A 110,949-nucleotide genomic window follows, 5' to 3' on the forward strand; every position below is an offset into this window, starting at 1 on the left:
AGAAGTCGAGGAAGTTGTGGTCGATCATACCCTTCTGGGCATCTTTCACCGCTGCAGGCACGCCGTGGATCGGGGTCACGTCAGGCAGAACCTTGGTACCTTCGGCCTTCGCCTCGATGCCCACGTCCATCAGGTATTTCGTCACCTCGGCGCGCAGCTTTTTGAAGCCCTCGTGGTGGTTCATTTCCATCCGGTCACGACGACGCTCGATGTTGACTTTGAACTCGCGGCCCAGCGTGCCGTCAGGGTTCAGCGCGATGATGCGGTCGGCCAGAATGATGGCTTCGTCCACATCGTTGGTGATCAGCACGCAGGTCTTTTTCTCAGCGTCCCAGATGGCCTCAATCTCATCCGCCAGATTGGCACGGGTGAGGGCGTCAAGCGCGCTAAGGGGTTCATCCAGAAGCAAAACTTCGGGGTTCATGGCCAGTGCGCGGGCGACGTTCACACGTTGGCGCATGCCGCCGGAAAGCTCTGCCGGGCGTCGTGCGGTGGCGTGGCTGAGACCCACCATGTTGACGTAATGCGCGACCTTCTCTTCCTTTTCTGCCTTGGGCATTTTCGGGAAGACGCTGTCCAGTGCGAGGCGGACGTTGCCGTTCACGGTGAGCCAGGGCATTAGCGAGTAGCTTTGGAAGATCACGCCACGTTCCGGGCCAGGGCCGGTGATCGGTTTGTCCTTGAAGCTGACGGTGCCTTTGGTGGGCATCTCAAGGCCCGCCATGAGGTTGATCAGCGTGGTTTTGCCGGTGCCGGAGAAGCCCAGGAGAACGAGGAACTCGCCCTCCTGCACTTCGAGATTGATGTCCTTGAGCACGTGGGTGGTGTGGGTGCCTTCCCCGAAGCTCTTGGAAACATTTTCAAATTTCAGAACACTCATCTCTTCGACCTCACCGGTTTGCGCTGAAGGTGAAGAGCGACTGGATCGCGTACATCAGGCGGTCGAGCAGGAAGCCGATGATGCCGATAGTGAAGACGGCGACCATGATTTTGGCGAGCGAGCTGGACGAGCCGTTCTGGAATTCATCCCAGACAAATTTGCCAAGACCCGGGTTCTGGGCAAGCATCTCTGCGGCGATCAGAACCATCCAGCCAACACCGAGCGACAGGCGCAGGCCGGTGAAGATCAGAGGTAGGGCAGACGGCAGCACCAGCTTGGTGATTTTGGTCCATGTGTTCATCTTCAGAACCTTGGAGACGTTCACCAGATCTTTGTCGATGGAGGCCACGCCCAGAGAGGTGTTGATCAGAGTTGGCCAGAGAGAACAAAGGGTTACGGTGATCGCGGAGGTCAGGAAGCTTTTGGAAAACAGGCCGTCGTCCACGGTGTAGGTGGCGGAGACCACCATGGTCACGATGGGGAGCCATGCCAGCGGAGAGACCGGTTTGAAGATTTGGATCAGCGGGTTGATGGCGGCGTTGGCGTAGAGCGAGAGGCCCGCCATGATGCCCAGAGGGATCGCAATGGCGGAGCCGATCAGGAAGCCAAAGAACACCGTTTTGATCGAAGTCCAGATTTGATCATAGTAGCTGGGGCTGCCTGTGTACTTGATATCTTTGACTTTTTCCGGCTGACCGGCGGCGATGAACTTGGCGTTGCGCTTCTCGACGCGCTCCATGAATTTCGCTTCTTTGGCGGCCTTGGCCTGTGCGTCTTCGTGCAGATTGACGGCTTCGGTCCAGACTTCTTTGGGGCCGGGCACCGCGCCGAGGGAGGTTTGCACCTTGGGGGCGAGGTTGCCCCAGAGCACAAGAAAGACGCAGATGGCGAGCAGTGGCACGCCCAAAAGGCGCCATATTTCAGTGGCTTGGGCCTTTGGGTTGTCGCCTGCGGCGGCTTTCAGGATCGGGGTGATGAAGCTCAGGCCGAGGACTTGGAACCAAGCGTCGGCCTTGTTGATGCGGGTGAAGAGACGGGCGCGCTTGGCTTCGCGGTCTTCCTCAGCAATGGATTGGGGGTCGATTGTGGTCATGGATATGTCCGTGGCTTTGCGTGGCAGCTTTGAGTGGCTTGGGGCGCTGTTGCGTGAATGGTTAACGGCGAAATGGCACGTCGGTATTGCGTCGGTATCGCGACTGTTTCGCGTAGGTGGAAAAACGCGGCACGGGCAAAACTTAATCGCCCGTGCGTTGCGTCGCCGGAAAGGGGAGCGATCCTTCCGGCGACGGAGCCGATCAGCCCTGTACTTCGGTGCCGACGACGCGCTGGTCGCCTTTCAGACCGATGGGCAGGCTGTCGAGGTAAGCGTTCGGGGTGCGGCCGTCATAGGTGATGCCGTCGATGATGTCCTCAGCCGGGGTCGGCGCTTTGTAGCCGTCGCTGTCCCATGGGAAGTCCGCTTCGTTGGCGAGACCTTCATCCACCAGCAGGCGGGCGGCTTCGAGGTAGATCGCAGGCTTGTAGACAGACTTCGCCACCTCGTCATACCAGCTGTCCGGCTTGGCCTCTGCAATCTGGCCCCAGCGGCGCATCTGGGTCAGATACCAGACCGCGTCGGAGTAGAACGGGTAGGTCGCGTTGTAGCGGAAGAACACGTTGAAGTCCGGCACGTCGCGCTTGTCACCTTTTTCATATTCAAAGGTGCCGGTCATGGAGTTGGCGATCACGTCATAATCCGCGCCCACATATTCCGGCTGGCTGAGGATGCGCACCGCTTCTTCGCGGTTGGCGTTGTCGTTTTCATCGAGCCACATGGCGGCGCGGATCAGGGCCTTGGTCACGGCCAGCGTGGTGTTTGGATATTTCTCGGCAAACTCGGCGTTCAGGCCGAAGACTTTCTCCGGGTTGTTCTTCCAGAGTTCGTAGTCGGTGATCACAGGCACGCCGATGCCTTTGAAGACGGCCTGCTGGTTCCAAGGCTCGCCCACGCAGTAGCCGTAGATGGTGCCCGCTTCCATGGTGGCTGGCATCTGAGGCGGTGGGGTCACGGAGAGCAGAACATCCGCGCCGATCTGGCCGGTGATGTTTTCAGGAGAATAGTAGCCCGGCTCCAGACCACCGGCGGCGAGCCAGTAGCGCAGTTCGTAGTTGTGGGTGGAGACCGGGAACACCATGCCCATGTTAAATGGCTTGCCCTCAGAGGTGTATTTTTCCACCACCGGCTTCAGCGAGGCTGCGGAGATCGGGTGCTGTGGGCGGCCATCGTCCATCAGCGGCACGTGCGGTTTCATTTCCTCCCAGATCTGGTTGGAAACGGTGATGCCGTTGCCGTTCAGATCCATGGAGAAGGGGGTGATGATGTGGGCCTCGGTGCCGTAACCGATGGTGGCGGCAAGCGGCTGACCTGCGAGCATATGCGCGCCGTCCAGCTGACCGTCGATCACACCGTCCAGAAGAACTTTCCAGTTTGCCTGTGCTTCCAGCGTGACAAACAGGCCTTCGTCATCGAAGTAGCCCTGCTCATAGGCCACGGCGAGCGGCGCCATGTCGGTGAGTTTGATGAAGCCGAATGTCAGCTCGTCTTTCTCAAGTTCCAATTCGGCCATGGCCGGGGTCACGAACATGGTCGTGGCCGCGAGGATGGAGGCAATGCGTTTCATCTAGACTGTCCTTTTGTTTGCCCTGTTGGAGGAGATGGGCGGGGAACGAAAAAAGCCGCTGACCAAGAGACCGCGGGAGGAAGTGCGGTGTCAGGTCGAGCGGCTTTGCTCAGAGTGTCCCCGGCTTCGGGGGCTGATTTTACGGAACGCCCTTGTTCCGTCTTGAGACCATTTGGCGGATCACGGTGCGTTGGCTCAAGCGCGAATCGCCGGTTTCTTGCTGCGTCGCCGCATGACGCGGGGTGATTGCTTATTTTTTAATCACTCAGGGTGGGCCGGGTCGAAGATGCGCCCGTCAAAGAAGCGATCCGGCCCAAGGGTGAGCGGGCCATTGGTGGCTTTCATGGCGGTTGGATGCGCCAGCGCGCCTTCGCATTTCTCAGAGGCCGCAGGCAGCACAGCGCCCAGGGGGGCGAGGTGGCGGCGGTAGAGATCGGAGCGGAAGACCGAGGCGGCAGTGGCGGCGGATTGGGCGCGGTCCAGCCCGAAGCGGGCGGCCATGCGGGTGCCGATCCAGGCGGCCTGACTTTTCCATGGGAAGGTGGCGGCGCTGTCAAAGAATTCCAGCATGCGCGGCACGCAGTGGTTGGCCGCGCTTTGGTGGGTGAGCATCTGGCCACTGAGCGCGCGGTCGAGAATTTCGGCGGAGACGTCGAGATATTCGGGCCAAGCCAGAATGTCGGAGGCGGTGGAGCGTTTCGCCGGATCGGCGAGCCAGCGGCCAGCCTTCCAGACCGCGCGCATCAGGCGGCCGTTGAGATCATCCTCGGCCTGCGCCCAATCGCGGCGCACGGCCAGCACTTTCTCCGGGGTGAAATTCCAGATCGCGGCCCCGGCGAGCAAAAGCCGCCCGCCGCCCTGTTCCACGGTGATGGAGCCCCATGGCTCGCCCACGCAGAAGGCGTCGATCTCGTCCGCGGCAATGGCTTGGGCCATGAGCGGGGGCGGGATGATCCGCATGTCGAGCGCCTCGGGCGTGTTGAGGCCGGAGCTGGCCAGCCAGTAGTGCAGAAGCTCTGCGTGCATGGAAAACGGGAAGGGCACACCGACGCGCAGGGTGCGGCCCAGATTGGCCAGCGCCTGACCGGCCAAAGTGGCGTCCAGAAAATCGGGCAGGGGATGTTTGGCAGAGAGCTCGGCGGCCAAGCCGTTGGAAATCCCGATGGAATTTCCGTTGACCGAGAGCACGCAGAGCGCGTCGAGTTTGGTGGGCACACCGCCCAGACCCAGCGCCATGGCCACCGGCACCGGCGCCAGCATATGGGCGGCTTCGATCTGTCCGAGCACAAGGCGGTCGCGCAGGGTGGACCAGCTTGGCGCGCTTTGCAGATTGAGCGCGAGGCCTTCTTCTTCGGCAAAGCCCAGCTCATGGGCGACAATCAGCGGGGCGGCATCGACCAGCGGCATGAAGCCCACGGAGAGCGGCAGGGTTCTCATGACAGAAGCTCCGATGCGGTCACAAGGGCCTGGGCGACATCGACAATTTTCTTGCCCTGGCTCATGGCGGTTTTGCGGATGAGGGCGTAGGCTTCTTCTTCCGGCAGGCCACGCGCACGCATCAGAATGCCTTTGGCGCGGTCGATGATCTTGCGTTCCTCAAGCGCGCGTTTGGTGGCGGCGAGCTCGTTGCGCATGCGGGCAAACATGTGAAACCGGGCGATGGCGGCATCGAGCACCGGTTTGACGCGATCGGGGTGCATGCCGTCCACAACATAGGCCGACACGCCCGCCTCGATGGCCGCCTTTGTCAGGCTGTCGTCTGAGCGGTCCACAAACATCGCCACCGGGCGCTCCAGCGGCGAGGAGGCCAGGGTGAGCGCGTCAATCGCATCGCGGCTGGGATTGGCCACATCCACCAGCACGAGATCGGGGTTCAGCTCAGCCACAGAGCGGGCCAGACCGGTGGATTCAGAGAGCACCCGGATGTGGTGGTCTCCGGTCTCGGTCAGGCTGTCGATGATGGCTTCGGCCCGATGTTTGTCGGGCTCCACGACGAGGATGGTGAGCTTGGCTGTCACGGGTGGCTGTTTCCGGGGCGGCTGTGGCGGTTGCCCCGTGATAGTGCCGCAGTGCAGCGAAGGGCCACGCAGGGGAGGCCTGCGCGGCGGGTGTGACGCAGTGTTTTGCTTGGTTTTTGAGCGGTTTGAAGGTGGATTGCTGACTAATGCATCGTTTTAGACGCAGCGCCCGCCGTCGACCTCCATCAGCGTCCCGGTGATCATGGAAGCTTCATCAGAGCAGAGGAAGGCTGCGGCGTTGCCCATGTCTTCGGGCTGGGAGAAGCGGCCGAGCGGGATGGTGGCGAGGAATTTGGCGCGGATTTCAGGGGTGTCTTCACCCATGAAGGACTTCAAGAGTGGGGTTTCGCCCGCCACGGGATTGAGCGCATTGACGCGGATGCCATGGGGGGCGAGCTCTACCGCCATGGCTTTGGTGGCGGTGTTCACCCAGCCTTTGGAGGCGTTGTACCAGTTGAGATTGGGGCGCGGAGAGAGGCCTGCGGTGGAGGAGATGTTGAGGATCGCACCGGCAGCGCGGGACTTCATATGCGGCACAAGCGCCTGAGCGATCAGGTAGATGGATTTGCAGTTCACCGCGAAGACCCGGTCAAAATCGCTCTCCGTGACAGTCTCCATCGGGGCGGGCAGATGAGTGACACCGGCGTTGTTCACCAGAATGTCGATCTGTCCCCAAGCGCCAAGCGCGGTGTCGACCATACCCTGCACGCTGCTGGCATCCGCCACATCCACGGTGCAGGGGGTGGCGTTTTCATGCTCGGCGGCTTTGGCACTGGCGGCCTCGCCGTTGATGTCCGCCACCAGCACCTTGGCGCCCTCAGCGAGGAATTTGTCGACGATGCCCGCGCCAAAGCCCTGGGCGCCTCCGGTGATGATGGCGGTTTTGTTTTGAAGGCGCATGGGGCGGATCCTTTGTGTCAGGTTTTGTCGGGGCCGGGGCATAGAGAGATGCCTCCGGCGGGGATATTTGCGGAATGAGAAGCCTAGCCGTGCAGAGCGGCGACGGTTTTGAGTTGGGAGAAGTGGAAGAGGGCTTCGAAGCCTTTTTCGCGGCCGTGGCCGGAGTGGCCGGTGCCGCCGAAGGGCAGCTCTACCCCGCCGCCTGCGCCGTAGTTGTTGAGGAAGACCTGACCGGCGTTGAGCTGTTTGGCCAGACGCATCTGGCGCGCGCCGTTTTGGGACCAGACCGAGGCCACAAGGCCATACTTTGTGCTGTTGGCAATGGCGAGCGCCTCATCTTCGGTGTCAAAGGGGATCAGGACCTGCACCGGGCCGAAGATTTCCTCCTGCGCGAGGCTGTGATCGGGGGGCACATCGGCGAAAAGCGTGGGGGGCACGTAGTGGCCCGGGGCGTCGGTGGCGATTTCGCCTTGGGCGGCGATGGTCAGGTCTGCGCCTTTGGTGAGGAAGTCTGTCACGATGTCTCTTTGCCGTGCGGAGATCAGCGGGCCGAGGGTGGCATCCTCCATGGCAGGTGCGGCGCGCATGGCTTTGTAGGCAGCGCTCATGCGGGATTTGACCTCTTCATAGACGCTGCGTTCCACCAGAATGCGGGAGGAGGCCGAGCAGGTCTGGCCTGCGTTCTGGATGCCTGCGTTCACAAGGAAGGGCAGGGCGGCATCGAGATCGGCATCTGCAAAGACCAGTTGCGGGGATTTGCCGCCAAGCTCCAGCGTGACTGGTACGACGTTTTCGGCGGCAGCGGCCTGCACAAGGCGGCCGGTGTTCACCGAGCCAGTGAAGGAGATGTGGTTCACATCGGGGTGGGCGGCGAGCACGGCCCCGGCTTCGGCGCCCAGACCCGGCACCACATTGAGCGCGCCGTCCGGCAGGCCCGCCTGTTGCGCCAGATCGGCAAAGGCCAGCGCGGTGAGGCAGGCCTCTTCTGCGGGTTTCAGAACACAGGCGTTGCCCATGGCGAGCGCGGCCCCGACCGAGCGGCCAATGATCTGCATCGGGTAATTCCACGGCACAATGTGGCCGGTCACGCCAAAAGGCTCGCGCAGGGTGTAGACGGTGTAGCCATCTAGGTAGGGGATGGTCTCGCCATGCACCTTGTCGGCTGCGCCGCCGTAGAACTCCATGTAGCGCGCCAATGCGGTGACATCGTTGCGCGCCTGTGCCAGCGGTTTGCCCACGTCCTGTGCCTCAAGCCGCGCGAGGGTTTCGGCGTGTTCCATCACAAGCTGGCCGATGCGGGTTAGAATGCGCCCGCGCTCCACCGCGGTGGCGCGGCCCCAGTCGCTGTTGCGCGCGGCCTGTGCGGCGGCCACGGCAGCGTCGATATCTGCCTTGGCACCGCGTGCGATGGTGGCCAGCGGGCTGCCGTCTGAGGGGTTGGTCAGCGCCAGTGTGCCGCCGGAGAGGGCTGGTTGCCATGTGCCGCCGATGAGGCATTTGGATGGGTCAAACCAGAGATCGGAAGTCATTTAGTATCCTTTGAGGGAATGCGTTGGAGGAAATTTTGCAAGAGGTTGAAATAGGTGTCAGGGGCGTCAAACTCCGGCAGGTGGCCGCAGTTTGGCAGGCAATGGTGGGCCGCGTCGCTGTGGGTGAGCGCGGCGGTGAGGATTTCGGAAAAGGCGCTGGGCATGATCGGGTCTTTGTCGCCGCTGATGATCAGGCTGGGGCAGGTGACCTTGGCGAGCGCTGCGCGGAAATCAAAGCGGCCCATTTCATTGGTGGGGCCGTTGAAATGCAGGGCCACTGGGTCCTTCATCATCACGCGGGACCAGAAGTCGGGCTCTATCGCGGTTTGGGTATAGTGGGGGACGCAGATCCGGCCGTAGGTGGCGCGGGAGGCGGACGTGGGATTGCCCCAGTAGTTTTGTGCAGCCGCTTGAGCCTCCGGGCCGACCAAGTGGCCAAAGGCGTTGTAAATCGTGGGGAAATCGACCTTTGCGGTGGTGTTGGACAGGATGAGGCCCGCGAGGCGATCAGGGTATTTGGTGGCAAAGGCCTGCGCGACAAAGCCGCCAAAGCTGCCGCCGTAGAGGGTCGGAGCGGTGATCTCCAGCGCGTCACAGAGGGTGGCGAGATCATCGGCCCATTGATCAAGTGTCCAGAGTGCGGGGTCGCCATCGTCAGAGCGGCCATTGCCGCGGTGGTCAAGATAGAGGATGTGGCAGAGGTCAGAGAGTGCGGCGGCGTAATGGGGCTTAAAGATCGAGTGATCCGCGCCGGGGCCGCCGTGTAGCAGGATCAGCGTGGGTTTCTGCCGCAGCGTGGGGCCGTCTGCGATCCATTCCGGCCCGTCAAAATCCACAAACAGGCGCACGCCATTGATCAGAAGCCTCATGCGGGGGCCTCCTCAATGGCGAGTTTGGGCAGGACAGGGGCGGCGGCGATCAGGCTTTGGGTGTAGCTGTGTTGCGGGGTGGCAAAGACCGCTTCGGTCTCACCTTCCTCGACGATTTCGCCGTTTTGCATGACCAGCACGCGGTCTGTGACGGTGCGCACCACAGAAAGGTCGTGGGAGATGAAGAGATAGGCGAGGCTGTGACGGCGGGAGAGATCGGCGATCAGGTCGAGAATTTGCGCGCGGATGGAGACATCCAGTGCGGAGACCGCCTCGTCAAAGATAATGAGTTCGGGGCGGGTGATGAGGGCGCGGGCGATGGCGATGCGCTGGCGCTGGCCGCCGGAGAACTCGTGGATGTATTTTTGCGCGTCCTGAGGTGTGAGGCCGACATCGGTGAGGACCTCGCCGATGAGGCTCTGCAGGGCTGCGCCTTTGGGTGGGTTTTGCACCAGATGGAAGGGCTCGGTCAGGATGCGGGCCACGCGGTGGCGCGGGTTGAAGCTGCTGTAGGGGTCCTGGAACACCACCTGCGTTTTGAGGCGCAGCGCGGCTGGCATGGCTGCGCCGACCGGGTGGTCAAAGGCGGTGATATGGCCGCTTTGCACCGGCTCCAACCCCAGAATGGCCCGTGTTAGGGTCGATTTTCCGCAGCCGGACTCGCCGACCAGCCCGACCCGTTCACCTTGGTGAATGGTGAAGGACACATCGTTGACGGCGCGGTGGAAGGCGCGGGGGGCAAAGAGTCGGGTGCGCGGCAGGGCGAAGTCCCGGACGGCGTTTTGCACCGTGAGGATCGGAGCCGGTGTGTCCTGCGGCGCTGGCAGATCGACGGTGTGGCCTGAAGCCTCAAAGAGCGCGCGCGTGTAGGGGTGCTGCATATTGGCGAGCAGCTGTTTGGTGGCGCCTTGTTCGACAATTTCACCTTTGCGCATGACCACGATGCGGTCGGCCATATCGGCGACCACGGCGAGGTCGTGGGTGATCATCAGAAGACCCATGTCAAACTCGGCAACGAGATCTTTGAGCAAATCGAGGATGCGGGCCTGGGTGGTGACGTCGAGCGCAGTCGTCGGCTCATCGGCGATCAGAAGGCGCGGGCGGCGGGCGATGGCCATGGCGATGACCACGCGCTGACGCTGGCCGCCGGAGAGCTCATGGGGGTAGCGGCTGAGGGGGAAGCGGTCTTGCGGCAGGCCCACACGCGAGAGCATGACGGCGGCTTGCGCCATGGCCTCGGCCTTGGGCGCGCCGGTGTGGATGCGGATGGTCTCTGCCACCTGTGTGCCGATGGTTTGCAGCGGGTTGAGCGCGGTCATGGGCTCCTGAAACACCATGCCAATGTCATTGCCGCGCATGGTGCAGAGGTCGAATTCGGACTGGTTCAGCAGATCGGTGTCGTTGAGCAGGATGTGGCCGCGGGTTTCGGTTGTGTCGGGCAGGAGCTGCATTACCGCGAGGGCGGTCATGGATTTGCCGGAGCCGCTTTCGCCGGTGACCGCGAGGATTTCGCCCGGGTCTATGGAGAAGGTGACATCGTGCAGGATCGGAACAGAGCCGATGGTGAGGGAGAGGTTTTGCACAGAAAGCAGGTTCATGTGCGCACCACGCGGATTTTGGGGTCAAGCCAGTCGCGCAGCCCGTCGCCCAGGAGGTTGAGGCCCAGCACACCGGAGATGATGGCGAGGCCGGGGATCAGCGCGAGGTGGGGCGCGAAGGAGACCATGGTTTGCGCATCCGCGAGCATGCGGCCCCAAGAGGGCGTGGGCGGCTGTGCGCCAAGGCCGACGTAGCTGAGGCCTGCCTCAGCCAGAATGCCGAGGGAGAACTGGATGGTGCCCTGCACGATCAGGAGGTTGGCGACATTGGGCAGGATGTGCTCGACGCTTATGTGGGCGCGGGATTTGCCTGCGACGCGGGCGGCGAGGATGAAATCACGTTGCCAGAGCGGGAGCGCACCTGCGCGTGTGAGGCGAGCAAAGACAGGCACGTTGAAGATGCCGATGGCGAGGATCGCGTTGACTGCGCCGGGGCCGAGAATGGCGGTGATTAGGATGGCGATCACGAGGCTGGGGAAAGCAAAGATCAGATCATTGCCGCGCATGATCAGCTCATCAGCCCAGCCGCCTTGGCGCGCGGCGGCCCAGAGGCCTAGTGGCACGCCAAGGCCCATGCCGATGCCCACCGCCACCAGCGCCACGGCGAGCGAGGTGCGTGCGCCGACCATGATCATTGAAAAGATGTCGCGGCCAAAGTGGTCTGTGCCAAACCAATGCAAAGCGCTGGGCGTTTGCAGTTTGTTGGGGATGTCCATCGTGGTGATGTCATAAGGCGTCCAGACAAAGCTGAGGAGCGCGGCGCTGACCACGATCAGGCAGAGCAGCCCGCCAAGCAGGATGTTGCGCGACAGGCTCATGTGCGGGACCTCAGGCGGGGATCAATCGCGGCGTAGGCGAGATCGACGAGGAAGGTGACGAGGATCACCAAGAACACCAGCAGCATGACCACGCTTTCCACCACAATGAGGTCGCGGGCGGAGATCGACTGGAAGATCAGACGGCCGAGGCCGGGCAGGAAGAAGACCTGTTCGATGATGATGGCGCCTGCGAGCAGGAAGGAAAACTGCATGCCGATGATGGTCAGCACCGGGATCATGGCGTTGCGCAGTCCGTGGCGCAGCAGGGCCTGACGGCGGGAGAGACCCTTGGCGCGGGCGGTGCGCATGAAGTCTTCGCCGAGCACATCTAGAAGCGAGGAGCGCATGACGCGGGCGAGGATGGCGGATTGCGGCAGCGCCAGTGCGATGGCGGGCAGGGTGAGAGATTTCATCGCCGCACCAAAGCCTTTTTCCCAACCAACAAAGCCCCCAGCAGAGAACCAGCGCAGGTTGATGGCAAAGATCAGAACCAGCATCATCGCAAACCAGAAGTTTGGCACGGCGATGCCAAATTGGGTGGCCCCCATCACCGCCATGTCGCCAGCCTTGCCGCGGCGGGAGGCGGCGTAGATGCCTGCGGGGAAGGCAATCAGGGTGGAGAGCGTGAGCGCATAGAGCGCCAGTGGCAGCGAGACCCAGATGCGGTCTCCGATCATCTCTGTCACAGGTGTGCGGTAGGTGTAGGAGAGACCAAAGTCGCCCTGCAACATGCCGCCCACCCATGTGAGGTAGCGCTCAAACTTGGGCACATCCAGACCCAGCTCTGCGCGCAGGGCTGCGATGGTGTCGGGCTGGGCATTGAGACCCAGCATGAAGCTCGCCGGATCGCCGGGCACCACCTCGATCACAAAGAAGATCACGAGGGAGGCCACGATCAGGCTGAGCCCTAAAGAGAGCGCGCGTTTGAGAGTGTAGCGGAGCATTTGGGTGTTAGAGTGGTTGGTTTCAGATCGTTGCGGCGGCGGGCATCAGGTTGGTGGTGTCAGGTAGTCTGCGTCGGTGACATGTTCGAGCCAGTCCGCGCCGGAGCCGTCTTTGACCTGTTGCATGGCAAGATGGCACATGCCGGTTTCAGGTGCGGCGCCGTGCCAATGCTCCACACCGGGTTCGATCCAGATGGTGTCACCGGGGCGGATGGTGCGGGGGGCTTCGCCGCGCAGGGCAATCAGACCGACGCCGGAGAGCACATGCAGGGTCTGGCCCACGGGATGGGTGTGCCAGGCGGTGCGCGCGCCGGGCTCAAAGGTGACACGTGCGGCAAAGAGCTCAGACGGCGGGCGGCTTTCGGTGATCGGGTCAAGACGCACCGTGCCTGTGAAATACTCCGGAGCGCCTGCGCGGCTTGGCAGGCTCCCGGCGGGGATATGGTCGATCATGGCAAAGACCCTTCTAGGTCAATGAGGCAAATGCCGGAGCCGCGCGCGGGCGGCTCCGGTCAGGAGGGTGTTACTCTGCCCAGGTGACAGCGGTGAGATCGGTGGCTTGGGTGGGCTGGTTTTCCCAGAGGCCCTGCACGCCCGCTTTGGCGATGGTGGGGAAAGCCAGCTGGAAGAGGTAGCCGTTCACATAGTCCTCGGAGATCATGGTCTGTGCCACTTTCAAAAGCGCGCTGCGTTCGGCGGGCAGGGTCGCTTTGTTCAGGGTTTCCATGATCTGCTGGAACTCCGGGTTGTCATACTGGAAGTAATAATCCGGCCGGGCATAGATGCCGATGTCAAAGGGCTCGGTGTGGCTGACGATGGTCAGACCGTAGTCTTTGCCGCGGAAGACCTGCTCCAGCCATTGCGCCCATTCGAGATTGGAAATCTCGGTCTCAATGCCCACGGCGCGCAGTTGGGCTGCGATGATCTCACCGCCACGGCGGGCATAGGAGGGTGGGGGCAGTTTCAGTGTGGTGCTGAAGCCATCGGCAAAGCCTGCTTCGGCCAGAAGCTGTTTGGACAGTTCCGGATCGTATTGGGAGTTGCCGGTCAGATCGACGTAGTCCGGATTGTGCGGCGCAAAATGGGTGCCAATCGGGGTGCCAAGACCAAACATGGCCCCGTCGATGATCGCTGAGCGATCAATCGCATGGGCGATGGCTTTGCGCACTTTCACATTGTCGAGCGGTGGCTGCTGGTTGTTGGTGGAGAGGATGGTCTCCCCCTCAGAGCTGCCCACCAGCACCTGAAAGCGCGGATCGGCCTCAAACTGTGGCAGCGCCTCAGGCGTTGGGAAGCCGGCAAAGACATCAATGTCTTCGGCCATCATCGCGGCAAAGGCGGCGGTGGGATCAGAGATGAATTTGAAGGTCACATCTGTGAGCGCGGCGGGCGTGCCCCAATAGGCCTCGTTGCGGGTCAGCGTGATCTGATCGCCCTGCACCCAGTTTTCAAATTTGAAAGCGCCGGTGCCGATGGGGGTTGTCTTGATGTCCTCGATGGTTTCAGGGGCCACGATCACCGCATCGCCCCAAGCCATGTTGAAGAGGAAGCTGCCGTTGGGCGCCTCTAGAGTGATCTTCACGGTGAGCGGATCGACCACGGCAACATCGGTGATCCCGGCAAACAGGGCTTTTTGTGCATTGGCGCTGTCTTCGGCGCGGGCACGATCCAGCGAGAACTTCACATCCTCCGCATCCATGGCGCTGCCGTCATGGAAGGTCACCCCTTCGTTGAGCATGAAGGTGTAGGTGAGGCCGTCCTCGGAAATCTCCCAGCTTTTGGCGAGGCCCGGAATGACCGCACCGTCGCTGGCAAAGCGGGTGAGCCCCTCAAAGACGTTGGAATAAAGCACGCTGTCGATCGCGCCTGCGGCGGCGGAGGTCGGGTCCAGATGCGGTGGCTCCAGCTGCAGGGCCACGGTGAGGTCGGTCTGTGCCATGGACGCGCCCGCAAATAGAGCTGCGGTGAGGGCGGTTGTGCTGGCGATCAGGCGTGTGCGGGCCAGCTTTGACGTGTGAAGTGTCATTTTATCTCTCCCTTATCTTATTGGTTTTTATTATTTTTGGGCACAGCCTCGGAGGAGGCAGGCCGGATAAATCTATGTAGCATCTTCTGACGGCAACAAAAGCTGAGTCAGGCTATGGGCCATGACTTTGGCGCTGTCGACCATATCGTCGATGCCGATGTATTCGTCTGGTTTGTGGGCCAATTCCAAAATACCCGGCCCATAGGCGATACAGTTTCTGAGCTTGCCGATGCGATCAATATGTTTTTGATCATAGGTGCCGGGGCTGGCGACATAATCGGGTGATTTTCCAAGCACATCCTGAATGGCGCGGTCCACGGTGGTGACAACAGGCGCGGCGCGGTCTGTCATGGAAGGTGCGACATGGTTGAGTTCGCGCATTTCATAGCGGAAGTTCTCGCGCTGGGCGGAGAGGTCGTTGAGCAGGCCTTGCACTTCGCCTGCGACCCCGGCGTGGTTTTCCTCGGCCAGATAGCGGCGGTCGATCACGATGCGGCAGCTGTCGGGCACGCAGTGGGCGGGCAGGCCGGTGAAATCTTCGGGCATCTCGGGCTGGCCGCCGTGGATTGAGTTGATGTTCATGGTGGAGGAACGCGCACCTTCGGGCACCACCGGCATATCGGTGCGCCGGGCCGCCATGGCGGGGAAAAGATCGCTCTCAAACTTGTCGAGTACCGCCCCCATGTGGCGCACCGCGCAATCGCCAAGGAAGGGCATGGAGCCATGGGCGATTTCGCCGAAGGTTTCGATTTCCGCCCACCAGCCACCGCGGTGGCCCAGGCAAATGCGGTCTTTGTTGAGCGGTTCGGGGATGATCACATGCTGCACCCGTTCCGGCGCAAAGAAGCCGCGCTCTGCCAGAAAGGCCACGCCGCCGTAGCCGCCGCTTTCTTCATCGGCCGTGCCGGAGATTTCGATGGCGCCGCAGAAATCCGGAAATTCGGCGATGAAGGCTTCGGCGGCGATGATGGAGGCAGCCAGCCCACCTTTCATGTCACAAGCCCCGCGCCCGTAGATTTTGCCGTCTGACACCTGCCCGCCGAAGGGGTCAAAGGTCCAGCCGTGGCCAACCTCGACCACATCGGTGTGGCTGTTGAAATGCACGCATTCGCCGGGGTGATGGCCTTCTTTGCGGGCCAGAACATTCCAGCGGGGGTATTTGTCGCAATCTCCCGGTGCGCCATGGGCGCGGATCAGCTGGGTGTCAAAGCCGTGGCGGGTGAGGCGGGTGTCGAGGTAGTCGCAGATGTCGCGGTAGCACTCGCCGGGCGGGTTGAGTGTTGGGATGCGGATCAGATCCTGGGTCAGGGCTATCAGCTCTTCGCGCATGGCGTCGATGCGCGTCATCAAACGGTCTGTGTCAAAGGGCATGGCAAAACCTCGGCTGCTGACGGGTGTGGATAGCTGGGGAGCCTCCGGCGGGGATATTTCGGGCAAGAGGAAAAGCTGTGTTGGCAGAATGGCTTGCGAGTGGATACGGTATCAATACCGTAGGATTACGGTTTGCGGGGAGCGTATGATGGATTGGGATCTGCTGGCATATGATGCGGCCCCGGTGGGGATCGTGGTGACGCAGCATCGGGTGATCCGCGGCTGCAATGCGAGCTTTGCGCAGATGCTGGGGTATCAGAAGGCGGAGCTGATCGGGCAGTCCTTTCGCCTGCTTTATGGCACCACGGAGGAGTTTGAGCAGGTGCGTGACATTGGGATGGCGCCGCTCCGGGCGGACACGGCCTATAGTGATGAGCGCATGTTGCGGCGGCGTGACGGCGGGCAGATCTGGTGCCGGTTTCGCGCACAGACGCGCACGCCGGAAGATCCGCTGGCGCAGCTGGTGATGAGCATCGCGGTGATCCATGACGGCCCGCCCCTGTCGCTGAGCGCGCGGCAGCGGCAGGTGGTGAGCGGCCTTGGGCGCGGGCTGACCAGCAAGGAGATCGCCCGTGAGCTGGGGCTGTCGCCGAGGACCGTGGAAGACGTGCGTGCGCGGCTGTTGAAGCGGTTTGAGGTGAAGAACGCCGCAGAGCTGCTGGCGCATCTGACGGTTGGGTAGAATGGTTGGGAGAACGGAAGGGCGCGGGCTCCGACGGGCCTTTGTGTTTTGCGCCCAGACGGTGGTTTCCAAGCAGGAGGTTGCAGGTTTTGCGCGAGTTGCGTTGTTTTCGCAATTTTGGCGGGGTGTTTCTGGCAATAAAATTTCCGAACATACTTGCATTTCGGCCCCTTGAATGGCACCCGTTCAGACCAGAAATGAAAGGGGCGCCCACGTGGGTGCCAACGCCATCCTCAGGAGAGCACAAAATGCCCGATCTTCGTTCCAAGACCTCCACATTCGGTCGCCGAATGGCGGCTGCGCGCGCGCTATGGCGGGCGACGGGTATGAAAACTGAGGACTTCGGCAAGCCGATTGTGGCTGTGGTCAACTCCTTTACCGAATTTGTGCCCGGCCACGTGCACCTCAAGGACATGGGCCAGCTGGTGGCGCGTGAAATCGAGAAAGCCGGTGGTGTGGCCAAAGAGATGAACACCATTGCGGTAGATGACGGCATCGCAATGGGCCATGACGGGATGCTCTATTCCCTGCCAAGCCGCGAAGTGATCGCCGACTCAGTGGAGTATATGGCCAATGCCCATTGCGCCGATGCGCTGGTCTGTATTTCCAACTGTGACAAGATCACCCCCGGTATGCTGATGGCGGCGATGCGCCTGAACATTCCGGCGATCTTTGTGTCCGGTGGCCCGATGGAAGCCGGTAAGGTGATCCTGAAAGACGGCGAGCACAAGGCTGACCTTGTGACCGCGATTGTGGGCGCGACCGACGAAGACCGCAGCCAGGAAGAGGTGGATAAGCTCGAGCGCTCCGCCTGCCCGACCTGTGGCTCCTGCTCCGGCATGTTCACCGCAAACTCCATGAACTGTCTGGCCGAAGCGCTGGGTCTGGCGCTGCCGGGCAACGGCTCGCTGCTGGCGACCCACTCCAAACGCCGCGGGCTGTTTGAGGAAGCCGGTCACAAGATCATCGAGCTGTGTGACCGCTGGTACAAAGAAGGTGACGAGACCGCGCTGCCCCGTGGCATTGCGAATTTCAAAGCCTTTGAGAACGCCATGGCGCTCGATATTGCCATGGGCGGGTCCACCAACACCGTGCTGCACCTCTTGGCGATTGCCCATGAGGGTGGTGTGGATTTCACCATGGCGGATATGGACCGTCTGAGCCGAGAGATCCCGCATCTGAGCAAAGTGGCGCCTTCGACACCGAAGTACCACATGGAAGACGTGCACCGCGCAGGCGGTATTGCGCGGATCATGGGGGAGCTGGAACGCGAAGGCAAAATCCACCGGGATTGCGCCACCGTGCATGAGCGCACCGTGGGCGAGTTCATCGACAAATGGGATGTGCGCCGCGAAACCGCGGGCAATGAAGCGCGCGATCTGTTCATCGCGGCCCCCGGTGGTGTGCGCACCACGGAAGCCTTCAGCCAGTCACGCATGTACACTGAGCTTGATCTTGATATCGAAGACGGCTGCGTGCGCGACTTTGCCAATGCCTACTCTCAGGAAGGCGGCCTCTGCGTGCTGTTTGGCAACATTGCGGAGCAGGGCTGTATCCTGAAGACCGCAGGCGTGATCAAAGAGATGTACGAGTTTGAAGGCACCGCAAAGGTCTTTGAATCCATGGAAGACGCGATGCATGGCATTCTGCAGAATGAGGTGAAGCCTTATTCCGTGGTGGTGATCCGCTATGAGGGTCCGAAAGGTGGTCCGGGCATGCAGGAAATGCTCTATCCAACCGCTTACCTCAAATCCAAGAAGCTCGACACCACCTGTGCGCTGTTGACCGATGGCCGCTTCTCTGGCGGCACCGCCGGTCTGTCGATTGGCCACGCTTCGCCGGAAGCGGCGGAGAAAGGCGTGATTGGTTTGGTGGAAGATGGCGATAAGATCAAAATCTCTGTGCCAAACCGCACCATCCATCTGGATGTGAGCGACGAGGAGCTGCAGCGCCGCCGTGACAACCACCCGCAGGCGGACAAGAAGTTCTGGAAAGCCGAAGGGCGTCCTCGTGCGGTGTCCAAGGCACTGAAAGTCTATGCGGCGCATGTGTCCAACGCCTCGCTGGGCGCCGTGCGCATGCTGGATGACGAAGACGAGTAAGCACGTCTGATATGAGATAAAGAGACGGGGTCGCATATGCGGCCCCGTTTTGGTTTTGAGGGCGCATTTCGAGTGTATGCGCCGATAGAGCTGTGGGCCTATTGGATGGTCCAGGTCGATGTGCGACCTTGTTGATTGTCAAAGGTGATCTGATCACCGTCCAGTGTGGCGACCTGACACTCCGTTCCCGCAAACCGCTCAGGTTTTGTGAGGGTTCGGCAATATTTGCCTTCTCGCTCTTCCCAGACACCTTCGATGCCATCGCCAGAGACGGAACCGTCAGAGCCAAGCACGACTGAGGTGTTGCCACTCACAAGAGTCTTGTCGACTACGGAGAGCCATGCGGGCGCATCTGATGGTGGGGTTGGCGCGGTGTCACATGCGGTGAGACCGAAGGCAGCAATGGTGGAGAGAATTAGAAAATGTTTCATAGCAAAGGTACCAATCATTAAACAAACTAAGTGCCGGAGATTATGGTGGTGTTCGGGAAAATGACAAGAAAAAGGTTGTGCATCAGCGGGTTACCCGCTTTGCGCGATTTGGCTGTCGGCACTTAAAATCTAAAGGCGTGTGGGCTGGAAAGCGGCTGTTAGGCCTTGGCCGCCGCCGATGCCGATCATGGCCATGGCCAGGGCGTTTTCTGGCGGTGTTTGGCGGATGAGCTGGCTGAACAGGCGCACCACGAGGATTGCGCCGGAGGCTCCGAAAGGGTGGCCAAGGGCGATGGCACCGCCGTCTTGGTTGGGCAGGGTCTCGTCGATCCCCAGCGCGTCGAGGCTGGCCAGCACCTGCGCGGCGAAGGCTTCGTTGAACTCCAGATGGGTGAGGTCAGAGAGGCGCTGGTTTGGGTGGTGCTTGAGCAGTTTTTTGGTGGAGGCGACGGGGCCGATGCCGAGGATATTGGGGTCTACGCCCGCCGCTGCGCCACCGAGGTAAGCAAGCGCTTTGCTGTGGCCGAGGGCGCGGGCTTTGGCGGCACTGGTGATCAGGAGGGCGGCGGCTCCGTCGTTGAGCGGGCAGGCGTTGCCGACGGTGACACTGCCGCCTTGGGTGAAGGCGGGGCGCAGGCGGGCGAGGCGCGCGGCCGTCATGCTGTCGCGGATGCATTCGTCGGTGGCGTGGCCTGCGATGGGGGTGATTTCACCGGTGAAACGACCGGCATCGCGGGCTTTTGCAGCGCGTTCTTGGGAGCGCAGGGCGAAGGCGTCTTGGCGGGCGCGGGAGATGTTGAATTCATTTGCCACCGTGTCGGCGGCAGCGCCCATGTCGGGATCGCCGATCGCGTCAGGGGAAAAGCGCGCGCGTTTGTAGCTGTGTTCGGGCAGGCTGCCGCTGGCGGGCAGGTTGCGCAGGGGCGCGCGGCTTTGGCTTTCCACGCCGCCTGCGAGATAGGTTGTGCCTGCGCCTGCCATGATGAGGTGGCAGGCCATCATAACGGCCTCAAGGCCGGAGCCGCATTGGCGATCCACAGTGACGCCGGGGATGGAGGTGGGGAAACCTGCGTGTAGTGCGGCGAGGCGGGCCACGTTGCCGCCGGGCCCTGCGGCGTTGCCGAGGATCACGTCGTCGAGCTGGTCAGCGGAGAGGTGCGCGTCAGCGAGGGTAGCTTGCAGCACGGGAGCGGCGAGGTCTTCCACCTCAAGGGAGGCAAACATGCCGCCTGCGCGGCCGATGGCGCTGCGCCGGGCGGCGATAATGACCGGTTGTCGCTCAGGTGGCAGCAGGGACAAGGCGCGCGTCCTTTTTGCTGAGCCATGAAAGCAGGCGGCCGCGATCGGGTTTGCCGGAGCTGGTGAGGGGCCAGTCTTGCGTGCGGTAGAAATGGCGCGGGAGTTTGTAGCGCGGCAGACGGATGGCGAGCTGGGAGCGGAGCTCGTCGAGCGGGGTGTCGCCCTCGACAATGGCGACCAGTTCCTGACCGCGTGACTGATGGGCGACGCCGAGGACCACGGCGGCAGTGAGGCCGGGGATTTCGGAGAGCGCGGTTTCGATTTCCTGCGGGTAGACGTTGTGGCCTGCGGTGATGACCATACCGCCTTCGCGGCCCAAGAGGCTGAGGCTGCCGTCGTTGTTGAGCTTGCCCACGTCGCCGACAGTGGCCCATGGGCCTTCGCGGCGGAAGCCGGAGTTGCGCCCGCCCCAGAGATAGCTGTCGATTGCCAGATCGCCGCGCACAAAGATGGTGCCAGCTTCGCCCTGCGCAACCTCTTGGCCGTTCTGGCGCAGAGAGAGTTCGACGTGGGGGAAGGGGCGGCCCACGGAATGGGCAGGGGCAGAAGAGCTGTCGCGGCCGTGGGTGTTGAGGCTGACAAAGCCCAGCTCGGACGCCCCGTAGTATTCATGCACACGTGCGCGGGGGAAGAAGGCGCGGGCTTTTTCCAAGAGTGCCGGGTCGAGCTTGGCCCCGGCGGTGGTGATCTCAACGATCTGGTTGAGCGGCGTGCCGTGGCAGAGCGCGCCCAAGAGGCTCGGTACAGCGACGATGCGGCGGGTCTCTGCCATGGCTGCATGGGCGGCGGCGAGGTCGAATTTCGGCAGGGCGTGGAAGGCGGCTCCGAGTTCCAGTGTTTCGGCGAGTGCATAAAGCGTGATGCCGTGGGCGAGCGGGCCGGGGGCAAATGTGTTGCTTTGCTCGGTCAGCGCAAAGGCGAGGCGGCTGGCATCGAGCGAGGCGCGCCAGCTGTGGCGGGCGCGGGCAAAGGCCTTGGGCTCGGATGTGGTGCCGGAGGTGAAGCCAACCATGAAGATTGCGCGGGGATCGGTGAAAGGGATCTCGGCAGGGGCGGTGAGGAAGGCGTCAAAATCGGCGGTGTCGATGCGGATGGCGGGGATGCCGAGGCGTTCGGCTGCGGCGATCAGGGCGGTCTGGCTGGAGAGGCAGAACAGCGCATCGGGGGGGAGTTTGGCCAGCACGCGCTGGTGCAGGGCGTCGGGCCACTGCGGATCAAGCAGGGTGACGGCGTGGGGCGTGGCCAGTGCTGTGGCGAGCAGGGCAGGCGCGTTGGGGTGGTTGCCCGCAGAGAGGGCAAAGTTGCGTGCGCCTTCGGGCAAGCTCAGATCAGCGCGCGGCTGGGCGGGCAGAGCGCTGAGGGCGGCGTGCAGGCGTTGCAGCTTGCGGTGCAGCGCGCCGTAGGTCAGGCGGGTCTTGGAAAGCGCAACCGCCAGCGCGTCGGGGCGCTGGCGGGCGTGATGATCTATTGCGTGGCGTAAAGGCAAGCGCGTCCTCAGAGGGCTGGAAAGGCGCGGCGCAGACCGCGGGCGATCACTGTCGCCAGCACCACCTTTACCAGATCGCCGGGGACATAGGCCACCATGATCGCGAGGGATTTGGTCATGCCCAGTTTGCCGATGAACGCCATCCAAGGAATGCCTGCGGCATACATCAGAACGATGCCGCCAAGGGCCACATTCAGACCTGTTTTAAAGGCGCTGTTGTCGGTGTCGCGCTCCACCAGGTAGCCGATCAGGGCGGCGCAAAGCGGCCATGCCAGCAGGAAACCACCGGAGGTGCCGATCAGCACACCAAAGCCGCCGCGGCCACCGGACAGAAGCGGCAGGCCCACGGCCACCAGCGCGATGAAGAGCAGGAGCGCAAGGCCGCCGCGTTTGGACCCGAGCACGGCACCGGCGAGCATTACGCCCAGCGACTGAGCGGTGATCGGAGGCAGGGCGGCGCCTGCGAAATGGATCGGGGGCATCAGGCCAAGTGCGGCGGTGAGGGCGGCAAAAAGTGCGATATAGACGATGTCTTTGGTCGCGAAGCCTTGTTTCATTGCGGTGTCCATCTGATCCGTCCCTTGTCAGAAATCTGTTTGGCGGGAGGGGTGCGCAAAAGCCGTTGGGTGCTCAAGGGCATGAGGCGCTAACGGGGCGGACTTAGGAACGATATCCTCTGGAATCGATGGCATCAGAAATATCATCCGCCATCTTAATGGCACGGATCGCCATGGGCATGGCCACGGCAATCACCGAGCGCTCCAGTCCGCGCGCCTTCTGAGCCTCGCGCACGTCACGCATGATCTGCGCCAGAACCGGAATGAAGCGCAGCGCCAGAGAGATCGCGAGGCTGACCTTCGCGGGGTTGACGCCAAAGGGGCGCAGGATGCTGAGCGCGCGTGTCATGGTGTCGATCATATCCGAGGAGCGCGTGGTCAGGGTCACGAGACTGGCCAGCAGGATCAGGGCGGCGAGGCGCAGCACCACATAGGCCGCCAGTGTGAGACCGGAGAAATACCATTGCACCGCAAAGAAGAGCACAAAGATCCACAAAAGCGGGCGGATCTGGGCAAAGGCCTGTTTCAGGGTGAGCTGCGCCAGCGGGTAGAGCGCAAGGATCGCCAGCGTGGCGGCGGCGGTCACGACCAAGCTCTGGTTGATAAAGAGCAGGGTGGCGCCCGCCATCAGCGCCGCCATTTTGACCGCGGGGCGCATGCGGTGCAGCGGAGAGTGGCCGGGGGAGTAGAGATCCAGCATCAGGCCATGAGCTCCTGATAGGCGGGGATGACCTCGGCAGGCGGCCCGTCGGCAAAGACGCGGCCCTCATCAATGGCGATCACGCGGTCATAATCGGCGATCAGATCAAGATCATGTGTGACCATGATGACGGTTTGGGACAGTGCAGCCACGGCGCGGGCGATGCGGCGCTTGTTGCGCAGATCCAGCAGCGTGGTGGGTTCGTCCATCACCACGATGTCGGGGTTCATCACCAGCACGCCGGAGATGGCGATCAGCTGTTTCTGCCCGCCTGAGAGCAGATGGGCGGGGTGTTCGCGCAGCTCGCTCAGATCATAGCGGGCGAGGATTTCATCGGTTTTGGCGGCGATTTCAGCAGTGGAGAAGCCGCAGTTTTTCATGCCAAAGGCGAGATCTTCCTCAACCACGGGCATGACGATCTGATTGTCGGGGTTCTGGAAGACAAAGCCGACCTTGCGGCGCACTTCACGTCCTTTTTTGCGGGTGTTGAGCCCGTCGATCAGCACATCGCCTGAGGAGGGCAGGGCAAGTCCATTGAGGAGGCGCGCGAGGGTGGATTTGCCGGAGCCGTTGGCCCCGATGATGGCGATGCGGCGCTCAGACAGGGTGAGCGAAAGGTCATTGAGGACCTCGCGGTCGCCAAAAGAGAGGCTGACGTTTTGAAGCTCGATCATGGGGGTCCCGCCGGTTGCTGCCTGCTGCGCTCATAGCGCGGGGCGCGCGCCGGTTGAAGCGGAGGATGCCTCCGGCGGGGATATTTCGGGAATGAGAAGCCCTGAGGGGCGTGTTTGGCGGGAAAGTTTTCCGCTTAGTCGGCCATGAGGGCGGGGACGCCGCCGATTTCGCCGATCAGGGGTAGCAGGGCCTCAAGCCCCTTGCCGTGCCGCAGGGAGGTAAAGAGGAAAGGGCGGGTGCCGCGCATTTTGCCAGCGTCGCGCTCCATCACTTCCAGCGAGGCGCCAACATAGGGCGCAAGATCGGTTTTGTTGATCACCAGAATGTCGGAGCGGGTGATGGCGGGGCCGCCTTTGCGGGGGATCTCTTCGCCGGCGGCTGTGTCGATCACATAGATGGTGAGATCGGCCAGTTCGGGGCTGAAGGTGGCGGAGAGGTTGTCGCCGCCGGATTCGATCAGCACGATGTCGAGATCGGGGATCTCTTTGGTCAGCTCGTCAATGGCGGCGAGGTTGATGGAGGCGTCTTCGCGGATCGCGGTATGCGGGCAGCCGCCGGTTTCCACACCTTTGATGCGATCCAGAGGCAGCACCTGCTGGCGCATCAGTTCCTCGGCGTCTTCGCGGGTGTAGATGTCATTGGTGACCACGGCGATGGAGAGCTTGTCGCGCAGGGCACGGCAAAGGTTGGCAGTGAGTGTGGTTTTGCCGGCGCCGACGGGGCCGCCGATGCCGATGCGGAGCGGGCCATGAGGAGAAGCGGAGGAGGTCATGTGGGTTTCCTGTGAGGTTAGGACCGGAACAGCCGGGAGTATTGGGTTTCATGCCGCATCGAGGCGATGTCGGAGGCAAATGTGGTGGCGGCGATGGCGGAGAGCGGCTCGGTGATCGCCTGATCTGCGATGGATTGGCACAGCGGGGTGAGGGCGGTGAGCACGCTTTGCGCCTCGGTCTGTCCCAAAGGCACAAGCCGGGTGGCGGCGGAGGTGAGGTTGGCGGCAAAGGCGTGCAGGAAGAAGCGGGCGGTCTCTGGCAGCGGCAGGTCTTGCAGGCGCGCGGCGCGGCCCACGGCCACCGGATAGGTGAGCTGTGTCAGGTCGAGGTCGTGAATGGCGCTGGCGGTGCGCACAAAGGCCGCGCCCTGCTGATCGGTTTCCAACAGACGCTCGGCAGATGGTGCAAGCGCGCGGGCAAGATCGTCCGCCTCGGTCAGGGCGGTTAGATCGTCAGCGTTGTAAGCGGCGGCGAGCAGGATCACGTCGTTGTGGCCTGCGCCATGCACAAGCGTGTCCCGCAGCCAATCCGAAAAGCTGGCGGCATTGTGGACCGTGCCGCAATCCACCAGCGCCTCCAGCCCGTGGCTGTAGGTGAAGGCCCCCACCGGATAGGCGGGGGAGAGCCATTGGGCCAATGTGAGGATCGGATCAGTGCTCATGCGGATGGTCATGACCGTGACTGTGGTCATGGGCGTGGTCATGGGCGTGCGGGTGGCTGTGATCGTGGCCATGGGTGCGGCCGTGGCCATAGGCGCCGCCTTCGGGGGTGAAGGGTTCGCAGACCTCTGTCACGGTGGCGCCGAGCAGGGTCAGCATCTCTTTGATCACGTGGTCAGGCTGGATCAGCAGGCGCGCGCTTTCGATCTGGCACGGGGTGTGGCGGTTGCCGACGTGCCAGGCGATGCGGGTGAGATCGGGGGCGGTGACCTGCAGCAGCGGCTCCGGCGCGGCGGTCACGGTGATTTCGCGCCCGTCGGTCAGCACCAGAACACCGCCGTGATCGAGCGATGTGGTCTTGGGCAGATCGACGAGGATGCGGGTGCCGTCTTCCAGCCGCAGGGTTTTGCGGCGCAGGAAGCGGTCTTCGTAGGTCAGGGCCACCTGCCCCGCAGAGGGGGCATGGGCGTGGCCGTGATAGGCGCGGGCGGTTGGCAGAGCGGTCATGACGCCCCCCCGGTTGCCCGCAGGATCAGAGATGCATGTAATCGCGGAAGACGTGCTGCACGATGTCCTCGCGCTTCAGGCCACGTGCGGCCAGCTGGGCGTCGGTCAGTGCGTTCAGTCGGTCGACCTGCTGAATGCGGCTGTTGTTTTCGATCAGCGAAACGAAGCCATTGCCGATTGCGCGGAACGGTGCGGCCAGCACTTTGCCCAGAGTGAGCGGTGCGGCGGATGTTGTGTCGGTCAGTGCCATGATGAACCTCGGTTTGAGTAAAACGTTCGGTCCTCCCCTGGCGCTTTATATGGGGGAAATGGAGGGGCATGTGCACGGGGTCTTTCGTCATAGCTGGCCTGCGTTTGCTGCAATGCAGCGTCAGCGCAGGGTGGGGATTAGTTTGCGGCTTCGATCCGGACATAGACATAGCGGTCTGGCTCTGCGTCTTTGGATTTGGACTCTGAGAGGTAGGAGAAGCCGAGTTCGGGCAGGTAGTGCAGGGTTTCCTGATAGCCGTCGTCGTCATGGTAGATGGCGGTGACAGCGATCATGTCGTAGCTGCAGCCGCCAAGGGTGACCTGTGTCGGCTCCCCGAAGAGGTAGCTTTCGGTGCCGCTGACGACGCCTTCGCTGTCCATGGTCACCACTTTGGTGTCCCAGCGCCCGCCGGCGACCGGAAGCGGCGCTTTTTCGGGCGACAGGGGGTAGCTGTGGGTTCTGCGGGAGCTGGTGATGGCGTTGCCGTCGCTCACATCAAAATACTCCACAAGATAGATGCCTTTGAGCAGGACAAACTTCGACAGCACTTCAGAGCCTTCTTCCCACGCGCCGCGAATGTGGTTTTCGCCGAAAGCCTCATAGGTTTCCACGGTGCCTTCCATGTCGACCAGGCGGATGCCGGTTTCCATGTCAGAAGCGGTTGGGCATTGCGCAGCGAGAGGGCTGGCAAAGTAGGTGAGGGCGAGAAGAAGTGCGCGCATAAGGCCTCCGGTCAGAACATAAAGTACCGCTGTGCCATGGGCAGCACCTCGGCAGGCTGACAGGTCAGAAGTTCGCCGTCGGCGCGCACCTCGTAAGTCTCTGGATTGACTTCGATTTCCGGGGTGGCGGCGTTCAGTTTCAGATCCGACTTGCCAATCTTGCGGGTATTCTGAACCGCGATGGTTTGTTTTGCCAAGCCCAGTGACGCACCGACGTTTTCCGCTTGTGCCGCTTCTGACACAAACACCACAGCGGCGTTTTCCACGGCGCGGCCATAGGCGCCAAACATCGGGCGGGAGTAGACCGGCTGGGGCGTTGGGATGGAGGCGTTGGGATCGCCCATCTGGGCGCAGACAATCGAGCCGCCAATCAGCACCATTTCAGGCTTCACGCCAAAGAAGGCCGGGTTCCACAGCACGAGATCGGCGCGTTTGCCTTCCTCAATGGAGCCGATTTGATGGGCGATGCCATGGGCGATGGCGGGGTTGATCGTGTATTTTGCGATGTAGCGGCGGACGCGGAAGTTGTCATTTTCGCCGGTCTCTTCAGCAAGGCGGCCGCGCTGTTTCTTCATTTTGTCAGCGGTCTGCCATGTGCGGATCAGCACTTCGCCGACGCGGCCCATGGCCTGGCTATCGGACGCGATGATCGAGAACGCGCCCATGTCGTGCAGGATGTCTTCAGCGGCAATGGTTTCGCGCCGGATGCGGCTTTCGGCAAAGGCCACGTCCTCGGGGATGGATTTATCGAGATGGTGACAGACCATGAGCATGTCGAGATGCTCATCCACCGTGTTCACGGTGAAGGGCCGTGTGGGGTTGGTGGAGGAGGGCAGCACATGCTCTTCGCCACAGATCTTGATGATGTCCGGGGCGTGGCCGCCGCCTGCGCCTTCGGTGTGGAAGGCGTGGATGGTGCGGCCTTTCATGGCGGCGACGGTGTTTTCGACAAAGCCGCTTTCGTTGAGCGTGTCGGTGTGGATCATCACCTGCACGTCCATGGCATCCGCCACCGAGAGGCAGCAATCAATCGCGGCGGGCGTCGTGCCCCAGTCTTCGTGCAGTTTGAGCGCGCAGGCACCAGCCTTCACTTGCTCTTCGATGGCCGCAGGCAGCGAGGCGTTGCCCTTCCCTGCAAAGGCGAGGTTCATCGGGAAGGCGTCAGCGGATTGCAGCATACGGCCAATGTGCCATGGGCCGGGGGTGCAGGTGGTGGCCAGCGTGCCATGGGCCGGGCCGGTGCCGCCGCCGAGCATGGTGGTGAGGCCGGAGTGCAGCGCATCCTCGATCTGCTGCGGACAGATGTAGTGGATGTGGCTGTCAAAACCGCCTGCGGTGAGGATTTTGCCCTCTCCTGCGATGGCCTCGGTGCCGGGGCCGACGATGATGTCCACCCCCGGCTGGGTGTCGGGGTTGCCTGCCTTGCCGATCTTGGCGATGCGCCCATCCTTAAGGCCCACGTCGGCTTTGTAGATGCCGGTGTGATCCACGATCAGCGCGTTGGTGATGACCGTGTCCACAGCGCCATCGGCGCGGGTGGTCTGGGCCTGCCCCATACCGTCGCGGATCACCTTGCCGCCGCCGAATTTGACCTCTTCTCCGTAACTCAGCGCATTGCCGTTGCCTGCTTTCTCGGCGGTGAGATCCCGCTCCACCTCGATCACAAGATCGGTGTCAGCGAGGCGCAGCTTGTCACCCACGGTGGGGCCAAACATGGCGGCATAGTCGGAGCGGGAAATTTTGGCTGGCATTTAAGGACGTCTCTGTTGGTTGCGCAGAGGACGGGCGGGACCCGTCTCTGGATTACTTTTTGGGTTTTGAAGCCTGCGGCATGGTCGGAGGCTTGGAAGGCTGGCGTTTGGGTTTGCGCGTCGGCGCTGGTGGCTGTGCCTGTGTCGCTGAAGGCTCGGCGCTGGGCGTTGCGGTTTTGGCCGCGGGTGCGGGTTTGGCCTTGGGCGCGGCTGTTTTGGGCTCTGCGGTTTTGGCCACCGTTGGTTTGGCGACAGCTTTGGCGGCTGCAGGTTTGGTTGTGGCGGCCTTGGCAGTAGGCGGGTTTGCGGTCTTCGCCGTCTTGGTGGCGGGCTTGGCTTTTGGCGCGGGCTTGGCCTTTGGTGTTTCCGGCGCGGCGGTCTTGGCGAGTTTTGGCGCAGGTGATGTCGCGACATTGGCGCTGGTTGTTTTGAAGCTCGGCTCCGTGGGCGCGGGCTTGGCGGCTGCGCGTGATGCTGGGCGGGTGGTCTTCGCTTTGGGTTTGGTCGCGGTGCTGGCTTTGCGGCGGGGCGGGCGTTTGGCGGCAGGTTTGGTCACCGGGACCGGCTTGGCCACCTCGGCGGCAGGCGGTGCGGCGAAAGGTGCAGACACCTCTGAGACGGAATCCGGGCGGCGCAGGCCCATGGAGGTCATCATGGCCTTGGTCATGGCATGAGAGGTGCGCATGTTGCGCTCCATCATGCGCGACATGAAGATAAACCCGTTCAGTGAGGCCGTGATAGAGCCCATGGCAAGTGTCTGCATCAAAATCTCCTTGGGGTTATGTCATGAGAGGGGCCCCATGACTTTCTGATTAAATCCGTAAATGCGGCGGGCGCCTGAAACCGGGATGAGGTTCACTTCGCGGCGTTGGCCCGGCTCAAAGCGCACGGCGGTGCCGGCGGCGATGTCCAGACGCAGGCCGTGGGCGGCGGCGCGGTCAAATTCCAGAGCCGGATTGGTTTCGGCAAAGTGGTAGTGGCTGCCCACCTGAATGGGGCGGTCGCCGGTGTTGGCCACCATGAGGGTGGTGACTTCGGCGTGTTCGTTCAGGGTGAGTTCGCCCTCTGCGGGGATCAGTTCGCCGGGGATCATTTTTTCTTCCACATGAAAAGGCCAAACGCGCCAACAGCGAGGGATCCCAGAAGCAGGGGCAGCCAGATCGGGTGGTCCGCATGGGGATGCAGGTGTGCGCCAGAATGGGCGACAGCAGGTGATGCGCTTGCGGCAGCGAGGGCGGTGACGGCAAAACGTTGCATGATGGGTCTTTCTGTTTTGGTCAGCGGATCGGATTGTGGACGGTGACGAGCTTGGTGCCATCGGGGAAAGTGGCCTCCACCTGCACCTCATGGATCATCTCGGGGATGCCCTCCATGCACTGCTCACGCGTGATGACCTGCGCGCCGGATTGCATGAGGTCGGCCACGGAGCGGCCGTCCCGTGCGCCTTCGACAACGGCGTCGGTGATCAGGGCAATGGCCTCTGGGTGGTTCAGCTTTACGCCGCGCGCGAGGCGCTTGCGGGCGACCTCGGCCGCCATGGCGATCAGCAGTTTGTCCTTTTCGCGGGGAGTCAGTTGCATGTGGTCAGAGCATCCATGTTCGGGGAATATCAGCGCCGTGCAGAAGCGTGAGCGCGGGAATGAGGGATTGGCGCAGGGCGTGGCCGTCTTCGGCCAGAATGCGCGCAAAGAGGAGGCCGTCGCGGATCACGCTGGCCCCTGCCGTGGCGGGCAGCAGGGCGCGCAGGGCGTCCAGATGGCGGGCCGCATCCGGAGCGACCAGCAAAAGCGTGGCCATGGCGCGGGCACCGCCTGCGATGGTGGGGCGGTCAAGCTGCGCCTGAATATTGCCGCTGAGTTTGATCCGGTCTGCAAACAGCAGCTTCTCTCCACGGGTCAAGGTGATGCGGTCAAAGATGTCGGCTTTGCGCACGGTTTCGCCCATGGCGGTGCGGCCGAAGATCAGCGGCTCCACCATCAGGAAACGCGCGGTTTCATGCATGTCGACGGTCAGGTTGCGGGAAATTGAAGCACCGTCAAACAGGATGGTTTCCTGTGGCAGCCAATCGAGTTGGCTGTTCTCAGACAGGGTGAGCGTGCTGTCCAGCTGGCCGGGCTTTGCGTCGATGCTGCGATACGCCCGCTCTGCGGCCTGGGTGGTCACGGTGAGATGGCTGCCCGTGCCTGCGGCGGCGGCAACGGAAAAACGGTCGCCTCCGGTGATGCCGCCTGCGGTGTTGAGCAGAACCGCCTGAAGCGCCTTGGTGCGGCCGCGTGCGTAATTGGCGTGTGGAAACAGGACGCGGCTGGAGCCGGACAGGCGCAGATCATCCAGAACGGAGCTGCCTTCGCGCAGTTTGCTGCGGATGTCGGCACTGCCTTGCGCGCGCGGCTGCTGCTGCGTGGGCGGCAGGGCGGGCTCTGGGCGTGATATGGGTGTCAGCGCGGTGATGGCACTCTCCGGTCTTTCGGCAGGGAATTTGCCTTTGACTCGCATCGGTTGCGCCGGGCGGAAAGTGAGACTGCCCGATTTTTGAGCGCATTTGTGTGGTGCGTGCAATTTTTGCGCTAACTGAAAACCTAAGATGAAAAATTAGGCGGATTGTGAACTTTGCGGCGCAGATGCCAATTCGATTGAAATTTGCCCTCTGTCTCGCCATTTTGCCGCCAGTTTCGAATCGCCCTCAGAAGGGGCGATGTCGCCATTTTGCGCGGTCTGACAACACGCCTGACCCCGCAGCCCTTCAGATCCCGGCGTGGCCGGAGAGGAGCCAGATATGAGCTTTGATCGCAAGATTAAGATCGCCCCATCCATCCTGTCAGCGGATTTTGCCAACTTTGGCGCGGAGATCCGCGCGATTGAGGATCAGGGCGCGGATTGGGTGCATGTGGATGTGATGGATGGCCATTTTGTGCCGAACCTGACGTTTGGCCCGCCCGCCGTGAAAGCGTTCCGTCCGCATGTCAAAACCTTCATGGATGTGCATCTGATGATCGCGCCGGTGGACCCTTATATCGAGGCCTATGCCGAGGCCGGTGCCGATATGATCACCGCCCATGTGGAGGCAGGTCCGCATATTCACCGCACGTTGCAGGCGATCAAAGCGCAGGGGGTGAAGGCCGGTGTGAGCCTCAACCCCGGCACGCCGCTGGAGAGCATCGAGCATGTGATGGATCTGGTGGATATGGTGCTGATCATGACCGTGAACCCCGGTTTTGGCGGGCAGAAGTTCATCCACTCCGGCGTCGAGAAAACACGCCGCTGCCGCGAGATGATCGGGGATCGCGAGATCCACATTCAGATCGACGGCGGCGTGACCACGGAAACCGCGCCTCTGGTGGCCGCGGCCGGTGCCGATGTGCTGGTGGCAGGCTCTGCCGTGTTCAAAGGCGGCTCTGTCGATCAGGCGCAGGTCTACGGCGACAACATCCGCGCCATCCGCGCAGCGGCAGAGGCGGCGCAGTAAGCGCGCGCAATGAGTGCCTGTTGAGCGTCATGGAAGTGTGGCGCTCGACGGGAGGCTTTTTTAGGCCGTCAGGCGGCGGTGTTTGGTTTGGTGGTTGCGAAGGTAGGTGCGTGGGACAAAGCGCCAATTTGCTACGCTGGTCGCCAATGCCTGCTTCGGCTCTAAAACGGTGGGGGCCGCATTCTGACGGGGCTGGATTTTACAATCGAAGTATTGGTTGTTGCCATCCGCCCGAAGGTTTCAAGAAGTGGATCCAGTTCACCAATATCTTTCAACAGCACGCGGGCCACAAACCCGTCCTCACCCGTAACCTTATCGCACTGCACGATCCGATCCGTATCCTGAATCTGTTGCTCAAGCATATGGCGCTTTCCCGGCAACGGTCGAAATCTGACGACAGCTTCAAGAGCATACCCTAGGGCTGCCGGTGCAACTTCAACTGAGAACCCTTGTACAATACCTCTGTCCTGCAATCGCCGGACCCGATCACGGATCGTTGGAGAAGAGACCCCCACATCAGCGGCAAGGTCTTTCCAACTGATGCGCGCATCATCTACCAACGCGTTGAGAATAGAGCGATCAAGGTCATCTACAATTTCTTCCATTTAAATGCAGGTACCAGAAAGTACCTCCTATTTCACGCCTAAAACCATCCATCTGCTTTCTTTTCAGAAAGCACATCTCTGCATTCACGCTCTATTTTTGCATGCCAATGACTGCAGAAATTTGAGAACGATAATGAACTGGGCACTTTGGGTATCTTTTGCGACTATCTCCGCCGTGAACATCGTTACACCGGGACCGGCGAACCTGAATACGGTGCGGCGCGCAATGCAGTTGGGCATGTTCCAGGTTGCGCCCACGATACTTGGCAATGCGCTGGGCCTGGCCGTAGGCGGAGCCATCTGTGCAGCGGGCATCACGTCCTTTGTGATGGCGTCAGATTTGCTCTGGTTCCTTTTCCAGTGGGTGGGTGTGGCGTATCTGGCTTGGCTTGGCGTCAAACTCTTGATTAGGAAAGAAACGCTGTCTTTGAATTCTCAGACTGACGTAACGGTTCCAGCTCGCGCCCTTTTTTTGGAGGCGTTTCTACTGGCAGTCACCAATCCCAAAGCACTGCTGTTCTATATGGCGCTGTTCCCACAGATTTTGAACCCGGAGCGGGGATTGGCGTCACAAGCGAGCATTCTCATTCTGACCTATTGTGGTCTGTCCATTCTATCACTCAGCACCTATTCGACGCTCGCGCATTTTTTCAGGAGCCGTTTCATGACGCAGACGCGGTATAACAGGTTCCGACAAATCTCCGGCGTCATCCTGATTGGTTTTGCTGCCAAGCTGTTAATGAACATACGATAGCGTAGTGAAGTTTGTATTGTTTATCTTGCTCCGCAAGCTTTGGAGCATAGGTTTCGCCGCCATGAAGTCAGCCGGACAAGCCGCCGCTGGTCCAAAGTGCAGCACCCGTCGCTTTGGCCTCATTGATGGCATATGCAGCAGCGCAACAGCGGGCAGATCAGTCGCGGATTTCCTCGGCTGAGACGCCCCAAAGGTCGGATTTCTGGACCCAGCCTTTGTAGCCGCCGGCCTTCAGGCGGCACCAGTCCGGATTGCATTCTTCAAGTTTCGCGATCACGCCCAGCTCAAGATGCGCGGCGGCCTGTGTTTCGGCTTCCGGGCGGATGGCGAGCGGCAGCATGTCTTTCTGGACAATCACAGTGCGCACGCCGGACAGAAGCGAGTAATGCACCCAGCCGCCCGCGCCTTCGATGTCGCGCACGCGGCGCCAGTGGCCATATTCGGCGGTGATCTGAAGCGGCATGGATTTGCGGGTGAAAACCCAGTCGATCCGGTGCGTGCGCGAGGGGCCGCGCCGCACGTTGGCCTTGCTGGCTTTCAAAGACACATAGCGCGGCAAAGGCAGGTTGGTCACCGGCCCGCGCTTTTGGTCGGCTTGTACTTCTGCCGCAACGGAATTTGTGAGCGCCAACAGCAAAGCTGCGGCCAAGCTCACAAGAGATTTTCGACCCAAGGTGAACATTTTGCCTGTTATTTTCTGCATTGAAGGTGCGGAGGGGTTCTTGTGCCCCGCTGGCCTGTGTTGCACTGTGACATCAACAGGCTGATTTGGAAAGCATTGGGAGGCATCGAATGCCAAAGCAACGTCTGAGTGTTGTCGTAACGCGACGTCTGCCAGAAGCGGTTGAGACACGGCTGTCGGAGCTGTTTGATGTGCGGTTGCGGGAGGATGACGCCCCGATGAGCCGCGAGGAACTGGCGGCGGCCATGAAGGACGCGGATGTACTTGTGCCAACGCTGAGCGACAAGATCGACGCAAATATGATTGCGCAGTCCGGCGAGCGGCTAAAGCTGATTGCCAACTATGGCGCGGGGGTGGACCACATTGATGTGGCCTCGGCCCGTCAGCGTGGTGTTCTGGTCTCCAACACGCCGGGTGTGTCGGCGGATGACACGGCGGATATGGCGCTGGCGCTGATCCTTGGTGTGACCCGCCGCGTGAGCGAAGGTGTGCAGCGCATGCAGTCGGGTGCGTGGGACGGCTGGGCCCCCACCACGCTGCTGGGTGGCCGGGTGAGCGGCAAGCGGCTGGGCATTCTGGGCATGGGCCGCATCGGCACGGCTGTGGCGCGGCGTGCGCATGCCTGTGGCATGCAGATCCACTATCACAACCGCCGCCGCCTGCGCCCTGAAATCGAAGAGCAATATGAGGCGACCTATTGGGAGAGCCTCGATCAGATGCTGGCGCGTATGGATGTGATTTCCGTGAATTGCCCGCATACGCCATCGACTTTCCATTTGCTGAACGCGCGTCGGTTGAAGCTGATGAAGCCCTCCTCTGTCATCATCAACACCTCCCGTGGGGAAGTGATTGACGAGAACGCCATGGTGCGGGCGCTGAAGAACGGCGATCTCGCCGGTGCGGGGCTCGACGTGTATGAGCATGGCCATGAGGTGCATCCCGATCTGCGCGGTGTGCCTAATGTGGTGCTGATGCCGCATATGGGCTCGGCCACCGTGGAAGGGCGCATTGAGATGGGCGAGAAAGTCCTGATCAATATCAAGACCTTTGACGACGGCCACCGCCCACCGGATCTGGTTGTGCCAGCGATGCTGTAAGCGGGCGGCCCTGACCCCATGCGCGCCTTTGTTGGCATACCGCTGGATGGCCCTGAAGAAGACCGCCTGCTGGATATGCAGGACCGTTTGGCCGTTGGCACCCCCGTGCCTGTGGCCAATTTGCATGTGACGCTGGCCTTTCTGGATGATCAGCCGGTGGCGCAGCTTGAGATGCTGCATGAAGAGCTGGAGATGATCCGCGCGCCGGGCTTTGAGATGACCCTCAAGGGCATCGACATCGTGGGCGGCGCGAAAAGCCGCTGTCTGGCGCTGTTGGTGGCGCCCGATCCGGCGCTGATGGAGTTGCAAGCCGATGTGGTCCGCGCCGCGCGGCGGGTGGGCATGAAAATCGAGAAGCGCCGCTTTCGTCCGCATGTGACGCTCAGCCGGTTTCGCGATGGGCAGCATGCGCCGGAGAAAATCCAAGGTGCGATTTCGCGCGGCGCGCATTACGATATGTGGCCAGTCACCGTGTCTGAATTTGAGCTCTATCGCTCGCATCTGACCTCGGAGGGCGCGCAGTATGAGGTTCTCAGCGATTATCCGCTGTTGGTGATGCCGCCGCTCTGACCTAAGCTGTCCTTAGGTGGATCGCTCGGGATTTTGAGAGCGAGAATTGGCCTTTTGGTTTCCGAGTTAGGGAGAGTGGAATGAAGCGTTTTTCATTAAGTGTTTCAGTGGCTTGCCTGATGGCAAGCATGAGTTTGGCGCAGGAGGCGGCGGACAGTATTGCGCCGGAGGGGGCGACTCAGCTTGGCGGGCAAATCCCCGAAGCCTTGATGGCGGCGCAGCAGGCCAAGGAGGCAGGCAGCCCCACATCGGCGGAAAATTGGATGGTCGCGGCGGCCAATCCGCTGGCGGTTGAGGCGGGCGCAGATGTGCTGCGCGCCGGGGGCTCTGCGGCGGATGCCATGGTGGCTGTGCAATCGGTGCTGGGGCTGGTGGAGCCGCAAAGCTCTGGCCTTGGCGGCGGCGCGTTTCTGGTCTGGTATGATGCTGAGAGCGGCACGGTGACCACGCTCGATGGGCGGGAGAAAGCGCCGATTGCGGCCACACCGAAGCTGTTTCTGGATGAGACCGGCGAGCGCATGAAGTTCTTTGATGCGGTGGTTGGTGGGCGCTCTGTCGGGGTGCCGGGCACGCCGATGCTGATGGAAGAAGCGCATCGCCGCTGGGGGCGCAGCGCCTGGCCCGGCCTGCTTGAGGCCGCGATTGGCCATGCGGAAAACGGCTTTGCGGTTTCCCCACGCCTTGCTGGCGCGGTGGCCAAAGACGCGGAGCGACTCTCAAGCCATCCGACCACGGCGGCTTATTTCCTGCCCGGTGGCGCGCCACTGGCGGAAGGCAGTGTTTTGCAGAACGCAGATTATGCAGAGAGCCTGCGCCTGATGGCGGAGCATGGCGCGGATCCGTTTTATACGGGCGAGATCGCCACGGATATTGTTGCGACGGTGCGCAGCGCTGACAATCCCGGTGTGCTGAGCACGGTGGATATGGCGCTTTATCAGGTGAAAGAGCGCGATGCGGTCTGTGTGGAGTATCGCGACCATGATGTCTGTGGCATGGGGCCGCCCTCTTCGGGCGCGCTGACCGTGGGGCAGATCCTTGGGCTGGTTGGGTCTTATGACATGGCGGGCATGGGGCCGGAGAGTGCGGATGCCTGGCGGCTGATCGGGGATGCCTCGCGTTTGGCCTTTGCCGACCGTGGGCGTTACATGGCGGACAGTGATTTTGTGCCGGTGCCCACCGCGGGACTGGTGGCGCCAGACTATCTGGCGGCGCGGGCAGAGTTGCTCGCGGGTGACAAGGCGCTGGAAAGCGTGGCTCCGGGCACGCCGGAATTTGACCATGCGCTGAACTGGGGCGACGGGCAGACCTTTGGGCAGCCCTCCACATCCCACATCTCGATTGTGGACAGCTATGGCAACGCATTGTCGATGACCACCACCATTGAGAACGGCTTTGGCAGCCGGGTGATGGCGCGGGGCTATCTGCTCAACAATGAGCTGACCGATTTCTCCTTCCGCTCCCACAATGACGGCGTGCCGGTGGCCAACCGTGTTGAGCCGGGCAAACGCCCGCGTTCGTCCATGGCGCCGACGATTGTGCTGAAAGACGACAAGCCAGTGTTGGTGATTGGCAGCCCGGGCGGCAGCCGGATCATCGGCTATGTGGCCAAGACCATCATTGCCCATATGGATTGGGGAATGGATGTGCAGGCGGCGATTGATCTGCCGCATCTGGTGAACCGTTTTGGCACCTATGACGTGGAAGAAGGCACCTCGGCGGCTGATTTTGAGGCCCCTCTGACGCAGATGGGCTTTGAGGTGAATGTGCGTGGGCTGAACTCTGGCTTGCATGCCATCGCAATTGGTGATGGGTTGCAGGGCGGGGCGGACAACCGCCGCGAAGGGGTGGCCTATGGCGAATAAGCGCATCTGAGCAAAGGGCTCTGCGTTTGCCTGTGGCCCGGTGCGAGCTGCAAAGGGGAGAGGCATGGCAAACGCAGAGGTTTTGGAGCGCAATGAGACGGGTATTGCGGCAGCGCTTGGGGTGCTGAAGCAGCAGTTCGGCGAGGCCTTTCAGACCGGCCAAGCCATGCGCGAACAACATGGCCACACCACCACTTGGCTGCCCAACCAAGCGCCGGATGTGGTGATCTTTGCCAAATCGACTGAGCAGGTCTCCGCCATTGTGAAAACCTGCGCCACCCATAAGGTGCCGGTGATCGCCTATGGCACGGGCACCTCGCTTGAGGGGCACGTGAATGCGCCGGCGGGCGGCGTGTGCATCGACCTCACAGAGATGAGCCGGATCGTCGCCGTGAATGATCAGGATCTGGATTGCGTGGTGCAGCCCGGTGTGACCCGCGAGCAGCTCAACACCCATCTGCGGGACCGCGGCCTGTTTTTCCCGATTGATCCGGGGGCCAATGCTTCGCTGGGCGGGATGGCCTCCACCCGTGCAAGCGGCACCAATGCGGTGCGCTATGGCACGATGAAAGACAATATTCTGGCGCTGGAGGTGGTGCTGCCGTCAGGTGAGGTGATCCGCACCGGCACCCGGGCGAAGAAATCGAGTGCAGGCTATGACCTCACGCGCCTGATGGTGGGGGCAGAGGGTACCTTGGGCATCATCACCGAGATCACGTTGAAATTGCAGGGCATTCCAGAAGCCATGTCCTCCGCCCGCTGCTCGTTTGAGAGCGTGGATGCGGCCTGTCAGGCGGTGATGGCCACCATTCAATACGGCATTCCGGTGGCGCGGATCGAGCTGTTGGATGCGATGAGCGTGAAGGCGGCCAATGCCTATTCCAAGCTCGATCTGCCGGAAACGCCGCTGTTGCTTTTGGAGTTCCACGGCTCAGAGACTGGCGTGGCCGAGCAGGCAGAGATGTTTGGCGCCATCGCTGAGGAGATGGGCGGCACAGGCTTTGAATGGACCACAAAGGCCGAGGACCGCACCAAGCTCTGGCAGGCGCGCCACGATATGTATTGGGCCTCGCTGCAGCTGCGCCCCGGCGCAAAAGGCGTGTCCACCGATGTCTGCGTGCCGATTTCACGGCTGGCGGAATGTGTCACGGCGGCCTCTGAAAAAGCGGCAGAGCTTGGCCTGCTGGCCCCGATTGTGGGTCATGTGGGCGACGGCAATTTCCACACGCTGCCGCTCATTGACATGGAGAATGCCGAGGAGGTCGCCAAGGCGGAGGGCTTTGTCAGCTGGCTCAATGATCTGGCGATTTCCATGGGCGGCACCTGCACGGGCGAGCATGGCATCGGGCAGGGCAAGAAGCCCTACCTGCGCAAAGAGCTTGGCGGCACGGTCGATGTGATGGCCGCAGTGAAAGCCGCGATTGACCCGGATGGGATTATGAACCCGGGGAAGATTTTCTGAGGGTGTTGGAAGGGGATAGGGGTTAGGCTTGGTTGACCAAACTTTACGCGCGCGCGGCTTGCATCAGGCATTCGCTAGGCATAGGTCAAAGTCATGTGGATTTGGCATTTTAGAGGCTACAAAGTCCTTTTTTGGGCCGCTGTCTTGTACACGGTGATTTTGGCCGGGAGCGTTTACGCAAAAGGCGAACTGAGACAAGAGCAGCACTTCAGTTGCGCATTAGCTGATCCCAGCGGAGAACCGTTTAACATAGGCGTCAATGCAGTTTCAGAGTCGGAGATTTCTCTTGAAATCAATGGCACGAAAGTTTCTGGTCTCTTCGTGCCAAACCTATCGTCACCGATCAATAACTTCGCATTCGCGACTTCAATTGTCGGACAGGTTTACACCTTAATAATTCACACAGCCCCATTTCTTCCGCACCCAGATGGATATGATGCCCAAACCCCTCCTGCGAGCCTTACAATTCATAGCTCTGATCTTCCGCTTGAACCCCAAGTAAAGGTCTTCGTCGGTCACTGCACCTTATCGTAGAGACATTGCAAATGGAGCGGGCAATACCCGCTCCGGCCCTTGCGACTAGCTCTTTTTGCGGAACAGCCAGGCTTTAAGCAGCATGGTGATCACGGGCATGATCAGGTAGGTCATGGCGAGCACCTGAATGGTGACGATGATCAGGGTTTGTGACCAGCGTGGCAGGCCTGTCATGACGGGGCCGAGCAAGAGCTGAAGCGCGTAGACAAGGGCAAAGATCACGGCAATCAGGACAACCGCCATCTTGTGGCGCGGTGGTTGCGCGGGGCGGGGGGCTTCGGGCAGGTCAAACCAGACTTCAAGGCCCGTGGCGCTTTCGCGGTCGGGTTCGCCGTCGGTGATCCCCTCCAGCTTGGCGATCCACTCGGTGCGCACAGGGGAGTTTTCCCAGGCGGTGGCGTGCTCGTAGGTGTCAAAGCGGTAGATCACCACATAACGCCCGCCGGTTTGCTCGGAGGGGCGCAGAATGTTGATGCCTTGCTGGCCCTCAAAATGGGAGGCCACTTCGGAAATGCCGCGGATCCACTCCTCATAGGCCGCCTCACGCCCGGGCAGGATGCGGCGATAGACCGAGATTGTGACAGGAGGATTTTGCGCATTTGAACGGGGAGGGATGTGATCGGCCATGGTGTCTAACTACCTGTCCTTGAGACGCTGTCGGAGCGGGGGTCTGTGCGAAATCGAGCCACACATCTGGTCTCTTTTGCGGTGTCAAACAAATCTAACGTTGCGTCTTGGCCGGGCAGGAGGGCGCCACGATTGGTCTCCTGCCCTGATACGTTGCAGAGAGGCTTTGGGGTTACAACACCCAGGAAAAGCCCGTCGCCTGTTCCGACACGTCCCACAATTTGACCATGACAGGTTTGTCATAAGCATGGGCGTTGAGTGTGCCTTTGCCGACAGGGCCGACAAATTCCATGCGACCGGTGGGGCCGTAGAGCGCGCGCTGTTGCAGGTCTGGTTCGGTGGCGCACATGAGTTCGGGGAATGCGCCCTGTTCCGCGGTCTGAACCATCGGGGATTTGGTCATCAACCACCAGATCGCGCGGGTCAAAACACCGCCGCTGGTGCTGATCAGCGAGGTGGCGGAGGAGCCGGGGTGACACACATAGACTTCGACCGATCTGCCAGCGGTGGCAATGCGATCCTGTAATTCATAAGCAAACATCATCTGTGCCAGCTTGGATTGGCTGTAGGCAGGGTTGGCGCTGTAGTTTTTGTCCCAGTTGAGATCGTCAAACTGGATCGTTTTCAGGCCCATATTGTAGCCAAGGCTTGAAACCACCACGATCCGTCCTTTGGTCTTTTCGATCCGGTCAAACAGCATCCCGCACAGCACGAAATGGCCAAAGTGATTGGTGCCAAGCTGGCTTTCAAAACCGTCGACGGTCAGCTTTTGGCGCGGCACCTGTGCGATGGCTGCGTTGCAGATCAGCGCGTCGATCCGGGGCACGGTTTGCAGGATTTCCTTGGCGGCTGCGCGCACGCTTGCAAGCTCAGAGAGGTCCATGGGCACAAAGCTGATATCGGCGGTGGGGCCAAACTCCTGCTTCAATGCGCTGATGGCGGCGGTTGATTTCTCGGGGTTGCGGTTCAGCATCACCACCTTTGCGCCTTTGGAGAGAAGGATGCGGGAGGCCTGAAACCCGACACCGGCATTGCCTCCGGTGATCACATAGGTTTTGCCGGTTTGCGGGCCGAGCCGTTCCGGTGTCCAGCCTTGGGGGCCAAAAGTGGTGTCGGGCATGATGTGTCTCCTTAAAGCTTCAAGTCGCTTGATGCGATGTGTGTCCTCAAGTTGCAGATAACTCTCGTCTAGCGGCCCAAATAGGCGTGTTTGTCTTGAATGCTTGCCTGATTGTCTCAATGCGGTTGTCATGGCCGATTGAGCGGCGTTAGATCGGTCACATGAGCCAAAAAGCGATCAAACACCTCATTGCGGCACGCACGGAGCGGGATGGGCTGACGGAAACCGGCATTGCCGGGGTGCGTCTGTTTCGTGCCACTTGTGAGATCCCATGTGTCCCAGCGGTTTATGAACCCTGTGTGGTGGCCATCGTCAGCGGTGCGAAAGAGGCTGTGCTGGACGGCCAGAGATACCTTTATGATAAGCGCCAATACCTGTGCTGCCCGATGTCGATGCCGGTGAAAGCAGGCACCCCGATGGCGTCGCCGGAGCGGCCGCTTTACGGTGTTCTAATCGCGCTTGATCAGCGCCGGATGACCGAAATGTCGATGGAGATGGAAACAGCCGGAGAGCTGCTTTCGCCAATGAAAGGCGACATGCGGGCGCAGGGGATCCGGCTGGCGGCGTGGGATGTGGCCTTTACCGAAGCTTTGCAACGGCTCTTGGAACTGGGGCGCAGTCAAACGGATACGGCTGTTCTGGGGGAGCCGCGGCTGCGGGAGTTGTATTACGCGATATTGAAGGGGGAGGCGGGTGTTTTTGCGCGGCAGGCCTTTGGGGCTGGCAATGCGATTGCGCGGTCGATTGCCCATGTGTCCTCGCATCTGGATGCGCCGATTTCGATTGACGATATGGCGACCCGCGCGGGCATGAGCCGGGCCGTGTTTCACCGCAAGTTCAAGCAGGTCACGACCATGGCGCCGATCCAGTTTGTGAAGTCCATGCGCCTGAGCAATGCGGCCATGAAGATCGCCAGCGGTGTGGCCGTCAATGAGGCGGCGATGGATGTGGGCTATGTCAGCCCGTCGCAATTCAGTCGCGAGTTCAAGCGGATGTACGGGCAATCCCCAAGGCAATGGGGCGATGCTCAGCAAAGCCATTTGGGGGCTTCCTGAGCGCGGGTCTCCGTCTAAGAGCGCGACATAATTCAGAATGCTGGTGCGTGGCGCGCGAAAAACCAAGCCCCGACGCAGAGGTCGGGGCTTTGTCTTGGTATTTGGATCACCGATAGACCTCATCCTCGCCGGGGAAGCTGCGGTCTTTGACTTCTGCGGCGTATCGGCTCACGGCGCGTTCGATGGCGGGGCCGAGGTCGCCGTAGACTTTCACGAATTTTGGCGTCCATTCGTTCAGGCCGAGCATGTCCTCAAGCACGAGGATCTGGCCGTCACACTCGGAGGAAGCGCCGATGCCGATGGTGGGGATGGCGATCTGTTTGGTGATCTTGGCGGCCAGCGGCTCGACCATGCCCTCGAGCACAATGGCAAAGGCACCGGCCTCGGCCACGGCGCGGGCGTCTTCTTCGTGGATCGCCCAGCTGTCTTCATCGCGGCCCTGAGTCTTAAAGCCGCCCATGACGTTTGAGGATTGTGGGGTGAGGCCGATGTGGGCCATCACTGGAATCCCGCGCTCGGTCAGGAAGCGGATGGTTTCGGCCATGCGTTTGCCGCCCTCAAGCTTCACCGCGCCACATTGGGTCTCTTTCATGATCTTGGCGGCATTGCGGAAGGCCACGGCGGGGCTTTCCTCATAGGTGCCAAAGGGCATGTCCACCACCACAAGCGCCTTCTGGGTGCCGCGCACCACGGCTTTGCCGTGCATGATCATCAGGTCGAGCGGCACGCCGACGGTGCTTTCCATGCCGTGCATGACCATGCCAAGGCTGTCGCCGACCAGAATGAAGTCTGCGTATTTGTCCACGATCGCGGCGGTGTGTGCGTGATAGGAGGTCAGCGAGACAATCGGCTCGCCGCCTTTGCGCGCGGCAATCTGAGGGACGGTGGTGCGGCGGATCTGGGTCTGTTTGCTCATGGGGTCACTACTCTTTGGTCAATCAGAAGAATGTCGCCAAAGGCAACGGAGATCATGATGGCGGTGGGGCCGGTGAGCGGCCCGGTGAGGGTATTGAGCGTTTCGGCGGCCACGATGTCCAGCCCCTTAAGGGCGGCGCGGGGCTCAGCTGAAATTGTGTCGGCGATGGCGGCCTGCAGCTCTGCAACCGTGCCTGTGCCCTTTGCGGCCACGGCCTCAGCCGCATCCAGCGCGCGTGACAGCACCAGCGCGGCGGCGCGGTCTTCTGGCGACAGGCGCACGTTGCGCGAAGACATGGCGAGCCCGTCGGCTTCGCGCACGGTGGGCGCGCCGATGATCTGCACGGGCATGTGAAGGTCCGCGACCATGCGCTTGATGACCTGAAGCTGCTGGTAGTCTTTCTCGCCAAAGACAGCCACATCCGGTTGCACGATGTTAAACAGCCTTGCAACCACGGTGGTCACGCCGCGGAAGTGGCCGGGGCGGACTTCGCCGTGCAGCATATTGGCGAGGCGAGTGGTTTCCACGATGGTTTCATCGCCGGAAGGGTACATGGTCTCCACCTCCGGCAGGAAGACCACAGCGACGCCGGCCTCTTTGAGCAGGGCGAGGTCGCGCTCCACATCCCGTGGATAGGCGTCCAGATCGGCGGCTTCGCCAAACTGGGTGGGGTTCACGAAAATCGACACGGCAATGGCGTCGGCGTGGGCTTGGGCGGTTTTGATAAGGCTCATGTGGCCTGCGTGCAGGTAGCCCATGGTGGGCACCATACCGACGCTTTGGCCATTTTGGCGCAGCCCTGCGATCGCTTGGCGGCATTCCGAAACTGAGCGGCAGATCAGCATACTGGTCTGTCTCCATTTAAGGTGGGGAGGGTGTAGCGATGCTGCGGGTGCACAGCAAGGGGTTTAGGGGCAGGATGTATTAATCTTGTATCTGTGGTTGCTCAGTTTTTGTTCCTGACAAGGCACGGGCCGCCTGAAATAGTGGTTCTCTTTCATAGGTCTGTAACGCAGCTCAGGGGCAAAAGCTGAGCAATCCTTGGGACATTCGAAATGCGGCAAAGCCACAGCCTTGAGCGCTTGAAATTGGATCCACCAGTTCCGACGCGCTCAAAACAGCGGCTTTATTGCCTTTCGAATGCCACAGATGCAAAATCAATGCATCCTGACCCTAACCAATACGCCACGTCGCATTCGCACAATATTGCGTCGGCTGGACCGAGAGATTCGTGGCCAATCGTTTAGACTCAGCGAAAATCATTCTTCTGCGGGGAGTCGCCTGTCTTATGAAAACGAATGTCAAAGCGCTGGTAGTGGGCGGTGGTGCCGTCGGTACCTCGATTGCATATCACCTGGCCAAAGCGGGCTGGGACGATGTGATGCTGATCGAGCGGGACGAGCTGACCTCTGGCTCGACCTGGCACGCAGCTGGCCTGCTGCCGCTGTTCAACATGTCCTATGCGACAACACATATCCACCAGTACTCGGTCGACTTCTACAAGACACTGGAAGAAGAGACCGGCCTGAACGCGGGCTTTGCGGTTGTGGGCAACCTGCGTATGGCGCAGACTCAAGAGCGTATGGACGAGTACATGCTCTATGCTTCCACCGCGGAAACCTGCGGCGTGGCATATGAGTGGCTGACACCGGATCAGATCAAAGAGCGCTGGCCGCTGATCGAAACCGGCGACCTGAAAGGCGCTATCTACCACACCGAAGACGGCTATATTAACCCGGCTGACGTGACCCAGGCGATGGCCAAAGGTGCCCGCCAGCGTGGTGTGGAAATTCATCGTAAGCTTCAGGCCGATGCCTTCCACTGGACCGGCACGCATTGGGAAGTCACCTGCACCAAGATGGTGGAAAAGGGCGGCAACCTGATTGAATCCGACGAACAGGTGGTGATCACTGCCGAGCACGTTGTGACCGCGTCGGGCAACCACGCACAGCGCACAGCAAAGATGCTGGGCATCAAGATGCCAGCGATCCCGGTGGAGCACACCTTCATCGTGATGGATCAGGACCCTGAGCTGGTCAAATGGCGTGAAGCGGGCAACCCTGAGCACCCTGTTGTGCGGGACGCCGACAACGAATCCTATGCACGTGAAGAGCGTGGCGGCTGGATCCTCGGCATCTACGAAAAAGGCGCACCTGCGCGCTTTGAGCACGGTGTGCCAGACAGCTTCCGTGCGGACCTGTTCCCGCTGGATCTCGACCGGATTGCGGATCAGTACATGGCGATGGCCGAGCGTGTGCCCTCCTGTGCCGAATCCGGCCTGAAAGACGACTTCAACGGCCCAATCTGCTACACCCCAGACGGCAACCCGCTTGTGGGTCCGGCACCGGGTCTGCGCAACATGTGGCTGGCAGAAGGCTTCTCCTTCGGCATCACCGCGGCAGGCGGCACCGGTTACTACCTCGCACAGATGATGGTGGACGGCGAAGCCGACATCGACATGGCGAGCCTCGACCCGAAGCGGTATTCCTCCAACTGGATGACCACCGAGTTTGCGGCACGCAAGAACGAAGAGTGCTATGAGCACGTCTACATCCTGCACCACCCAGATGAAGAGCGTCCGGCATGTCGCCCGCTGCGCACCTCGCCTGCCTTTGACCGCCAGAAAGAAAAAGGCGCGCAATTTGGCTGGGTGAACGGCTGGGAACGTCCGAACTACTACGGCCCAGTGGATGCGCCATCGAACTTTGACGAGGAAAACCGCTCCTTCCGCCGTGGTGGCTGGTGGCAGTATGCCGTGGATGAGGCCAAAGCGATCCGTGAAGGTGTTGGCCTGATCGACGCAACCGCCTTTACCAAACACGTTGTCAAAGGCCCCGGTGCGACCCAGTTCCTTGACTGGTTCACCTGTAACAAGCTGCCAAAGGTCGGTCGTATCAACCTGACCTATGCGCTGACCGCAGCAGGCACCACCCGCACCGAATACACCATCGTGCGCAACGGCGAGAACAACTACTACATCGTCTCCGCAGGCGCCTGGACCGAATATGACGCAGACTTCCTGCGCAAAGCGGCCGAGGACAAGATGGAAGAGTTCGGCTACATCGAAATCCAAGACGTCACCACTCAGTGGGGTGTGTTCGCGATTGCCGGGCCAAAATCCCGCGATGTGCTGAAGAAGGTCATCAGCGACGCCGATCCAAGCTCCGCGCTGTCCAACAAGCGCTTCCCTTGGCTGTCTGCGCGCCAGATCGAGCTGGGCATGTGCCCTGTGAACGCGATCCGTGTGGCCTACACCGGTGAGCTTGGCTGGGAACTCCACCATCCGATCGAGATGCAGAACTACCTCTGGGATCTGCTGGTCGACGCGGGTGCGGAGTTTGACATGAAGCTGGTTGGCGCCCGTGCGCAGAACTGGCTGCGTCAGGAGAAATCCTACCGTGCGTTTGGCACCGAGCTGGGCCGCGATGCGACTCCGGCAGAGGCGGACCTGCCGCGCTTTATCGACCTGTCCAAGGAGTTCCACGGCAAGGCCGAAATGGAAGCCAAGGGCGTGCGCTTCAAATGCTGCACCATGCTGATCGACGGGCCGGAAGATGCGGATCCTTGGGGCCGTGAAGTGCTCTACACCCCAGAAGGTGAGCGCGTTGGCCGTCTGACCTCCGGTGGCTACTCCGTGGCCTTCGAGAAATCCATCGGCATGGGCTATGTGAAGCCTGAGCTGGCGGTGGAAGGCACCAAGCTGAAAGTGAAGATGCAGGACAAGCTGTGGGATGCGGTTGTGACTTGTGACAGCCCATATGATCCGAAGAACGAAACCATTCGGAAAGACGGCTAAGCCCACTTACGAAACAAGAAACGCCCCGCAGATTTGCGGGGCGTTTTTCTTTGGTCGGGGCGGTGCGAAACCGCGCGTGGCGCTTAATATTCGCCTTTGGTGATCACGCCGTCACCGTCTTTGTCGATGCTGGAGAACCATTCACGCAGGCGGGTGTTCATCTCGTCACGGGTGACCATGCCGTCCAGATTGAGGTCGGTGGTCGCGCGGCTCAGCCCCTGCACGGCGCGGTTGGACAGCGAGGTTGGATGGGCCTCGGCCTCTTTGGCGCGGGCCTCGTCAAAGGCGCTGTATTCGGCGTTGTCGAGCTTGCCGTCCTGATTGGCATCAAAGGCCTCAAAAGTGCGTTTGCGCATCTCTTCCATCTCAGCCCAGGTGATGGTACCATCCGCGTCCAGATCCCAATCGTCAGAGGCGAGGGCGGGGGAGGCTGCAGCGAGCCCAAGCGAGAGCAGGGCGGAACAAATCAGAGATGTGCGCATTGGAGATCCAATCATTTTAGCTATGGTTGTGTGCACCTTAGGGCGTGGCGCACGGGATGTCAGCCTGCGGAAAGCTCTTCAAAGCATTCCAGTGCCTTGCCCGCGTACATCATGGCCGGACCGCCGCCCATCTGGATCGCCATTGCGAGCACATCTGCGACTTCTTCCTTGGTGGCACCGGCGTTGACCAGTGCAGCGCAGTGCAGAGAAATGCAGGGTTCGCAGCGGCTGACCACAGCCATGCCGAGGGCGACAAATTCTTTGGTTTTATAGTCCAGAACACCGCCTTCCTTGACGGATTTGCCCAATGCGCCAAAGGCTTTGGCGGTGTCGGGGACGGTTTTGTTCAACCCGCGCAATTGGCTGCGGGTGGCTGCGAGTTTTTCGTTCCAGCTCATGGTGGCTCCTTCTCTCAATGGCGCCACCATATTCCGATTTTTGAATGTAAAATTGACCGAGATCAAACAGCCGCCACGTCAGTCCAGTTTTTCCTGCGATTACAGAGGTTTCTTTTGTTGCAGCAGCAGGTTGTTGGCGGGCATCTCGGTCAGGGTGCCTTTGGAAAGCCCGTGTGAGGCGGCATAGGCATCGACGTCGGTGTCGGATTTGTACCCGATCTCCGGGTCCTGTGCGCGCAGGTCTGCATCAAAGCGCTGATCGCCCTCGCTGACCAGCACACCATCGCGTTTGAAAGGGCCGTAGATCAGCAGCTGACCGCCCGGGGCCAGCGCTTTGGCGGCTTCGGCAATCAGGGTCTGTGCTTCCGCTGTGCTGATCAGATGCAAAAGATTGCTGAGCAGGATCACATCTGGTGCGCCGACCTGCGCCGCCCAGCCGGGGGCGGTGGCGTCCAGATCCTGAGGGGCGGCGAGATTCGTGAGGCTGCTTTCGTCCACATAGGCCTGAATGCTGGCGCGGCGGGTGGCGTCGATTTCGGTTGGGCGCCATGTGAGCGCCGGGAAGGCTTCGGCATAGGCGGCGATGTGCTGTCCGGTGCCGCTGGCGATTTCAAGAACCTCGCCCTCTGCGGGCAGGAGGTCTTTCAACGCGTCGATCAGAGGGCTGACATTGCGCGCGGCAGAGGGGGCAAAGAGTTTGCCAGCGGTGTCCGGCGTGGCCACGGAGGCGCTGTCAGGCAGGTTTAGGCGGCGGGGCATCGGGAGAACCTCCTTGGGTCAAGGGCGTTGCGGGTGGCGGTGTCGAGCTCTGAGGGTTGGCCCGCGATCAGATCGGCGATCAGTTGGGAGGCGGCTGGTGCAGACTGGAACCCATAGCCGCCCTGACCGGCGACCCAGATAAAGGCCGCATCATTGCCATCCGGCCCAAGGGCGAGATTGCGATCGGGCGTGAAGCTGCGCAGCCCAGCCCAGCTGGCTTCAAGGCGTGTCACCTCCTCAGAGACAAATTCCTGATATCTGGCAAGGCCTTCGGCCAGCACCATGTCATCGGGCCACGCGTTAAAGGGCGCCATCGGGTCCTCTTCGGCGGGGGAGACAATCAGGCTGCCGGCATCGGGTTTGGCGTACCAGTGTTCATGCACATCCAGCAGCATGGGCCAGTGGCGCAGATCATGGCCTCCGGGGGCGGGTATGCGCGCCATGGAGCGGCGCATCGGGGTGATGCCGAGCGAGGCAATGCCTGCAAGCGCCGCGATCTGATCGGCCCAGGCTCCGGCAGCGTTCAGGAGCAGTTTGGCCTCATAGGTTTCTCCCTCCGTGATCACCTGCCAGCCTGATTTGGTGCGCGTGATCCCGGTGACGGTCTGGCCGGTGCGCACCTCCCCGCCATGGGCGCGGCAGGTTTTGGCGCACCATTGCAGCAGGCGATCTGTGTCGATGTCAGAGGCCTCTTCGTGCATGGCTGCGAAGGCTGCGATCTCTGGCCGCAGAATGGGCACCCGCGTGCAGGCGTCTTCTGTGGAGATTGGCGTGGCCTCAAAGCTCTCGCAGGCCTGCTCAAAGGCCGCGCGGTCCTCGGATTTGGCGAGAAACATCACGCCACGGGGGGAGAGGAAGCCCCCGTCTGTTGTGGCAAAGAAATCCGCGCTCGCGCGGCTGAGGGCGACAGTGCTGGGCAGGCCGTAGTTCTGCTCAAACATCGCGGCCGAGCGCCCGGAGGCGTGATAGCCAAGCGCGATCTCCCGTTCAAGAACAAGAGTTTTGCCCATCGGCGCCAGCCGCGCCGCCGCAGAGAGCCCGGCAATGCCGCCGCCGATGATCAGGAAATCAATCATGCCTCCTCAAGCCGGTCGGTGGCGGGCGGCGGTGTGGGTGTCAGCGCGGTGAGCTGTTCATAAAGCGCATTGTCCATGTCAAAGGAGACCGCTGCCAGTGAGGGCGCAAGCTGCGCGGCAGTGCGGGCCGACAGGATCGGGCTGGGTGCGGTGCTGTGGCGCGCGGCCCAGGCCACGGCCAGCGTGGCGGGGTGGACATCGCGCTCAGCGGCGATGGCTGTGAGCTGCGTGGCGGCGGTGTGCATCCAGTCCACACCATAGCGGGCGGCATATCGGCTGTCGGTGCTCAGGCGTCCTGCGCCAGTTTCCGCGCTGTATTTGCCGGTGAGCAGCCCGCCGCCAAGTGGCGAATAGGTGGCCGCAAGGATGCCAAGATCAGCGCACATGGGCAGGATTTCCACCTCCACCTGACGTTTCACGAGACTGTACATCGGTTGCAGCACGTCGATGGATAGGTCTTTTGCTGCGCCGGTCCATGCGGCTTTGACCACCTGCCATGCGGCAAAGTTTGAGAGGCCAACGTATCTGATTTTTCCGGCAGACTTCTGCTCGGCAAAGAACTCGAGGGTCTCTGCAAGCGGGGTCTCCTCATCAAAGCGGTGCAGATAGAGGATATCGACCTGATCAAGCTGCAACCGCTGGCGGGAGAGTTCAAATTGCGCGGCGAGATTGGCCGCGCCTGCGCCGCCGGTGTAGCCCGCCTTGGTGGCGATCACCAGATCGTCGCGGTGGTCCTTGATCAACGCCCCCAGAATTTCCTCTGATTTTCCGGAGGTATAGACATGGGCGGTGTCAAAGTGGTTGATGCCCGCCGCGCGGCAGGCCTCATACATTTCGGCGCTGTCTGTGGCGCTGGCGCCTTCGCCAAATTGCATGGTGCCAAAGGCGAAGCGGCTGATGGGGGTGCCGTTGGGGCTGGTAAGAGGCTGTGTCATGGCGCGACGTTGCCATGGGTTGCGGCGCGGGGGAAGGGCGATTTTGGGCCGGGCATCGCAGCTTTGCTGCCCAGCCCTAAAATGCGCAGGCCCCCACCAGAGCTGTTGTCAATTTTTGCGGATGCTGGCCGGTGCTGGCAGGGTCTGGCCGATGGTGAAACAGCGCTCAAGCAGCATGTCGCGGCGTTGCTCTGAGGCGGAGCTGCCAATGAGCAATTCCAGCCGCCGGGGCAGGGCGCCAAAATCGCCAGCGGCCCCCATCATCCATGTCGTGTCCAGCGCCGGGGCATGGCCTTTGCGCTCCACCCGGTCGCTGCGTGGCCCGGCGGGGACCAGCATTAGGCCGGATTTCAGATGGGAGTCGCGCAGGGTGGGCGCGGTGTTCTGATTGGCGGCGTCGTTGGGCATCCAGACGCGGTTGACCCAGCCTTTCATCTTGGCGGACATGCCCCACCAATAGAGCGGAAACACCAGACAGATCGCATCGGCGCGGGCAACGCGTTCCTGCTCCTGCGCGACATCCTCCGCGCCTTCTTCGGAGATGTCGGCAAGGGACCAGAGCGGATTGAAGTCTTCGGCGTGCAGATCGGCGAGCTCTGTGGTGTGGCCGGCGGATTTGAGACCGGCGATGAAGCGTCTGGCGGCACCGGCTGCGAAACAGGTGGGGGTCGGGTGATCTAATACGGTGAGAACATGCATGGAAAAACTCGCTGTGTGAGACAGGTTTTTGAAGCGACGGCGTGTAAGGGCCTGTGCCGCCCCCGACAGCGAAGGAGAGCCACTGTCGGAGGCGGTGCGGGGCAGCCACGGGAGGCGCTTGGGTTGCGCGAGGGGGGAAGTGTGGCTGCCGGATCGGGGTGTACATAGGGACAGGGATCACCCCGAATGGGATGTCAGAGTGCGAAAGGCACGTGCAGGGCGGCGATCTCGGTGGGGGATGGCAGGCCGGGCGCGCCTGCGGCAGAGCTGCCAAGGCCGAGGATCAGCGCGCCTGCGGTGATGGTGAGGCTGCCACCCAGAGCAGCGAGGGCCAGAGATTTGCCAATTTGCGGAATGGAAAACGTCATGGTTGTATTCCTTTGGTCTGTTTGGCGCGGGGAGGACGCGCGGTTTTGAATGGAACCCGCCGTCTGCGTGGAGGAGCGCTTGGGCGGTGTGTGTCTGATGTGCTCAGAGATACCGCAGGGCAGCCGCCAAATATTGACGCCACGTGCCAAAGACTTGACAGCAGATGCCAAAGGTCAAAGTGTCGATCACGAAAGCGTGATCGGTGGGCGGTGCGCGTGATTGATGCAATTTATGGGTGAACAGGGGGCAGGCGCGTGACGGCAGTGTCAGCGATGTATGCGCGCAAGCAGATCGAGCAGGCTGTGAAGCTGCCCGATAAGGCGCCGCTTTATAAGATCATCGAATTGACTCCGGAGCAGGTGCAGGACCCTGCGGTGATGGTGCCGATTGCGGCCTATCTGAGCCTGATTGAAGCGATTGCGCAGAGCGAGTGGCCCGATCTGCAGTTTCATATGCGCACGAGCCAGAGCATGCGCTGCGATGAGTTCGGCGTGTTCGGGCTTGCGTTCAAATCTGCGCCGACTGTGCGGCAGGGATTGCAGCGGCTTCAGCAATATGTGCGGCTGCACAATCGGGTGTCGGAGTTTGCGGCGGAACCTGAGGGGGACGCCTATGTCTGGTCGATGAAGGGACCGGCGGTGGCGCGGCTGGGCAGTGCGCTGTCCAATGAGGCGGCGATGGCGACCACATTGGTGCTGTGCCGGGAGGCGACACAGACAGCGCTGACCCCGACAAAGGTGGAATTCAGCCACACGCGCGAGGGTAGCAAGGCGGCTTTGCTGGATCATTTTGGTGTGATGCCGGAGTTTGATGCCCTACGGGATGCGATCCATTTTGACATGGCCGAGGTTGAGCAGCCCTGCGCGGTGGGGGATGCGGCGATCTGGCAATATCTGACAGCGCATCTGGATCAGGCGCTGGAAGAGGAAGACAGCAAGGCGCGCCCGTTTGATGCCTTGGTGGTGGAGGAGATCACCAAGCTGCTCAGCGGTGGTGTGCCTCAGCTGGCCGAGGTGGCCGGGATCATGGGGCTGGGGGAGCGCACCTTTCAGCGGCGGCTGTCTGAGCGGGGGCAGACCTTTCAGGCGCTGGTGGATGAGGCGCGGCATCAATTGGCCAAACAGCTGGTGCTGGGTTCGTCCTATTCGCTGATCGAGATTGCCTTTCTCACCGGATTTTCCGAGCAGAGCGCCTTTTCGCGCGCGTTCAAGCGTTGGTCCGGCATGTCGCCGCGCGCCTATCGGCAGGCAGAGCAGGGCGAGAGCCTGGGGGCTCCCGCCACACGATAGAGCCCGTGTATCAGCCGGTGAGGCTTGCCAGATAGAAGTAGATTGGCAGGCCGAATGTCAGGTTGAAGGGGAAGGTCACCCCGAGTGCCAGCGACAGGTAGATGCCGGATTTGGCCTGCGGCAGCGCAAGGCGCATGGCAGCGGGCACGGCGATGTAGGAAGCAGAGGCGCAGAGCACCATCAACAGGAAGGTGCCGCCCATCGACAGGCCCACAAGCGCCCCCGCGCCCCAGCCAAAGAGGGACCCGATCAGGGGCATCACACAGCCAAAGATCAGAACCCCGCCGGAGATTTCCTTGCGGTGTTCAATCAGGCTGCGACCAGCGGAGAGGCCCATGTCCAGCAGGAACAGGGCAAGCACGCCGGTGAAGGGCACGATGATAAAGGGTTCCATCTGTGCAAGGCCCTCCTGACCTGTGGTGACGCCGATGGCGAAGGCGCCAAGCAGCAGCACAATCGAGCCATTGCCGAGGATGTGGTGGGCCAGTTTGCTGTCAAATTTCGCGCCGCCGCCTTTGCGGGCCGCAAGCCAGAGGGCGGACATGATGGCGGGTACTTCCATCACGGCGGCGACGGCGACCATGAAGCCTTCGCTGTCAATGCCGCGCCCTTCGAGCAGGCTCACCGCGGTCACAAAGGTGACAATGGAGATCGAGCCATAGTGCCCCGCCACCGCAGCGGCGTTGAGCGGGTCAAGACGGGTCATGATCGAGAGCAGGCCAAAGGCGACAAAGGGCAGCACAAAGGAGAGCACGATCCCGGCGACGAGCGAAAGGATCAGCGCGTTGCTGATCCCGCTGACAGCCACCGCGGCCCCGCCTTTGAAGCCGATGGAGAGCAGCAGATAGATCGACATGATCTTGGCTGCGCCTTCGGGAATGGAGAGGTCACTTTTGGCAAAAGCGGCGATCAGGCCGAGGAGGAAAAACAGAATTGTGGGCGCAAGCAAGTTGCCCGCCAAAGCAGCGAGGGAGAGGTCCATAAGCGAGACTTTCTTGAATTTTCAGGGGGAGGTGCCGGTGATCAGAGGATCAGTGCGGGGCGGGTCGTCGGTGATCCATAGAGCGGTCCTTGGTCATGCCGCCAAAGAGATCAGGCAGCGGGAGGCATTGCATTTGGCCTCATATCTCTTGTGTGAAACATTTGTTCAAATATAAGGTTTCTTCGATTAGTATAGTTTGAGGCTATGTAATGCGCCCGACATTGCGGCAGTTGGAATATATCGTGGCGGTGGCTGAGACCGGGCGGATTGGTGTGGCGGCGGATCGGTTAAATGTGAGCCAGCCGAGTCTGTCTGCGCAGTTGGCCGAGGTGGAGGCGGATTTGGGCACCACCTTGTTCCTGCGCGGGCGCGGTGGGGCCAAGCCTACTCCCGTTGGAGAAGAGGTGGTGCGCCGCGCGCGGATGATCCTGCATGAGATGGAGGATTTGCGCGCGGTGGCGCGCGGGGGCGGGATTTTTCAGGGGCGGCTGCGTCTGGGCGTGTTGCCGTCAATTGGTCCGTATCTGCTGCCCGGCGTGGTGCGTCGCCTGCATGAGGAACATCCGGACCTGCGCCTCGTGATTCGGGAGGAAAGTACTCATGATCTGGAAGAAGGGCTGCGCAGCGGGCGGCTTGATATGATCATCTCCACCCCTGAGGACCATATGGGCGCGCGGGCCATGCCCCTCTTTACCGAGGCGCTCTGGGCGGCCTTTGCGCTCGATCATCCGCAGGCTGAGGGGGCGGCGCTGGCGCTTGAGGTGTTGGAGAATGAAACCCTGCTGACCCTGGGGCGCAAACACAGGCTTTCGCATATTGTGGAAGGGTTGGCCCTGCGCGCGGGCGGGCGGGTGTCGGATGAATATGAGGGCACCAGTCTGGATGCGATCCGGCTGATGGCGGCTAGCGGCGCGGGGGTGGCGGTGCTGCCCAGTGTCTATGCGGCGACGGAGGTGCGGCGGGGCACAAATGTGGGGCTGCGCAGGCTCGATCACCCGGAGGCGCACCGCGATATTGCTCTGATGGAGCCGATGCGGTCGGAACCCACACGCGGAGCGGCGGTGTTGGCGGAGATTTTGCAGGCGGAGGCCGCTGTCATACTGGCGGAATGATTTTCTTTATGTTTGGTCATGCAAATGAGGGCGATCGCAATCTATTTGGCTTCGCCCGTGTTTGGCGCATAAAGGGACAGGGAATGAGTAAGGGTTTCTGGCGCGTGAATATTAAGAACAGCCGCGATCGATGGATTTTGGTTTTTGTCGTGACCGTGACGTCCCTGATAGGCTCATTAGCACTGACCTCTGTGCTGTCGCCCACCGGCCTATCGCCTCAGGCGCTTCTGCCTTCTGTGACTGTCCCCTTGATTGTTGCGCCTCTGGCTTCGCATTGGGCGGCGAAAAAGATGTGGCGTGTCTATGAGCTCAACCGTGAACTCGCGCGGATTTTGGCGCATGATAGCCTGTCGGGTCTGCTGAACAGGGCTGCGTTCTTTGATCTCTTTGCATCCGATACCGCTCTTGGGCGCGGGGCGATCCTGCTGGTGGATATCGACAGCTTCAAAGCCATCAACCAGAACCATGGCCATAAGATCGGGGATCAGGTGATTGCCATGGTGGCGCAGGTTTTGAAGGTGCAGACCGCGGCAGGCGGCTATGCGGCGCGGGTGGGCAGCGCGCAATTTGCGGTGTTTCTGCCTGATGATCGGGGGCGTGCGCCCTTGGACTTTGCTGAGCGCATTCGCAGCGCGGTGGAGCAGGAGGCTTTGCCAGCGGATCAGGGCAGCGTGTCCTGCACAGTGTCGATTGGCGTGGAGTATCGCGAAGGGGATGAGGATATCGATTCAGCGATGCGGCGCGCGGATCAGGGGCTGAGTGCGGCTCAGGACGCAGGGCACAACCGCGTGCGTCAATATCAGTATCTGGCTCTGGTGTGAGCCGGACGCCGGAGCGGGCCATGCCGCCGCGGCGTCCGGTCTGAATTCATGGCGTAACGATGTTAAACCATGGGTCAAAGTCGTCCATCATTCCCATCAGCTTGCGAAAGGCCAGTGGATTGCCGGTGAATTTGATCTCGCCGGTGGTGGCCAGCCACATGAAACCCGCCTCCTGTAGGATGAGCTTGTCCAGCGCGCTGCGGTCCTGCTCATTATCGGGATCGGCGTAGACCACGTGATTCACCAGCTCCGCGACCCAGCGGTTTTCGCCATCTTCGCCGCTGTTTGAAGAGCCGATGCCGATCGCGTCGCGGCCCGCGCATCCGTTGCAGGGAGTGCAGGCGCTTTCGCTCAAGGATATCGCGGCCTATCCGCTCAGCCTTCCGGAAATCCCGAGTGATCTGCAGGCGCAGATTGCGGCGATGGGCGGGACGTCAGAGGAGCCGCTGCGCACCACGCTGACCACGGATCAATACGACATGATTATGGATGTGGTGCAAAACGGGAATATGCTGACCTGCGCGCCGCGACATTTGCTGCGGCTTTATGTGGAGGATGGGCGGTTGCGGGTGCTTTCGCAAAGCGCATTGCAGCCTGTGTGGCGCGCCTCGGCGGCCTATCGGCCTGTTTCTGCGCTGTCTCCGGCCTCTTCCGCATTGCTTGAGATGATACAGAGCTGGTTTGCACAGCAGTTATGACGCGCCGAGAGCGCGTGGATACGGTCACAAAGCTTGGATGCGGGCTCAGGCGTCGCGGCTGAGACGTTCTTCGAGCACCTCAAACGGCACGCCGGGGGCGTCTTTGGCACCACGGATGACCAGAGAAGTCTTCACGCTCGCCACATTGTCAGCGCTGGTCAGCTCTTCGGTGAGGAAGGTCTGGAAGGTGCTGAGATCAGGCGCCACGCATTTCAGGATGAAATCCACCTCGCCATTGAGCATGTGGCATTCGCGCACAAGCGGCCATTGGCGGCAGCGCTCTTCAAAGGCGGAGAGATCCACTTCGGCCTGAGAGACAAGCCCGACCATGGCAAAGACCTGCACCTCAAAGCCAAGTTCGCGGCTGTCCACATCGGCGTGGTAGCCACGGATATAGCCGGCGTCCTCCAGCGTGCGCACGCGGCGCAGGCAGGGCGGGGCAGAGATGCCGACTCGTTTGGCGAGTTCGACATTGGTCATGCGGCCGTCGGCCTGAAGCTCTGCGAGGATTTTGCGATCAATCGGATCAAGCCGGTGTCCGGGCATGTCTCTGTCTCATTGGTCAAATTCGCGGTTGTTATATCACCAAAGGGCGCGCGCGCAATATTGTTTCGTGTTAGCGCAATATCCTTTTGCGGATTTCCTACTCACGCTTGTTTGTTGAGCAGAGTGTTCCGCTTTTGGGTCTTGGGCTTTCCCTGCGGGGCGGGGATGGCTATATCGGCTACCGACTTAGATTTTGCAATGCAGAAAGGTGCCTTCATGGCCGAGACAAAACACACCAAGGTTCTGATCATCGGGTCGGGGCCTGCGGGGTATACTGCGGGTGTTTATGCAAGCCGCGCAATGCTGGAGCCTGTGCTGGTGCAGGGTATTGAGCCCGGCGGCCAGCTGACCACCACCACCGAGGTGGAGAACTATCCTTCCTTCGTGGAGGTGCAGGGCCCGGAGCTGATGCAGAAGATGGAAGAGCACGCCCGCGCGATGGGCTGTGAGATCATCGGCGACATCATCACCGATCTCGACCTGAGCGAGCGCCCGTTCAAAGCCAAAGGCGACAGCGGCACGCTTTACACCGCTGATGCGGTCATTCTGGCGACTGGCGCGCGCGCCAAATGGCTGGGTCTGGAAAGCGAAGAGGCCTTCAAAGGCTTTGGCGTATCGGCCTGTGCGACCTGTGACGGCTTCTTCTATCGCGGTCAGGAGATCGTGGTTGTGGGCGGCGGCAATACCGCTGTTGAGGAAGCGCTGTTCCTCACGAACTTTGCCTCCAAAGTGACCCTGATCCACCGTCGGGACGAGCTGCGTGCAGAAAAGATCCTGCAGGACCGCCTGTTCAAGAACGAGAAGATCGAAACCCTCTGGTTCCATGAACTCGATGAGGTTGTGGGTGATGAGATGCCCAAGGGTGTGACCGGCGTGAAGGTGAAGCATGTGGAGACCGGTGAGATCACCGAGATCCCGGCAAAAGGCGTGTTCATCGCCATCGGCCACGCGCCTGCGAGCGAGCTGGTGAAAGACCAGCTGGAGCTGCACAACGGCGGTTATGTGCTGGTTGAGCCGGGCACTTCCAAAACTTCTATCCCCGGCGTGTTTGCGGCAGGTGACCTGACCGATCACGTCTATCGTCAGGCGGTCACATCCGCAGGCATGGGCTGTATGGCGGCGCTGGATGCGGAGCGTTTTGTGGCTGAAAACAGCTGAGCTGTTTGACAACGAAACACAGGCGGGGTCGCGACACATGCTGCGGCCCCGTTTGTTTTGATCGTCGGAGGGGGCCAGCCCCCAGCGTGGCTGCGCCACGCTCCCCCCCCCGGAGTATTTGTGGCAGAATGAAGCCGACAGAAATGCCCCCAGAGTGGCCAAATCTCTGATCAGGCAAGGAGGCGGCGCCCCTAGGCTGCGCTGCCGATGGGGGTTTTGCCGGAGAAGAGATCGGCGCAGGTGCTGGCCAAGCCGTTGATCGCCTGTTCAATTTGCGCCAGCAGCGCCTGCACCGCGGCCATGGCAGCCTTGGCCGGGTCAAAATCGGGCAGTTTGCCAAGCGCATCCTGAAGCATTTCCCGCGCTTTTTTCATCGCATCCCGGATCGGTTTGAAGGCCCAATCGGTGAACTTCTTTTTGAGCTTGTGAAACTCGCGGTCGATTTGATCGAGAAAACCTTTGATTTTGCGGTAGGTTTTGCCGCCGAGTTTCTCGCCAAGGGCGAGGAAGCTTTTGATTGTGGCTTCTCCGTAGTGGGCGAGTTGGGCGAGGGCGGAGCTGATGGCGTGAATGGCGTCGCGGATTGGTTTGAGGCCCGCATAGACCTTTTCGATGAAATCGCTGAAATCCACCGCCTTCGTGAGCGCGTTCACCACAGCCTCTCCCGCGCGCTCTGCCGCATTGAGGGCGCTCTGCGCCTCATCTTTGGCATCATTTAAGGGGCGCACAATGGGGGTGAGCGGCTGATCCAGTGCAGCGGCGCAGCGGTTGACGGAAGCGGGTGTCTCGCAGCCCTCATAATGTTTGAGCAGGTCTGCCGTGACGGCTTCGGCGCGTTCCAGAAAGCCTTCGACATTTGCGATTGCGGCCCAGGAGGTATCGACCGGTTTTTTTAGTTCAAAAAACGCTTCTGTGGCCTTGTCGACATCCTTTTGAATGTCGCCCAGAACGGTCTGCACCTCGCCAAGGACCGTGTTGATGCTGTCCAGCGTTTCAGCGGCGAATTTGGCTTCTTCGCCAACCTCCGGCAGCCAAGTGGCGGCTTTGCAGGCTTTCTGCAGGTTGGAGAGAACTGAGTGGATCTCTTTGACCTTGTCTTTCATGCGGTTTGGAGTTTTTTCGATCCGCTCCAGCGCGTTGAGCGCATCATGCACGTCTTTGAGCGGCGTCGAGAAATAATCGATGTCGTTGTAAAGATCGCCCAGATCCCTGTTGAGATCGCTGAGCGGGGAAGCGGGTGCGGTCATGGGGGGACTCCTGAAAAACGAGATACCAGAGAAACAACAGCAGTGCGGAGTATGCCGCATGTCGGGGTGCAGCACGGCGGGCTTTTGGGGGCTTGATCTAGCAAGTCTATCAGAAAACGGGGTGTGATGCAGCCGGCTGGGCAAGAGCGTGTTGGAAAGATCGCGCGCACAGCACATCTGCGCGAGGGCGCAGAGGGTGATCTTGACGCTGGTGGGGGTGTTGGCCAGTTTGAGGCAGGGCAACATTTTTGAACGGGCGCATATGAATACTCTTTGGAAAGGCAACTGGCGGGTGCGGGTGCGGATTGTGTCCGGCCTGATCCTGTTTGCCTATGTGCTGGTGCATTTTCTCAACATCGGCTTGGGGCTGGTTTCGCTGGATCTGGCGGAAGCGTTTCAGGACATGCGCGAGTTGGTGCACCGCAGCTTTCTGGGCAGTGTGGTGCTTTATGGCGCGTTTCTGTTGCACGGCGGGCTGGCGTTGTGGCGTCTGGCGCGGCGGCGGACGCTGCGGGTGCCGATCTGGGAGTGGATTCAGGTGGCGCTGGGGCTGACGATCCCCTTCCTGCTCATCACCCATGTGGTGCATACGCGGATGGCGCATGAGGTTTTCCTGCTCAATGACGAGATGGGCTATATCGTCGGGCTGATCTGGAACACCGGCAGCGGCTGGAAGCAGGCGGCGCTGCTGCTGATCACCTGGGCGCACGGCTGTATGGGCGTGCATTTTTGGCTGCGCACGCAGGACTTCTGGGAGCGGGTGCTGCCGGCGTTTATTGCCTTTGGTGTGTTGGTGCCGGCCTTTGCGCTGGCTGGCTTTATGGTGCAGGGGCGGTTGCAATCTGCGGCGTTGCAAGACCCGGATGTGTTTCCGGCGCTTGCGGAATATTACAACTGGCTGTCGGCGGAGGCCTTTGCCACGCTGCATCACCGGAGCACCATCGCGATCTGGGCATTTTCAGCGGTGCTGGCTGTGGTGGTTATCGCCATGGCAGCGCGGCGGCTTCTGGCGCGGCGGGGGGCTGTGCGGATCAAATATGTCTCCGGCCCTGAGATTTCGGGGCAGCCTGGCATGACACTTCTGGAGATGTCGCGCGCTTCGGGTGTGGCGCATCTGGCGATGTGTGGCGGGCGTGGACGTTGCACCACCTGCCGCGTGATCGTTGAGGAAGGTGCTGAGCATCTGCCGCCGCCCAGCCCGGAGGAGGAGGCCAGTCTGGCGGCGGTGAATGCACCGCCCAATGCGCGGCTGGCTTGCCAATTGCGGCCGGTGCAGCCTGCCACGGTTTTGCGGGTCTTTAACAGCGATGGCGGACGGGTGCGGGCGCACCAGAGCCTCGGCAAAGAGCGCAATATGGCGATCCTGTTTCTGGACATGCGCGGGTTTACCGCGCGCACCACGGGCCAGCTGCCTTATGATGTGGTCTTTCTGCTGAACCGCTTCTTTGATGCCATTGTGCCCTCGGTCATTGGGGCCGGTGGCACGGTGGACAAATACCTTGGCGACGGGCTTCTGGCGGTGTTTGAGCAGGAAGATGAGGCGGCAAGTGCGCGGGCGGCGATGGAGGCGGCGATTGGCATCAGTTCTGCGCTGGCGACCTTCAATCAGGCCCTGAAAGCGGAAAAAGCCGCGCCGGTTGCCATCGGCATGGGCGTGCACCTGGGCACGCTGGTGATCGGGGAAATCGGCGCTGCGCAGCACGCGCCGCGCACCATCATTGGCGACACGGTGAATGCGGCGAGCCGTCTTGAGGGGGCCACCAAGGACCTTGGGGTGGAGCTTCTGGTGTCAGAGAATGTGCTGCGCGCGGTTGGTCAGGATGTGGATCGGCTGGATCTGGAGATTCTGGAGCTGCGCGGGGTGTCAAAGCCGGTGTTGGCGCTGCCTGTGCAGATTGGCAGTGATCTGCGTGAAATTCTTGATCAGGAGGCCGCCGCGTAAGGCAGCCGAATGCGCAAAAGGCGAACACAGCTGTGTGATCACCTGCTGTGTCGCTAAAATTTCACAAGTTTAGGGAGTGTGGGGGCTTTCTTTTTGAAATGTGCTGTGCAATGTGTTCACGAGTGAACATACTTTGAGTCTCGTTGAGATGTCCGACACCACAGTCAAACCCAACCCAGACGAGGAAGATCTGATCTTCCGACTCCTGCGCCAGCTGGATGCTGCGCCGGATGCGTCTCAGCGGGCGACGGCGCAGGCGCTGGGCATTTCGTTGGGTCGGCTGAACGCGCAATTACGCGCGGCGGCGGACGCGGGGCTTATCACGATCAGCGACAGGGCCGGGCCGGACAAGCGCCAGCGCTTTGCCTATACGCTGACCACCCGTGGGGCGACGGAGAAGATGCGCCTCACCGACCAATTCCTTGCCCGCAAGCTGGCAGAATACAACGCACTCCATGCGGAATTGACAGGCTCAGCAAGCGGCCTTGTCCCCATCAAACACAGGACACATCCAATGCAAAACAACCTGGCTCCTATTCCTGAGCTTTATGTCTCCTATGAGAGCGCTCAGAAACTGAAAGTCGAAGCGGCTGATCTGGTCAGCTGGGATCTGACACCGCGTCAGATCTGTGACCTTGAGTTGCTGATGAACGGCGGTTTCAACCCGCTCAAAGGCTTCCTGACAGAAGAAGACTACAACGGCGTTGTGGAAGACATGCGTCTGGCGGATGGCTCCCTGTGGCCAATGCCGATCACTCTGGATGTGAACGAAGAGTTCGCAGGCTCTTTGGAAGCGGGGCAGGACATCGCGCTGCGCGACCAAGAGGGCGTGATCCTCGCGACCATGACCGTAACCGACAACTGGGTGCCAAACAAAGCGCGCGAAGCCGAGAAGGTTTTTGGTGCGGATGACGATGCGCACCCGGCAGTGAACTACCTGCACAACACCGCAGGCAAAGTGTACCTCGGCGGCCCGATCACCGGCATTCAGCAGCCTGTGCACTATGATTTCCGCGGCCGTCGCGACACGCCAAACGAGCTGCGCGCTTATTTCCGCAAGATGGGCTGGCGCAAAGTTGTGGCGTTCCAGACCCGCAACCCGCTGCACCGTGCGCACCAGGAGCTGACCTTCCGCGCCGCAAAAGAAGCGCAGGCCAACCTGCTGATCCACCCTGTTGTCGGTATGACCAAGCCGGGCGATGTGGATCACTTCACCCGCGTGCGCTGCTATGAGGCGGTGCTGGACAAATACCCAGCCTCCACCACCTCCATGTCCCTGCTGAACCTGGCGATGCGTATGGCGGGCCCACGTGAGGCGGTCTGGCATGGTCTGATCCGCGCAAACCATGGCTGCACCCACTTCATCGTTGGCCGCGACCACGCAGGCCCCGGCAAGAACTCCGCAGGCGAAGACTTCTACGGCCCCTATGACGCACAGGATCTGTTCCGCGCGCACCAAGAAGAAATCGGCATCGAAATGGTCGACTTCAAACACATGGTGTGGGTGCAGGAGCGCGCACAGTATGAGCCGATGGATGAGATCAAAGATAAGGATGAAGTCACCATCCTGAACATCTCCGGCACCGAGCTGCGTCGCCGTCTGGCCGAAGGTCTGGAAATCCCTGAGTGGTTCTCCTTCCCTGAGGTGGTGAAAGAGCTGCGCAAGACCCGTCCGCCACGTGCGCAACAGGGTTTCACCGTGTTCTTCACCGGCTTCTCCGGCTCCGGCAAATCCACCATCGCCAACGCGCTGATGGTGAAGCTGATGGAAATGGGCGGCCGCCCTGTGACGCTTCTGGATGGCGACATCGTGCGTAAGAACCTCAGCTCCGAGCTGGGCTTCTCCAAAGAGCACCGTGACCTCAACATCCGCCGTATCGGCTATGTGGCGTCCGAGATCACCAAAAACGGTGGTATCGCGATCTGTGCGCCAATCGCGCCTTACGCCACCACCCGCCGCGCCGTGCGCGAAGACATCGAGCAGTTTGGTGCCTTTGTAGAAGTGCACGTTGCGACCTCGATCGAGGAATGTGAACGCCGTGACCGCAAGGGCCTCTACAAGCTTGCACGTGAAGGCAAGATCAAGGAATTCACCGGGATTTCCGACCCCTATGACGTGCCTGTCGATCCAGAACTGCGTGTGGAAACCGAAGGTGCCGACGTGGACAACTGCGCGCATCAGGTGATCCTGAAGCTGGAAAGTCTCGGCCTGATCAAAGGTTGATTTGAGGCCCTAGAGAAATGAGAAAGGCGCGGAGCGATCCGCGCCTTTTTTGTATGTCGCGCCACCGTTTGCCTTGCATCGCATCAGTTTGCGATCCCCTCTCAGACAAGCGGCGCGTGCCACGGAAAGCCTTTTAGGTTCCTGGGATCAGCACTTTGTCGATCACGTGGATCACGCCATTTGAGGCTGTGATGTCCGCAGCAGTCACCTTGGCGTCATTCACCTTCACGCCATTGCGGGCGTTCACGTCCAGACGCTCACCTTCCACGGTCAGGACCTTGGCTTTCTTGCCGTCGATGTCACCGGCCATCACTTTGGCTGGCACCACGTGATAGGTCAGGATCTGCACAAGCTGATCTTTGTTCTCAGGCTTCAGCAGGTTTTCAACCGTGCCTTCCGGCAGCGCTGCGAAGGCGGCATCGGTTGGGGCAAACACGGTGAACGGACCTTCGCCCTTCAGGGTGTCCACCAGACCGGCAGCCTGAACAGCGGCAACCAGGGTGGTGAAGGAGCCCGCGTCAACGGCGGTGTCGACAATATCCATTTTCTTGCCGTGGCCGTCGGCGAATACCGAAGTGGCCCCCGCAATGGCCAAAGATGCGCCGATCACAGTGGCCATAAATGTACGTCTAAACATGTTCAATCCTCTCCAATGTTGACGTGAAAGCTACGGACGGCAACGGCGGCGCGGATCAGAAAAAACTCAACTCATGCGCACAAAAATGAATTAAGGCATTGATAATAATTGCGAAAAATTTTGATTTTTTGTGTTTGAACAGAGCGGTGTTTTTTGCCGCTCTGCCCGTTAGCGCTCAGTTTTTGCGTGCGGCAGCGTGGGCGACATCAAGCACATGGTGGCCCACCGGCGGCACCAGCAATGTCTTTTGCGGGCCGTCTTTGGCCCGGTAGATTTCGCTACCGTCCTTGATGGTGGCGACCACTTTGAGGGTGTCGAGCGCCTCAGGGTCAACCGCAGTCGGGTCGTCGGAGAGGATCACAAAATCGGCGATCTTGCCGACTTCGAGGGAGCCTTTCTCGGCCTCTTCAAAGTGCTGATAAGCGGGCCAGAGGGTCATGGCTTTGAGCGCGGTCATCACGTCGACGCGCTGGTGCGGGCCAAGGATGTCACCAGAGCGCGTGCGCCGGGTCACGGTGGCGGAGAGCACGCGCATGCTGTCGGGGAAGGCCACCGGTGCGTCGTGGTGGGTGCCAAACATCATGCCTCGCTCGCGCACCCAGCCCGTGGGCGAGATGTTGTCGGCATTGATTGGCCCCACTGTGCGATCCCTGTGCCAGTCTCCCCAATAAAACGTGTGCATCGGGAAGAGCGAGGGGAAGACATCAAGCCGGTCCAGCGCAGCCACCTGATCGGGGCGCAAAAACTGGCCATGGATCAAAACCGGGCGTCGGTCCGCCCGGCCGTGGGTTGCCTCGGCGGCGTCGATGGCGGCGATCAGCATGTCAGAGGCCCCTTCGCCATTGGCGTGGGTGAGGATCTGAATGTTGTTGCCAAAGGCCCAGTTGATGGCGTCCTGCACCTGCTCGGGGGTGGCGGAGGCATAGCCCGCATAGCCCGGGGGATAAGTGCCAACCGGATCAAAGTAAGGCCGGTCGCGCAGCGCGGTGAAGCCTTGCGGGGAGCCGTCGATGGTGAGTTTGGCGCCGCCGATGCGCACGCCGTTGTCGTAGGTGGCGGATTGATTGGCGAGGATGAAATCCCGATCCACCAGAACATCGGGATAGACCACCACATCCACGCCCATGCCGCCCTCGGCGGCAACTTCGCGGGCGATGGCGGCGACCTGCGGTGTGGCGCGGCCTTCCTGCGCGGTGGTGTAGCCAAAGCTTGCCCAGAGTTTGGCGCCCGCGCGGGCGAAGGCCTTGAAGCCCTCATCCCCGACCCCGCCGAGCATCTGGCCCAGCACCATGAAGAAGGCGTTCTCTTCCAGTACGCCATCCGGCTCGCCATCCGCGCCATAGCGGATGATGCCGCCGGGCGGTACCGGGGTGCGTTTGGTGATGTCATTGGCGACAAGCGCGGCCGTGTTCACTGCGCCGAAATGGCCGGATTGATGCACAAGGATGATCGGCACATCGGTAGACACCGCATCCAGATCCGCCTTGGTGGGGTGGCGCTGTTCTGCGAGCTGGGACTGGTCATAGCCAAAACCGACAATCAGGTTGGAGGCGGCAATGGCCTCCTGATTGTCCGCCATCCAGCCGCGCAGGGCCTCTTGCAGGCTGGCGATATCCGTCACGCCCCCGTCAGGTGGGGCCAGCAGGTTGGCCGAAAGCGCCTGAAGACCGCCCATCACCACATGGCCGTGGCTGTCTACAAAGCCCGGCAGCATGGTGCGCCCGTCCAGATCATAGGCGCGGGTGCTCTCGCCCTGATGGGCCAGAAGATCCGCGCGCGTGCCGACAGCGAGGATGCGGCCATCTTTGGTGGCCAGCGCCTCCGCCCGTGGCGCGCTGTCATCCATCGTAAGGATGGTGCCGCCGGAATAGATCGTGTCGGCGATGTCTTGGGCAGAGGCGGGGCCGGTGAAGAGGGCGCTGCAGGACAAAGCAATGGCCCCGGTGACCGGGAGAAACAGATGACGCATACCAAATTCCTTTCGGATTACAGGGCGATTGTGCCTGTGTCCTCTAAGGGCTGTCAAATGGTGGAGGCAATCGCCTTAAAAGCGCGGTTTCAGGCGGCCAAATGCGGGCGATCGCGGGACAGATTTCAAACAGTGGCTTTTGTGCAACATGCGCGTCTGAGGGGCAATAAATACTACCTAAAGGAGAGACGACAGGCTTTCTAAGACATCATGGATTTAGCGGTTGAGCCGCCTGTTTCACGGCATGCAGGTGCCGGAATGCCTATATGGCAGACAGGTGAAACAACAACAGGGAGAGCAGAATTTGCTATTTTTGCCAATAATTTCGATCTTTGTCATTGCTGCGGGTTATGTGCTGCGGCGTTCTATTGAGTTCCCGGACAAACCCAATGTGGATGGCACGGTGAACATCGCCGGATGGTTTGTGAAAGCGACCGGTTTGCTGATGCTGGTGGGCAGCCTGTTTAGCGGCATGTTCTTTTACGCGGAGCCGGGTTTCAAATACCACGTGCGCACCATTCTGGGCGAAGAGAAGATGGTGTCTGACACAGGCTACAACCTCTATCTCTTTGGCCGCTACAATGCGTGGAAGAACGCGATGTCGGTGCAGGCCTCTTCGACCGGACGGGGCGAAGTGGTGGCTGAGGCAGAAAGCGCGCAGATGAGTGCGAACCTTGCGCCAAAGTCGCTGGTGTTCCTGGATCAGGTGGATGCCTTTGTCTCTGCGACCTCGCGGTTTGAACTGCCCTCTGATGAGGAGGCTTTCCTGAGACTTGCGCGTCAGTACCGCACGCCGGAAAACCTGCTGCGCACGGAACTGGTGCCGGCTTTTGAAGAGACGCTGGGTGCGACCGCTGCGTTGATGTCGGCGGAGGACTATTTCCAGGGCGGCAAGACGGAATTTAACAACGAGTTCCAGCGCCAGATGGAAGACGGGATCTATCTTGTGCGTCGGATTGAGACACAGGTGTCTTCGGGTCAGAACCGGGCTGGATCGGCGAATGCGGCGCTTGGAGAAGATCAGGAAGAGTTTGGCGATGACACCAAGACTGTGTTTGTGGTGCAGAAGCTGCTGGATGAAACCGGTCAGCCACGCCGCAAGCAGCAGTCGTTCACCCAGTTTGGGATTTCTGTGACCTCGGCGCGTGTGACCGATGTGAACCCGAACCAGAAATTTAAGGACCGGATGGCGTTGCGCCAGCAGGCGGCCGCGGATCGCGCGATTGCGCGTGAGCAGCGCATTCAGGAAGAGGAGCAAAAGCTTCTGGCCGTGGCGCGTGGTGAACGCGAAGTGGCGGAGCGTCAGGCTGCGGCCAAGGTGATCCAGATTGAGCGGACCACCGATGCGGAGACTGAAAAGCAGCTGGCGATCACGGCTGCGGAGCGGGAGCGGGAAGCGGCGCGGATTGCCAAGGAGCAGTCTGAGATCCTGCTGGATAAGGCGCGGATTGATGCGGAGGCGGTGCAGGTTGCCGCAGATGCGGAGGCCTATGCCAAGAGCAAAATCCTTGAGGCCGACAACGCGCTGGCGCAGAAGCTCGATGCCGAAGTGGAAATCCAGAAGCTCTGGGCTGAGGCCTTTGCCAAGCGGAATGTGCCGACCTATGTGTTCGGCTCCGGTGGCGGTGACGGCGGAACGCCGGTGGGTTCCGATGATGAGGCATCCCGCCTGTTCCAGATCCTGACGCTACAGGCGGCGGAGCGGCTGGACTACGATCGCACGATCGCTGAGTGAGCTAAGGTCTATGAGGTTAGAGCCGGGCGTGAGAGCGCCCGGTTTTTTTGTTTTGGTGGGGGCTGAAACGGGACAGGATGGTCTTGCATTCAATCAGGGCACCTAGGATAGGCAAGTTCGGCGTAAGGGCAATGACCACCGCACGGGCAACCTTGCTGCCGATATCTGATGTCGTCGCCTCTGCTTCCCTGTTAGTGTCAGGACATGCCCAAACCTCAGTTTTTTCGAACAGGAGTTGCGGCCGTTCTTTTGACTGGATGCGCGACAATTCCTGAAATGGTGTCGGAAGATGGCTCAACTTTCGCTCTTGAGCGCCAAATCATTACCTATGCGGTGCCTGAAGGCTCGGCAACCAACTGTGAGTTCGGAGAAGCCCGCAAGCTGTGGGTTTGCGAAGACGGCACGGTATCTACGTTGGCTACAGCACGGCTACCTTTGTCGTTTCGAGGGGTGATGCTTGTGGAGTTTGACGGTAAAACCTTCTCCAGTCCCACACAAAAAAACCAGTGATGCACTCGCTTTTTTGTAGCATATCTGACGGCCCTAAAAGCTGACAGTCGACTATAGCGTTGCCTTCGGCGCCAAAATCGCCCTCCCGTGGGGGAGGTCGGGCGATGCCCGGCGGGCCTGCGGCCCTTTGGCTAGGCTGCCCATACAAAAAGGCCCGCCAAACTGGCGGGCCTTCTGTGTTTCAAAATCAAGCGTGGCTTAGTTCGGGATCTCGGCGGTCAGGCCTTCAACGTAGAAGTTCATGCCTGCCAGGCCGTCGTCGCCGTAGTCAGCGGCGGTTTCGCCTTCTGCGAGCCATGGGGTGCCGTCCTGCTTGTTCAGCGGGCCGGTGAAGGCGTGGTAGGAGCCGTCTGCCAGCGCATCAACCAGTGCCAGTGCTTCGGCTTTTACGTCTGCTGGTACTGCGTCGGAGATTTCACCGATGCCAACCATGCCCGCGCCGATGCCGTCCCATGTGGAGACAGATTCCCAAGTGCCGTCCATGACAGCCTGAGTACGCGCGATGTAGTAAGGTGCCCAGTCATCGATGATGGAGGACACACGTGGGAATGGTGCGTATTCGCCCATGTCAGAAGCCTGACCAAAGGTGATCACGTTGCCAGCCGCCTGTGCCGCTGCCTGAGGTGCGGTGGAGTCGGTGTGCTGCAGGATCACGTCTGCGCCTTGCTCGATCAGCGCTTTGGCTGCGTCGGCTTCTTTGGCTGGGTCAAACCATGTGTAGGCCCAGATGATGGAGAACTCGACGTCCGGGTTTACTTTCTTGGCGTGGATGTAGGCGGAGTTGATGCCGCGGATCACTTCCGGGATCGGGAAGGAGGCGATGTAACCAATCTTGTTGGTCTTGGTCATCTTGCCTGCGATGTGGCCCTGTACTGCGCGGCCTTCGTAGAAGCGTGCGGAGTAAACAGACACGTTGTCGGCCTGTTTGTAGCCGGTGGCGTGCTCAAACTTCACCTTCGGGAATTTCTTGGCGACGTTGATGGTTGGGTCCATGTAGCCAAAAGAGGTGGTGAAGATCAGGTCTGCGCCCTGCAGCGCCATCTGAGTGATCACACGCTCGGCGTCGGCACCTTCGGGCACGTTCTCAACAAATGTGGTTTCCACTTTGTCGCCGAACTTCTCTTCAACCGCGAGACGGCCTTTGTTGTGCTCGTAGGTCCAGCCGCCGTCGCCCACTGGGCCAACGTAGACAAAGCCCACTTTGGTGGTGTCGGCCATGGCGGTGGTCGCCAGACCCAGCGCGACAGCTGCGCTTGTCAGAAGTTTGGTGAATTTCATTTTGGGAGATCCCCCTGTTGGTAGCAGTTTTTTATCATATGCCTCACTGGGAGGCGTGGAAGGTACGGCCAAGCGAGGCGGGTGCGCCGCTCTTGTCAGCCGACATGATAACCAGAACGAGGATGGTTATCAGATAGGGAGACATTGCCAAGTATTCGACCGGAATGGCAATGCCTGCCGCCTGCAAATTGAGCTGTAAAACATTGATGCCGCCAAAAAGATAGGCACCGAGAAGAACGCGCCAGGGTTTCCAGCTGGCGAATACCACAAGGGCGAGGGCGATCCAGCCGACACCTGCGGTCATGCCTTCGGTCCACTGCGGCACGCGAATGAGCGAAATATAGGCACCGCCAAGGCCCGCGCAGGCGCCGCCAAACATGATCGCCAGAATGCGCACGCGGATCACGTTATATCCGAGCGCATGGGCGGCATCATGGCTTTCGCCGACCGCGCGCAGGATCAGCCCGCCGCGCGACTTCTTCAGGAACCACCAGACAGCGGCGGTGAGGGCGATGGCCACATAAAGCACGGGATCATGGGAGAAGAAGATCGGACCAATCACCGGGATGTCAGAGATCACCGGAATGTCGAGTTTCGCCAGTGCGGGCGGTTTGATGCCCACATAGGACTGGCCCATGAGGGCCGAGAGCCCCAAGCCAAAGAGCGTGAGCGCGAGGCCCGATGCCACCTGATTGGCCAGCGCAAACTGTGTAAGGAAGGCAAAGAGCAGCGACAGAACCGCGCCGCCGACCATGGCGGCCAGTAGGCCCAACATGGGGGAGGTGGTCTCCACCGCGATGGCAAAGCCGCAGATCGCGCCCACGATCATCATGCCTTCGACGCCGAGGTTCAGCACGCCGGCTTTCTCGACAACAAGTTCGCCAATCGCTGCCAGCAGCAGCGGGGTCGCCGCCACCATGAGGGAGGCGATCAGAAGGACGGGGTTGATGGCTGAGAGATCCATTATTCGTAAGCTCCCACGGCTACGATCAAAGCAAAAAGACAAATGCCTGTCCCGACCTTCAAAGAAAGGAAACGGGTGGATTTTGGGTGCTGATCATCTGGATTAGGGCGCACCTGCCCAACAAACTTTCTATGTAACAGCCAAAGAAGGCCGTAGATTGCAGCTCCAATGGCAAAGAAGTAGGCCAATATCGGAACTGCTTGCCAGCCTGCGTCCATCACAAGCAAAATCATCAAAATGGTGAGCATTGCTCCAAGCGCGCCCTGAAAAATCTGAAAGAGGGTGCTCATTAGGCGACGCCCTTCTTTTTCAGAACCACGCGGTAGTTGGTGAGCAGGTCGAGTGCCAGGAGGAAAAAGAGAAGCATCCCCTGAAAGACCTGAATGGCGGCAGAGGGCAGGCCCAGATTGCCCTGTGCCAGATCACCGCCCACGTAGGTGAGGGCCATCAGCAGGGCTGCGAGCAGGATGCCGACCGGATGCAGACGGCCGAGGAAGGCCACGATGATCGCTGTGAAGCCATAGCCTGAGGCGAAGTCGATGTTGACCTGACCGGAGGGGCCGGTGACCTCAAACAGACCCGCCATGCCCGCCAGTGCGCCGGAGGTGCCAAGGCAGAAGAGGATCAGACGGGTGGGGTTCACACCGGCAAAGCGGGCCGCGCGGGGGGCCTCGCCGGTGAGGCGGATGTTAAAGCCGAGGATGTGGCGGTTCAGAAGCACATAGGCAAAGATCACCGCAATAAAGGCAAATGCCATGCCCCAGTGCAGGCCTGCGGCCTCGTTGATCCAGCTGTTGGCCGCCGGGTAGTCGCCAAAGTTGCGCGACCCGGGGAAACCGTGGCCGTCGGGGTTGCGCAAAAGGCCCAGCGACATGGAGGCCAGGAATTGCTCTGCCACATAGACAAGCATCAATGACACAAGGATTTCATTGGTGCCAAAGCGGACTTTCAGCAGGGCGGGGATCATGCCCCAGGCCCAGCCCCCCAGCGCCCCTGCGAGGATCATCACCGGGAAGATCAGGCGGCTTTCTGTCGGATAGACCGCAAGCCCCACGGCGGCACCACAGATGGCGCCCATGATGTATTGGCCTTCGGCCCCGATGTTCCAGATGCCGGCTTTAAAGCCCAGCGACAGGCCAATAGCGATCAGCACCAGCGGCGCGGCTTTCACCAGAAGCTGCGGGCGGTAGTAGAAGGCAAACTCGCCAAAGACCGGATCCCAGAAGATCGTGCGGATGGCTTCCACCGGGTTTTTGCCAAGCACGGCAAAGAGGATGCCGCCCATGATCATGGTGATGATGACCGCGATCAGCGGTGTCGCCAGCGACAGGGCGCGGGACGGGGTGGGGCGTTTTTGAAGCGCGATCATGCGCTTGCTCCTTCTTGGTCGTTCTCGCCCACGTGGGCGACTTCCATGCCGTGGGCACCGCCCATCATCAGGCCGATTTCATCAATCGTCAGCCCTGCGGCGGAGCGGATGTCAGACAGGCGGCCTTCGTTCAGTGCGCCAAAGCGGTCAGAGATTTCCATCAGTTCGTCGAGGTCTTGTGAGATCACAACAATGGCTGCCCCTTCGGCGGCGAGATCGAGCAGGGATTGGCGGATGGCCGCAGCGGCGGCGGCATCCACACCCCATGTGGGTTGGTTCACCACCAGCACTTTGGGCCGTTGCAGTACCTCTCGGCCAATCACGAATTTCTGCAAGTTGCCGCCAGAGAGCGCGCGGGCCGCCACATGGTTGCCGGGGGTGCGCACATCAAAGCTCTTGATGATGCGGTTGGCAAAGTCACTGGCGCTGGACCAGTTTACAAAGCCCTTGTTGGTCAGCCCTTCGCGGATGGCCCCGGTCAGCAGAGCATTTTCCGTCAGGCTCAGATCCGGCGCGGCGGCGTGGCCCAGACGCTCTTCGGGGGCGGCGAGAATGCCGCGCTCGCGGCGGGCGTTGGGGCCAAGGCTGGCAATCTCCTCGCCATTCACCTTGATCGCATCCGGCCATGTCAGCGCTTCGCCTGAGAGGGCGGCCAGCAGTTCGTCCTGCCCGTTGCCAGCCACGCCGCCGATGCCGAGGATTTCGCCTGCGCGCACGGTGAAGTGGATGTTTTTGAGCGTGGTGCCAAACGGATTGCTTGGCTCAATGGAGAGGCCAGAAACATCCAGCACCACATCGCCTGCCTTGTCGGTGGTGCGGGTCGGCGTTTGCAGCGTGTCGCCCACCATCATCTCTGCCATGTCGCGGGCGGAGGTCTCGGCAGGCACACATTCGCCCACGTTTTTGCCAAGGCGCAGAATGGTGGCGTGGTCACAAAGCGTGCGGATCTCTTCGAGCTTGTGGGAGATATAAAGGATCGAGGTGCCTTCGGCCTTCAGCTTGTTGAGGGTCTGAAACAGGATTTCGACCTCTTGCGGGGTCAGAACCGAGGTGGGTTCGTCCATGATCAGAAGTTTTGGGTCTTGCAGCAGGCAACGGATGATCTCCACGCGCTGACGTTCACCGGCAGACAGGTCGCCCACGGTGCGGTTGGGGTCGAGCGGCAGGCCGTAGGTTTCCGACACGCGGCGGATGCGGCGCGCAAGGTCGCGCATCGACGGCGGGTTTTCCATGCCAAGGGCGACGTTCTCCGCCACGTTCAGCGCGTCAAACAGGGAGAAGTGCTGAAACACCATGGCCACGCCAGAGGCGCGGGCGGCTTTGGGCTCGGACGGGGCGAAGGGCTGGCCGTTCCATGTCATGGCGCCGCTGTCGGGCTTCACCAGACCGTAGATCATTTTCACCAGCGTGGATTTGCCCGCGCCGTTTTCGCCGAGCAGGGCGTGTACTTCGTTGTGTCCGATGTCAAAGGAGACGTCGTCATTGGCCACCACGCCGGGGTAGGCCTTGGTCAGACCTTTGATGGAAAGGAGCGGTGCGCTCATATGTGATCCCCTGAGTAAGTCTTTGCCTATTGGGTGCGGACAGGCCGCTTTTTTGTTGCGTACACACCCTAGAAACCGGCCCCCCGCCTCTGCAACAGAAAGTTCCGCGCGCCTTGGGCTTTGGGCCGCGCTTGGCTGATGCCAGAGGGCGCGTCTCTCTCCATATCCTTGGTTTTTAAGGGCGTTGCCAGAAGATTTTCAATGAAATGACGAAAGAGTTGCAGGGGAAAGCAGGCAGAAAATGCCTAATTTTTATACGGTTTTGGCTCGTTTGGAGCCGATCTTTGGGCAGATAGCGTGCCATCTGAGCGCATTGACGTTGGGTCCACATGCGCGCTGAGCCACGCATGTGATGTGTTTTCGGAGTGGGGGCGGCCTTTCGCCGGGCCGCTGGTGGGACGGCGGAATCGCCTCAGGTCAGGGCCTTCACCTCTGCTGAAAGCGCGCGGGCGGTTTTGGCGAGCAGGAGCGTGTCCATTCCCACCGCCACGAAGGTCGCGCCGAGGTCGAGATAGCGTTTCGCGGCCTCCTGGGAAAAGGTCAGGATGCCCGCGGCTTTGCCTGCTTTGGTGATGGTTTGAATGGCCTCTGCGATGGCCGCCTGTACCGCTGGTTCATCGGAGTTGCCGGGGAAACCCATGTCGGCTGAGAGGTCTGCGGGGCCGATGAACACACCATCGACGCCATCCACGGCGAGAATCTCTTCCAGATTGGCCAGCGCCGCGCGGCTTTCGGCCTGCACCAGCACGCAGATTTCCTCGTTGGCATTGCTGACGTAGTCGGAAATGGCGCCAAAGCCGGTTACGCGGGAGCCAGCTCCGCCCATGCCGCGCACGCCTGCGGGGGCATAGCGGCAGGCGCGCACGACGGCGGCGGCCTCTTCTGCGGTGTCGATCATCGGCACCAGCACGGTTTGTGCGCCCGCATCCAGCACCTGTTTCAGGATCCAATCCTCATAGATCGGCACACGCAACACCGGATGGCTGGCGCTGCCGTTCATGGCGCGCAGTTGGTCGGTGATGGAGAGCAGGTCATTGGGGGCGTGTTCGCCATCAATCACCAGCCAGTCAAAACCGGTGGTGGACATCAGCTCTGCGGCGAGGGGGGAGCCAAAGCTCATCCAGCAACCGATCTGGGGCTGGTTGGCGGCAAGGGCGGCTTTGAAGGTGTTCTTGGGCGCAGGCATCGCGGCTCCGTCAGGTTTGAGGGTAGTTGCGGCGGATTGAACAGGCAAGCCTGCGCGCTGTCCAGTGGCCTGAGCAAAAACGAGACAGGCCGACCCGAAGGCCAGCCCATCCCATAGCGATATTTGATGTGCCAGATTGCGACACGTGGCGCGTGCGGTGTCAGCCGAGCAGCTTGGCTTCGTCCCGTTTCAGCGACAGGCGTGCGGCAGTGTAACGCTTCAGGCCTTCGAGCTTTTGCAGCTCGGGGAAGAGGGCGTAGATTTCGTCGCGCTGTTCGCGGCCGATGCCATCCAACGAGTATTCGCCGGGCTGGAAGCTTTCGCTCCATGCGCCATCTGCGAGCACCACCTCGTGGTGGTCACACATGAAGTGGATGTATTCGACACCCACGGTGTCGACCTGCTCCACACCTTCCAGATGGGTCAGGTGTTTGGCGGCCACGAGCACCTCGCGTTCTTCAAACAGCAGCTCGGCGCGTTCTGACACCAGCAGCATCCGGTGGTTCGGAGACACCATCATGTCCCGCTCCGGCTGGTTGGGGCCAAGGGTGCCTTTCTTGATCAGAATCGGTCGCAGGTTAGGCGTTTTCATCAGCTCGCGGCCCGAGACATGTTTGCGCCCGGTCCAGCGGATTTCCTGAAGACCGTTGTCGCGGGTGACAACCTTGTCACCTGCCTGCAGGTTTTCCACCGGCACTTCGCCCATGGGGGTCAGGACGCGGGTGCCGGGGGTGAAGCAGACCACCACTGGCGTGTCGGTGATGTTTTCGATGTTGCGGAAAATGGCGGAGCCGGTTTCCACACCATTGGCATCAAGGAAGAAAATGGTGCCGTTTTCTGCGTTGTCCGGATCAAATTCGATACGCAGCGTGCCGCCCGGATTGGCGTCTTCTGCCGCGCGGAAGAGATTGATCGTGTCAAAGTCAACGCCGCTTTCATTGCCGTCGATCACATCACCGGGGCCGACCAGCACAAAAGTGTCCTGATCTTCGCCGCCAAACATGGTGTCGTTGCCATCCATGCCGACAATGGTGTCATCGCCAAACTGACCAAGGATGATGTCATCATCCGCGCCGCCGATCAGCAGATCATTCGCATCTGGCGTCGCGTCAAAGAAAACATCGCTGATGGTCACGTCGGCAGGCGCGTCATCCAGGTTGACGGTGATGATTTCCAACCGTGCCACGGGGCCCGGAATGTCGACCACGACGGAATTGTCGGCGTCTTCTGCGTCGCTAGAGGCAGTGCCGTCTGCGATGGAGGCCTCGGTGGCGCCGTCGCCGTCGATGTCCGCCAGATGCAGGTTGGTCAGATCGCTTGCGGTGAGGGTGACCTCAACCGGGTTGCCCTCAGCATCCCATGCGCGGACTTTTACAACGGAGTCTTCGTCGATGTCGTTGATGCGGAACTGAACGTTTTCAACCGCTTCAGAAAACGCCAGCGCTTGCGTGGCTGTGGCGTTGACGCCGTTGCCGGTTGCGGACAGCGCGCCGCTGTTTGGATTGGCCGCGTCATCGCCGGTGTTAAGGTCGCTCACCAGCTGAGCATCCGCTTCAAAGGATGTGGTGCCGGACGTGGTCAGGGTGACGGTAACGGAGCCGGTGTCCTGTGACTGGGGTGCGGTGATGGCATCGCCGTCGGCCTGCGCGCCCAGATCAACCCAGTTGAAGCTTTCGCGCACAGACTGAACCGGCGGCGTGCCCGGTTTGTAGTCGCCAAAAATCGCGTCATTGCCAGCACCGCCAAATACGGTGTCATTGCCTGCGCCGCCCACGATGATGTCGTCGCCCGCGGGCTCGGAGCTATCGCTGTCAGCGCCTGTTTCGTCGGCAATGATACGATCGTCGCCTGCCCCGCCAAAGACCAGGTCGCTGCCGTTGCCTGCGAAGATCGTATCATCACCTGCACCCGCACGGATGGTATCAGAGCCATCTTGCGTGCTGATGGTGTTTCCGGAGCTGTCTGCGGTGTCGCCTTGTCCATCGACGCTTCCGACTTCGACAATGTCGTCTGTTTCGGTGCCGTCTACGATTCCGGGACCTCTTGGATCAGCCATAGTACCTCTTCCTCTCCGGGCGGTACCGGCTTGAACTGGCTATGGGGCACAGGCCGCAAAAGATCGGCTCCGTGCCGCAGCAAAGCGGTCACAAGCGGCATCACACGGATGCGTATTACAAGTTTTGGTGGCTGCCCCAAGCCGAACTCATCCCCCAGTCGGATGTGAGCCAAATATGCGCGAAATGCGCCGTTATAGAAATAAAAACTTATAAAATTTTGGGAAAATCGACGTGAATGGGGCGTGATCGTGCCGGACTATTGGCTGATGTGTTTCAACGGGTTACGGCTGATTGTTTCTCAATTGGGGCGCAATTGTGGCGTGGCGTGCCTGGTCAGGGCCCATATTTGCGCCACATTTTGGCCATTTTTCAAGTTGGCCCAAAAACTGCGAGAAAAACTGGCGTGGTGGGTGTTTCTGAAAGGGAACCAATCGGGCGCGCGGATCGCGGGTGGGGAGGGGTTGTTTGCTACGCTTCAGTGGTGAGAGGTGATTGTTTCTGAAATCTGCTCAAAGGGCGAGTCGCTCAGGGATTGGTTCGGAGTTGCGCGCGGAAGCGGGCGAATCGCTGTCGTTGGGACCATTGCCGATTGCACTGATTCCCTCAGTGGAGCGCTATCGCGCATGCAGGCTGCATCGGAGCGCTTTTGAGCGTGCATGTTTTATTGCCCTGGCGAGAAATAGGCTCGGGCACTTTTTGCACGATAAAAAGTGATGTTCGTTTAAGGGGATGACGGTGGTGCTGCTGGGGAGGATTGAACTCCCGACCTCACCCTTACCAAGGGTGCGCTCTACCACTGAGCTACAGCAGCGTTACCGTGGCGCGGCTTTTAGGCGCAAAATCTGACGGGTGCAAGGGCAATCTGGACCCTTTTTTGCACCTCATGTAAAGAAACTTCATGGAACGCAAATCGACCCCTGTAAATAAAGCCAAAAAAGCCTCAGATCGCGAAGACCGTCTGAAGGCTGCATTGAAAGCCAACATGGGGCGCCGTAAGGCGCAGGCGCGTGCGCGCGCTACGCCGACGGATGCGTCCGAAGAGATTGAGGCAGTTGAGAACAAAAGGCAGGATTAAATGGATTCGATCATCGTACGCGGCAACGGGCCGCTGAAAGGGCAAATCCCCATTGCCGGGGCCAAGAATGCCTGTCTCACCCTGATGCCTGCGACGCTTTTGAGCGAAGAGCCGCTGACGCTGACCAATGCGCCACGGCTGAGTGATATCAAGACCATGAGCCAATTGCTGGGTTCTCTCGGCGCCGAAGTGACCAGCCTGCAAGACGGCAAGGTGCTGGCGATGTCGAGCCATGACATCAACAACCACGTGGCGGACTATGACATCGTGCGCAAAATGCGCGCCTCCAACCTTGTGTTGGGGCCGATGCTGGCGCGGCTTGGGCATGCGGTTGTGTCGCTGCCGGGCGGCTGTGCGATTGGCGCGCGGCCGATGGATCTGCACATCTTTGGCCTTGAAAAACTGGGCGCTGAGATCGAGCTGAAGGACGGCTATCTGCACGCCAAAGCACCAAACGGCCTGAAAGGCGCGGTGATTGAGCTGTCTTTTGCCTCCGTGGGCGCAACCGAAAATATCCTTATGGCCGCGACACTTGCCAAGGGCACCACGGTCATTAAGAACGCCGCGCGGGAGCCTGAGATTGTGGATCTGGCCACCTGTCTGCGCGCGATGGGCGCTCAGATTGAAGGGGATGGCACCAGTGATATCACCGTGCAGGGCGTGGACCGGCTGCATGGCGCGACTCACCCTGTGGTGACCGACCGAATCGAATTGGGCACCTTTATGCTCGCGCCTGCCTTCTGTGGTGGCGAGGTGGAGCTGCTTGGTGGTCGTATGGATCTGGTGGAGAGCTTTGTGGCCAAACTCCATGAAGCCGGGATCGACGTGGAAGAGACCGATAAGGGCCTGAAAGTGGCGCGCAAAAATGGCCGGGTGAAGGCTGTGGATGTGACCACAGAGCCGTTCCCGGGCTTCCCGACGGACCTGCAGGCGCAGTTCATGGCGATGATGTGTACTGCTGAAGGCACCTCTGTGCTTGAAGAAAAGATCTTTGAAAACAGGTTCATGCACGCGCCGGAGCTGGTGCGGATGGGCGCAAACATCGAGGTGCATGGCGGCACGGCGACGGTGCATGGGGTGGAAACGCTCAAGGGTGCGCCGGTGATGGCGACCGATTTGCGTGCCTCGGTGTCGCTGATTCTTGCAGGGCTGGCGGCAGAGGGTGAAACCGTTGTCAGCCGCGTCTATCATTTGGATCGCGGCTATGAACGGGTTGAGGAAAAGCTCAGCAATGTTGGGGCCCATATTGAGAGGGTGAGTGAGTAGTGACACAGGACGCGCGGTTTGAAGATGGTGGCGATCGCCCGCTGAACCTTGGGGCGCTTGATGGGGAGGACCTGCAGGTTCTGTCCACCTTGGCGCAGGATGCGGTTTTTCCGGCCACTGAAATGCAGTGGCTGCCCCAGGAGCGCAGATTTGCCATTCTTTTGAACCGCTTCCGCTGGGAGGACCAGACCTCTGCTGAGGCGCGCGGGCGCGCGGTGGAGCGGGTTCAGGCGGTGCTGTTGTTTGAAAACGTGCTGTCGGTGGCCTCTCAGGGTGTGGCGCGCGGGGATGCGGATACGATTCTGTCGCTGCTGTCTGTTGGCTTTGAGGCCGGTGAGGATGCGGAAGGATTTGTCACACTGACGCTGGCAGGGGATGGCGCGATCCGCCTGAAGGTGGAGGCGCTGGAGGCCACGCTGAAGGATGTGACGCGGCCCTATATGGCGGTGTCCAAAACCACACCGAGCCATCCGGAATGATCCGCACACTGACGCCGGATGATCTGGAGGTCTATAAAGCGCTTTGGATACAGGGGCTTACCTCTGAACCTGCGGCGTTTTTGCTGACGGCGGAAGAGGCCTTGGGCGCGCTGGACAGTGGCCTGATTACGAAGCTGGCCTCAGGCGCCGTCATTGGTGCCTTTGAGGGCGCGACGCTTGTGGGCTTTGTCGGCATGCATCAGGGCGGGCCGCAGCGGCTGCGCCATATGGCAGATGTCGGCCCGCTTTATGTGCAGCCATCGGCGCGACGCCGTGGCCTTGGGCAACAGCTGATGCAGGCGGCGATTGATGCGGCGCGGGGCAAGGCATTGTTGCAGCTTGAGCTCTGTGTGGATGCCACAAACGCGGGCGCAAGGGCGCTCTATGCGGCTTTGGGATTTGAGCAGATCGGGCTGCGGCCACGCTCTGTGATTGTGAACGGCGTGGCGCGCGATGACGTGCTGATGCTGAAGCGGCTCGACGCGGCCTGACATTTTTTCGCCAAAGGTTAACGACGCGGGGCGCCAAAATGCGGCGCAAAACCGAGATGTAGGTATCGCGTCGGTATTGCGACGTTATCGCGTAGGTGCGATTTTCCGACTTTTGACGCCATGAGGCCCGTTAAGGCCGCGTGCGTTGCGCAACGTTTTCTGCCGCAGATCGCCGCATCTGCGCTGATCGCTTGAGACCCTTTGTCCTGCCCGTTAAGACACCGCACAAAGGAGACACTCATGCCGCAGTTTCTGAACAGTTCTGATGCAGATTTTGAGACCCGCTTTGCCGCGCTTCTGAGCGCCAAGCGCGAGGACAGCCCGGATGTGGATGCGGTGGTGGCCGACATAATCGCAGATGTGCGACATCGGGGCGACGCGGCGGTGATCGAGCTGACGGCGAAGTTTGACCGGTTGGAGCTGACACCGGAAACGCTGCGCTTCTCGGAAGCTGAGATCGAAGAGTACTGCGCGCAGGTCACTGACGCCGATCGCGCGGCACTTGAGCTGGCAGCGGAGCGGGTGCGCGCCTATCACGCGCGCCAGATGCCGGAAGATGCGAGCTGGACCGACGAAAGCGGGGCCACGCTTGGCTGGCGCTGGACGGCGGTATCGGCTGCGGGGCTTTATGTGCCGGGTGGGCTGGCAAGCTATCCGTCTTCTGTCTTGATGAATGCGATCCCCGCCAAGGTGGCCGGGGTGGAGCGGCTGGCGATTGTGGTGCCGACACCGGACGGTGTGGCCAATCCGCTGGTGCTGCTCGCGGCCAAGCTGGCGGGCGTGGATGAGATCTACCGCATCGGCGGGGCGCAGGCCGTGGCGGCGCTGGCTTATGGCACAGATACCATTGCGCCGGTGGATAAGATCACCGGGCCGGGCAACGCTTTTGTCGCGGCGGCCAAGCGTCGGGTGTTTGGCAAGGTAGGTATCGATATGATCGCTGGCCCGAGCGAGATTCTGGTGATTGCCGATAAGGACAACAACCCGGATTGGATCGCGCTCGATCTGCTGAGCCAAGCCGAGCATGACGAAAGCGCGCAATCGATCCTGATCACCGATGATGAGGCCTTTGGCGCGGCGGTGGCTGCGGCGGTGGACAAACGTCTGGAAACGCTGGAGCGGCGCGAGATTGCGGGAGCAAGCTGGCGTGATTTCGGGGCGGTTGTGACCGTGCCCGATCTGGCGACCGCGGCGCAGCTTTCCAACCGGATTGCGCCAGAGCATCTTGAGCTGTGCGTGGCCGACCCGGATGCGCTGGCGGAAGAGATCACCCACGCGGGGGCTATTTTCCTGGGCCAATATACCCCTGAGGCGATTGGCGATTATGTGGGTGGTCCCAACCACGTGCTGCCCACGGCGCGCTCTGCCCGGTTTAGCTCTGGTCTGTCGGTGATGGATTTCATCAAGCGCACAACCCTGTCGAAGATGACGCCAGCGGCGCTGAAAACGATTGGTCCGGCGGCGGAAACCTTGGCGATTTCAGAGAGCCTTGAGGCGCATGGCCTGAGCGTGCGCGCGCGGCTGGATGCTTTGAACGAAGAGTAGACGTGTAGGGGCGCTGCCCCTGCCATATCAGGCTGTTCGGGGCGCTTCAGTAGTGGCTGGTGTAGCCGCCGTCCACGGCCCAGACCTGTCCGGTGACATAGCTTGCGCCGGGGGAGGCCAGAAACAGCAGCGCGGGGGCGAGTTCTGCGGGCTCTCCCCAGCGTTTGAGCGCGGTGGCGTTGTTGAGCTTTTCTGCAAGTGCGGGATCTTTTGCCGCCTCCATGTTGGGGGCGGTTTTGAAGAAGCCGGGGGCCACGGCGTTGACGTTGATGCCGGAGGGGCCGAGTTCGGCCGCCAGAGCTTTGGTCATGCCATTGAGGCCCGCCTTGGCCGAGGTATAGGCGGCGTCACCCGGTTGCGCGATGAGACCGGCGATCGAGGATATGTTGACGATGCGGCCGTAGCCCTTTGCCTGCATCTGCTCTGCTGCGCGCTGGCACAGCCGGAAGGGGGCTATCAGATCCACCCCAAACAGGCGTTGCAGATCGGCTTGTGTGAACTCTTGCAGGCTGCGGCGGTCTCGCAGGCCGACGTTATTGATAAGGATCGCCAGACCTCCGGCCGATTGCAATGTGGCAAAGGCGGCCTCGGCCGCGACCTCATCTGACACGTCAAAGGGCAGGACGCTGGCCGCCCATCCGCGCGATTTGAGCGTGGCGGCGATCTCTGCGCAGCGCGCGGCGTTGCGGCCGTTGATCCACACATGTGCGCCGGCCTCAGCCAGAAGTTCGGCGGCGGCAAGGCCAAGCCCGTCGGTGCTGCCGGTGATCAGGGCGTTTTGGCCGGAGAGGTCAAAGCAGGGCAGGGCGTTGGGCATCAGGTGATCCTTTGTCGCGTGCGGGTGGCCCCGGCATCGCGTGGCGGGCAGGGCCCTGTCAAGCGTGTCGCGCCGTGACGTGAGATCGGCTTGAGGCAGACGGTGCATAGACAAGGCGGGCGCGGCTGCGCTACTCATGCTGCATCGCAACACCGAGAAGAGGCAGCCATGTCCCGGATCAGCCACATTCAGATTGACGACCGTAACCTGCCGCCGCCCACGCCGGAGATTGATCAGGAGCGCAAAGTCGCGATTTTTGACCTGCTGGAGGACAACAGCTTTGAGCTGCCCAAGCGGGAGGATCGGGTGGTGCCTGACGGGCCGTTTTCCGTGGATCTCGCCATTCGCGAAAAGCGGCTGGTGTTTGATGTGGCGACCGAAGGCGGGGACAAGGCGGCGGAGTTTCACCTGAGTCTGAGCCCGTTTCGCCAGGTTGTGAAAGATTACTGGGCGATCTGTGAGAGCTATTTTGACGCGGTGAAGACCCTGCCGCCGAGCCAGATCGAGACCATTGATATGGCGCGGCGCGGCATTCACAACGAAGGCGCGCGCGTGCTGCAGGAGCGGCTTGAGGGGAAGGCCGAGGTGGACACGGACACCGCGCGACGGCTCTTTACCCTGATCTGCGTTCTGCATTTCGGAGGCTGAGGCAAGTGGCAAAGACGGACCAGAAACAGCCTTTGCCACAGTCGGTTCTGTTTTGCTGTGATCAGAATGCGGTGCGCTCTCCGATGGCGGAGGGCATCATGAAAAAGTTCTACGGTATGGATGTTTACGTGCAATCCGCCGGGATTCGCAGCGATCTGGACATCGACGGCTTTGCGATTGCCGTATGTGATGAGATCGGCGTGGAGCTTGCCCGCCACCGCACCCGCAGTTTTGCAGAAATGGAGAAGCTTGGCGATGACCTCTCTAGCTTTGACATGGTGGTGGCCCTGACGCCCGCGAGCCGGGCTGAGGCGGAAAAGCTCACCCGTTTTGATCATCTTGATCTTGAGTTCTGGCCGGTGTCAGACCCAAGCGGTGCGACCACCGGCGATGCACGTGAGGCCAAGCTCGCAGCCTACCGGATGGCGCGTGATGAGATCGTGGCCTATCTGCAAAAGCGCTGGGGTGCGTCGGTTTCCACAGCGTCATAAGGCGTTCGGAGGGTCACTTTTGCGCAATTGGCGGGAGTTTGCCCTTGAAAAGCAGCACATTTGGGATCATTTAGGGGCAGCCCGTAACAGGCGGGTGTAATGTGAAGGAGAAACCATGGCCAAGGAAGAACTGCTCGAATTTCCCGGTGTCGTGAAGGAACTCCTGCCCAATGCGACGTTTCGGGTCGAGCTGGAAAACGGCCATGAGATCATCGCACATACGGCAGGCAAGATGCGCAAGAACCGCATCCGTGTTCTGGCGGGCGACAAAGTTCAAGTCGAGATGACACCGTATGATCTGACCAAGGGTCGGATCAACTATCGCTTCAAGTAAGCCTTTGCGCGGACAGACAAAACGAGGTCTGAGATGAAGTTGATCTTGGGCTCCGGCAGTCCGCGCCGCCGGGAATTGCTGGCACAGATTGGGGTTGTGGCGGATGAGATCCGCCCGCCCAATATTGATGAGACCCCCCTCAAAAATGAGCTGCCCCGCCCCTATTGCGCGCGCATTGCGCGGCAGAAGGCGGAGGCTGTGCAGGCCGCGCCTGAGGATATTGTGCTGTGCGCCGATACCACCGTTGCATTGGGGCGCCGTATCATGGGCAAACCTGCGGATGCCGGAGAGGCGGCAGAGTTTCTCATGGCGCTGTCCGGGCGTCGCCACCGGGTGATCACGGCAGTTGCGGTGCGCAGAGGCGATCAGCTCTGGACCCGCGAGGTGGAGAGCGCTGTAAAGATGAAGCGGCTTTCCAACGCAGAACTCAATGCCTATCTCGCCACCGGCGACTGGGAAGGAAAGGCAGGGGGCTACGCCATTCAGGGGCCGGCCGGGGCCTTCGTTCCGTGGATTTCCGGATCATTCACTGGCATTGTGGGGCTGCCCGTTGCGGAGACAGCCGGGCTTTTGCAGGCCGCCGGATATCCGCTTTACCAAAACACATAAAAGGATGCGCAGATGAAGGGGCGTCAGATCATTCTCGACCACATCAATGGGCGCGAGGCCGCTGCTCTTATGGTGGATGGCCAGCTTGATGACCTGTTGATTGAGGGCGATGCGCCGCGGGTGGGCACGATCTACCGCGCGGTTGCCGACCGGCCTGTGAAGGGGCAGGGCGGGATGTTCCTGAAGACGCCGGATGGCGCGGCCTTTCTGCGGCAGGTGAAGGGGCTTGCGCCGGGGGATCAGATGCTGGTGCAGGTCACCGGCATTGCCGAGCCTGGCAAGGCCATTCCGGTGACGCAGAAAATCCTGTTCAAAAGCCGCTATGTGATTGTCACCCCCGGAGCGCCGGGCGTGAATGTGAGCCGCTCGATCCGCGATGATGATGCGCGCGACGCGCTGCTGGCGATTGCCCATGCGGAGGCCGGTGGCCTGCCTGAGGAGGCGCGCATTGGTCTGATTCTGCGCTCCGCCTGTGAAGACGCGGCGGAAGAGGACATTGCGGAAGACATCCGCGCGATGTTGGACCTGTGCGAAGCGGTTCTGGCGGATGCGGAAGGTGCGGCGGAGATGCTGAGCGAAGGCGACGGTCCGCATGTCTCGGCCTGGCGCGATTGGTCAGAACCTGCGGAGGTGGTGACCGAGGCGGGCAGTTTTGACAGCCATGGCGTGCTTGATGCGCTGGAGATGGCGGAGGGCGCCGAGGTGGCGCTGGGCGGTGGGGCCTGCATGTATGTGGAGCCGACCCGCGCGCTGGTGGCGGTGGATGTGAACACAGGCCGCGACACCTCTCCGGCCGCGGGCACCAAAGCCAATTTTGCGGTTGCCAAAGCCCTGCCGCGGGCGCTGCGTGTGCGCGGCCTTGGCGGGCAGATTGTGCTCGATCTGGCCCCGATGCCCAAGAAGGACCGCCGTGGGTTTGAAAGCGTGCTGCGCGCCGCATTCAAGCGCGATCAGATCGAGACCACGCTGGTGGGTTGGACCCCGCTTGGCCACTATGAACTGCAGCGTAAAAACGCCCGTGCGCCGCTGTCGGAGGTGCTGAAATGAGCTGTCCGATCTGCAAGAAAGAGACCGTGGCGGACTACCGCCCGTTCTGCTCCAAGCGTTGTGCCGATATCGACCTGAACAAGTGGTTTTCAGGCGATTATGCGGTGCCGTCTCAGGATCCTGAGGAGGCGATTGAGGCGCTGGAAGAGATCGAAAAACAGTCTTCGCGATTGCATTGAATTTTTTTGTCATTTCCCTCTGGACAGCCCCGCGCGGCTGACATAGAAGCACCCCACCCAAGGCGAACAGCCTTCCCGTGCCCGGGTAGCTCAGGGGTAGAGCAGTGGATTGAAAATCCTCGTGTCGGTGGTTCGATTCCGCCCCCGGGCACCATTTAAGCCTGATCAGAATATGTAGAAGCGTCGGAATTCTGACATTGCCTGGTATTTATTGCGTGGCTGCTTCTAGCTGTGTGGATCTGTATGCGACCCGTGCTCTTTTGCTTGGGGGTGCCTATGTGTCATTTATGTTGTAACAACATAAAGTCATGCCGCGCGCGTGCGGCTGTATAAGATAGCTGCTTCTGTCGGATGATTGGGTTAAGTCCCTGTTTTTCAGGGAAAACCCTTCACCCCGTTTTAGCGTTTTGATATAATGTTTACATGAACTGCTCCCCCAAACAATTCGGTTACCGGAACCAGATAAGTATTCGTGATGCGATGCGTGAATGGCTTGGTCCTATGTATTTTACACATCTGGTCACGCTCACGACAAACGACCAAAGTTTCAAGCGCGAACGCATGAAAGACCGCCTGCGGAATTGGGATGGCAGAGTGAATCGAGAGATTGTGGGGCCGAAATGGTTGAAGCGCTATGATGAGCGCATCAACTGGATTGCGTTCCCTGAAAAAGCTGGTGTCAATCCGCACTGGCATTTGCTCTTGCAGCTGACGTCTGATCAAATCCGAGATCTCGGCGCGAGCAACGATTTCAACCGCATTGTCAAAAGAACTTGGTCCAAGCTCGTTCCGAGCGGTTCTTCAGATGTGGAGTTGATTAAAGCTTCAGTCGCCGACTCTACAACGGTCGCAGACTACGTGACCAAGTCTTTGGGATATGAGCCCAACATCGAAGACTTTGTAATCTTCCGTGAGTTCTTCGACACCTGATACAAAACACTTGGAGCCCGGTGCGACGCTATGGGTAAACCTTGTTTTGGTTCTGATTGACGGCCGTCGAGAGATGGTAATTGTTTCCTATTGTCTAATGACAACTACCGATCACTCGTTCTCTGAAAGAAATGGAATTGGCCGAATGAGGGAAACGATCCGAAGGATCGCTTGAACCGAATGTAGGCCAATTCCTCGACGCTTGAGCTGTGAGGCGTAGCCGAGCCAGGCGAAGAGCGTCGCTAGAGCGATAGCGTGAAGCTTTGGGGCTCGCTTAAGTCTAGCTAATCTGGTTCATGTCCTCTCCTCGGTCACCAACTCTAAAAGTCTTTCCATGTGTCTCCATAGTGGGCCAATCACATCAATGAACCCGCTTGCTTCGGTCGTCCTCAGGAGTTCAAGCAATCTCATTTCGGTTTCACTCAAAGGTAGTCCAAGAACATCCGCCAAGACTTCGTGGGTTGTTGGATGATATTCCTCAATGGCGGTCATGAGGAAATTCTGCGCGTTGATCTGCAAGGTTTCAGAAAGAGCCGGGATACGACCCAACGGGACTCTTGTGATCCCTTGTTTCATCATGCTGATGACGTTGGCGTTCTTCATACCAATCCGGTCAGCGATTTCCTTTTGTGTCATGTCCGATGCGTCAATGGCTTGGGCAAGCATCGTAGCGGTTGGGCTGGCGGTCATTTTCTATCACCTCGTGATGTTGTTTCGATGCGATGTGATAGTGCGCACAGACAAGTCCTTCTCTGCGGTATTTGAGGGAAAAGACTTTGCTTGTTGGGTGTCTCCGTAGGAGCGTTCTGCGCGCGTTCAGAGCTCTCTGGTGTGATCCGCTGCCTTGGGCGCTGGTTTGTGTTTGCGACGCTTTCTGGCTCTCCTCAGCGCTCGTATGGGCGCTCCTTCGCGCCATGCTGTGGTCATTGCATTGACCTCGTCAGAAACCCACAAACGCGCTTGACTGCGGCTCAGTTTGTAACGCTTCATCAAAGCCTCATAGACCGTCAGCGTGTGGCGGATGTGATTGGTGACAACGATTCCTGTTGCTTTCGGAAGGGGAGCGTTCTCCCATTCCCTTGCCGTAAGTTTCTGGACGAGAAACGGGATTTGATCTTCTGGGCATGAGGGATATTCGACCGCTAAGTATGCGCGGGCGGTTTCTTCGTCGTAGGACTGTTTGGTCATTGCCGATTGTCTTTTGCAAATGGCGCAGCTCCGGCCGATATGGCGCCTTGGGTGAGCCAGCGTGGCGTTTCGAGATGATGCACAGACATAGTCGGGCACGCTCAGTCCTGTTTTGAGAAAGCGCCTCTATAAGGATTGGAGGCCGGCCAGGCGAATAGGGCAGGGAATGCCTCATATATGCTAGTGAAGCTGGCTAGGACTTCCTGTCAGAGGGCGTGGCAAGTCATCATTAGAGTGGCGAGCTAGCCTTTCCCTGGTGGGGAGAATGGCTGGGTTTGGGGCAGTCGCGCGACCTGCGATTTGTTGATCGCTTTTGAATACCGCTCGGGTGTGCTTCGGGGAAAGGCGCACACTGATTAGCTTTGAACGATGCTGCGCGATGCAGCTATAGGAGCCAAGCGAAGAGACCGGACTGCGCAAAGTAAAGGCGATTATTGAAAGCGGACCTACAAACTGATTGCGGCGAGCGGTAGCTCAGAGCCCATATCGACTGATGCTGCGCAGTGAGTGAATGGCTGCTTTAACTCAGTGTTCGCTATTGGTTATCAAGCTTAGCCCTTCTTGGAAGAGAAGAAATGCAAAAACGACTAATGCGACAGCCAACCCGCGCATGACATAAGGATAAGCCCTGCCAGTGAGCAAAGTACGGTACTGCCCAACAAGAGCTGCGACACCTACTTTGGAGCCGACCAACAGAAAATAGAGGCCGACAATAAACCCCCAAGGTGCAATTGCTGAACGTTCGGAAGCAGCGAGCACGTATGGAACGCCGACAGTGATCCAGAAAAGATAGGGGTGCGGGCTCAAAAAATTGGCAATTACCCCCTTTCTCAGAGACGCGGGTGTCGAAGCTGATGAGACATCACCAACAGAGTCTGCCTTTGCAGTCTCGTATGCCAAAAACAGAGCATAGATCGCACCAGCCATGCCAAGAACGCCAAGGACCTGATCAGGGAGTTCTCGAAGTATAAAGAACAATGTAAGTACAATGGGAATGTCTGTGACAAGCGGCGATGCGGCAACCAAAAGACCCTCCTTAAAACCGTGCCGCATGGTTTGAGTGATAACTAAGGTCATCAGGGGGCCAGGGGCCAGTCCTGCCGCCAGCCCCAGAGTAATGCCAGTCAACGTCGCCGAAACAAAATCAGCCAACTCATGCCCCCCCAATTTGGCTATGCAGCCCGTCGCTCCCTAATACAGCAAGCTGCCATTGATGCAAACGCGGCCAGAAACCCGTACCCAGCAGGCCGTTCGACAGGTCCCAGAGCCGCACGGCGCTCTCGGCGGCATAGGCATGCGGGGCACGGCCGCCGGTCATCGGGTCGGTGCCGGGTTCGCTGATGTGGCAGTCTTCCAGATAGAGGCCGGTCTTGCCGTTCAGCTCGGGGCTGGTGGCCGCCCAGCAGGATGTCGCGGCCCCTTGCGGGATGGATTTCAGAAGACCCGGGGTGGCCATCATCTGCTCCAACATCGGGGCAACGCTCGGATCCAGATTGCGTCCCAGCTCGGTTGCGATCCCACCGGGATGCACGGCAAAGCTGGTCACGCCGTCTTCCGCCCAACGGCGTCCGACCTCAATCGACAACCAGATATTGGCCGTCTTGGATTGCCCGTAGGACCCCAGCGGGTCGTAGTCGCGTCGCTCGAAATTCGGGTCTTCCAGATCGACAGGAGAGAACCAATGCCCGCCCGAGGACAGGTTGATCACCCGCGCTGCACCCGCAGCCTTCAGCGGCGCAGCCAGCAGGTTGGTCAGCAGGAAATGGCCCAGATGGTTGGTGGCAAACTGGCTTTCCCAGCCTTCCTTGGTGCGCGCCAGGGGCGTTGCCATGATGCCTGCATTGTTGATCAGGATGTCGAGTTTGTCGTGGCTGGCCAGCCAGCTCTTGGCAAAGGCACGGATGGTCTCGGGCTTGTCCAGCTCCAGCGAGGCAGTTTCGACGTCTTGGCCGGTGTCCGCCTTGATGCTTTCGGCTGTTTTGGCCAGCTTTTCGGCAGAGCGTGCCACGATGGTGACAGAAGCCCCTTTGGAAGCCAGCGCACGCGCGGTTTCGGCCCCCAGCCCCGTTGAGCCGCCAGTGATCAGAACGGTTTTGCCGCTCAGGTCGATGCTGGCCAACACGTCTTCGGTGGTGGAATTTTTGTCAAAAGGCATTTCAGCTTCCAGTCTTCGTGGCCGAAGGGATTTCCCTTGGTCGTGGTTACATCGTTCTTCAGCACCAGCCATCTCTTTCAAATGGCGTGTTTGCCTTGTTCCCGGAGGGTTCTCCGAGTCACGCGGGGACCGGCCCGCCGGAAAAGAAGATTTCAAGCGTGCTGTCTTGCGCCCTTTTCTCAACCGCGCCCGCCAGCATGTGACTGGCTCCCAGCTTCTTCAGGGCATCGGCGTAGGCCTGATCGACCGCCGGGATGATGTAATCCATATCCTGCGGCAGGGCGGCGTTGATGTATGCCTCGACACCATCCAACCTGATCTGCCCGCGCGGGTCGGAGAGGAAAACGCCGTGCCAAGATGGTTCGCCGTACTGATAGCGGCGGCAGAAAACGCGGTCATCAACGGTCACGAACATCAATCGGATGAAACGGTGCGTATACCCCGCACGGATGTCATGGACCCGAGTCTGATTGACCAAATCGGCCAGCTCGGATTGGGTTTCAGGTTGTTTCATTGGACCTCTCAAGGCGCGTCGTAATGGGTGAATGGCGGTTCCGATGATCAGTTTCGGAATGCCACTCACCATGTCCCACAGGGATGCCTTTGGCATATTGCAGGCCTTTCTGATGTCGCACGGACCTGCCGCTTATGATCGCCAGATCCGTGCGTTTGGACGGTTCAGCCTTACGCGTTGAAGAACTCTGCCGTCGCATCACAGGATGCTTTGACGGCTTCAGGCTTCCAGTAGAAGTCCACGTGGCTGAACTCATCAAAGGTCAGCTCTTTGTGATCGTTTGTCAGCTTTTCGACGAAGTTGATCGAGCAAATCGCTGTAACGGCCGTTGGGCTGTAAATGGTCAGCGACGGCTGCGTGATCTTGTCGGCATAGTGTTCACAGATCGAGAACAGCGACTGCATGGGCTGGTCGCCGATGTGTTCGAGGGTGAAGTTCTTGACCTTACCAGGACCAGCAACGCCATCTTTACCGTAGTAGTTATAGGTGTCGTCCGACATCGGGATACCAAGGGCGTTGAACTCTTCCCGCGTCATGTCGTCGTTTAGGACGATCGGCCAAACATAGTCCGCCTCACCGGTTTCGTACTGTTTCTGCATCGAAGCGTTGGAAGCCGCGATTATCTGATGGGCCATATCCCGGTCGGTCCACTGGAACGCGTCCGAGGCCATCATGCCCGAGACCATGGCGATTTTCTTGATGCGGTGGTCGGTCACGGCGGCCGAGGCGATGGTCTGGCCGCCCTGGCACACGCCGAGGCCATAGATCTCATCCACGAAGGGCAGCGTGCCCAGATAGGATACCGCGTCCCAGGTGTTTTCAATCAGGCGGAAATTGTAGCGCGATTGCATGAATTCGCCGGGCAGCGCCGGGCTGTCGCCCATGCCCAGATAGTCAAAGCCCAGATAGATGAAGCCGCGTGCAGCCATTTCCGGACCGTAGGTCGCCGGGATCTGTCCCTTGACCTGCGGGAAGGGGCTCGCGCCGACGATGGTCTTGTATTTCTTGGACGGATCAAACCCTTCGGGCAGGTACAGATCGCCCGCCAAGTCAACGCCGTAGGATTTGAAGGTGACAGAGTTTTTGCCAGCTTTGAGGGTCATGTGAGTAAGTCCTTCTGTAGAGGATTGAGAAGATTGGCTTGCGTTTGCGCTCAAGCCCGCGAGCGAGAGCAAGGAAGCGGTCGAGGCGGTCTGGAGGAGGCGCCGTCTTGTGAATTTGATCATGGTCATGCTCCCCTTGTTCGGGTGGCTTGGTTTTTCGCCTTGCCTAAGTAAACAGTAACCTTTACTTAAGGGGGCGGGCAGCTCTTGTAAAGAGACCTCTTTACTTTTGGGATAGAAATCGTGAAACGCACTGAAAAGAAACGAAAAGATATCATCGACGCAGCCATCGAAGAGTTCCGTGAGCAGGGATTCCTCGGGGCAACGACAACGTCAATTGCCAAACGGGCGCAGGTTTCATCGCGCACGCTCTACAATCACTTCGACAGCAAAGAGGCCCTGTTCGAAGCGATTTCGGAGATCATGATCGAGCGAAACAATTGCATGGAGCCCGTGCCCTATGACCCGGGTCGTGACTTCGCCCAGCAGTTAAAGGACGCCTTGTGGCGTTACATTGAAGTGATCACCGAAGAGACCGCCATCGGATTGAACCGGATGGTGCTGTCGGAACTGATCCGCGACCTTGAACGGTCGCAGAAGTTCTTCAATGAAAGCGAAACCCACGACTATCCAATAACGAGGCTGATCTCTGAGGCCATGAACGCAGGTGTGATCCGCAAAGCCGACCCGGGTTTCGCGACCAATCAGCTCCTGGTGCTCGTCAAAGGCTTCTTCTTCTGGCCTGAGTTCTTTCTGGGCGAAAATCCGACGCCAAAAGAGGTGCTGGCCGACTGCGTTGCTATGTTCATGGCGCACTACAAAATGGGCACCTGAACCGCCTGTGAGACGCGCGGCGATGGTCGCCACGATAGCAAAAGCATGGAAACCGAATGACTCCTGCTGAAAAGATCGCCTGTGTGCGGAGCTATTTTGAACGACTACTGCAAGTAACGCCCCAAGTCGTCTTGTTGTCGTTTCAAGTCGACTGGCGACGTAAACTGTGTCGCCCTGTACTGCATACTCGAAAGTCGAGCGCCAGGGCCTCTTTCACAAGATGCAAACCCAGAAAGCCGCTGGCGCCTGCGACGCATACCGTCTTTGCGTGTGGGTTCATTGCCATAAATCCCTGCCAAAAACTCCCCGCCATGCACCCCGCGGGGGAAAATGCATGGCGGTTGGTCGCCCTAAGTTACTGAGCCTGATACTGTTTCTCGGCTTCAGCCTTTAGCGCGTTGTTGAACGGCATGTAGTTTTGCGTCACGAGCGCCTGGAGAAATCCAACGGTGCCTTCGCTTGACAGGTCGGTGACGGTCGTGTCCGTGCTTGTCACATCATCGCTTTGGACGAAGAGAGTGGTATCTTCATCGACGGGCATCAGAACAAACTGGTGATTGTCTGAGAATGGGCCGCCCGACGCGCTTGGACCGCTCCAACCGATCCTACGGCCTTCTTCAAACGACCATTCAAAGGTGAGGGTCCTATCTTCACCATTGTTGGTGCCGAATACATCGCGCAAGGTCACGTCGACACTTGCACCTTCTTCCATGGGGCCGTCAAAGCGAATGAAGCTGGGGCTCCAGGATTTATCTTCGTCCATGAGCACGTCCCACACAACGGCCGCGGGTGCTTCGATTTCGACCTGCGTATGCACAGTCGCGTGTGTTGGGCTGTAGATTGTGATCTGGTTGCCTTCGACGAACTCCACCGCGACTTCATGCCCGTCAGCGAAAGCGAGCGACGGCAGTGCAATGGCCGCGACAGCAGCAAGTGATTTATGGTTCATTGGTAGTACTCCCTTTGAAACGCTTTGTAGAGGCAGACGATCCCGCGATCACAAGCAGGAGCAAGGCAGAAGCCATCTGCTGGCCTCTGCCTGATAGTTTTATGCGTTGAAGAACTCTGCCACCGCATCGGTCGAGGCTTTGACGGCCTCGGGCTTGTAGTAGAAGTCCACGTGGCTGAAGTCGTCGAATGCCAGCTCTTGGTGGTCATTGGTCAGCTTTGCAACAAATTCGGTCGAGCATGCCGCTGTCGAAGCGTGTGTGCCGTAGATGGTCAGCGAAGGCTGCGTGATCTTGTTAGCATAAGCTTCACAGATCGAGAACAGCGACTGCATGCCCTGATCGCCGATGTGCATGTTGGTGTAGTTCGGAACCGCAACCGGCCCTTTGGCCCCGTCGCGACCATAGTAGTCATAGGTCTCACCCACCATCGGATGGCCAGCTACCTCAATGTACTCCTCCCGGGACATTTCGTCATTCAGGAGGAAAGGCGCGACGTAGTCCGGCTCGCCAGTCTCGAATTGCTTCTGCATTGAGGCATTTGCAGCCGCGATCTGCTGGTTGACCCTCTCCCGGTTGCTCCACTGGCGCGTATCCACCGCCATCATCCCCGAGATCAATGCGATTTTCTTGATGCGATGGTCGGTCACCGCGGCGGAAGCGATGATCGTGCCGCCCTGACAGACACCAAGACCGTGGATCTCTTCAACGAAGGGCAGCGTGCCGAGGAAGGACACCGCATCCCATGTGTTCTCGATCAGACGGAACATGTAGCGGGACTGCATGAACTCGCCCGCAAGCGCCGGGGACTCACCCATGCCGAGGTAGTCGAAGCCGAGATAGATGAAGCCACGGGCCGCCATTTCAGGGCCGTAGGTTCCCGGAACCTGCTCCTTGACTTGTGGGAACGGGCTGGCGCCCACGATGGCTTTGTATTTCTTCGAAGCGTCAAAGCCTTCGGGCAGGTAAAGATCGCCTACCAAATCCACACCAAAGGATTTGAACGTCACCTTGTTTTTACCTGCCGTCAGCGGCGTATCAGAAAGCCCCTCGGTGGAGGAGTGTGACGTTTGTTTTGCCTTCGCCCCCCAACCTGCAACAGACAACAGAGAGGCAATGGAGGCGGTTTGGATGACGCTGCGTCGTGAAAATTTGATCATGGTAATACTCCTTTTTCTGGTTGGTTGGAGTGAGCGCCAGAATTATGCGTCATTCCGCAGACGACCCATAAGATCGTCCCCGCGGTCAGCTTTGGGCATGTAGTTTGGATACTCGGGCTCGAGCGCGCTCACGGCATCCAATTGCGCGATTTCATCATCGCTCAACGCGACGTTTGTCGCGCCGAGATTATCGACAAGTTGGGATTCCTTGCGTGCGCCAACAATAACGCTTGTGACACCCGGCTTGTGCAGCAGCCACGCCAGTGCGACCTGCGCAACCGAAACCTCATTGTTTGCGGCGATCTTGGCCAGCACGTCGACAACATCATACCCCTTGTCCATGTCGATTGGCGGGAAGGGGATATTGGCCCGACGCGCAGACTTCTCTTGGCCTTCACGGGTGAATTTTCCGCTCAGGAAGCCACCGGCCAGCGGGCTCCAGATCAGCGTTCCCAGCCCTAGATCCATGGCGGCGGGGATGATTTCGCGCTCCAGCGCGCGTCCGACCAGAGAATAGTAAGACTGGACCGAGCAGAACTTTTCGGTTCCCATAAGCTTGGCCACCCCGTCAGCCTTGGCAATCTGCCATGCGCTGAAGTTGGACAGCCCGATGTAGCGCACCTTGCCCTGACGGACGAGATCATCCATCGCCCGCAGTGTTTCTTCCAGCGGCGTTGTGGGATCAAAGCTGTGGACCTGATAGAGGTCGATATAGTCGGTGCCCAGACGGGTCAGGCTGGCTTCGACTTCGCGCATGATGGCAAGGCGGCTTGTGCCCAGATCGTTCGGCCCGGTGCCCTCTGTGCCATAAAGCTTGGTCGCGATGACGGCGTCTTTGCGCCGCGCGCCCAGAGCCTTGCCAAGCAGGGTTTCTGACTCGCCCGCGCTATAGACATTGGCGGTGTCGAAGATGTTGATGCCGGCCTCAATCGCCAGGTCCACCATGCGGGTTGCCAGTTCTTGTCCGGTGGCTCCGAGCACATCGGCATAGCTGCCGCCGCCTTCGGAGAAGGTCATGGTTCCGAGCGTCAACTCCGACACATAGAGACCGGTATTTCCGAGGCTCTTGTATTTCATGGGATCATCCTTTGGATTTTGGTGAAGGGAGATGCAGACAGACAAATTCTGCCTTCGACGAACTCCAAAGCGACGTCATGACCGTCAGCGAAAGCGAGCGACGGCAGTGCAATGGCCGCGACAGCCGCAAGTGATTTAGCGTTCATTGCTGGCACTCCTTTTCAAACGTTTTATTGAGGTAGACGAGCCGCGATCTGGCGATCGCAAATGGCCCGTTTGCGGCCAGCGGGCGGGCGGTTTCCTCGCCCAACCCGTCGGAGGTACCGAGAATGACTGCGGTTTTTTCGCAGTCACCTTTTAAGCCTCTACATCCGCTTAGTTGAGATGCTGGTCGAACCACTGAACCAAAGGCTCGGGGTGTTCGGTAATATGCCTATACGCATAGCCCCTGTCGGCAGGACCATCGATCCAATGCAGGGTTTTCTCAGTCGGGATCGCATCGAAGTAGTCATTTGTATAGGCTTGGCTGCCCAGCGGATCGTTCTGGTTCTGCATCAGCATGACAGGCACATTGATCGATGCCGTATTCGGCTTGCTGTCCAGGTCCATGTCATCGCTGCCCACTGCGGCAAGCTGGCGGTTGATCTCATCCACCATGGTATCGCCAAGAACGCCGCGCATGAGCTGACCCCATGTGCCAGGCTGGATGATCGTGATCGCCTTGACGTTTTCCCGACTGGCAAGGCCGTCGTCCAGTGCAAAGGCTCCGGGCAATGCGCTGGCCCCGAAACACATTCCCGTCACACCGATTGAGGCGTTTTCGTAGCCGGGAAGGCTGGTGATGAAATCAACAGCCGCCACGTAATCGCGGCTGTCTTGCTGGGTTCCCATGGCAAAGGGAATCGGACCTTTATCGCTTTCCCCATGGTTTCGGGCGTCAAACATCAGAACGGTATATCCGGCGTCATGGAAGGCCTTGGCTGTCATGCTCAGATTGGCGACGTCGCCACCCCGGCCCTCGGGGGCACCACTGCGGTTTGCAAGTACGAAATGGGACTGGATTGCAACTTTGTCCGTACCGCCCTTGATCAACCACCCGCGTAGGGTCACGCCATCGGAGGTCTGGAACTCAACGTCCTCTGCCACCATCCCGAAATCGGCCGGAGTGCTGGGCCGCGGGCTATTCTGTTTTGGGCTGAGCACCGAAGAGATAAAGCCTGCGGCCTGCTCGGTGAGTTCGGCCTGAGCTGCCTCTGACGTAGTATCACTCGCAGCGTTTACTGCTTGCGGTCCGGTGATCGCGAGCATTCCTGCCGCCATGACAGCCATGATCGAGAAGGACATGAAACGACTTGGCATTTGGATCTCCTTTGGAGCTTGAGCTTGTAAATGACATCGTTTACATATAGACGAATATGCTAACTGTAAAGAGATTCATTTACAATTGAGTGAAAGCCAAAAAGAACTCCATGAGCGAAAGCACCAAGACATCCTGCAAGCAGGCATAAAAGTGTTTTCAACTAAAGGCGTTATGGCCGCGACGTTCACGCAAATCGCCAAAGAAGCAGGTGTCTCATCGCGCACGCTCTACAAGCATTTCGAGAACAAAGAGGCTTTATTTGCAGAGATCGTGGAGCTGACTTTCAGCGAGGCGAATCTCGAAAAGCTGCCGTATAATCCCGAGCGTCCGATTCGAGATCAGCTGATCGCTGTGACCACACAATACATCGACCACATCACAACACCGGACATGATCCAGCTGTACCGGATGACCATGGGCGAGCTTATGCGCGACCATGACCTGGCACAAATGGCGCTGACCCAGATCACGTCACAGGACCATCCGATTCAGGTGTTCATAGGTGAAGCGATGAACAAGGGCGGACTGAAACAGGACGATACCGCGATTGCTGCTCGTATGTTGGTTTCCATGGTGAAGTCTCTAATGCATGATCGATTGATGTATTTTGGCACGCCTTTGCCATTGCCTAAGAGTAAGTCTGAATTGATCGAGGCCTGCGTCGATATGTTTCTGGGATACTTTCAGTCAGAACAAAGCGACTGATACTTGAAGCGTTTCAGCTATAACTCAGCCATTAGCCCTTTACGGCGTCGGCCGCTCAGGGGCTCATCTCAGAACTCCGATGTGTCGCAGCGTTTATGGGCGGCCCAGTTGGAATTGGCACAGAGGCCGGCTCAAATGCGGGCGAAGCGGTCCTTCGGACCAAGAACATCGACGGTTAGTTTGTCCGCGCAGCAGACCTTCGGGCGAAGCGCGACCCTTCGCCCCCAAAAGTAGTTGGGTAAGGTCTGCCTAGGGCAGGTACCAGCCGTACGCTACTGGTAATTCGTGCTAATTTTGCGAAAAGCAGTGCCTCTCGCTTTGTTGCTCGTTGCGCTCAATCTTGTGAAGCTTGTTGGATGCTGATCTGTCAGCCCCCCCAGTTACTCGGAAACCATGTGGGCGAGAACCTAACAAGCTGCGCGTCTTCCGCCTTGTTCGCGAATATAGCGGAATTGCCAAGGGGAAAGCACGGGGTTCTCAGGGAGTTTTGTAGGCTTTTTCAGGTAAGCGAATGTTATCTGAGCGTCGTGGCTTTTAATTGAAGGGTTTCCCCTCAAAAGCCCGGTATAAGCTTTGGTGCCATTGCGGCAGAAGCTTTAAACAATCTGCCAAACCGACAACTCAACTCTTACACTTGGTCTCTCTTCCGCAAAGATGCCTTTGCTCTTGCTGCAAGTGTTTCCTCATCTCCATCGACTTCTTCCAGGCGCTTCAGCAGGCGTCTGACGCCTGCGGGTCCCCATAGATTACCGCGGCTGGTGCGCAGCCCTTCAGCATTGGCAGCATCCGCTATCGCTTGGTGGGGCGCGTTTCCATGTGTTTGTTCAAGGCGGTCGCGCACTTCGGCAAGTTCATGAGCTTTGCGGTCCGCTGTGTCGGATCTCACCTTCCTGGAAGCATAGACTGCGTCTCGCGTATTCAGGTGACGTTCCGCCTTCAGTATCGCTTTTCGGGGAATAGGTGTCCGGACATATCTTACCGGTCTTTCAGCCAGGCACAGTTGCTTCAGCAGGGTTTCAGGGAGCTCACCTAGCAGTTTGCCTGTTTTGAGATCCCTTATGTTTTTCTTGAATAGCAACAACTCTTCAAGAAGTGTCACGGTGTTATCGCCAGAATAGTGGGCAAACAGTCGGCGGAAATCGTCGATGATAACTGCGCTATTTTGTTCTCTCACACTCTTTAAGAGTTCTTACAATGTTGGCAGATCAGTCAGCGATTTGTAGCTGCGAGAATGGTCGTAGAATATGAGCAGCTTGTCGGCAGCTCCCAACTCATTTGCCGCGCCTTGAAGGTTGGCGAGTTGTTGCTTGGCTGATGGGTGCTGTTGGATAGATCCATTTGGTTTTTGACCGTGGGTGAGTAGGGCATACGCTGGTATCAACGGGTTCTCTCTATGTTGTGGCTACATAAACGGGTGGATTGGTGGTGTATCTGGCAGGCTGTTCTGCTTCAATCTAAGAAAGTGATGCATTTTGACAACAATTGCGGAAAATATTCGGAAATCGCCCGAAGGCTTCGAGGCCGATTACTAGCACAGATCGGTCAACAACTATTCAAGGGAAAGATCCGCATGTCCAAATCATCAAAAACCGTATCTGACGCGTGCCAAAGCTGGCTGAAAACCTGCCAGCGCAATGAGCTTGAGCGCTCTACAATGAAAGCCTATCGCAGCCATGTGCGCATCCATATTGAACCGAAGATAGGAGGTCTCCTGCTCGCCGAGCTGTCGCGTGGCGATATCCGGGATTTCATGGATGATCTACTTGATGGTGATGTGTCGCGTGCGCAGGTGAAGAAGATCATGGTGAGCCTCAGAGCCATTTTGACCGAAGCGGTTGAACGCGAATGGGCCAGCCACAACGTTGCAACCGAAGTGAAGCTTAATCGTAGTTCTCGCGCAGATGGGAAACGCGTGGATGTGCCAACCAAAGCGGAGATCAGAACGATCATCGCGAAAGCGCCTGCGTCACATCGTGCCATGTTCATCACAGCTATCTTCACGGGCATGCGGATCTCTGAATTGAGGGGGCTGACATGGGGTGCGATCGATTTTGATCGGCGCGTGATCCAAATCCGACAGAGAGCAGATGAATACTGTGAAATCGGTTTGCCGAAGAGCCGTGCCGGCACACGTGAGATCCCAATGGCCCCGACGGTCTTTGAAGAGCTTTGGGAGTGGAAGGCTAACGCGCCTGAAAGCAAGCTGGATCTGGTGTTCCCAAATTCTGTCGGCAAGGTGCAGAACTATTCAAACATCTACAACCGCGTGTTCAAACCGATGCTTGTCAAAGAGGGTATCGTTGATGAAATGGGGGAGGCCAAGTTTGGCATCCACGCCCTTCGCCATGCGGCAGCGTCTTTGTTCATCGAGCAAGGCTGGAACCCCAAGAAGATCCAAACACTGCTTGGTCACGCTTCCATCACGATGACAATGGATGTCTACGGACATCTGTTTGAGAATGCGGAAGAGGACGTGTCAATGTTTGAGAAGTTGGATGCCGAGCTGATGGCGGCCTGATGTAAACAGTGGCGGCTGTCCGAGTAGTTTGACGCCGCCACTTTAGCCACTGCGGGAATGTGGGGCGATGCTCCTGCTGAGGTGCTGTCCGAGTTAGCAAGCAGCTAGGAAAACCGCGAGCAGCCCTGAAGGCCGGCGGGTAAAACGAGCCATGCTCCCTTTTGGTACAGTTGAATGGCCAGACCCGCATTCTCGGACGCCAGTGTCACGCTAAAAGGTGAGGCCGACAAAATCGCCACATCTTTTGGCATGCGCTCTAGGAAGTCTTGGCTGGGAAACACGACCAACGCAGCAGGTGCATCATCGGTCAACAGGGTTACCGCCCCAAGAATACCCAGCCATCCAAACAAAAGCAGCACCAGTGACAACAAAACGCTTCTAGTAGTCATGGATATGCTCTAGCCGCTGAGTTCCATCTTGCAGCGCTCGCAGATCGGAGGCCAGGTTCGCAACCTTTGTCAAAATTATGTGCCGATGGCTTTCAAAACCCTGCCTGGCATCGCTGTAGATCGCATTAGGTTGGGTATCACTTTCCGAAATAGTCGTGAACATGATGTCATCATTTCCTGCGATCTCGACAAACTCAACGCCAATACTTGCCATTTCCAAAATGAGATGTGTGAGTTCGCGGTAACGTATCGTTTCGACTTCGATGCCGAAACGTGTTTTACCGACAACGGTCATCCCATTGAAGCGTTCCAGCGTCTCGGGTGAAACGCCATCAACAATCATGCGCAGGGTGAGCGCGTCAGCGCCAACGCCCGCAACAGCGGCGTCTATCACTTTAGCGTAGGCGGCTTTGGTGCGATATTCTAGCCCCAAGGCAATCCGTCGCTCGCGGTCTCTCAGTTCTTTTGCGTCCTCCTCTGCAAGAGCCTGCGCGTCCGCGAGGAAATCCCATTTGTACCAAGGCACCTGTTGAAGAAAAGATGCGTACTCTTTCGCCTGTTGCGCTGAAACGTCGTCCAGAATGGCCCTGGAGGGACCTCGGAGAGCCGAGAAAAGACGACCAAATGTTTCTTCGTAGGCTGCCTTAGCCAACAACTCAGCCGTGAAGCTTACGCCGATCACGTAAACCATTTGCTTCGTCGCGCCTTCAATAGGCCCAAGAGTACCTGACGCCTGAGACATGGTGCACACCGAGCGCCAGAACCCCGAAATACCTTTGAGAAACTGGTAGTCATGCGGGTCGCCTATTTCGATGACGCGTGCGTAATCTTCATAGGCGTGAACAATATGCCATTCCGGATAGGTCAAGAGCGTGCGTGATTCAGCACGGTGATGCATTTGGTCCAAGATCGGTTTGCGCGAGTCCGCCTCTCCGGTTGGTCGGCACATGGTCTCTGAATAGACAACCGGGGATAAGAGGGCTAGAACACCTACAACGGCAACTGCAGTCAGCCTCAAGAGCCATCGCAAGAATAGTCTCATTCGGGGCTTCCGATGTTTTTGGCTCCGGCCCAAACGGCAAGGCCACCGAGCGCCAAGTGTGGGACATTCGCAAGCACGCGACCCAGCGAGAAGTCCGGACCCAAAGAAGCATTCGTCAGAATGCCTAGATCGAGATAGCCATAGCCCGTGAAAAAGCCAAAAACACCGTCGCCGAGATAGGCAAGGCCAAACAAGATCATGAACATGCGAGCGGCCCTATGGGACTTTATTCCGGCGATTAATGCCCATATTGCGGACGCGACGTGGAGGGCATCGTCATAGATGTCGAGGGCAAAGATACCGAACGCCAGTCCATTTGCATCCGTCAATCCAGGTACGTAGTTCAAGGATGCTGCGATCATCAACGCGACGAAGTAAGCAAGGCTGAGTTTCTGTAGTGACGTCATAACCGCTCCAAATACGTATCCCAGAGGTTGTTGCGCAGGACCAATTTAGGATCCAGTTCACGTTTTCTAGCCGCAAATTTGGCGGCCCCGGCATAGGCTTTTGACAGTTGATCAAGACGTGCGTGAGGCCGGTAGGGCAGGTAGTAGGCGCCACCATCTTGCGATATCCGGTCTATCAGCTCTTCGGTTATGCGTCGCATGTCGGCTTCGGCCCGTTTGGTCATCTCCTGACTGAAAGACATGACGGCGGCGATGCGAGGTGTTGTGGCATACGATAGGTCGCTCTGGTCGTCTTGTGCCACATAGCGCAGTGTAACATTCAAGAATTCCTGATAGGACGCCGGGATCACTTCGCGGCAGGCCGTAAGAAAGGCGTCAAATGCGTCGAAACTGACAAAGTACTCATGCAGGATGTCGGTCCGGTCGGGATTGCGATCATCAAGTGTCACAACGGGTTCGTTGATCAGCGAATTGCGTGTCACCTCGCCACTGCCGAGGGCTGGCCCTAGTGTCGTTTCATTCCACCAGCGGAAGGATTTCATGGTCTCATTGCCAAGTTGCGCGCGGTATATGCGACTTGCCACATGCGACATCCAGCCGGAGCCAGACGCAGTTGGAAGGGCTTCTTGATCGTCGGTCTGTCGGTAGGTCACAAGTAAGGCCTGCTCAAAGAAGGCGTCTCGCTCTACGTTCAAGCGGCCGTATGCCATCGTAACTGCCGGATCATCCACAGCGGATTGAAAGGCCCTTGGGAACGCTTCGGCTTTCATTGTTTCAAAGGTCGGGGCCAGGCGGGCATTGGGCACCATGTCTACCTCCAGGTCCACGATCACGCCAACAAGCCCATAGCCGCCCATGGCCATATTGAAGAGATCTGAATTCTCCGTTGGCGAGCAATTTACGAGATCGCCAGTTGGCAAAATCATGCGAAGTGCGCGCACCGTTGCGCCCATCGGTCCGTAAGGCACAGGCCAGCCGTGTGCATTGACGGAAAACGTCGCAGCCACTCCAAAATCATTGTTGGATTGCATAACGGCGGGCGACCACCCGGTCGGATCAAGTGCTGCGATGACTTCTGACCAACGAGCGCCAGCATGGGTGCGATAGCTGCGATTGCCGGTGTCGATTTCCACGTTACCATTGTCGAATGTCACGGCTGTACCGTTTCGTGGAATGGCCTGCCCACCCATCGAGTGACGCGCGGCGCCCACGTTGAAGGCCCTGTTTGCAGTACTAGCTTCGGCAAGTTCCCTACGTATTGTTGCAATCAATGTGTCGCCTGCATCCTCCGAAAGGACCAGATGCTTGTGGATTGGGGTGGCCGAGAGACCGCTTGCGTCATTCATGACCAAGCCGGTGGGAGTGGTGTCCAGCCTTGTTGTTCCGTTTAGAACAGGCAGATTGCTGTGAAATGGTCGGGCAGCAAGCCAACCTGCTGCCGCGCCACCAAGGGTGAGGGCTGCCCGCCGGGTGAAAGGCTTCATTTCTGTTCCAACTCCTGTGTGTGTGGCGGCGCCATTGACTTCAACGCATCTATGAGCGCCTCTGCAAATTCCGGAGGGGCTTCTAGGTGAGGTATATGGCCAACGCTCTCAAGGATCGTCAATTTTGCATTTGGTACAAGCGTAGCGAGTTCTTTGCCCTGTGGAATTGGCGTAACCTTATCCTCTGCGCCCCAAATGACGGCGAATGGCAGGTCGAGCGCTTCCCAGTTGGTAGGGTCTAAACTCAGGGCATCCCTTGGCGTTGTGAAGAGTTCCGGAACCCATTCCGAGACAGCATTTGTATAGCCCTCACGCACCATCGGCGCACGCAGCATGTCAATGAGTTCTGGTGTTGCTGCTTCCTTGCGATACATGAAGTCACGCAGGAAAGTTCCGGTCAGCATTGGATTTGTCGCTGTGATAGAAGTTGCAAGCTCACGAATAGTAGAGTTGCGTAAGAGATACGGCGGTTGTTTGGGGGCTCCCCGGTCACTTAGGCCAATTGCGCCGGAAACAACTATATACCCTGAGACCAATTCCGGCCTCTTCAGCACAGCTTCAGAAACTGGGCCAGCGCCAACTGAATGCGCCACGATGATTGGGCGATCATCCAAAGCTTCCAATAAGGCAATCACTCGGTCGGCTTGCGCTGCTCTGCTGTAGTCTGCCCCATCGGGATGCTCTGACCAACCAAAGGGAGGCATATCGAATGCCGTCGCCTGATAACCGGCGTTTGAAACCGAGAGCATGGTTTCTCGCCAAATCGCTGACCAGGCTGCGGTTCCATGCGCAAAAACTACGCGAGGCGCGCTTTGTTTGGCGAAATCGACTGTAAAAACGGCGCCTTGAGCGGTGTCAATGAGCTGTCCCTCTGAAGGGAGACCGACGGAAAATGGTACAGCCTCGCGCAGGTGCGCAGCCCATCGGAACGCCAGTATCGTGACGCAGCAAAGCGCAAGCAAAGACGCAAAGCATCCAAAAATCCACCTGTTCATGAAACCCTGTTTGTCAGCCTGTCTTTGGCTTTAAGATCGCCTTACTTGCATCAAATACAAGTCAGGTTTCCCTTGAGTTGCCGAAGATATCGAGCAATGCGCCTAAGAACCCTCTTCTAAGTGTCCGTGCCGCGAGTTCGCTAAGGTGCAACTTGGGTATTTGAGATAGGAGAGACATGGGCACCGGTCATATCCGCCTTTGAGTCTAAGCCTTGCTCTCAAGCAGAAAGCGAAGCCTTGCAGTGAAACTGGTCGTCAGGACCGAATGATCTGTTTATGTAGTGCAAACATAAATGGTAAGTTGTAGCCGGACCATTCTGGATGGATTGAAAATCCTCGTGTCGGTGGTTCGATTCCGCCCCCGGGCACCATTTAAATCTCTGATACAGATTATCTGGTTTGGCTGCGCGGTTAGCAGTTTTAGATGGCATTTTGTTGTCTATGTCTGCAATGCGCCTAAGAGAACAACGAAACATGTTCTGCGAGTGGCTCAGACTGGTCGTTGGCTGTTTGCTCGTCACCCAGCGCATAGGCACCTATCCCACAATTGCAGCGGCAGATGAGCAAAGCCCCTGCGAGGTTGAGTTCGCGCTTCAGGCGTTTTTCAACTCCCGGAAGATCCAGTCGCGGAGTGCTGCGATGTTTGGGCGTCGCGAATGCGCTTCGGGATAGACAAGGTAAAAGGTTGATCCCAGTGGGATTTCTAAGTCGAAGAGCTCGACCACGCGTCCGGCTTGGACGTCTTTTGCCGATAGGACTCGCCACCCAAGGACAACACCTGCGCCATCGATGGCGGCCTGCAGCCCATGGTCCGGTAGGCTGAAGTGCATCCCGCGCGAGGCGTCCACGTCGGTTGTGCCGCTGGCGTCCAGCCAAGTCTGCCAAGTTGGTGCGTTGGGGTCAAAATCCATTGAGTGGTTGTGCAGCAGGACATGTTTTCGAAGATCAGAGGGCGTTCTGATCGCATTGGGGCCTTCAAGAAGACTGGGGCTGCACATGGGAATAACCGCCTCATCAAAGAGCTTGATGGCTTCAAGGCCGGGCCATTGGCCGTGGCCGAGGCGAATGGCGGCGTCAAAATCGTCGCGTTGAAAATCCACCAGACTCAGGCCAGTAGAAATGCGCACATCGATATCTGGATGTTCCGTATAGAACTTCTGCAGCTTTGGGATCAGCCACATCGCGGCAAAGGTCGGCGCGACGGAGAGGGCCAGTGAGCCGCCTTGATCTGCCTCCATCACGTTTTCCATGGTGCGATCGAGGCTGATGAACACCGCGTGGAGCTCTTTGGCGAGAAGCTGCCCAGCCTCGACAAGAACCAAGCCGCGCGTCCGGCGCCGAAACAGCGGGAAGCCGAGGAACTCCTCAAGTTTTTTGACCTGATGGCTGATCGCTGCCGGTGTGACAGACAGCTCTTCGGCAGCTGCCACAAAGCTGAGATGGCGCGCGGACGCTTCAAAAGCGCGGAGTGCGTTCAGGGGGTAGTTTTTGCGGTGCATGGCTATGACCTAGTTTTTCTAACCCTGCGATAGACATTGTCGTTTGTCAAATTGCGGTGCGACGCGCACATTTACATTCAGAAACAGCCCAGTCGGGCATCCCAACCAAGACGAATGAATGAGTTTCCGAAAGGAGAACGCTATGGCACGTGCCTTCGCGACCATCGCCTTTACGCCTGCCGTACGCTCGCAGCAGCATCGCAAGGGCTCTGCAGATGCCTATGCCAAGCTCTTGTCTGACGACGTAGTCTATCCAGATGAACTTGGGCCCCAAGAGATCGATTTTATCACCGCGCGTGACGGTTTCTATCAGGCCTCGGTGTCACAAACAGGGTGGCCTTATGTGCAGTTTCGCGGTGGCCCGGCGGGCTTTCTGAAGGTGCTGTCGGCCCAGACGCTTGGCTATGCCGATTATCGCGGAAACCGTCAGTATATCAGCGCGGGGAACCTGTCGGGCAATGACCGGGTGTCGATGATTTTGATGGATTACCCCAATCAACGCCGCCTGAAGCTGTGGGGCCGCGCGCGTCTGATCGAAGGCGAGGATCATCCCGAAATTCTGGACCAGCTGCATGACCCATCTTACCGGGCGCGTCCCGAGCGCGCGGTGATGATCACTGTTGAGGCCTTCGACTGGAACTGTCCCAGCCATATTTCCCAGCGCCTCACGGTCGATGAGGCGCACCAGGAGATTGCGGCGTTGCGCCGCGAAAACGAGGCCCTGCGGGCCGAAACCTCTGCCATGCGCGCGACGCTCGCGCGCGGCACCCCAACTTTGAAAGGAAATGACCAATGACAAAATCTTTGCGTATCCCCGTACTTACCACGCTGCTGGCCGGCACCATGCTATTGCCGATGATCCACCCCAACAGTGCGACCGCTGCGGAAAGCCCCTTTGCCGTGGATATGAAATCCATGGAGATTGACGGGCACAATATTGCCTATCGCGAAGCAGGTGACCCGTCCAAACCGACCGTGCTTCTTCTGCACGGGTTTCCCACCTCGTCGCATATGTTCCGCGACCTCATTCCCGTGCTGGCCGAGGATTATCACGTGATTGCACCGGACTATCTGGGCTACGGCGCATCGGACATGCCATCTGCGGAAAGCTATGACTACAGCTTTGCCAATGCTGCGGAAACCGTCACCCGCCTGATCGATGCCAAAGGGGTCGACACCTATAGCGTCTACCTGATGGATTACGGCGCGCCTGTCGGGTATCGCATGTTTGCCGAACACCCCGAGCGCGTCACGGGGTTCGTGATTCAGAACGGCAATGCCTATGATGAAGGCCTGCGCGAATTCTGGGATCCGATCAAAGCCTATTGGGCCGATCCCAGCACGGAAAACGGCGATGCGCTGCGTGGATTTCTGACGCTTGACGCAACCAAATGGCAATTCACCCATGGTGTGGGCGATGTCTCCACAGTCAGCCCCGACAACTATTGGCACGTTCAGTATCTGCTGGACCGTCCGGGCAACCAAGAGGTGCAACTGGAGATGTTCCTGGACTACGGCACCAATGTCGCTGAGTACCCCAAGTGGCAGGCCTTGTTCCAGGAGCATCAGCCGCCAGCGCTGATCGTCTGGGGCAAGAACGACCATATCTTTCCCGCAGATGGCGCCCATCCCTACAAGGCGGACCTGACCGATGTGGAATTCCACCTGCTGGACACCGGCCATTTCGCGCTTGAGGAGTATGGCGATGTGATTGCGGCTGAGATGCAGGAGTTTCTCGCACGCGTCACCCAATAAAGGCTTCCGGCCCTGGCGTGATGATCCGCCAGGGCAGTACAAACGGGCAGCCATGACATCCCGCATTTGAGCTGCCCGTTCTGACCAGCAATGACAGAAAAAGGACCAAACCCATGAAAGACAGCATCAACCTGAACGTTCTCCGAGTGGCGGCCTTCTCCGATGGCACCGAGGGTGGCAACCCCGCAGGTGTCGTGCTCGGCAATACGCTTCCTTCCGACCCCGAAATGCAGCGCCTCGCTCAGGAGGTGGGATATTCCGAAACAGTATTCGCCGCGCCTCAGGGTGACGCATGGCGGGTGCGCTACTTCTCGCCCGAGGAAGAGGTGGCGTTCTGCGGCCATGCCACCATCGCGCTGGGCAACGCCCTGACCGCGCGAGAGGGTGCCGGACTGTTTCAACTTGATCTGAATTCGGGTCGCATCAGCGTGGAAACCAAGAGTGACGGCAGCGCCACGCTGACCTCCCCTCCCACCCACAGCGCTGAGGCGGACCCGGATCTGGTGGCGGCGGGGCTTGCACTCTTTGGCCTGAAAGCCGCCGACCTTGACCCCGCATTGCCACCCGCGCGCGCCAATGCTGGCAACAATCACCTGATCCTTGCATTGCGTGACAGACAGAGGCTTGCGGCAATGTCTTATGATTTGGCGGAAGGCGCGCAGCTCATGCGGGCGCATGACCTGACGACGATCAGTCTGTTGTGGGCCGAAACACCGCGCCTTTTTCACAGCCGCAACGCCTTTGCCATTGGCGGCGTGGCCGAAGACCCCGCGACAGGGGCCGCCGCCGCTGCATTGTCTGGCTATCTGCGCGACATCGGCTGGCCACATGAGGGCGAGATCGACATTGTGCAAGGAGAAGACATGGGGGCGCGGTCGCTGTTGAAAGCGCAGTTCAGCGCCACTCCGGGCGAAGGTATTCGCGTCTCAGGAACAACTCGGATCATAGAGTCCGACACGCCAAGGGTGGATGGGGAGGCGACGTCACCGGTGACCGTTCTGGCGCCAATCAAACTTGCTGAAGGAAAAACAGAGGCAGATCTGCTTGCGGCTTCGGGCGTTTTTCAAAGGGACTTTGTCGCCCATGAACCGGGCATTTTACGCCGTGAACTTGTGCGCAAACCTGACGGCACATACCTCGATATCGTGCAGTTCCGAAGCCACGAGGACTATCAGGACGTGGTCAAAAAAGAGATGGAGTCGCCGGTGTGCGCGATGTTCTTTTCGGTTATGGACCTTAGCGATTTTGATCCCGACGCCGAGATGGATGTATACATCTCGCTCGAAACACACTGAACAAGCGTTTGCGGCTCCGGTGGGGGCCGCAAGGCTGGGGCCCGAAGAGGGTTCGTCTCCCCTCTTCGGTGCGGTGCCTAACTCACCGCCGCCGCTTTCTCAGGATCAGCTTCCAATTCTCGTAGCAAGCGCGCCTGTTTTGCAGTCGGGTCAAGCTCTGGATCGCTGACATGTTGCAGCATGGGCAGGACGCTTGCTTCGATTTCATCGCCGGTCGCCCGCGCCATGCCGTGGAACACAAACGGGCGCAGGTAGCGCATGTGGGCGAGCAGCGCTGTTTGCTGGAATGGCTTTAAGAACTCATCCATTGAGAAGTTGTTGTAGCCGCCAGCGTGATAGCTATCTGCGGGTCCGCCCGTGGAAATAAGCAACAGAAACTCGCGGCCGCTGAGTTTGTCGCCGCCCGGCCCATAGGCAAACCCGTAGCTCAACACCTGATCCATCCAGGCTTTCAGCACCGGCGGTGCGGAATACCAATAGAATGGAAACTGAAAGATGATCCTGTCATGAGACAGGAGCGCGGCCTGTTCCGCTGCAATGTCAAACCTCATGGTCGGGCCGCCAATCTGTGTCAGATTGCGGGTTGTGACATCTGGCACGGAAGACAGCGTATCAAACCAAACCTTGTTGATCTGAGAGTTCTCAAGGTTCGGGTGCGCGGTGAGGACAAGAATTTTCATGGTGGGATCTCTATTAAATCTCAACTGTGTAGTGAGTGATCTGCGGGGTACCAGCAGCTGTCAGGGAATACCGCCAGTGCTCTTTGGCTGTGATTTGGACAGGCGCTCCATTCAGCAGATTTGCATGCATTTCGACGGTAAAGCGGACTTCATTTTCGGTGATGTGAATGTCGCTCAGCCTGTGTGTGATGGGGGGCGTGAAAGTGCTCAGAACAGTGGCGTACCACGCCCTGAACCGATCATGCCCATGCAGAGAGGAGTCGATGTCTGGCATATCCCAGATCACATCGGGGTGTAGGTCGGGCAGAAAGGCGTCAACTGGATCCAGACGATCAAATCGGGCAAACCAGTCTGCGATGAAGGCCTGCATTTGAGGAAATTGTGTCACGGGGTCACCACGCGATTTTCTTGCGGTCGCGGAAGAAGCCACCGGATGGTCCGCTGTCTTCCAGTGTGGCGAGCCAGATGGCGGTGTCTGCGCCTTCTTCAGGGGAGCGGGATGCCCCCATGCCACCCATCCGCGTGCGCACCCATCCGGGGCACATGGCGTTGACCTTGACCGTGCCGGGCAGTGTGTTTGCTGCGGCCACCGTCAGGGCATTGAGCGCCGCTTTGGCAACGCCGTAGGCGCCGGGGCCAGACACACCGTCAGAGAAGGCCCCCCAACCCGATGACACATTGACGATACGCCCGTAGTTCCGATCCTTCATGCCCGGCGTCAGCAAGTGCATGAGCAACATTGGACCATGCACCATGACGTTCATGGCTTCATCAAAGTCAGCAGGGGTGCTCAGGACCGAACCAGATCCAAGCACGCCTGCGTTGTTGACCAGAATGTCGATATCGGGGGTGACTTCTGTGGCGTGCAGAATGCTGGAGGGTGCGCTCACATCCAGCTGGACGGCCGAAGCACCGATTTTATCTGCCACTTTCTCGCCGGTGGAGAGATCGCGGCAGCCGATCACCACCTCATGGCCTTTGGCGACCAAGCCCTGCGCAATCGCAAGGCCGATGCCTCTATTGCCACCTGTTACAAGTGCCCGTGCCATAGCTTTGCCTTCCTTATGCGTTAATCTGCGTATTGCAGCGACACGCGGGTGATCAGGCCGTCACCGTTCCACCAGTAAGAATAGTGGGCGACCCAACTCAGCCAGTTCACTTCGGTTTTCGCATATCCTTCGCTTTGCTCCAGAATTTTGCGATGCGCGAAACTGGTCCCGATGGGCATAACCTCACGCAGAGACCAGGCGCG

At 59.7% G+C, this 110,949-nt stretch carries 116 protein-coding genes and 2 tRNA genes (2 of these 118 cut by a window edge); 38 read left to right on the forward strand and 80 right to left on the reverse strand.

From position 1 onward, the window contains the following. The 14 genes from J7412_RS03430 to J7412_RS03495 all read right to left on the reverse strand — a co-directional run. Window positions 1–880: the 5' portion of an ABC transporter ATP-binding protein gene (locus tag J7412_RS03430; protein WP_209077113.1), read on the reverse strand. Its footprint begins 800 nt before the window's first position; 880 of the gene's 1,680 nt are visible here — the first part of the coding sequence; its start codon is at window positions 878–880; its stop codon lies beyond the left edge, outside the window. A 10-nt stretch (window positions 881–890) separates the two neighbouring features. Next, entirely contained in the window at window positions 891–1,973 is a 1,083-nt protein-coding gene (locus J7412_RS03435; RefSeq protein WP_209059436.1) for an ABC transporter permease, read from the reverse strand. Between the two features lie 202 nt (window positions 1,974–2,175). After that, complete coding sequence (locus tag J7412_RS03440) at window positions 2,176–3,540, reverse strand: CmpA/NrtA family ABC transporter substrate-binding protein (RefSeq protein ID WP_209077114.1); 1,365 nt, start codon at window positions 3,538–3,540, stop codon at window positions 2,176–2,178. Window positions 3,541–3,801: 261 nt separating this feature from the next. Then, window positions 3,802–4,977, reverse strand: a complete 1,176-nt coding sequence (locus J7412_RS03445; protein WP_209077116.1) for a CmpA/NrtA family ABC transporter substrate-binding protein — start codon at window positions 4,975–4,977, stop codon at window positions 3,802–3,804. Continuing rightward, window positions 4,974–5,558, reverse strand: a complete 585-nt coding sequence (locus J7412_RS03450; protein ID WP_209059445.1) for an ANTAR domain-containing protein — start codon at window positions 5,556–5,558, stop codon at window positions 4,974–4,976. The genes J7412_RS03445 and J7412_RS03450 overlap by 4 nt, the downstream gene beginning before the upstream one ends. Before the next feature lie 156 nt (window positions 5,559–5,714). Next, window positions 5,715–6,458 carry an SDR family oxidoreductase gene (locus tag J7412_RS03455; protein ID WP_209077118.1) on the reverse strand — a complete coding sequence of 248 codons (744 nt, stop codon included), beginning with the start codon at window positions 6,456–6,458 and terminating at the stop codon, window positions 5,715–5,717. 83 nt (window positions 6,459–6,541) lie between these two features. Beyond that, on the reverse strand, window positions 6,542–7,987 hold the full coding sequence (locus J7412_RS03460) for an aldehyde dehydrogenase family protein (RefSeq protein WP_209077120.1): 1,446 nt from the start codon (window positions 7,985–7,987) through the stop codon (window positions 6,542–6,544). Further along, a complete protein-coding gene (locus J7412_RS03465; RefSeq protein WP_209077122.1) occupies window positions 7,984–8,856 on the reverse strand; it encodes an alpha/beta fold hydrolase in 873 nt (290 codons plus the stop codon). The genes J7412_RS03460 and J7412_RS03465 overlap by 4 nt, the downstream gene beginning before the upstream one ends. Next, entirely contained in the window at window positions 8,853–10,454 is a 1,602-nt protein-coding gene (locus tag J7412_RS03470) for an ABC transporter ATP-binding protein (RefSeq protein ID WP_209077124.1), read from the reverse strand. Before J7412_RS03470 ends, J7412_RS03465 begins: the two co-directional genes overlap by 4 nt. Continuing rightward, window positions 10,451–11,266, reverse strand: coding sequence for an ABC transporter permease (locus J7412_RS03475; protein WP_209077545.1), 816 nt, complete (start codon window positions 11,264–11,266; stop codon window positions 10,451–10,453). The genes J7412_RS03470 and J7412_RS03475 overlap by 4 nt, the downstream gene beginning before the upstream one ends. A 2-nt stretch (window positions 11,267–11,268) precedes the next feature. Beyond that, window positions 11,269–12,216 carry an ABC transporter permease gene (locus tag J7412_RS03480; RefSeq protein WP_209077126.1) on the reverse strand — a complete coding sequence of 316 codons (948 nt, stop codon included), beginning with the start codon at window positions 12,214–12,216 and terminating at the stop codon, window positions 11,269–11,271. 45 nt (window positions 12,217–12,261) lie between these two features. Continuing rightward, window positions 12,262–12,669, reverse strand: a complete 408-nt coding sequence (locus tag J7412_RS03485) for a cupin domain-containing protein (RefSeq protein WP_209059475.1) — start codon at window positions 12,667–12,669, stop codon at window positions 12,262–12,264. 70 nt (window positions 12,670–12,739) lie between these two features. Then, window positions 12,740–14,242 carry an ABC transporter substrate-binding protein gene (locus J7412_RS03490; protein WP_209077128.1) on the reverse strand — a complete coding sequence of 501 codons (1,503 nt, stop codon included), beginning with the start codon at window positions 14,240–14,242 and terminating at the stop codon, window positions 12,740–12,742. A gap of 72 nt (window positions 14,243–14,314) precedes the next feature. Continuing rightward, on the reverse strand, window positions 14,315–15,613 hold the full coding sequence (locus J7412_RS03495) for an acetylornithine deacetylase/succinyl-diaminopimelate desuccinylase family protein (protein WP_209077130.1): 1,299 nt from the start codon (window positions 15,611–15,613) through the stop codon (window positions 14,315–14,317). 148 nt (window positions 15,614–15,761) lie between these two features. Between J7412_RS03495 and J7412_RS03500 the strand changes: the two genes are divergently transcribed. After that, complete coding sequence (locus J7412_RS03500; protein WP_247743732.1) at window positions 15,762–16,295, forward strand: PAS and helix-turn-helix domain-containing protein; 534 nt, start codon at window positions 15,762–15,764, stop codon at window positions 16,293–16,295. 248 nt (window positions 16,296–16,543) lie between these two features. After that, entirely contained in the window at window positions 16,544–18,397 is a 1,854-nt protein-coding gene (gene ilvD / locus J7412_RS03505) for a dihydroxy-acid dehydratase (protein WP_209059488.1), read from the forward strand. A gap of 98 nt (window positions 18,398–18,495) precedes the next feature. Here the strand turns inward: ilvD and J7412_RS03510 are convergent, their stop codons facing one another. The 17 genes from J7412_RS03510 to J7412_RS03590 form a co-directional block, all read right to left on the reverse strand. Beyond that, window positions 18,496–18,828, reverse strand: coding sequence for a hypothetical protein (locus tag J7412_RS03510; RefSeq protein WP_209077135.1), 333 nt, complete (start codon window positions 18,826–18,828; stop codon window positions 18,496–18,498). A 129-nt stretch (window positions 18,829–18,957) separates the two neighbouring features. Next, window positions 18,958–20,127 carry a thiolase family protein gene (locus tag J7412_RS03515; protein WP_209077137.1) on the reverse strand — a complete coding sequence of 390 codons (1,170 nt, stop codon included), beginning with the start codon at window positions 20,125–20,127 and terminating at the stop codon, window positions 18,958–18,960. Continuing rightward, on the reverse strand, window positions 20,108–21,613 hold the full coding sequence (locus tag J7412_RS03520; RefSeq protein ID WP_209077139.1) for an AMP-binding protein: 1,506 nt from the start codon (window positions 21,611–21,613) through the stop codon (window positions 20,108–20,110). Before J7412_RS03520 ends, J7412_RS03515 begins: the two co-directional genes overlap by 20 nt. 8 nt (window positions 21,614–21,621) lie before the next feature. Continuing rightward, entirely contained in the window at window positions 21,622–22,170 is a 549-nt protein-coding gene (locus J7412_RS03525) for a biotin transporter BioY (RefSeq protein ID WP_209059507.1), read from the reverse strand. Window positions 22,171–22,273: 103 nt separating this feature from the next. After that, a complete protein-coding gene (locus J7412_RS03530; protein WP_209077140.1) occupies window positions 22,274–22,870 on the reverse strand; it encodes an energy-coupling factor transporter transmembrane protein EcfT in 597 nt (198 codons plus the stop codon). Beyond that, window positions 22,870–23,544 (reverse strand): ATP-binding cassette domain-containing protein, encoded by a 675-nt coding sequence (locus tag J7412_RS03535; protein WP_209077143.1) that lies wholly within the window; start codon window positions 23,542–23,544, stop codon window positions 22,870–22,872. Before J7412_RS03535 ends, J7412_RS03530 begins: the two co-directional genes overlap by 1 nt. A 134-nt stretch (window positions 23,545–23,678) precedes the next feature. Beyond that, on the reverse strand, window positions 23,679–24,317 hold the full coding sequence (gene ureG, locus J7412_RS03540) for an urease accessory protein UreG (protein ID WP_209077146.1): 639 nt from the start codon (window positions 24,315–24,317) through the stop codon (window positions 23,679–23,681). 17 nt (window positions 24,318–24,334) lie between these two features. Further along, window positions 24,335–24,979, reverse strand: coding sequence for an urease accessory protein UreF (locus J7412_RS03545; RefSeq protein ID WP_209077547.1), 645 nt, complete (start codon window positions 24,977–24,979; stop codon window positions 24,335–24,337). After that, entirely contained in the window at window positions 24,969–25,484 is a 516-nt protein-coding gene (gene ureE / locus J7412_RS03550; protein WP_209077148.1) for an urease accessory protein UreE, read from the reverse strand. The genes J7412_RS03545 and ureE overlap by 11 nt, the downstream gene beginning before the upstream one ends. A gap of 25 nt (window positions 25,485–25,509) precedes the next feature. Next, entirely contained in the window at window positions 25,510–25,734 is a 225-nt protein-coding gene (locus tag J7412_RS03555; RefSeq protein WP_209059535.1) for a DUF1127 domain-containing protein, read from the reverse strand. 137 nt (window positions 25,735–25,871) lie between these two features. Then, the gene (locus J7412_RS03560; protein ID WP_209077149.1) at window positions 25,872–26,456 is read right to left on the reverse strand and encodes a hypothetical protein; all 585 of its coding nucleotides are present in this window, start codon (window positions 26,454–26,456) and stop codon (window positions 25,872–25,874) included. Between the two features lie 11 nt (window positions 26,457–26,467). Then, window positions 26,468–28,207, reverse strand: a complete 1,740-nt coding sequence (gene ureC, locus J7412_RS03565) for an urease subunit alpha (protein WP_209077151.1) — start codon at window positions 28,205–28,207, stop codon at window positions 26,468–26,470. 52 nt (window positions 28,208–28,259) lie between these two features. Then, window positions 28,260–28,970, reverse strand: a complete 711-nt coding sequence (locus J7412_RS03570) for a hypothetical protein (RefSeq protein ID WP_209077153.1) — start codon at window positions 28,968–28,970, stop codon at window positions 28,260–28,262. Between the two features lie 21 nt (window positions 28,971–28,991). Then, window positions 28,992–29,300 (reverse strand): urease subunit beta, encoded by a 309-nt coding sequence (locus J7412_RS03575; RefSeq protein WP_209059558.1) that lies wholly within the window; start codon window positions 29,298–29,300, stop codon window positions 28,992–28,994. Next, window positions 29,297–29,464 carry a peptidase M23 gene (locus J7412_RS03580; protein ID WP_209077155.1) on the reverse strand — a complete coding sequence of 56 codons (168 nt, stop codon included), beginning with the start codon at window positions 29,462–29,464 and terminating at the stop codon, window positions 29,297–29,299. Before J7412_RS03580 ends, J7412_RS03575 begins: the two co-directional genes overlap by 4 nt. Window positions 29,465–29,484: 20 nt before the next feature. Beyond that, the gene (locus J7412_RS03585) at window positions 29,485–29,787 is read right to left on the reverse strand and encodes an urease subunit gamma (RefSeq protein ID WP_209077157.1); all 303 of its coding nucleotides are present in this window, start codon (window positions 29,785–29,787) and stop codon (window positions 29,485–29,487) included. 4 nt (window positions 29,788–29,791) lie between these two features. Then, the gene (locus J7412_RS03590; RefSeq protein WP_209077160.1) at window positions 29,792–30,703 is read right to left on the reverse strand and encodes an urease accessory protein UreD; all 912 of its coding nucleotides are present in this window, start codon (window positions 30,701–30,703) and stop codon (window positions 29,792–29,794) included. Window positions 30,704–30,983: 280 nt separating this feature from the next. Here J7412_RS03590 and rpe point away from each other — a divergent pair, with 280 nt between their 5' ends. Next, complete coding sequence (rpe, locus tag J7412_RS03595; protein ID WP_209077161.1) at window positions 30,984–31,673, forward strand: ribulose-phosphate 3-epimerase; 690 nt, start codon at window positions 30,984–30,986, stop codon at window positions 31,671–31,673. A 161-nt stretch (window positions 31,674–31,834) separates the two neighbouring features. Here the strand turns inward: rpe and J7412_RS03600 are convergent, their stop codons facing one another. Then, the gene (locus tag J7412_RS03600; protein ID WP_209077162.1) at window positions 31,835–32,278 is read right to left on the reverse strand and encodes an Lrp/AsnC family transcriptional regulator; all 444 of its coding nucleotides are present in this window, start codon (window positions 32,276–32,278) and stop codon (window positions 31,835–31,837) included. A 133-nt stretch (window positions 32,279–32,411) separates the two neighbouring features. Here J7412_RS03600 and J7412_RS03605 point away from each other — a divergent pair, with 133 nt between their 5' ends. Continuing rightward, window positions 32,412–33,032 (forward strand): LysE family translocator, encoded by a 621-nt coding sequence (locus J7412_RS03605; protein ID WP_209077163.1) that lies wholly within the window; start codon window positions 32,412–32,414, stop codon window positions 33,030–33,032. A gap of 157 nt (window positions 33,033–33,189) precedes the next feature. On the opposite strand, the gene J7412_RS03610 is transcribed toward J7412_RS03605, so the two are convergent. Continuing rightward, on the reverse strand, window positions 33,190–33,714 hold the full coding sequence (locus J7412_RS03610; RefSeq protein ID WP_209060255.1) for an SH3 domain-containing protein: 525 nt from the start codon (window positions 33,712–33,714) through the stop codon (window positions 33,190–33,192). A 110-nt stretch (window positions 33,715–33,824) separates the two neighbouring features. Between J7412_RS03610 and J7412_RS03615 the strand changes: the two genes are divergently transcribed. The 4 genes from J7412_RS03615 (at window position 33,825) to J7412_RS03630 (ending at window position 38,705) form a co-directional block, all read left to right on the forward strand. Continuing rightward, window positions 33,825–34,811, forward strand: coding sequence for a D-glycerate dehydrogenase (locus J7412_RS03615; RefSeq protein ID WP_209077164.1), 987 nt, complete (start codon window positions 33,825–33,827; stop codon window positions 34,809–34,811). Window positions 34,812–34,829: 18 nt separating this feature from the next. Continuing rightward, window positions 34,830–35,381, forward strand: a complete 552-nt coding sequence (gene thpR / locus J7412_RS03620) for an RNA 2',3'-cyclic phosphodiesterase (RefSeq protein ID WP_209077165.1) — start codon at window positions 34,830–34,832, stop codon at window positions 35,379–35,381. An 80-nt stretch (window positions 35,382–35,461) separates the two neighbouring features. Further along, a complete protein-coding gene (ggt, locus tag J7412_RS03625) occupies window positions 35,462–37,243 on the forward strand; it encodes a gamma-glutamyltransferase (protein WP_209077166.1) in 1,782 nt (593 codons plus the stop codon). A 64-nt stretch (window positions 37,244–37,307) separates the two neighbouring features. After that, window positions 37,308–38,705 carry an FAD-linked oxidase C-terminal domain-containing protein gene (locus J7412_RS03630; protein WP_209077167.1) on the forward strand — a complete coding sequence of 466 codons (1,398 nt, stop codon included), beginning with the start codon at window positions 37,308–37,310 and terminating at the stop codon, window positions 38,703–38,705. A gap of 579 nt (window positions 38,706–39,284) precedes the next feature. Here J7412_RS03630 and J7412_RS03635 read toward each other — a convergent pair. Both J7412_RS03635 and J7412_RS03640 read right to left on the reverse strand, forming a co-directional pair. After that, complete coding sequence (locus tag J7412_RS03635; RefSeq protein WP_209077168.1) at window positions 39,285–39,866, reverse strand: antibiotic biosynthesis monooxygenase; 582 nt, start codon at window positions 39,864–39,866, stop codon at window positions 39,285–39,287. 172 nt (window positions 39,867–40,038) lie between these two features. After that, window positions 40,039–40,986, reverse strand: a complete 948-nt coding sequence (locus J7412_RS03640; protein ID WP_209077169.1) for an oxidoreductase — start codon at window positions 40,984–40,986, stop codon at window positions 40,039–40,041. Window positions 40,987–41,147: 161 nt separating this feature from the next. On the opposite strand from J7412_RS03640, the gene J7412_RS03645 reads away from it, so the two are divergent. Next, window positions 41,148–42,041, forward strand: coding sequence for an AraC family transcriptional regulator (locus J7412_RS03645; RefSeq protein WP_209077170.1), 894 nt, complete (start codon window positions 41,148–41,150; stop codon window positions 42,039–42,041). A gap of 106 nt (window positions 42,042–42,147) precedes the next feature. On the opposite strand, the gene panB is transcribed toward J7412_RS03645, so the two are convergent. Both panB and panC read right to left on the reverse strand, forming a co-directional pair. Beyond that, window positions 42,148–42,957, reverse strand: coding sequence for a 3-methyl-2-oxobutanoate hydroxymethyltransferase (panB, locus tag J7412_RS03650; protein WP_209077171.1), 810 nt, complete (start codon window positions 42,955–42,957; stop codon window positions 42,148–42,150). After that, on the reverse strand, window positions 42,954–43,802 hold the full coding sequence (panC, locus tag J7412_RS03655) for a pantoate--beta-alanine ligase (RefSeq protein WP_209077172.1): 849 nt from the start codon (window positions 43,800–43,802) through the stop codon (window positions 42,954–42,956). The genes panB and panC overlap by 4 nt, the downstream gene beginning before the upstream one ends. A 443-nt stretch (window positions 43,803–44,245) precedes the next feature. Between panC and J7412_RS03660 the strand changes: the two genes are divergently transcribed. After that, the gene (locus J7412_RS03660) at window positions 44,246–46,753 is read left to right on the forward strand and encodes an FAD-dependent oxidoreductase (protein ID WP_209077173.1); all 2,508 of its coding nucleotides are present in this window, start codon (window positions 44,246–44,248) and stop codon (window positions 46,751–46,753) included. A gap of 83 nt (window positions 46,754–46,836) precedes the next feature. Here the strand turns inward: J7412_RS03660 and J7412_RS03665 are convergent, their stop codons facing one another. From J7412_RS03665 to J7412_RS03695, 7 genes are all read right to left on the reverse strand, one after another. Further along, window positions 46,837–47,235, reverse strand: coding sequence for an EF-hand domain-containing protein (locus tag J7412_RS03665; protein WP_209077174.1), 399 nt, complete (start codon window positions 47,233–47,235; stop codon window positions 46,837–46,839). A 59-nt stretch (window positions 47,236–47,294) separates the two neighbouring features. Then, a complete protein-coding gene (locus J7412_RS03670) occupies window positions 47,295–47,633 on the reverse strand; it encodes a carboxymuconolactone decarboxylase family protein (RefSeq protein ID WP_209077175.1) in 339 nt (112 codons plus the stop codon). A 99-nt stretch (window positions 47,634–47,732) separates the two neighbouring features. Next, window positions 47,733–48,392, reverse strand: coding sequence for a DUF938 domain-containing protein (locus J7412_RS03675; protein WP_209077176.1), 660 nt, complete (start codon window positions 48,390–48,392; stop codon window positions 47,733–47,735). Further along, complete coding sequence (locus J7412_RS03680) at window positions 48,377–49,468, reverse strand: FAD-dependent oxidoreductase (RefSeq protein ID WP_209077177.1); 1,092 nt, start codon at window positions 49,466–49,468, stop codon at window positions 48,377–48,379. The genes J7412_RS03675 and J7412_RS03680 overlap by 16 nt, the downstream gene beginning before the upstream one ends. Next, a complete protein-coding gene (locus J7412_RS03685; protein WP_209077178.1) occupies window positions 49,465–50,403 on the reverse strand; it encodes an aldo/keto reductase in 939 nt (312 codons plus the stop codon). The genes J7412_RS03680 and J7412_RS03685 overlap by 4 nt, the downstream gene beginning before the upstream one ends. Before the next feature lie 108 nt (window positions 50,404–50,511). Then, on the reverse strand, window positions 50,512–51,102 hold the full coding sequence (locus tag J7412_RS03690; protein WP_209077179.1) for an NAD(P)H-dependent oxidoreductase: 591 nt from the start codon (window positions 51,100–51,102) through the stop codon (window positions 50,512–50,514). Between the two features lie 194 nt (window positions 51,103–51,296). Next, on the reverse strand, window positions 51,297–51,470 hold the full coding sequence (locus tag J7412_RS03695) for a hypothetical protein (RefSeq protein ID WP_209059628.1): 174 nt from the start codon (window positions 51,468–51,470) through the stop codon (window positions 51,297–51,299). 255 nt (window positions 51,471–51,725) lie between these two features. Between J7412_RS03695 and J7412_RS03700 the strand changes: the two genes are divergently transcribed. Further along, a complete protein-coding gene (locus J7412_RS03700; protein ID WP_209077181.1) occupies window positions 51,726–52,760 on the forward strand; it encodes an AraC family transcriptional regulator in 1,035 nt (344 codons plus the stop codon). 10 nt (window positions 52,761–52,770) lie between these two features. Here J7412_RS03700 and J7412_RS03705 read toward each other — a convergent pair whose 3' ends face one another. Beyond that, entirely contained in the window at window positions 52,771–53,742 is a 972-nt protein-coding gene (locus tag J7412_RS03705) for a sodium-dependent bicarbonate transport family permease (RefSeq protein ID WP_209077183.1), read from the reverse strand. A gap of 209 nt (window positions 53,743–53,951) precedes the next feature. On the opposite strand from J7412_RS03705, the gene J7412_RS03710 reads away from it, so the two are divergent. After that, window positions 53,952–54,854: a hydrogen peroxide-inducible genes activator gene (locus J7412_RS03710; RefSeq protein WP_209077185.1), complete on the forward strand. Its 903-nt coding sequence runs from the start codon at window positions 53,952–53,954 to the stop codon at window positions 54,852–54,854. 83 nt (window positions 54,855–54,937) lie between these two features. Further along, window positions 54,938–55,675: a GGDEF domain-containing protein gene (locus J7412_RS03715; protein ID WP_209077187.1), complete on the forward strand. Its 738-nt coding sequence runs from the start codon at window positions 54,938–54,940 to the stop codon at window positions 55,673–55,675. Between the two features lie 46 nt (window positions 55,676–55,721). Here the strand turns inward: J7412_RS03715 and J7412_RS22090 are convergent, their stop codons facing one another. Continuing rightward, a complete protein-coding gene (locus tag J7412_RS22090; protein ID WP_209077189.1) occupies window positions 55,722–55,910 on the reverse strand; it encodes an alkyl sulfatase C-terminal domain-containing protein in 189 nt (62 codons plus the stop codon). Window positions 55,911–55,956: 46 nt separating this feature from the next. Between J7412_RS22090 and J7412_RS03725 the strand changes: the two genes are divergently transcribed. Beyond that, window positions 55,957–56,373 carry a substrate-binding domain-containing protein gene (locus J7412_RS03725; RefSeq protein ID WP_280637718.1) on the forward strand — a complete coding sequence of 139 codons (417 nt, stop codon included), beginning with the start codon at window positions 55,957–55,959 and terminating at the stop codon, window positions 56,371–56,373. 45 nt (window positions 56,374–56,418) lie between these two features. Here J7412_RS03725 and J7412_RS03730 read toward each other — a convergent pair whose 3' ends face one another. Next, complete coding sequence (locus J7412_RS03730; protein WP_209059642.1) at window positions 56,419–56,919, reverse strand: Lrp/AsnC family transcriptional regulator; 501 nt, start codon at window positions 56,917–56,919, stop codon at window positions 56,419–56,421. A 216-nt stretch (window positions 56,920–57,135) separates the two neighbouring features. Between J7412_RS03730 and trxB the strand changes: the two genes are divergently transcribed. Beyond that, a complete protein-coding gene (trxB, locus tag J7412_RS03735) occupies window positions 57,136–58,077 on the forward strand; it encodes a thioredoxin-disulfide reductase (protein WP_209077193.1) in 942 nt (313 codons plus the stop codon). Between the two features lie 191 nt (window positions 58,078–58,268). Here trxB and J7412_RS03740 read toward each other — a convergent pair whose 3' ends face one another. After that, window positions 58,269–59,324 carry a hypothetical protein gene (locus J7412_RS03740; RefSeq protein ID WP_209077195.1) on the reverse strand — a complete coding sequence of 352 codons (1,056 nt, stop codon included), beginning with the start codon at window positions 59,322–59,324 and terminating at the stop codon, window positions 58,269–58,271. A gap of 262 nt (window positions 59,325–59,586) precedes the next feature. On the opposite strand from J7412_RS03740, the gene J7412_RS03745 reads away from it, so the two are divergent. Both J7412_RS03745 and J7412_RS03750 read left to right on the forward strand, forming a co-directional pair. Continuing rightward, on the forward strand, window positions 59,587–61,266 hold the full coding sequence (locus J7412_RS03745) for an adenylate/guanylate cyclase domain-containing protein (RefSeq protein WP_209077197.1): 1,680 nt from the start codon (window positions 59,587–59,589) through the stop codon (window positions 61,264–61,266). A 148-nt stretch (window positions 61,267–61,414) separates the two neighbouring features. Further along, a complete protein-coding gene (locus J7412_RS03750; RefSeq protein WP_209077200.1) occupies window positions 61,415–63,490 on the forward strand; it encodes a bifunctional sulfate adenylyltransferase/adenylylsulfate kinase in 2,076 nt (691 codons plus the stop codon). A gap of 133 nt (window positions 63,491–63,623) precedes the next feature. Here J7412_RS03750 and J7412_RS03755 read toward each other — a convergent pair whose 3' ends face one another. After that, complete coding sequence (locus J7412_RS03755; protein WP_209059652.1) at window positions 63,624–64,127, reverse strand: fasciclin domain-containing protein; 504 nt, start codon at window positions 64,125–64,127, stop codon at window positions 63,624–63,626. 175 nt (window positions 64,128–64,302) lie between these two features. Continuing rightward, complete coding sequence (locus J7412_RS03760; RefSeq protein WP_209077202.1) at window positions 64,303–66,096, reverse strand: amidohydrolase; 1,794 nt, start codon at window positions 66,094–66,096, stop codon at window positions 64,303–64,305. Window positions 66,097–66,400: 304 nt separating this feature from the next. On the opposite strand from J7412_RS03760, the gene J7412_RS03765 reads away from it, so the two are divergent. Both J7412_RS03765 and J7412_RS03770 read left to right on the forward strand, forming a co-directional pair. Continuing rightward, window positions 66,401–67,831, forward strand: coding sequence for an SPFH domain-containing protein (locus tag J7412_RS03765; protein ID WP_209077204.1), 1,431 nt, complete (start codon window positions 66,401–66,403; stop codon window positions 67,829–67,831). 204 nt (window positions 67,832–68,035) lie between these two features. After that, a complete protein-coding gene (locus J7412_RS03770) occupies window positions 68,036–68,341 on the forward strand; it encodes a hypothetical protein (protein WP_209077206.1) in 306 nt (101 codons plus the stop codon). A gap of 198 nt (window positions 68,342–68,539) precedes the next feature. Here the strand turns inward: J7412_RS03770 and J7412_RS03775 are convergent, their stop codons facing one another. From J7412_RS03775 to J7412_RS03810, 8 genes are all read right to left on the reverse strand, one after another. Beyond that, window positions 68,540–69,619, reverse strand: a complete 1,080-nt coding sequence (locus J7412_RS03775; protein WP_209059661.1) for a BMP family ABC transporter substrate-binding protein — start codon at window positions 69,617–69,619, stop codon at window positions 68,540–68,542. Between the two features lie 43 nt (window positions 69,620–69,662). Beyond that, a complete protein-coding gene (locus J7412_RS03780; RefSeq protein WP_209077208.1) occupies window positions 69,663–70,583 on the reverse strand; it encodes an ABC transporter permease in 921 nt (306 codons plus the stop codon). After that, window positions 70,583–70,873 (reverse strand): hypothetical protein, encoded by a 291-nt coding sequence (locus J7412_RS03785; RefSeq protein ID WP_209077210.1) that lies wholly within the window; start codon window positions 70,871–70,873, stop codon window positions 70,583–70,585. Before J7412_RS03785 ends, J7412_RS03780 begins: the two co-directional genes overlap by 1 nt. After that, window positions 70,873–71,952, reverse strand: coding sequence for an ABC transporter permease (locus tag J7412_RS03790; protein ID WP_209077212.1), 1,080 nt, complete (start codon window positions 71,950–71,952; stop codon window positions 70,873–70,875). The genes J7412_RS03785 and J7412_RS03790 overlap by 1 nt, the downstream gene beginning before the upstream one ends. Continuing rightward, window positions 71,949–73,496, reverse strand: coding sequence for an ABC transporter ATP-binding protein (locus J7412_RS03795; protein WP_209077214.1), 1,548 nt, complete (start codon window positions 73,494–73,496; stop codon window positions 71,949–71,951). Before J7412_RS03795 ends, J7412_RS03790 begins: the two co-directional genes overlap by 4 nt. A 412-nt stretch (window positions 73,497–73,908) precedes the next feature. Further along, window positions 73,909–74,682: an HpcH/HpaI aldolase/citrate lyase family protein gene (locus J7412_RS03800; RefSeq protein ID WP_209077216.1), complete on the reverse strand. Its 774-nt coding sequence runs from the start codon at window positions 74,680–74,682 to the stop codon at window positions 73,909–73,911. Window positions 74,683–74,842: 160 nt separating this feature from the next. Further along, on the reverse strand, window positions 74,843–76,738 hold the full coding sequence (locus tag J7412_RS03805; protein ID WP_209077218.1) for a Hint domain-containing protein: 1,896 nt from the start codon (window positions 76,736–76,738) through the stop codon (window positions 74,843–74,845). Between the two features lie 737 nt (window positions 76,739–77,475). Then, window positions 77,476–77,550 (reverse strand) — tRNA-Thr (locus tag J7412_RS03810). 87 nt (window positions 77,551–77,637) lie between these two features. On the opposite strand from J7412_RS03810, the gene J7412_RS03815 reads away from it, so the two are divergent. The 5 genes from J7412_RS03815 to hisD all read left to right on the forward strand — a co-directional run bounded on the left by J7412_RS03815 (window position 77,638) and on the right by hisD (window position 81,595). After that, on the forward strand, window positions 77,638–77,814 hold the full coding sequence (locus J7412_RS03815) for a hypothetical protein (RefSeq protein WP_209059684.1): 177 nt from the start codon (window positions 77,638–77,640) through the stop codon (window positions 77,812–77,814). Continuing rightward, a complete protein-coding gene (gene murA, locus J7412_RS03820; protein ID WP_209059688.1) occupies window positions 77,815–79,080 on the forward strand; it encodes a UDP-N-acetylglucosamine 1-carboxyvinyltransferase in 1,266 nt (421 codons plus the stop codon). Next, window positions 79,080–79,559 (forward strand): DUF2948 family protein, encoded by a 480-nt coding sequence (locus J7412_RS03825; protein ID WP_209077220.1) that lies wholly within the window; start codon window positions 79,080–79,082, stop codon window positions 79,557–79,559. The genes murA and J7412_RS03825 overlap by 1 nt, the downstream gene beginning before the upstream one ends. Further along, window positions 79,556–80,050 (forward strand): GNAT family N-acetyltransferase, encoded by a 495-nt coding sequence (locus J7412_RS03830; protein WP_209077222.1) that lies wholly within the window; start codon window positions 79,556–79,558, stop codon window positions 80,048–80,050. Before J7412_RS03825 ends, J7412_RS03830 begins: the two co-directional genes overlap by 4 nt. A 240-nt stretch (window positions 80,051–80,290) precedes the next feature. Next, window positions 80,291–81,595: a histidinol dehydrogenase gene (hisD, locus tag J7412_RS03835; RefSeq protein WP_209077224.1), complete on the forward strand. Its 1,305-nt coding sequence runs from the start codon at window positions 80,291–80,293 to the stop codon at window positions 81,593–81,595. Between the two features lie 46 nt (window positions 81,596–81,641). Here hisD and J7412_RS03840 read toward each other — a convergent pair whose 3' ends face one another. Beyond that, window positions 81,642–82,412, reverse strand: coding sequence for an SDR family oxidoreductase (locus tag J7412_RS03840; protein ID WP_209077226.1), 771 nt, complete (start codon window positions 82,410–82,412; stop codon window positions 81,642–81,644). A 168-nt stretch (window positions 82,413–82,580) separates the two neighbouring features. Between J7412_RS03840 and J7412_RS03845 the strand changes: the two genes are divergently transcribed. The 8 genes from J7412_RS03845 to J7412_RS03880 all read left to right on the forward strand — a co-directional run bounded on the left by J7412_RS03845 (window position 82,581) and on the right by J7412_RS03880 (window position 86,650). Then, window positions 82,581–83,060, forward strand: coding sequence for a UPF0262 family protein (locus tag J7412_RS03845; protein WP_209059698.1), 480 nt, complete (start codon window positions 82,581–82,583; stop codon window positions 83,058–83,060). Between the two features lie 5 nt (window positions 83,061–83,065). Then, window positions 83,066–83,551 carry a low molecular weight phosphatase family protein gene (locus J7412_RS03850; RefSeq protein ID WP_209077227.1) on the forward strand — a complete coding sequence of 162 codons (486 nt, stop codon included), beginning with the start codon at window positions 83,066–83,068 and terminating at the stop codon, window positions 83,549–83,551. 115 nt (window positions 83,552–83,666) lie between these two features. Beyond that, window positions 83,667–83,885: a translation initiation factor IF-1 gene (gene infA / locus J7412_RS03855; RefSeq protein ID WP_007205486.1), complete on the forward strand. Its 219-nt coding sequence runs from the start codon at window positions 83,667–83,669 to the stop codon at window positions 83,883–83,885. A 33-nt stretch (window positions 83,886–83,918) separates the two neighbouring features. Beyond that, window positions 83,919–84,494, forward strand: a complete 576-nt coding sequence (locus J7412_RS03860) for a Maf family protein (RefSeq protein WP_209077230.1) — start codon at window positions 83,919–83,921, stop codon at window positions 84,492–84,494. A gap of 12 nt (window positions 84,495–84,506) precedes the next feature. After that, window positions 84,507–85,541 (forward strand): ribonuclease E/G, encoded by a 1,035-nt coding sequence (locus tag J7412_RS03865; RefSeq protein ID WP_209077232.1) that lies wholly within the window; start codon window positions 84,507–84,509, stop codon window positions 85,539–85,541. Then, window positions 85,538–85,720, forward strand: a complete 183-nt coding sequence (yacG, locus tag J7412_RS03870; RefSeq protein ID WP_209059719.1) for a DNA gyrase inhibitor YacG — start codon at window positions 85,538–85,540, stop codon at window positions 85,718–85,720. Before J7412_RS03865 ends, yacG begins: the two co-directional genes overlap by 4 nt. Before the next feature lie 79 nt (window positions 85,721–85,799). Continuing rightward, window positions 85,800–85,874: transfer RNA gene (locus J7412_RS03875), tRNA-Phe, on the forward strand. 269 nt (window positions 85,875–86,143) lie between these two features. Further along, complete coding sequence (locus tag J7412_RS03880) at window positions 86,144–86,650, forward strand: hypothetical protein (protein ID WP_209077234.1); 507 nt, start codon at window positions 86,144–86,146, stop codon at window positions 86,648–86,650. A gap of 294 nt (window positions 86,651–86,944) precedes the next feature. Here the strand turns inward: J7412_RS03880 and J7412_RS03885 are convergent, their stop codons facing one another. The 6 genes from J7412_RS03885 to J7412_RS03910 form a co-directional block, all read right to left on the reverse strand. After that, window positions 86,945–87,340, reverse strand: coding sequence for a helix-turn-helix transcriptional regulator (locus J7412_RS03885; RefSeq protein ID WP_209077236.1), 396 nt, complete (start codon window positions 87,338–87,340; stop codon window positions 86,945–86,947). A gap of 126 nt (window positions 87,341–87,466) precedes the next feature. Then, complete coding sequence (locus J7412_RS03890) at window positions 87,467–87,838, reverse strand: DUF2293 domain-containing protein (protein WP_209077238.1); 372 nt, start codon at window positions 87,836–87,838, stop codon at window positions 87,467–87,469. 525 nt (window positions 87,839–88,363) lie between these two features. Further along, on the reverse strand, window positions 88,364–88,990 hold the full coding sequence (locus tag J7412_RS03895; protein ID WP_209077240.1) for a LysE family transporter: 627 nt from the start codon (window positions 88,988–88,990) through the stop codon (window positions 88,364–88,366). Window position 88,991: 1 nt separating this feature from the next. Continuing rightward, complete coding sequence (locus J7412_RS03900; RefSeq protein WP_209077242.1) at window positions 88,992–89,993, reverse strand: SDR family NAD(P)-dependent oxidoreductase; 1,002 nt, start codon at window positions 89,991–89,993, stop codon at window positions 88,992–88,994. Between the two features lie 118 nt (window positions 89,994–90,111). Beyond that, window positions 90,112–90,507, reverse strand: coding sequence for a DUF2255 family protein (locus J7412_RS03905; protein ID WP_209077244.1), 396 nt, complete (start codon window positions 90,505–90,507; stop codon window positions 90,112–90,114). 170 nt (window positions 90,508–90,677) lie between these two features. Next, on the reverse strand, window positions 90,678–91,610 hold the full coding sequence (locus J7412_RS03910; protein ID WP_209077246.1) for an alpha/beta hydrolase: 933 nt from the start codon (window positions 91,608–91,610) through the stop codon (window positions 90,678–90,680). Window positions 91,611–91,853: 243 nt separating this feature from the next. Between J7412_RS03910 and J7412_RS03915 the strand changes: the two genes are divergently transcribed. Beyond that, on the forward strand, window positions 91,854–92,444 hold the full coding sequence (locus J7412_RS03915) for a TetR/AcrR family transcriptional regulator (protein ID WP_209077248.1): 591 nt from the start codon (window positions 91,854–91,856) through the stop codon (window positions 92,442–92,444). A gap of 355 nt (window positions 92,445–92,799) precedes the next feature. Here the strand turns inward: J7412_RS03915 and J7412_RS03920 are convergent, their stop codons facing one another. From J7412_RS03920 to J7412_RS03935, 4 genes are all read right to left on the reverse strand, one after another. Beyond that, window positions 92,800–93,393, reverse strand: coding sequence for an SRPBCC family protein (locus J7412_RS03920; protein WP_209077250.1), 594 nt, complete (start codon window positions 93,391–93,393; stop codon window positions 92,800–92,802). A gap of 99 nt (window positions 93,394–93,492) precedes the next feature. Continuing rightward, complete coding sequence (locus J7412_RS03925; RefSeq protein WP_209077252.1) at window positions 93,493–94,551, reverse strand: hypothetical protein; 1,059 nt, start codon at window positions 94,549–94,551, stop codon at window positions 93,493–93,495. 42 nt (window positions 94,552–94,593) lie between these two features. Beyond that, a complete protein-coding gene (locus tag J7412_RS03930; protein WP_209077255.1) occupies window positions 94,594–95,628 on the reverse strand; it encodes an aldo/keto reductase in 1,035 nt (344 codons plus the stop codon). A gap of 315 nt (window positions 95,629–95,943) precedes the next feature. After that, window positions 95,944–96,927 (reverse strand): hypothetical protein, encoded by a 984-nt coding sequence (locus J7412_RS03935; protein WP_209077257.1) that lies wholly within the window; start codon window positions 96,925–96,927, stop codon window positions 95,944–95,946. 85 nt (window positions 96,928–97,012) lie between these two features. On the opposite strand from J7412_RS03935, the gene J7412_RS03940 reads away from it, so the two are divergent. Continuing rightward, window positions 97,013–97,633 (forward strand): TetR/AcrR family transcriptional regulator, encoded by a 621-nt coding sequence (locus tag J7412_RS03940; protein ID WP_209077259.1) that lies wholly within the window; start codon window positions 97,013–97,015, stop codon window positions 97,631–97,633. A gap of 628 nt (window positions 97,634–98,261) precedes the next feature. On the opposite strand, the gene J7412_RS03945 is transcribed toward J7412_RS03940, so the two are convergent. Continuing rightward, window positions 98,262–98,732, reverse strand: coding sequence for a hypothetical protein (locus J7412_RS03945; RefSeq protein WP_209077261.1), 471 nt, complete (start codon window positions 98,730–98,732; stop codon window positions 98,262–98,264). Between the two features lie 366 nt (window positions 98,733–99,098). On the opposite strand from J7412_RS03945, the gene J7412_RS03950 reads away from it, so the two are divergent. Next, window positions 99,099–100,151, forward strand: coding sequence for a site-specific integrase (locus tag J7412_RS03950; RefSeq protein ID WP_247743733.1), 1,053 nt, complete (start codon window positions 99,099–99,101; stop codon window positions 100,149–100,151). A gap of 104 nt (window positions 100,152–100,255) precedes the next feature. Here J7412_RS03950 and J7412_RS03955 read toward each other — a convergent pair whose 3' ends face one another. The 6 genes from J7412_RS03955 to gcvA all read right to left on the reverse strand — a co-directional run bounded on the left by J7412_RS03955 (window position 100,256) and on the right by gcvA (window position 105,967). Next, window positions 100,256–100,510 (reverse strand): hypothetical protein, encoded by a 255-nt coding sequence (locus J7412_RS03955; protein ID WP_348540458.1) that lies wholly within the window; start codon window positions 100,508–100,510, stop codon window positions 100,256–100,258. Window positions 100,511–100,529: 19 nt separating this feature from the next. Continuing rightward, window positions 100,530–101,408: a hypothetical protein gene (locus tag J7412_RS03960; RefSeq protein ID WP_348540456.1), complete on the reverse strand. Its 879-nt coding sequence runs from the start codon at window positions 101,406–101,408 to the stop codon at window positions 100,530–100,532. 170 nt (window positions 101,409–101,578) lie between these two features. Continuing rightward, the gene (locus J7412_RS03965) at window positions 101,579–101,989 is read right to left on the reverse strand and encodes a DUF4383 domain-containing protein (protein WP_209077267.1); all 411 of its coding nucleotides are present in this window, start codon (window positions 101,987–101,989) and stop codon (window positions 101,579–101,581) included. Continuing rightward, window positions 101,986–103,473, reverse strand: a complete 1,488-nt coding sequence (locus tag J7412_RS03970; protein ID WP_209077269.1) for an FAD-binding oxidoreductase — start codon at window positions 103,471–103,473, stop codon at window positions 101,986–101,988. The genes J7412_RS03965 and J7412_RS03970 overlap by 4 nt, the downstream gene beginning before the upstream one ends. Further along, window positions 103,470–104,468, reverse strand: a complete 999-nt coding sequence (locus J7412_RS03975; RefSeq protein ID WP_209077271.1) for an alpha/beta hydrolase — start codon at window positions 104,466–104,468, stop codon at window positions 103,470–103,472. The genes J7412_RS03970 and J7412_RS03975 overlap by 4 nt, the downstream gene beginning before the upstream one ends. Window positions 104,469–105,061: 593 nt before the next feature. Beyond that, the gene (gcvA, locus tag J7412_RS03980; protein WP_209077273.1) at window positions 105,062–105,967 is read right to left on the reverse strand and encodes a transcriptional regulator GcvA; all 906 of its coding nucleotides are present in this window, start codon (window positions 105,965–105,967) and stop codon (window positions 105,062–105,064) included. Window positions 105,968–106,109: 142 nt separating this feature from the next. On the opposite strand from gcvA, the gene J7412_RS03985 reads away from it, so the two are divergent. From J7412_RS03985 to J7412_RS03995, 3 genes are all read left to right on the forward strand, one after another. Continuing rightward, the gene (locus J7412_RS03985) at window positions 106,110–106,763 is read left to right on the forward strand and encodes a pyridoxamine 5'-phosphate oxidase family protein (RefSeq protein WP_209077275.1); all 654 of its coding nucleotides are present in this window, start codon (window positions 106,110–106,112) and stop codon (window positions 106,761–106,763) included. Next, window positions 106,760–107,722, forward strand: a complete 963-nt coding sequence (locus tag J7412_RS03990; protein ID WP_209077277.1) for an alpha/beta hydrolase — start codon at window positions 106,760–106,762, stop codon at window positions 107,720–107,722. Before J7412_RS03985 ends, J7412_RS03990 begins: the two co-directional genes overlap by 4 nt. Window positions 107,723–107,835: 113 nt before the next feature. Continuing rightward, a complete protein-coding gene (locus J7412_RS03995; RefSeq protein ID WP_209077279.1) occupies window positions 107,836–109,017 on the forward strand; it encodes a PhzF family phenazine biosynthesis protein in 1,182 nt (393 codons plus the stop codon). A gap of 77 nt (window positions 109,018–109,094) precedes the next feature. On the opposite strand, the gene J7412_RS04000 is transcribed toward J7412_RS03995, so the two are convergent. The 4 genes in view from J7412_RS04000 to J7412_RS04015 are tightly spaced (at most 20 nt apart) and all read right to left on the reverse strand, a layout consistent with a single transcriptional unit that may run on beyond the window. Continuing rightward, entirely contained in the window at window positions 109,095–109,697 is a 603-nt protein-coding gene (locus J7412_RS04000; RefSeq protein WP_209077281.1) for an NAD(P)H-dependent oxidoreductase, read from the reverse strand. A gap of 13 nt (window positions 109,698–109,710) precedes the next feature. Next, window positions 109,711–110,085 carry a nuclear transport factor 2 family protein gene (locus J7412_RS04005; RefSeq protein ID WP_209077283.1) on the reverse strand — a complete coding sequence of 125 codons (375 nt, stop codon included), beginning with the start codon at window positions 110,083–110,085 and terminating at the stop codon, window positions 109,711–109,713. Window positions 110,086–110,089: 4 nt separating this feature from the next. Beyond that, on the reverse strand, window positions 110,090–110,746 hold the full coding sequence (locus J7412_RS04010; protein ID WP_209077285.1) for an SDR family NAD(P)-dependent oxidoreductase: 657 nt from the start codon (window positions 110,744–110,746) through the stop codon (window positions 110,090–110,092). Between the two features lie 20 nt (window positions 110,747–110,766). Further along, on the reverse strand, window positions 110,767–110,949 hold the 3' portion of the coding sequence (locus tag J7412_RS04015) for a nuclear transport factor 2 family protein (protein WP_209077287.1). 189 nt of this gene lie beyond the right edge of the window; the window shows 183 of its 372 coding nt (coding positions 190–372); the start codon falls outside the window, past its right edge; it ends in the stop codon at window positions 110,767–110,769.

Source organism: Shimia sp. R9_3, from assembly GCF_017743755.1.
Lineage (GTDB): Bacteria > Pseudomonadota > Alphaproteobacteria > Rhodobacterales > Rhodobacteraceae > Shimia.

Bases quoted from the DNA above. Each gene is read 5' to 3' on its own strand.
- rpe (WP_209077161.1), top strand. From the start codon at position 30,984: ATGAGCTTTGATCGCAAGATTAAGATCGCCCCATCCATCCTGTCAGCG.
- J7412_RS03750 (WP_209077200.1), top strand. From the start codon at position 61,415: ATGTCCGACACCACAGTCAAACCCAACCCAGACGAGGAAGATCTGATC.
- ilvD (WP_209059488.1), top strand. From the start codon at position 16,544: ATGCCCGATCTTCGTTCCAAGACCTCCACATTCGGTCGCCGAATGGCG.
- J7412_RS03690 (WP_209077179.1), bottom strand. From the start codon at position 51,102: ATGCATGTTCTCACCGTATTAGATCACCCGACCCCCACCTGTTTCGCA.
- ggt (WP_209077166.1), top strand. From the start codon at position 35,462: ATGAAGCGTTTTTCATTAAGTGTTTCAGTGGCTTGCCTGATGGCAAGC.
- J7412_RS03780 (WP_209077208.1), bottom strand. From the start codon at position 70,583: ATGGATCTCTCAGCCATCAACCCCGTCCTTCTGATCGCCTCCCTCATG.
- J7412_RS03670 (WP_209077175.1), bottom strand. From the start codon at position 47,633: ATGAGCTGGAACGAAAAACTCGCAGCCACCCGCAGCCAATTGCGCGGG.
- J7412_RS03965 (WP_209077267.1), bottom strand. From the start codon at position 101,989: ATGACGTCACTACAGAAACTCAGCCTTGCTTACTTCGTCGCGTTGATG.
- J7412_RS03605 (WP_209077163.1), top strand. From the start codon at position 32,412: ATGAACTGGGCACTTTGGGTATCTTTTGCGACTATCTCCGCCGTGAAC.
- J7412_RS03585 (WP_209077157.1), bottom strand. From the start codon at position 29,787: ATGCAACTGACTCCCCGCGAAAAGGACAAACTGCTGATCGCCATGGCG.
- J7412_RS03675 (WP_209077176.1), bottom strand. From the start codon at position 48,392: ATGCCCCGCCGCCTAAACCTGCCTGACAGCGCCTCCGTGGCCACGCCG.
- J7412_RS03600 (WP_209077162.1), bottom strand. From the start codon at position 32,278: ATGGAAGAAATTGTAGATGACCTTGATCGCTCTATTCTCAACGCGTTG.
- J7412_RS03615 (WP_209077164.1), top strand. From the start codon at position 33,825: ATGCCAAAGCAACGTCTGAGTGTTGTCGTAACGCGACGTCTGCCAGAA.
- J7412_RS03485 (WP_209059475.1), bottom strand. From the start codon at position 12,669: ATGATCGACCATATCCCCGCCGGGAGCCTGCCAAGCCGCGCAGGCGCT.
- J7412_RS03495 (WP_209077130.1), bottom strand. From the start codon at position 15,613: ATGCCCTTTGACACAGACCGTTTGATGACGCGCATCGACGCCATGCGC.
- J7412_RS03905 (WP_209077244.1), bottom strand. From the start codon at position 90,507: ATGAAACAACCTGAAACCCAATCCGAGCTGGCCGATTTGGTCAATCAG.
- J7412_RS03970 (WP_209077269.1), bottom strand. From the start codon at position 103,473: ATGAAGCCTTTCACCCGGCGGGCAGCCCTCACCCTTGGTGGCGCGGCA.
- J7412_RS03555 (WP_209059535.1), bottom strand. From the start codon at position 25,734: ATGGCACTGACCGACACAACATCCGCCGCACCGCTCACTCTGGGCAAA.
- J7412_RS03790 (WP_209077212.1), bottom strand. From the start codon at position 71,952: ATGATCGCGCTTCAAAAACGCCCCACCCCGTCCCGCGCCCTGTCGCTG.
- J7412_RS03695 (WP_209059628.1), bottom strand. From the start codon at position 51,470: ATGACGTTTTCCATTCCGCAAATTGGCAAATCTCTGGCCCTCGCTGCT.
- J7412_RS03440 (WP_209077114.1), bottom strand. From the start codon at position 3,540: ATGAAACGCATTGCCTCCATCCTCGCGGCCACGACCATGTTCGTGACC.
- panC (WP_209077172.1), bottom strand. From the start codon at position 43,802: ATGCTGATCTGCCGCTCAGTTTCGGAATGCCGCCAAGCGATCGCAGGG.
- J7412_RS03635 (WP_209077168.1), bottom strand. From the start codon at position 39,866: ATGGCCGATCACATCCCTCCCCGTTCAAATGCGCAAAATCCTCCTGTC.
- J7412_RS03775 (WP_209059661.1), bottom strand. From the start codon at position 69,619: ATGAAATTCACCAAACTTCTGACAAGCGCAGCTGTCGCGCTGGGTCTG.
- murA (WP_209059688.1), top strand. From the start codon at position 77,815: ATGGATTCGATCATCGTACGCGGCAACGGGCCGCTGAAAGGGCAAATC.
- J7412_RS03770 (WP_209077206.1), top strand. From the start codon at position 68,036: ATGCCCAAACCTCAGTTTTTTCGAACAGGAGTTGCGGCCGTTCTTTTG.
- J7412_RS03710 (WP_209077185.1), top strand. From the start codon at position 53,952: ATGCGCCCGACATTGCGGCAGTTGGAATATATCGTGGCGGTGGCTGAG.
- J7412_RS03785 (WP_209077210.1), bottom strand. From the start codon at position 70,873: ATGAGCACCCTCTTTCAGATTTTTCAGGGCGCGCTTGGAGCAATGCTC.
- J7412_RS03745 (WP_209077197.1), top strand. From the start codon at position 59,587: ATGAATACTCTTTGGAAAGGCAACTGGCGGGTGCGGGTGCGGATTGTG.
- J7412_RS03760 (WP_209077202.1), bottom strand. From the start codon at position 66,096: ATGCGTCATCTGTTTCTCCCGGTCACCGGGGCCATTGCTTTGTCCTGC.
- J7412_RS03890 (WP_209077238.1), bottom strand. From the start codon at position 87,838: ATGACCAAACAGTCCTACGACGAAGAAACCGCCCGCGCATACTTAGCG.
- J7412_RS03435 (WP_209059436.1), bottom strand. From the start codon at position 1,973: ATGACCACAATCGACCCCCAATCCATTGCTGAGGAAGACCGCGAAGCC.
- J7412_RS03530 (WP_209077140.1), bottom strand. From the start codon at position 22,870: ATGCTGGATCTCTACTCCCCCGGCCACTCTCCGCTGCACCGCATGCGC.
- J7412_RS03910 (WP_209077246.1), bottom strand. From the start codon at position 91,610: ATGACCCTCAAAGCTGGCAAAAACTCTGTCACCTTCAAATCCTACGGC.
- J7412_RS03865 (WP_209077232.1), top strand. From the start codon at position 84,507: ATGAAGGGGCGTCAGATCATTCTCGACCACATCAATGGGCGCGAGGCC.
- J7412_RS03715 (WP_209077187.1), top strand. From the start codon at position 54,938: ATGAGTAAGGGTTTCTGGCGCGTGAATATTAAGAACAGCCGCGATCGA.
- J7412_RS03830 (WP_209077222.1), top strand. From the start codon at position 79,556: ATGATCCGCACACTGACGCCGGATGATCTGGAGGTCTATAAAGCGCTT.
- ureE (WP_209077148.1), bottom strand. From the start codon at position 25,484: ATGACCGCTCTGCCAACCGCCCGCGCCTATCACGGCCACGCCCATGCC.
- J7412_RS03500 (WP_247743732.1), top strand. From the start codon at position 15,762: ATGGATTGGGATCTGCTGGCATATGATGCGGCCCCGGTGGGGATCGTG.
- J7412_RS03740 (WP_209077195.1), bottom strand. From the start codon at position 59,324: ATGACCGCACCCGCTTCCCCGCTCAGCGATCTCAACAGGGATCTGGGC.
- gcvA (WP_209077273.1), bottom strand. From the start codon at position 105,967: ATGCACCGCAAAAACTACCCCCTGAACGCACTCCGCGCTTTTGAAGCG.
- trxB (WP_209077193.1), top strand. From the start codon at position 57,136: ATGGCCGAGACAAAACACACCAAGGTTCTGATCATCGGGTCGGGGCCT.
- J7412_RS03990 (WP_209077277.1), top strand. From the start codon at position 106,760: ATGACAAAATCTTTGCGTATCCCCGTACTTACCACGCTGCTGGCCGGC.
- ureG (WP_209077146.1), bottom strand. From the start codon at position 24,317: ATGACCTCCTCCGCTTCTCCTCATGGCCCGCTCCGCATCGGCATCGGC.
- J7412_RS03665 (WP_209077174.1), bottom strand. From the start codon at position 47,235: ATGCGCACATCTCTGATTTGTTCCGCCCTGCTCTCGCTTGGGCTCGCT.
- J7412_RS03995 (WP_209077279.1), top strand. From the start codon at position 107,836: ATGAAAGACAGCATCAACCTGAACGTTCTCCGAGTGGCGGCCTTCTCC.
- J7412_RS03900 (WP_209077242.1), bottom strand. From the start codon at position 89,993: ATGCCTTTTGACAAAAATTCCACCACCGAAGACGTGTTGGCCAGCATC.
- thpR (WP_209077165.1), top strand. From the start codon at position 34,830: ATGCGCGCCTTTGTTGGCATACCGCTGGATGGCCCTGAAGAAGACCGC.
- J7412_RS03800 (WP_209077216.1), bottom strand. From the start codon at position 74,682: ATGCCTGCGCCCAAGAACACCTTCAAAGCCGCCCTTGCCGCCAACCAG.
- panB (WP_209077171.1), bottom strand. From the start codon at position 42,957: ATGAGCAAACAGACCCAGATCCGCCGCACCACCGTCCCTCAGATTGCC.
- J7412_RS03815 (WP_209059684.1), top strand. From the start codon at position 77,638: ATGGAACGCAAATCGACCCCTGTAAATAAAGCCAAAAAAGCCTCAGAT.
- J7412_RS03805 (WP_209077218.1), bottom strand. From the start codon at position 76,738: ATGGCTGATCCAAGAGGTCCCGGAATCGTAGACGGCACCGAAACAGAC.
- J7412_RS03755 (WP_209059652.1), bottom strand. From the start codon at position 64,127: ATGTTTAGACGTACATTTATGGCCACTGTGATCGGCGCATCTTTGGCC.
- J7412_RS03630 (WP_209077167.1), top strand. From the start codon at position 37,308: ATGGCAAACGCAGAGGTTTTGGAGCGCAATGAGACGGGTATTGCGGCA.
- J7412_RS03590 (WP_209077160.1), bottom strand. From the start codon at position 30,703: ATGCGAGTCAAAGGCAAATTCCCTGCCGAAAGACCGGAGAGTGCCATC.
- J7412_RS03925 (WP_209077252.1), bottom strand. From the start codon at position 94,551: ATGATCAAATTTTCACGACGCAGCGTCATCCAAACCGCCTCCATTGCC.
- J7412_RS03880 (WP_209077234.1), top strand. From the start codon at position 86,144: ATGAACTGCTCCCCCAAACAATTCGGTTACCGGAACCAGATAAGTATT.
- J7412_RS03570 (WP_209077153.1), bottom strand. From the start codon at position 28,970: ATGCAGACACTTGCCATGGGCTCTATCACGGCCTCACTGAACGGGTTT.
- J7412_RS03455 (WP_209077118.1), bottom strand. From the start codon at position 6,458: ATGCGCCTTCAAAACAAAACCGCCATCATCACCGGAGGCGCCCAGGGC.
- J7412_RS03975 (WP_209077271.1), bottom strand. From the start codon at position 104,468: ATGAACAGGTGGATTTTTGGATGCTTTGCGTCTTTGCTTGCGCTTTGC.
- J7412_RS03860 (WP_209077230.1), top strand. From the start codon at position 83,919: ATGAAGTTGATCTTGGGCTCCGGCAGTCCGCGCCGCCGGGAATTGCTG.
- J7412_RS03645 (WP_209077170.1), top strand. From the start codon at position 41,148: ATGAGCCAAAAAGCGATCAAACACCTCATTGCGGCACGCACGGAGCGG.
- J7412_RS03490 (WP_209077128.1), bottom strand. From the start codon at position 14,242: ATGACACTTCACACGTCAAAGCTGGCCCGCACACGCCTGATCGCCAGC.
- J7412_RS04000 (WP_209077281.1), bottom strand. From the start codon at position 109,697: ATGAAAATTCTTGTCCTCACCGCGCACCCGAACCTTGAGAACTCTCAG.
- J7412_RS03985 (WP_209077275.1), top strand. From the start codon at position 106,110: ATGGCACGTGCCTTCGCGACCATCGCCTTTACGCCTGCCGTACGCTCG.
- J7412_RS03610 (WP_209060255.1), bottom strand. From the start codon at position 33,714: ATGTTCACCTTGGGTCGAAAATCTCTTGTGAGCTTGGCCGCAGCTTTG.
- J7412_RS03525 (WP_209059507.1), bottom strand. From the start codon at position 22,170: ATGAAACAAGGCTTCGCGACCAAAGACATCGTCTATATCGCACTTTTT.
- J7412_RS03575 (WP_209059558.1), bottom strand. From the start codon at position 29,300: ATGATCCCCGGCGAACTGATCCCCGCAGAGGGCGAACTCACCCTGAAC.
- infA (WP_007205486.1), top strand. From the start codon at position 83,667: ATGGCCAAGGAAGAACTGCTCGAATTTCCCGGTGTCGTGAAGGAACTC.
- J7412_RS03845 (WP_209059698.1), top strand. From the start codon at position 82,581: ATGTCCCGGATCAGCCACATTCAGATTGACGACCGTAACCTGCCGCCG.
- J7412_RS03885 (WP_209077236.1), bottom strand. From the start codon at position 87,340: ATGACCGCCAGCCCAACCGCTACGATGCTTGCCCAAGCCATTGACGCA.
- J7412_RS03680 (WP_209077177.1), bottom strand. From the start codon at position 49,468: ATGATTGATTTCCTGATCATCGGCGGCGGCATTGCCGGGCTCTCTGCG.
- J7412_RS03580 (WP_209077155.1), bottom strand. From the start codon at position 29,464: ATGCAACGTTTTGCCGTCACCGCCCTCGCTGCCGCAAGCGCATCACCT.
- J7412_RS03730 (WP_209059642.1), bottom strand. From the start codon at position 56,919: ATGCCCGGACACCGGCTTGATCCGATTGATCGCAAAATCCTCGCAGAG.
- J7412_RS03510 (WP_209077135.1), bottom strand. From the start codon at position 18,828: ATGAAACATTTTCTAATTCTCTCCACCATTGCTGCCTTCGGTCTCACC.
- J7412_RS03685 (WP_209077178.1), bottom strand. From the start codon at position 50,403: ATGACACAGCCTCTTACCAGCCCCAACGGCACCCCCATCAGCCGCTTC.
- J7412_RS03920 (WP_209077250.1), bottom strand. From the start codon at position 93,393: ATGAACCATAAATCACTTGCTGCTGTCGCGGCCATTGCACTGCCGTCG.
- J7412_RS03840 (WP_209077226.1), bottom strand. From the start codon at position 82,412: ATGCCCAACGCCCTGCCCTGCTTTGACCTCTCCGGCCAAAACGCCCTG.
- J7412_RS03660 (WP_209077173.1), top strand. From the start codon at position 44,246: ATGAAAACGAATGTCAAAGCGCTGGTAGTGGGCGGTGGTGCCGTCGGT.
- J7412_RS03950 (WP_247743733.1), top strand. From the start codon at position 99,099: ATGCATTTTGACAACAATTGCGGAAAATATTCGGAAATCGCCCGAAGG.
- J7412_RS03445 (WP_209077116.1), bottom strand. From the start codon at position 4,977: ATGAGAACCCTGCCGCTCTCCGTGGGCTTCATGCCGCTGGTCGATGCC.
- J7412_RS03930 (WP_209077255.1), bottom strand. From the start codon at position 95,628: ATGAAATACAAGAGCCTCGGAAATACCGGTCTCTATGTGTCGGAGTTG.
- J7412_RS03465 (WP_209077122.1), bottom strand. From the start codon at position 8,856: ATGAGGCTTCTGATCAATGGCGTGCGCCTGTTTGTGGATTTTGACGGG.
- J7412_RS03470 (WP_209077124.1), bottom strand. From the start codon at position 10,454: ATGAACCTGCTTTCTGTGCAAAACCTCTCCCTCACCATCGGCTCTGTT.
- J7412_RS03935 (WP_209077257.1), bottom strand. From the start codon at position 96,927: ATGCCAAGTCGTTTCATGTCCTTCTCGATCATGGCTGTCATGGCGGCA.
- hisD (WP_209077224.1), top strand. From the start codon at position 80,291: ATGCCGCAGTTTCTGAACAGTTCTGATGCAGATTTTGAGACCCGCTTT.
- yacG (WP_209059719.1), top strand. From the start codon at position 85,538: ATGAGCTGTCCGATCTGCAAGAAAGAGACCGTGGCGGACTACCGCCCG.
- J7412_RS03795 (WP_209077214.1), bottom strand. From the start codon at position 73,496: ATGAGCGCACCGCTCCTTTCCATCAAAGGTCTGACCAAGGCCTACCCC.
- J7412_RS03640 (WP_209077169.1), bottom strand. From the start codon at position 40,986: ATGCCCGACACCACTTTTGGCCCCCAAGGCTGGACACCGGAACGGCTC.
- J7412_RS03460 (WP_209077120.1), bottom strand. From the start codon at position 7,987: ATGACTTCCGATCTCTGGTTTGACCCATCCAAATGCCTCATCGGCGGC.
- J7412_RS03560 (WP_209077149.1), bottom strand. From the start codon at position 26,456: ATGCGCGCACTTCTTCTCGCCCTCACCTACTTTGCCAGCCCTCTCGCT.
- J7412_RS03535 (WP_209077143.1), bottom strand. From the start codon at position 23,544: ATGATCGAGCTTCAAAACGTCAGCCTCTCTTTTGGCGACCGCGAGGTC.
- J7412_RS04010 (WP_209077285.1), bottom strand. From the start codon at position 110,746: ATGGCACGGGCACTTGTAACAGGTGGCAATAGAGGCATCGGCCTTGCG.
- J7412_RS03705 (WP_209077183.1), bottom strand. From the start codon at position 53,742: ATGGACCTCTCCCTCGCTGCTTTGGCGGGCAACTTGCTTGCGCCCACA.
- J7412_RS03545 (WP_209077547.1), bottom strand. From the start codon at position 24,979: ATGAGCACTGATCCGATCCTCACATTGGCCCAATGGCTCTCCCCCGCC.
- ureC (WP_209077151.1), bottom strand. From the start codon at position 28,207: ATGCCAGCCAAAATTTCCCGCTCCGACTATGCCGCCATGTTTGGCCCC.
- J7412_RS03480 (WP_209077126.1), bottom strand. From the start codon at position 12,216: ATGCTCCGCTACACTCTCAAACGCGCGCTCTCTTTAGGGCTCAGCCTG.